Origin of the sequence: Polaromonas sp. (assembly GCF_029945925.1) — a bacterium.
Lineage (GTDB): Bacteria > Pseudomonadota > Gammaproteobacteria > Burkholderiales > Burkholderiaceae_C > Polaromonas.
The window spans coordinates 29,387-114,400 of the sequence record NZ_JAQSDN010000065.1 but is presented as its reverse complement, the minus strand read 5'-3'; the positions used below and the strand labels follow the sequence as shown (position 1 = coordinate 114,400).

72 protein-coding genes are annotated in these 85,014 nt (G+C 64.7%); 19 read left to right on the top strand and 53 right to left on the bottom strand.

Annotated features, from left to right (window positions below; translation table 11 throughout):
- From PSV40_RS21695 to PSV40_RS21680, 4 genes are all read left to right on the top strand, one after another.
- Positions 1-276: hypothetical protein (locus tag PSV40_RS21695; protein ID WP_300541801.1), on the top strand; the 276-nt coding region annotated here is incomplete at its 5' end.
- Positions 273-506, top strand: coding sequence for an addiction module protein (locus PSV40_RS21690; RefSeq protein WP_300541799.1), 234 nt, complete (start codon positions 273-275; stop codon positions 504-506). The genes PSV40_RS21695 and PSV40_RS21690, both read left to right, overlap by 4 nt.
- Positions 491-793, top strand: coding sequence for a type II toxin-antitoxin system RelE/ParE family toxin (locus tag PSV40_RS21685; RefSeq protein ID WP_300541797.1), 303 nt, complete (start codon positions 491-493; stop codon positions 791-793). Before PSV40_RS21690 ends, PSV40_RS21685 begins: the two co-directional genes overlap by 16 nt.
- Before the next feature lie 121 nt (positions 794-914).
- Positions 915-1,235, top strand: a complete 321-nt coding sequence (locus PSV40_RS21680) for a hypothetical protein (protein ID WP_300541795.1) — start codon at positions 915-917, stop codon at positions 1,233-1,235.
- An 8-nt stretch (positions 1,236-1,243) separates the two neighbouring features.
- On the opposite strand, the gene PSV40_RS21675 is transcribed toward PSV40_RS21680, so the two are convergent.
- From PSV40_RS21675 to PSV40_RS21620, 12 genes are all read right to left on the bottom strand, one after another.
- Positions 1,244-2,071, bottom strand: coding sequence for a UPF0149 family protein (locus PSV40_RS21675; RefSeq protein ID WP_300541793.1), 828 nt, complete (start codon positions 2,069-2,071; stop codon positions 1,244-1,246).
- An 82-nt stretch (positions 2,072-2,153) separates the two neighbouring features.
- On the bottom strand, positions 2,154-2,609 hold the full coding sequence (locus PSV40_RS21670) for a putative toxin-antitoxin system toxin component, PIN family (protein ID WP_366915058.1): 456 nt from the start codon (positions 2,607-2,609) through the stop codon (positions 2,154-2,156).
- Positions 2,606-4,009 carry a THUMP domain-containing protein gene (locus PSV40_RS21665; protein ID WP_300541791.1) on the bottom strand — a complete coding sequence of 468 codons (1,404 nt, stop codon included), beginning with the start codon at positions 4,007-4,009 and terminating at the stop codon, positions 2,606-2,608. The genes PSV40_RS21670 and PSV40_RS21665 overlap by 4 nt, the downstream gene beginning before the upstream one ends.
- Positions 4,006-5,541 carry an RNA polymerase factor sigma-54 gene (locus tag PSV40_RS21660; RefSeq protein ID WP_300541789.1) on the bottom strand — a complete coding sequence of 512 codons (1,536 nt, stop codon included), beginning with the start codon at positions 5,539-5,541 and terminating at the stop codon, positions 4,006-4,008. The genes PSV40_RS21665 and PSV40_RS21660 overlap by 4 nt, the downstream gene beginning before the upstream one ends.
- A gap of 146 nt (positions 5,542-5,687) precedes the next feature.
- Entirely contained in the window at positions 5,688-6,455 is a 768-nt protein-coding gene (lptB, locus tag PSV40_RS21655) for an LPS export ABC transporter ATP-binding protein (RefSeq protein ID WP_300541787.1), read from the bottom strand.
- A gap of 10 nt (positions 6,456-6,465) precedes the next feature.
- On the bottom strand, positions 6,466-7,086 hold the full coding sequence (lptA, locus tag PSV40_RS21650; RefSeq protein WP_300541785.1) for a lipopolysaccharide transport periplasmic protein LptA: 621 nt from the start codon (positions 7,084-7,086) through the stop codon (positions 6,466-6,468).
- 352 nt (positions 7,087-7,438) lie between these two features.
- Positions 7,439-8,092 (bottom strand): thiol:disulfide interchange protein DsbA/DsbL, encoded by a 654-nt coding sequence (locus PSV40_RS21645; RefSeq protein ID WP_300541783.1) that lies wholly within the window; start codon positions 8,090-8,092, stop codon positions 7,439-7,441.
- A 49-nt stretch (positions 8,093-8,141) separates the two neighbouring features.
- Positions 8,142-8,765 (bottom strand): SPOR domain-containing protein, encoded by a 624-nt coding sequence (locus PSV40_RS21640; RefSeq protein WP_300541781.1) that lies wholly within the window; start codon positions 8,763-8,765, stop codon positions 8,142-8,144.
- 56 nt (positions 8,766-8,821) lie between these two features.
- Positions 8,822-10,498 (bottom strand): arginine--tRNA ligase, encoded by a 1,677-nt coding sequence (gene argS, locus PSV40_RS21635; RefSeq protein WP_300541779.1) that lies wholly within the window; start codon positions 10,496-10,498, stop codon positions 8,822-8,824.
- Between the two features lie 56 nt (positions 10,499-10,554).
- Positions 10,555-11,007 (bottom strand): DUF2214 family protein, encoded by a 453-nt coding sequence (locus tag PSV40_RS21630; RefSeq protein ID WP_300541777.1) that lies wholly within the window; start codon positions 11,005-11,007, stop codon positions 10,555-10,557.
- A 31-nt stretch (positions 11,008-11,038) separates the two neighbouring features.
- On the bottom strand, positions 11,039-12,022 hold the full coding sequence (locus PSV40_RS21625) for a LysR family transcriptional regulator (RefSeq protein WP_300541775.1): 984 nt from the start codon (positions 12,020-12,022) through the stop codon (positions 11,039-11,041).
- 106 nt (positions 12,023-12,128) lie between these two features.
- Positions 12,129-13,310 carry a CaiB/BaiF CoA-transferase family protein gene (locus PSV40_RS21620; protein ID WP_366915059.1) on the bottom strand — a complete coding sequence of 394 codons (1,182 nt, stop codon included), beginning with the start codon at positions 13,308-13,310 and terminating at the stop codon, positions 12,129-12,131.
- A 204-nt stretch (positions 13,311-13,514) separates the two neighbouring features.
- Here PSV40_RS21620 and PSV40_RS21615 point away from each other — a divergent pair, with 204 nt between their 5' ends.
- Together PSV40_RS21615 and PSV40_RS21610 are read left to right on the top strand one after the other, a co-directional pair.
- Entirely contained in the window at positions 13,515-14,222 is a 708-nt protein-coding gene (locus PSV40_RS21615; protein WP_300541771.1) for a haloacid dehalogenase type II, read from the top strand.
- 58 nt (positions 14,223-14,280) lie between these two features.
- Positions 14,281-16,497: a malate synthase G gene (locus tag PSV40_RS21610; RefSeq protein WP_300541769.1), complete on the top strand. Its 2,217-nt coding sequence runs from the start codon at positions 14,281-14,283 to the stop codon at positions 16,495-16,497.
- Between the two features lie 263 nt (positions 16,498-16,760).
- Here PSV40_RS21610 and PSV40_RS21605 read toward each other — a convergent pair whose 3' ends face one another.
- Complete coding sequence (locus PSV40_RS21605) at positions 16,761-17,126, bottom strand: SPW repeat protein (RefSeq protein WP_300541767.1); 366 nt, start codon at positions 17,124-17,126, stop codon at positions 16,761-16,763.
- A 539-nt stretch (positions 17,127-17,665) separates the two neighbouring features.
- On the opposite strand from PSV40_RS21605, the gene PSV40_RS21600 reads away from it, so the two are divergent.
- The 4 genes from PSV40_RS21600 to PSV40_RS21585 all read left to right on the top strand — a co-directional run bounded on the left by PSV40_RS21600 (position 17,666) and on the right by PSV40_RS21585 (position 22,319).
- A complete protein-coding gene (locus PSV40_RS21600; protein ID WP_300541765.1) occupies positions 17,666-20,227 on the top strand; it encodes a DUF1631 family protein in 2,562 nt (853 codons plus the stop codon).
- Between the two features lie 179 nt (positions 20,228-20,406).
- A complete protein-coding gene (locus PSV40_RS21595; RefSeq protein WP_300541821.1) occupies positions 20,407-21,162 on the top strand; it encodes a YoaK family protein in 756 nt (251 codons plus the stop codon).
- Positions 21,159-21,929 carry a fused MFS/spermidine synthase gene (locus PSV40_RS21590; protein ID WP_300541763.1) on the top strand — a complete coding sequence of 257 codons (771 nt, stop codon included), beginning with the start codon at positions 21,159-21,161 and terminating at the stop codon, positions 21,927-21,929. The genes PSV40_RS21595 and PSV40_RS21590 overlap by 4 nt, the downstream gene beginning before the upstream one ends.
- A 111-nt stretch (positions 21,930-22,040) precedes the next feature.
- Positions 22,041-22,319, top strand: coding sequence for a hypothetical protein (locus PSV40_RS21585; RefSeq protein WP_300541761.1), 279 nt, complete (start codon positions 22,041-22,043; stop codon positions 22,317-22,319).
- A 100-nt stretch (positions 22,320-22,419) separates the two neighbouring features.
- Here the strand turns inward: PSV40_RS21585 and PSV40_RS21580 are convergent, their stop codons facing one another.
- Positions 22,420-23,637: a putative zinc-binding metallopeptidase gene (locus PSV40_RS21580; RefSeq protein WP_300541759.1), complete on the bottom strand. Its 1,218-nt coding sequence runs from the start codon at positions 23,635-23,637 to the stop codon at positions 22,420-22,422.
- 204 nt (positions 23,638-23,841) lie between these two features.
- Between PSV40_RS21580 and PSV40_RS22915 the strand changes: the two genes are divergently transcribed.
- The 3 genes from PSV40_RS22915 to PSV40_RS21565 are packed head-to-tail and all read left to right on the top strand — an operon-like array spanning position 23,842 to position 26,426.
- Positions 23,842-24,033, top strand: a complete 192-nt coding sequence (locus PSV40_RS22915) for a 4-oxalocrotonate tautomerase (RefSeq protein ID WP_366915057.1) — start codon at positions 23,842-23,844, stop codon at positions 24,031-24,033.
- A gap of 16 nt (positions 24,034-24,049) precedes the next feature.
- On the top strand, positions 24,050-25,618 hold the full coding sequence (locus PSV40_RS21570; RefSeq protein ID WP_366915056.1) for an MFS transporter: 1,569 nt from the start codon (positions 24,050-24,052) through the stop codon (positions 25,616-25,618).
- A gap of 4 nt (positions 25,619-25,622) precedes the next feature.
- Positions 25,623-26,426: a class II glutamine amidotransferase gene (locus PSV40_RS21565; RefSeq protein ID WP_300541753.1), complete on the top strand. Its 804-nt coding sequence runs from the start codon at positions 25,623-25,625 to the stop codon at positions 26,424-26,426.
- A 65-nt stretch (positions 26,427-26,491) separates the two neighbouring features.
- Here PSV40_RS21565 and gshB read toward each other — a convergent pair whose 3' ends face one another.
- The 23 genes from gshB to holA form a co-directional block, all read right to left on the bottom strand.
- Positions 26,492-27,433, bottom strand: a complete 942-nt coding sequence (gene gshB, locus PSV40_RS21560; RefSeq protein WP_300541751.1) for a glutathione synthase — start codon at positions 27,431-27,433, stop codon at positions 26,492-26,494.
- Between the two features lie 35 nt (positions 27,434-27,468).
- A complete protein-coding gene (locus tag PSV40_RS21555) occupies positions 27,469-28,668 on the bottom strand; it encodes a benzoate/H(+) symporter BenE family transporter (RefSeq protein WP_300541750.1) in 1,200 nt (399 codons plus the stop codon).
- Between the two features lie 654 nt (positions 28,669-29,322).
- Positions 29,323-31,191 carry a potassium transporter Kup gene (locus PSV40_RS21550; RefSeq protein WP_300541748.1) on the bottom strand — a complete coding sequence of 623 codons (1,869 nt, stop codon included), beginning with the start codon at positions 31,189-31,191 and terminating at the stop codon, positions 29,323-29,325.
- A gap of 396 nt (positions 31,192-31,587) precedes the next feature.
- Positions 31,588-32,883, bottom strand: a complete 1,296-nt coding sequence (gshA, locus tag PSV40_RS21545) for a glutamate--cysteine ligase (RefSeq protein WP_300541746.1) — start codon at positions 32,881-32,883, stop codon at positions 31,588-31,590.
- A 112-nt stretch (positions 32,884-32,995) separates the two neighbouring features.
- On the bottom strand, positions 32,996-33,325 hold the full coding sequence (locus tag PSV40_RS21540) for a hypothetical protein (RefSeq protein ID WP_300541744.1): 330 nt from the start codon (positions 33,323-33,325) through the stop codon (positions 32,996-32,998).
- Positions 33,326-33,327: 2 nt separating this feature from the next.
- On the bottom strand, positions 33,328-34,581 hold the full coding sequence (locus PSV40_RS21535) for a glutamate-5-semialdehyde dehydrogenase (RefSeq protein ID WP_300541819.1): 1,254 nt from the start codon (positions 34,579-34,581) through the stop codon (positions 33,328-33,330).
- A gap of 111 nt (positions 34,582-34,692) precedes the next feature.
- The gene (locus PSV40_RS21530) at positions 34,693-35,190 is read right to left on the bottom strand and encodes a hemerythrin domain-containing protein (protein WP_300541817.1); all 498 of its coding nucleotides are present in this window, start codon (positions 35,188-35,190) and stop codon (positions 34,693-34,695) included.
- Positions 35,191-35,275: 85 nt separating this feature from the next.
- Positions 35,276-35,680, bottom strand: a complete 405-nt coding sequence (locus tag PSV40_RS21525; RefSeq protein ID WP_300541742.1) for a ribonucleotide reductase subunit alpha — start codon at positions 35,678-35,680, stop codon at positions 35,276-35,278.
- 11 nt (positions 35,681-35,691) lie between these two features.
- Positions 35,692-36,372, bottom strand: a complete 681-nt coding sequence (locus tag PSV40_RS21520) for a nitroreductase (protein ID WP_300541740.1) — start codon at positions 36,370-36,372, stop codon at positions 35,692-35,694.
- Between the two features lie 10 nt (positions 36,373-36,382).
- The gene (locus PSV40_RS21515; RefSeq protein ID WP_300541738.1) at positions 36,383-37,705 is read right to left on the bottom strand and encodes an NnrS family protein; all 1,323 of its coding nucleotides are present in this window, start codon (positions 37,703-37,705) and stop codon (positions 36,383-36,385) included.
- Positions 37,702-41,265, bottom strand: coding sequence for an LAGLIDADG family homing endonuclease (locus PSV40_RS21510; protein ID WP_300541736.1), 3,564 nt, complete (start codon positions 41,263-41,265; stop codon positions 37,702-37,704). The genes PSV40_RS21515 and PSV40_RS21510 overlap by 4 nt, the downstream gene beginning before the upstream one ends.
- Positions 41,262-42,530 carry a nitronate monooxygenase family protein gene (locus tag PSV40_RS21505; protein ID WP_300541734.1) on the bottom strand — a complete coding sequence of 423 codons (1,269 nt, stop codon included), beginning with the start codon at positions 42,528-42,530 and terminating at the stop codon, positions 41,262-41,264. The genes PSV40_RS21510 and PSV40_RS21505 overlap by 4 nt, the downstream gene beginning before the upstream one ends.
- Positions 42,508-43,200, bottom strand: coding sequence for a carbonic anhydrase (locus PSV40_RS21500; RefSeq protein WP_300541732.1), 693 nt, complete (start codon positions 43,198-43,200; stop codon positions 42,508-42,510). Before PSV40_RS21500 ends, PSV40_RS21505 begins: the two co-directional genes overlap by 23 nt.
- Positions 43,197-44,057: a peptidylprolyl isomerase gene (locus tag PSV40_RS21495; RefSeq protein WP_300541730.1), complete on the bottom strand. Its 861-nt coding sequence runs from the start codon at positions 44,055-44,057 to the stop codon at positions 43,197-43,199. Before PSV40_RS21495 ends, PSV40_RS21500 begins: the two co-directional genes overlap by 4 nt.
- A 27-nt stretch (positions 44,058-44,084) precedes the next feature.
- Positions 44,085-44,807, bottom strand: coding sequence for a respiratory nitrate reductase subunit gamma (narI, locus tag PSV40_RS21490; RefSeq protein ID WP_300541728.1), 723 nt, complete (start codon positions 44,805-44,807; stop codon positions 44,085-44,087).
- A complete protein-coding gene (gene narJ, locus PSV40_RS21485) occupies positions 44,804-45,511 on the bottom strand; it encodes a nitrate reductase molybdenum cofactor assembly chaperone (protein WP_300541726.1) in 708 nt (235 codons plus the stop codon). The genes narI and narJ overlap by 4 nt, the downstream gene beginning before the upstream one ends.
- 3 nt (positions 45,512-45,514) lie before the next feature.
- Positions 45,515-47,047: a nitrate reductase subunit beta gene (narH, locus tag PSV40_RS21480; RefSeq protein ID WP_300541724.1), complete on the bottom strand. Its 1,533-nt coding sequence runs from the start codon at positions 47,045-47,047 to the stop codon at positions 45,515-45,517.
- Positions 47,044-50,862 carry a nitrate reductase subunit alpha gene (locus tag PSV40_RS21475; protein WP_300541722.1) on the bottom strand — a complete coding sequence of 1,273 codons (3,819 nt, stop codon included), beginning with the start codon at positions 50,860-50,862 and terminating at the stop codon, positions 47,044-47,046. The genes narH and PSV40_RS21475 overlap by 4 nt, the downstream gene beginning before the upstream one ends.
- A 42-nt stretch (positions 50,863-50,904) precedes the next feature.
- The gene (locus PSV40_RS21470) at positions 50,905-52,533 is read right to left on the bottom strand and encodes an antiporter (RefSeq protein WP_300541720.1); all 1,629 of its coding nucleotides are present in this window, start codon (positions 52,531-52,533) and stop codon (positions 50,905-50,907) included.
- Positions 52,534-52,559: 26 nt separating this feature from the next.
- The gene (locus tag PSV40_RS21465; protein WP_300541718.1) at positions 52,560-53,822 is read right to left on the bottom strand and encodes a nitrate/nitrite transporter; all 1,263 of its coding nucleotides are present in this window, start codon (positions 53,820-53,822) and stop codon (positions 52,560-52,562) included.
- A 160-nt stretch (positions 53,823-53,982) separates the two neighbouring features.
- The gene (locus tag PSV40_RS21460) at positions 53,983-54,696 is read right to left on the bottom strand and encodes a response regulator (protein WP_300541716.1); all 714 of its coding nucleotides are present in this window, start codon (positions 54,694-54,696) and stop codon (positions 53,983-53,985) included.
- Positions 54,697-54,705: 9 nt separating this feature from the next.
- On the bottom strand, positions 54,706-56,637 hold the full coding sequence (locus tag PSV40_RS21455; RefSeq protein ID WP_300541714.1) for a type IV pili methyl-accepting chemotaxis transducer N-terminal domain-containing protein: 1,932 nt from the start codon (positions 56,635-56,637) through the stop codon (positions 54,706-54,708).
- 1 nt (position 56,638) lies between these two features.
- Positions 56,639-57,739 carry a DNA polymerase III subunit delta gene (gene holA, locus PSV40_RS21450; protein WP_300541712.1) on the bottom strand — a complete coding sequence of 367 codons (1,101 nt, stop codon included), beginning with the start codon at positions 57,737-57,739 and terminating at the stop codon, positions 56,639-56,641.
- A gap of 85 nt (positions 57,740-57,824) precedes the next feature.
- On the opposite strand from holA, the gene rocF reads away from it, so the two are divergent.
- Positions 57,825-58,736: an arginase gene (gene rocF, locus PSV40_RS21445; RefSeq protein ID WP_300541710.1), complete on the top strand. Its 912-nt coding sequence runs from the start codon at positions 57,825-57,827 to the stop codon at positions 58,734-58,736.
- 125 nt (positions 58,737-58,861) lie between these two features.
- Here rocF and lptE read toward each other — a convergent pair whose 3' ends face one another.
- The 6 genes from lptE to PSV40_RS21415 form a co-directional block, all read right to left on the bottom strand.
- Positions 58,862-59,362, bottom strand: a complete 501-nt coding sequence (gene lptE / locus PSV40_RS21440; RefSeq protein WP_096667591.1) for an LPS assembly lipoprotein LptE — start codon at positions 59,360-59,362, stop codon at positions 58,862-58,864.
- Between the two features lie 11 nt (positions 59,363-59,373).
- Entirely contained in the window at positions 59,374-62,043 is a 2,670-nt protein-coding gene (leuS, locus tag PSV40_RS21435) for a leucine--tRNA ligase (protein ID WP_300541708.1), read from the bottom strand.
- 94 nt (positions 62,044-62,137) lie between these two features.
- On the bottom strand, positions 62,138-62,584 hold the full coding sequence (locus PSV40_RS21430; RefSeq protein WP_300541706.1) for a biopolymer transporter ExbD: 447 nt from the start codon (positions 62,582-62,584) through the stop codon (positions 62,138-62,140).
- Positions 62,585-62,734: 150 nt separating this feature from the next.
- Positions 62,735-63,379, bottom strand: coding sequence for a MotA/TolQ/ExbB proton channel family protein (locus tag PSV40_RS21425; protein ID WP_300541704.1), 645 nt, complete (start codon positions 63,377-63,379; stop codon positions 62,735-62,737).
- 8 nt (positions 63,380-63,387) lie between these two features.
- The gene (gene dapB / locus PSV40_RS21420) at positions 63,388-64,200 is read right to left on the bottom strand and encodes a 4-hydroxy-tetrahydrodipicolinate reductase (protein WP_300541815.1); all 813 of its coding nucleotides are present in this window, start codon (positions 64,198-64,200) and stop codon (positions 63,388-63,390) included.
- A 5-nt stretch (positions 64,201-64,205) separates the two neighbouring features.
- Complete coding sequence (locus tag PSV40_RS21415) at positions 64,206-64,700, bottom strand: outer membrane protein assembly factor BamE (protein ID WP_300541813.1); 495 nt, start codon at positions 64,698-64,700, stop codon at positions 64,206-64,208.
- Between the two features lie 227 nt (positions 64,701-64,927).
- Between PSV40_RS21415 and fur the strand changes: the two genes are divergently transcribed.
- Positions 64,928-65,380 (top strand): ferric iron uptake transcriptional regulator, encoded by a 453-nt coding sequence (gene fur / locus PSV40_RS21410; protein ID WP_300541702.1) that lies wholly within the window; start codon positions 64,928-64,930, stop codon positions 65,378-65,380.
- Between the two features lie 107 nt (positions 65,381-65,487).
- Here fur and hprK read toward each other — a convergent pair whose 3' ends face one another.
- From hprK to raiA, 3 genes are all read right to left on the bottom strand, one after another.
- Positions 65,488-66,438, bottom strand: a complete 951-nt coding sequence (hprK, locus tag PSV40_RS21405; protein ID WP_300541700.1) for an HPr(Ser) kinase/phosphatase — start codon at positions 66,436-66,438, stop codon at positions 65,488-65,490.
- Between the two features lie 44 nt (positions 66,439-66,482).
- Entirely contained in the window at positions 66,483-66,956 is a 474-nt protein-coding gene (gene ptsN, locus PSV40_RS21400; protein WP_300541698.1) for a PTS IIA-like nitrogen regulatory protein PtsN, read from the bottom strand.
- Between the two features lie 156 nt (positions 66,957-67,112).
- Positions 67,113-67,442 (bottom strand): ribosome-associated translation inhibitor RaiA, encoded by a 330-nt coding sequence (gene raiA, locus PSV40_RS21395; RefSeq protein ID WP_300541696.1) that lies wholly within the window; start codon positions 67,440-67,442, stop codon positions 67,113-67,115.
- Positions 67,443-67,851: 409 nt separating this feature from the next.
- Between raiA and corA the strand changes: the two genes are divergently transcribed.
- Entirely contained in the window at positions 67,852-68,838 is a 987-nt protein-coding gene (gene corA, locus PSV40_RS21390; protein WP_300541694.1) for a magnesium/cobalt transporter CorA, read from the top strand.
- Positions 68,839-69,143: 305 nt separating this feature from the next.
- On the opposite strand, the gene PSV40_RS21385 is transcribed toward corA, so the two are convergent.
- The 5 genes from PSV40_RS21385 to PSV40_RS21365 form a co-directional block, all read right to left on the bottom strand.
- Positions 69,144-69,902, bottom strand: coding sequence for a 5'-methylthioadenosine/adenosylhomocysteine nucleosidase (locus PSV40_RS21385; RefSeq protein ID WP_300541692.1), 759 nt, complete (start codon positions 69,900-69,902; stop codon positions 69,144-69,146).
- 161 nt (positions 69,903-70,063) lie between these two features.
- Positions 70,064-71,752, bottom strand: coding sequence for a long-chain-fatty-acid--CoA ligase (locus tag PSV40_RS21380; protein ID WP_300541690.1), 1,689 nt, complete (start codon positions 71,750-71,752; stop codon positions 70,064-70,066).
- Between the two features lie 166 nt (positions 71,753-71,918).
- Positions 71,919-73,352, bottom strand: coding sequence for an NAD(P)(+) transhydrogenase (Re/Si-specific) subunit beta (locus PSV40_RS21375; RefSeq protein WP_300541689.1), 1,434 nt, complete (start codon positions 73,350-73,352; stop codon positions 71,919-71,921).
- On the bottom strand, positions 73,349-73,684 hold the full coding sequence (locus PSV40_RS21370; RefSeq protein ID WP_300541687.1) for an NAD(P) transhydrogenase subunit alpha: 336 nt from the start codon (positions 73,682-73,684) through the stop codon (positions 73,349-73,351). The genes PSV40_RS21375 and PSV40_RS21370 overlap by 4 nt, the downstream gene beginning before the upstream one ends.
- Before the next feature lie 46 nt (positions 73,685-73,730).
- Complete coding sequence (locus tag PSV40_RS21365) at positions 73,731-74,846, bottom strand: Re/Si-specific NAD(P)(+) transhydrogenase subunit alpha (RefSeq protein WP_300541685.1); 1,116 nt, start codon at positions 74,844-74,846, stop codon at positions 73,731-73,733.
- Between the two features lie 148 nt (positions 74,847-74,994).
- Here PSV40_RS21365 and PSV40_RS21360 point away from each other — a divergent pair, with 148 nt between their 5' ends.
- Positions 74,995-75,492, top strand: coding sequence for an NUDIX hydrolase (locus tag PSV40_RS21360; RefSeq protein WP_300541683.1), 498 nt, complete (start codon positions 74,995-74,997; stop codon positions 75,490-75,492).
- A 38-nt stretch (positions 75,493-75,530) separates the two neighbouring features.
- The gene (gene mnmA, locus PSV40_RS21355) at positions 75,531-76,682 is read left to right on the top strand and encodes a tRNA 2-thiouridine(34) synthase MnmA (RefSeq protein WP_300541681.1); all 1,152 of its coding nucleotides are present in this window, start codon (positions 75,531-75,533) and stop codon (positions 76,680-76,682) included.
- A 92-nt stretch (positions 76,683-76,774) separates the two neighbouring features.
- On the opposite strand, the gene PSV40_RS21350 is transcribed toward mnmA, so the two are convergent.
- Entirely contained in the window at positions 76,775-78,526 is a 1,752-nt protein-coding gene (locus tag PSV40_RS21350; protein ID WP_300541679.1) for a sensor histidine kinase, read from the bottom strand.
- A gap of 91 nt (positions 78,527-78,617) precedes the next feature.
- Positions 78,618-79,346 carry a response regulator transcription factor gene (locus tag PSV40_RS21345; RefSeq protein ID WP_300541677.1) on the bottom strand — a complete coding sequence of 243 codons (729 nt, stop codon included), beginning with the start codon at positions 79,344-79,346 and terminating at the stop codon, positions 78,618-78,620.
- A gap of 273 nt (positions 79,347-79,619) precedes the next feature.
- On the opposite strand from PSV40_RS21345, the gene PSV40_RS21340 reads away from it, so the two are divergent.
- Positions 79,620-85,014, top strand: a 5,395-nt coding sequence (locus tag PSV40_RS21340) for a YDG domain-containing protein (protein WP_300541676.1), incomplete at its 3' end; no start/stop codon positions are given.

Genomic DNA, 85,014 nt, shown 5'->3' with positions numbered 1-85,014 from the left:
CAGTTCTACATGCAAGTCACGGGCCAGCTGGGGGACTTATTCAGCATTGCCTTAGCTTCGTCGGCTTTGTATTCGAGCTGGGGGCATGGGCAAAGGTATTTGAAACATCGGGAGGGCATGATGGGTCATGAGCTGGTAGCCCCGCGGCTGCTGTCTAACTGGTCCTATATGGACTCCCCCTCAACGGCAAGAGGCGGCTGCGCCGCAAGTGTTGGTGGTCCGGTCATTTTTACGTTAACGCGCAAAACAACGTCCGTGGTAATCTACGTTCCATGAGCCAAATTTCTGTTGCCGACATTTTGGAGCTGCCCGTCCAGGAGCGCATTCAACTCGTTGAAGTGATTTGGGAAAGCATTGCTGCCGTCCCTCACGCCCTTGAGGTTTCCCCCGAGCTGAAAACCGAACTCGAAGCGCGTTTGGTCGACTTTGAGCGAAACCCAGAGGCCGGTTATTCCTGGGATCAGGTAAAAGCACATTTAAAAAACGGCTCGTGGCGTACCGCTTGAAGTTTGCCGGTCGGGCCGTTCGCGAAATTGGCGAAGCGTTCGATTGGTATGAGGAACAGAGCAAAGGGCTAGGCTCTGAATTTGAGTTGGCTTTTGAACTCCAACTCAAACGCCTTGAGCAAGTCCCGCTTTTGTACGCAGAAATTGTTCCAGGCGTACGCCGCACACTTTTGCCACGGTTTCCGTACGGTGTTTTTTACACGGTCAAAAATGATTTGGTTCACGTTTTGGCTGTTATTCACAATGCGCGCCATCCACAGCGGTGGCCACATGAACGTGCCCGTTAACTGGTGATGCCACCGGACGCTTTGCGTCGGTGAATTTCGACGTTGAAGCAATTGAGTCACATGCGAGCTTTTATCCCCAGCCGCAAGGCAACCCGGGACTATCTGAAGCAAGGTGAGACAGATGGCAAAAATTGATGCTTATGAACAGGACATCCTGACGGCATTTGAAAAAGGCCGCCTGAAGTCTGTCGCCACCAAAGGCGAGTTAGAAAAGCTCAAGGCTGCGGCCAGGGCGACGGCCGTCAAGGACCGCAGGGTCAATATCCGCCTGTCGTCGATTGATCTTGGCGACATCCAGGTGAAGGCGCTGGAAGAGGGCATCCCTTACCAGACACTCATCGCCAGCGTCCTGCACAAATACGTCAGTGGCCGTCTTGTCGAAAAGACGAAAGCCACCACCGCGCGTTCAACCCCGCCCGGCCGCAAACACGCGGCGGATTAGGGCCAGCCTCACCCCGCCCCATGGCACTTCTTGTATTTCTTCCCGCTGCCGCAGGGGCATAAATCATTGCGGCCGGGCGCGGCCTCCTTGTGCACCGTGGCCACCTTGGCGCCGAAGCTGCGCCAGAAGCCGCGCAGGTCGTACACCGCCCATAAGGCTTCGCCGAATTGTTCGAGCCGCACTTCGCTGGCGCTGGGCGCGGCGTCTTCGCCGAGCATGGGAATCTCCATCGGGCCCGGGTCGTCGTCGGTCAGCTCGATGATGGCGCCCAGCGCGGTGTCGAGGTCCTCGACGGCCTGTTTATCCTTGGCTTCCTGGCGCGAGAGCGCCCACTCGTCGGGCCAGGACTCGACCGCGTACATGAAGCCCAGCGCCCAGACCTGGGCAAACGAGGGCACGCTGTCCATGTCGATGTCCTTGCGTTCCTCCTCGGGCAGCCGGGCCAGCATGCCACGCATGTCGCCGACCTGCGGGTAAAACGCGCGTTCGTCCTGCAGGCTTTCCACGTCGGCATCCAGCGCGCGGCAGATGTCCTGGTAGCGGCGTTCCCACAGGTCCATGAACTGCGCGCGCTGCGCGTCGCTGGCAAACAGCTGCCGGGCCGCGGCCTCGTCTTCGGCGCCCTCGAAGTCGAGCAGCACGGCCATGTAGTCGTCGGGCGGAATCTCGCGCCGCGTGCAGGCCAGCGCGGCCAGGAAACCCTCGCAAAACTCCCATTGCGGCGTTTCCTCCTCGCGCTTGCGCAGGTCGTCGAGGATGTTGTCCAGTGTTTCGAAATCCTCGGGGCTCAAGGCGCCGGGGAAGAGGGGTTCCGGGATGGAAGGGGCATCTGTCATGGGGGTGTCCGTGGTGGTTGAACGCGTATGGAAGGCAGTGTAGCCGCAGCCCCGCGGGTGCACGGCGAAGCGCCGCCCGGAGTCAGGTTACTATGTTTTTTATAGCTGTCAGCGCCCGTACATCAAGGGCCAACAGCCTTTTTTTCATACAAATCACGGCCCGGTCTTTGCTCAGCAGCCAGGCTTTGTGCGCCACGGCCAGGTCGATGAAGATCTGGTCGTCCGCGTCACTGCAGGTCACCGGCGCCTTGCTGCCGGCGGCCACGGTGCGCGCATGGGTGTCGAAGGCCAGCAGCACTTGCGCAGCAACCAGGCCGTCGCGCGTCATGCGCTTGGCGACCTGCGGATAGTCCAGCACACGTTCGAGCTCTACACGCATGTCCTCGGTGGCCAGCCATTGCAGCTGCCCGGTGACCACCGCGCTTTTGAGCGCCTGCGCCGCCAGGTCGCCAAAAACGAACAGGTCCAGCACGATGTTGGTGTCGAGCACCACGCAGTCGCCGGCCCGCGCCTGGGTGTCCATGGCGACCGGGTTCAAGGCGTGGCGGCGGGCTTTTTCTCGCGCGCCGAGCCGGCCACCATGTCGAAGCGGAACAGCCGGCATTCGATGGGGCCGTTCCACATCGGTACGCGGCGCGATTCCTTGAGCCGCATTTTCTGCGGCAGCTTCATGTCGGGCGTGAGCACGTGGGCGGTCCAGCCGGCGTAGTTTTTCTTCCAGTGGCTGGCCAGTTGCGGAAAGAAGTCCGAGGCCTCCTCGCCCCAGGCATTGAGGGCCTGCTCGCGGCCCGGGTTGGCCGAACGGTCGCGCGAGGTTTCGAAGGCGGGCTCTTCGCGCGTGTCCCGGGTGTCGCCGGCGTCGCGGCTCAAGGGCTGGCCGAACTCGTCGATGGGCTGGTTGCGGTGGTCCTGTTGCGCCTGGCCGCCTTGCTGGCGGCGCTGGTCACGCCCCTGCAGGGCGGGAATGCCGGCCACACCGGCCACATCGATACGTTCGCCGTAGGGCGGGTTCACCAGCATCACGCCCGAGGGCGCGGGCGGCATGCGCTGCAAGGCGTCGCCGCCGCGCAGTTGCACCGCGTGCGAGACGCCGGCGCGTTCGGCATTGCGCTCGGCAAAGTCAACCATGCGGAAGGAGACATCGCTGCCGAACACCGGTGCGGTCGGTGGCGTGATGGCCTGCTCGGCCTGGTCCAGCAGACCTTCCCAGACGTGGGGCTGGAAAGGCACGAATTTTTCAAACGCAAAATGCCGGCCCATGCCGGCGGCGATGTTGCAGGCGATCTGCGCCGCCTCGATGACGATGGTGCCCGAGCCGCAGCAGGGGTCGTACAGCGGCACGCCCTGTTTGCACAAGCCCGCCTCACCGCTCCAGCCGCTGGCGGCGATCATGGCGGCGGCCAGGGTTTCCTTCAGCGGTGCATCGCCCTTGTCCTCACGCCAGCCGCGCTTGAACAGCGGCTCGCCCGAGGTGTCGATGTACAGCGTGACGGTGTCGGTCGTCAGGTGGGCATAGACACGCACGTCGGGCCAGCGCGTGTCGACATCGGGGCGCACATCGTATTTGTCGCGGAAGCGGTCGGCGATGGCGTCCTTGATCTTGAGCGCGGCAAAATTCAGGCTGGTCAGCGGGCTGTGCTGCGCGGTGATCTCGACCTTGAAGGTCTGCTTGGGCGTGAACCAGATTTCCCACGCCACGGCGGCGGCGGCGTTGTACAGGTCCTGCTCGCTGCGGTAGCTGTTGTGCTGCAGCTCGATCAGCACACGCTGGGCCAAGCGGCTGTGCAGGTTGAGCTGCAGCGCATCGCGCCAGGAGCCCGTGACCTGCACGCCGGCTCGCCAGGCTTTGCCCTGGTTGCCCGTGATGCGTTTGACCTCGGCGGCCAGCAGCTCCTCCACGCCGGCGGCGCAGGGTAGAAATAATTGAAGTTGGTTCATAAAGATTTTCGGAGGTTGGCCGGCGCAATGCGCAGCGCTTCGCGGTATTTGGCAACCGTGCGGCGCGCGCATTCAATGCCCTGCTCCTTGAGCATCTCGGAAATCTGGTTGTCGCTGAGCGGCTTTTTCAGGCTTTCGGACGCGACAAACTGCTTGATCAGCGCGCGCACCGCGGTGCTGGACGCATTGCCGCCGGTCTCGGTGCCGAGTGCCGAGCCAAAGAAATACTTGAGCTCGAAGGTGCCGAAAGGCGTGCTCATGTACTTGGCGGTGGTCACGCGTGAAATCGTCGATTCGTGCAGACCCAGCTCGTCGGCGATTTCGCGCAGCACCAGCGGCCGCATCGCCAGCTCGCCGTGGGTGAAGAAATTTTTCTGCCGCTCGACAATCGCGCTGCTCACGCGCAGGATGGTATCGAAACGCTGCTGGATGTTCTTGATGAACCAGCGCGCCTCCTGCAGGCGTTGCTGCAGCGCCTGGCCACCCTGGCCCTTGTTCTGCTTGAGGGCGTTGGCGTAGATGTCATGCACACGCAGGCGCGGCATCACGTCGCTGTTGAGCGAGACCTTGAAGCCGCGGCCGGACTTGACCACCAGCACGTCCGGCACGATCAGGTTGCGCTCGACGTTGACAAAGCGCCGGCCCGGTTTGGGGTCGAGCCGGCAGATCAGGCCGATGGCGCCCTTGATCACCGCATCGGGGAAACCGCAGAGCTGCGACAGGCGTTTGACGTCGCGCTTGGCCAGCAGCTCCATGGGGTGCTGGCACATCGCTATGGCGGCGCGGGTCTCGTCCTTGTCCTTGCAGTCGAGCAGTTGCAGGCTCAGGCACTCAGCGAGGTTGCGAGCGCCGACGCCCGCGGGTTCCATGTGTTGCAGCAGCTTGAGCGCGACCGCGAACTCATGTTCCACCGCCTCCAGCTGCTCGAGGTCGTCGCCGGCCAGGCCAGCGGCCAGCGAGGACAGGCTGTCTTCGAGGTAGCCGTCGTCGTTGAGCGATTCGATCAGGAAATGCAGCGCGGCCTTGCCCTCGGGCGACAGGCGCAGCGAAAGGGCCTGCCGGTGCAGGTGGTCCTGCAGCGACTCATGGCTGCGCGCCAGTTCGGTGGCATCGACATCGCTGTCGTCGTTGTTGTTCTTGCGCGGCGTGGCGTCGCCGCCCCACTCGCTGTCGTCGGGGGCGGTGTCGACGCTGCCGTCGCCCTCCCAGCTTTCCTCGAGTTTGGCCTCGCTGCTTGGTTCTGCATCATTTTGACCTGCAGCCCCCGTATCTTCTGCGCTGACTGCTATGGAATCCGTAGTGGATTCAAACTCGCGGGTTTCCTGGCTGACCGGCGTGTCGACCTGGCCCAGGCCGAAATCCTCACGCGGGGCAGCCTCCTCGGCCACTTCAAGAAACGGGTTTTCGTCGAGCATCTGCTCGACTTCCTGGCTCAACTCCAGCGTCGACAGCTGCAGCAGGCGGATCGACTGCTGCAACTGTGGCGTGAGCGCCAGATGCTGCGAAACGCGAAGGGAAAGTCCCTGCTTCATGCCACCCCTTAAACGCGCAGCAACGCGGGTTGGGAGGTGTTAAGCAAGCGGGGGCCGCGCAACCGGCTTTGCCGGGGCGCAGGCGCCGCCCCCTGCAGGGGGGAGGGAGCTACACGCAGTGAGCGACAACGGGGGGGAACCATGGCCTACATCTTGAAGTGCTCACCGAGGTAGACCCGGCGCACGTCGGCATTGTTCACGATTTCAGAAGGGGTTCCCGTGGCCAGCACATGGCCGTCGCTGATGATGTAGGCGTGGTCGCAAATGCCCAGCGTTTCGCGCACGTTGTGGTCGGTGATCAGCACGCCGATGCCGCGCGACTTGAGGAAACCGATGATGCGCTGGATCTCGATCACCGCGATCGGGTCGATGCCGGCAAACGGCTCGTCAAGCAGAATGAAACGCGGCTGCGTGGCCAGCGCGCGGGCGATTTCAACGCGGCGACGCTCGCCGCCGGACAGGGCCGGTGCCGGCGAGTCGCGCAGGTGGTCGACCCGCAGGTCCTGCAACAATGAATCCAGGCGCTTGTTGAGCACCGCGGCAGATAGCGGTTTGCCGGCGTCGTCGGTCTGCAGCTCCAGCACGGCGCGCACATTCTGCTCGACCGTGAGTTTGCGGAAAATCGAGGCTTCCTGGGGCAGGTAGCTCAGGCCCAGGCGCGAGCGTTTGTGGATCGGCATGTGCTCGATCGACTCGCCGTCGATGGTGATCTCGCCGGCATCGGCGCGCACCAGCCCGACGATCATGTAAAACGAGGTCGTCTTGCCGGCGCCGTTGGGACCGAGCAGGCCGACCACTTCACCTTTTTTTACCGCAAGGGAGACATCCCTGACGACCTGGCGGCTTCCGTACGATTTTTGCAGGCCGGTGGCGACCAGGCGACTGACGGGGGCGGTTTCCGGGGACACGTCCATGGGGGTTTGGTTACTTCTTGTCATTGCCCAGCGTGGTGCTGGGCCGCAGGGAGGGAGACGGCCCGGCAGGCGCGGGCGCTGCGGGGGCGCCGGAAACCGTGTTGCGCGGGGCCAGCAGGGCGCGAACGCGCCCCGTCGGGTTGGAGGGGGTCTTGGTCTGGGCGCCGGCGTCAACGGTGAAGACATCGGTCGGGTTGTCGTAAATAATCAGCTCACCGGTGGTTTCGTCGGCCAGGGTGGCGCCCACGTAACGGCGCAACACGGCGCGCTTGATGAACTTGACGGTGTCGGCGCGGCTGTCGTATTCGATTCTTTCGCCCTCCCCCTCGATGTATTCATCGACACCTTCGCGCTTCTTGCGGTAGTAGGCCAGCTTGTCGGGTGCCGCAATCACGATCGCGTTCTGGTAACCCTCGGGGTCCTGCTGGACATCGACGCGGGCGCCACGAACAATGATGGTCCCCTTGGTGATGACCACGTTGCCGGTGAAAACACTGGTCTGCTTGAGGTCGTCGTAACGCAGGGCGTCGGCCTCGGCGTTCATGGGCTTGTCGCGGTCGGCCTTTTCGGCCGCAACCGGAAAAGCCGCGAAGACGGCGACCAGCATCAGTACACGGGCGGAGTTTTTCATAAAGGCACGAATCTTGCTGCTTTGGTGGTATTGACTCATTGTAGCGACGCAACTCCGGGTAATCCGCCCCGCCCATAAAAAACCCGCCCATTCGGGGCGGGGTTCGATAGCCACCAAGGGACATGCTCAGGATGATCGGATTTGAAGCAATCGACCGTGGGGGGGGGCTCTTCAATCCAGCAGGGGCCGCGGATCTGGCTCTGCCAGTCCGCAGGCGCGGCGGCCCCCGAGGGGCTGGAGCCTGCGGCTCCAAAGCTGCTTGAGCAGCTTTGGACAGGCGACAGAGGCGAAGCGTCTCGCGAGCCGCGGCCTGCAAGGCCTCGGGAGCTGCACGCAGGGAGCGACCGTGGGGCTAACCTTTCCTGACCTGGGCAATCAGGTAGTCGGTGACCAGCAACGCGCGCCCCATGGTCTGTGCCATCGAGCCCGAGGTGAAATACCGCCCGGCGACGCCAAGCGCTGGAACGCCGTCGATCTTGTAGGCATCCTGCAACTGGGTGGCCTTGCGGGCCTTGGTCGCCACTGAAAACGAGTTGTAGGTCTCGAGAAACTTCGCCTTGTTGAGGCCCTGCTTTTCCGCCCAAGCCGCAATCAGGTCCGGCGTGTTGAGCATCTGTTTTTCCACATGGATAGCGTAAAACACCTTTTTGTGCAGTTCATCGACCTTGTTCATGGCCTCGAGCACGTAATAAAGGCGCTGCTGCGGCTCGAAATCGGGACGGAAGGCGATCGGCACGCGGCGGACCGCCACGTCTTTGGGCGCCTTTTTGATCCACTCTTCCAGTGCCGGCTCAAAAGTGTTGCAGTGCGGGCAGCTGTACCAGAAGAACTCCACCACCTCGACCTTGCCGGCCGGGGCTTCGACCGGGGCCGGTTTGTCCAGGACGAGGAAGTCGGTTCCCGCGCGCGGCGCCGGCGCCTGGGCCCGGGCCGGGGTGCTCAGGGCGCCCAGCGAGGCGGCGGTGGCCACCGAAGCGGTGGCTATCGAAAATTCACGTCGTTGCATCAAGCTTTTCTCCAATAGTGCAAGGTTTGACACCCAGGTTCCAGAAAGTTCAGCGCTGGACGCGAACCAGGGCGGTTTCTATGCCGCTGCCGTCAAGCCGTTCCTTGGCCTTGTCGGCATCGTCCTTCTTGTCGAAAGGCCCCAGACGCACCCGGTACACCGTGCGGCCGGACTGCTCGCGCTCGGTCACCTTGGCCTCCAGCCCCATCAGCGAAATCTTGGCGCGCTGCTGCTCGGCGTCCTCGGGGGTGCGAAAAGCACCCACCTGCACAAAATAGCTGAAAGGGTCGGCCCCGGGAGCGACGGCCGGCGCGGCCAGCCTGGCCTTGGCCAGGTCCCCGATCGGGTCGGCCGAAGGTTTTGCGGTCTGGGCAGCCGGTTCAGCCGGGGCCACAGGCGCCGCTGCCGGCTTCTGGGGCGTGACATCGGTCACCGGTCCGCCCGACGCCGCAGACGGCTTGGCCGGGTTTTTGCCATACAGGGGGGCATTGGGGTCCCAGTCCCGGTTTTTCCTGGTCTCGGCCGCGTCATGGTCGGGGCTGCGCGACTGGCTCTTGTTCATGAACGGCACCGGCACCTTGGTGATGTAGACGGCCACCGCCAGGGCAGCAGCCAGGCCGATCAGCGCACCAATAATGAGCCCCAGCAGGGTCCCGCCTCGTTGTGTGTTCATGCCTTGCCCGGTTTGCTTGGTGGAAGGGTTACGCGTCATGGTGTCAGGGCTCTGGTTTACATCTTCTGCGGGGCGTCAACGCCCAGCACCTTCAGGCCATTGTGCAACACCTGCGCGGTGGCGGCGACAAGCGCCAGGCGTGCCAGCTTGACCACGTCGTCATCCACCAGAATACGCTCGGCATCGTAATAGCTGTGGTAGCTGGCAGCGAGCTCGCGCAGGTAAAACGCCACGTCATGCGGCGCAAACCCGGTGGCGGCATTGGCCAGCATGTCGGGGTACTTGGCCATCAGCAGCATCAGGGCCTGCGCCTGCGGGCTGTCGAGCGCGGACAGGTCCATGCCCTTGAGGGTGGCGACATCGCCGCCCCAGGCCGCCAGCACGGAGCAGATGCGGGCGTGGGCATATTGCACGTAATACACCGGGTTTTCGTTGTTCTTGGCCAGGGCCAGGTCGATGTCGAAAACGTACTCGGTGTCGGGCTTGCGGCTGAGCAGGAAAAAGCGCACCGCGTCCTTGCTGGTCCACTCGATCAGGTCGCGCAGCGTGACATAACTGCCGGCGCGCTTGGAAATCTTCACCTCCTCGCCGTGGCGCATCACACGCACCATGGTGTGCAGCACATAGTCGGGGTAGCCCTGGGGAATGCCGGCGCCGGCGGCCTGCAGGCCGGCGCGTACGCGGGCGATGGTGCCGTGGTGGTCCATGCCCTGGATGTTGATGGCGCGCGTGAAGCCGCGCTCCCACTTGGCCAGGTGGTAAGCCACGTCGGGCACGAAGTAGGTGTAGCTGCCGTCGCTTTTTTTCATCACGCGGTCTTTGTCGTCGCCGTAGTCGGTGGACTTCAGCCAGAGCGCGCCGTCCTGCTCGTAGGTTTTGCCGGCTTGCTTCAGTTTGGCCACCGTGGCCTCGACCCGGCCCGAGCTGTACAGGCTGGACTCGAGGTAGTAGTTGTCGAAGCTGACCGCAAAAGCCTGGAGGTCCAGGTCCTGCTCGTGGCGCAGGTAGGCCACGGCGAACTGGCGGATCGCATCCAGGTCCTCGATGTCGCCCGAAGCCGTGAACTCACGGTCATCGGACTTGACGGTTTTTTGGGCCATGAAGTCGGCCGCGATGTCGGCGATGTAGTCGCCGTTGTAAGCCGGCTCGGGCCAGAGCGCGTCGCCGGGCTTGAGGCCCTTGGCGCGAGCCTGCGTGCTGGTGGCCAGTGTGTGGATCTGCACGCCCGCGTCGTTGTAATAGAACTCGCGGTAAACGTCCCAGCCCTGGGTCGCAAACAGGTTGCAGATCGCGTCGCCGAGCGCCGCCTGCCGGCCATGGCCCACGTGCAGCGGCCCGGTCGGGTTGGCCGAGACAAACTCGACCAGCATGCGGCGCGCCTTGTCCACCGGTTTGACGCCGTACTGCCCGGCCGCAGTCAGCACCTCGCGCACGGTTTCCTGCTTGGCCGCCGGCTTGAGCCGGAAGTTGATGAAGCCCGGCCCGGCGATCTCCACCGCATCGACCCAGCGCTGGTAAGCCGGCGCCGCCAGCAGCGACTCGCGCAGGCCCTCGGCGAGCTGGCGCGGGTTGAGCTTGAGCGGTTTGGCCAGCTGCATGGCGGCCGTGGACGCGAAGTCGCCATGGGCGGCGACCTTGGGCGACTCGAAAGCGGCCTTCTGGCCGGCACCGGGGGACAGCTTGTCCAGCTCAGCGGCCAGGACCGCGAGCAATTCTTGTTTGACTAGGAGCATGCGCTGATTTTACGGGTGCGGGCCGGTAAGCGGGCCGGCGCAGTTGGCCGCGCGGCCTACTTGCCGTAGCCGCGCGCCAGAAACACGGCGGCCAGCGGGATCAGCGGCAGCAGATGCGCCTGCACCATCACCAGCTGGCGCGCCTGCGTGACCTGGCTGGCGTCGGGCAAGCGGCCGGTGGCGCGCAGCTCGCGGCGCCAGCGGGCAAACAGCCGCGTGGGCTGGATGGACAGCAGCGCGATGCCGACGAACAAGGCCAGCTTGACGTAAAGCAGCGCGTTGGTGCCGTACCAGCCCGCACCCTTGGCGCCCAGGAACACGCGCAGCAAGCCGGTCAGCAACACGGCACCCGCCGCCAGGGCGTAGATCAGGTCGATCTTGCCCAGACGCTCGACCACGGCGGCGTTGAGCCACTCGCTGCGGCACAGGGCCGCCTCGCTGGCAAGAAACACCACCATGGTCAGGATGGCCAGGATGTGGGCATAAGCGAGCAGGGCTTCGAGCGTCATGGAGGTCTCGCGGCTGGTCCGGTGCTTGTGTTCAGGGGTGCGCGGTGCGCTGGCCGGTCCAGAACGCGGGCTCGCCGTAGTTGTGTTTGAGGAAGTCTATCCACAGGCGCACGCGCAGCGGCAGGTGCTTGCGCTGCGGGAACACCGCGTAAATCCCGTTGGGCGGCGCATCGAAGTCCTGCAGCACCGCCACCAGTTTGCCGGCGGCAATTTCGGCCTCGACCTCCCAGGTGCTGCGCCAGGCAATGCCGTAGCCGGCCATGCACCAGTCGTGCAACACCTGGCCGTCCGAACAGTCGAGCGGGCCGCCCGGTTTGAGATGAATGGCCTCGTAGTCGCCCTCACCTGACGCGTCCGCCAGGACGCCTTCCTGTTGTCGCCCATGGGCGTTGCGCGGAACGCGAAACGCCCAGCCCCGCGTCTGCGAAGCGTCGCTGGACAGCGTCAGGCAGTCAAATTTCGCGAGTTCGGTGGGGTGCTGCGGCGTGCCGTGGCGCTGCAGGTAGCCGGGCGTGGCCACACACAGGCGGCGGTTGTCGGCCATGCGCACACTGACCAACGAGGAATCGGGCAGGTCGCCGACGCGCACCGCGCAGTCGAAACCTTCACCCGCCAGATCGACCACGCGGTCGCTGAGGTTCAGTGAAATGGTGACGTCGGCATGCAACTGCCGAAACAGCGGCACCAGCGGCGCCACATGGCGGCGCCCAAACCCGGCCGGCGCGGTGATGCGCAGATGCCCGCTGGCCTTGACTCCGCCGGCCGACACGCTGGCCTCGGCATTGGCCACGTCGATCAACAGGCGCTGGCAGTCTTCCAGAAAGGCGCTGCCCTCATGGGTCAGCGAAATCCGCCGCGTGGTGCGCACCAGCAGCTTGACGCCCAGCCGTTCTTCCAGCGCATCGAGCCGCCGCCCCATGATGGCCGGTGCCACGCCCTCGGCGTTGGCCGCGGCGGTCAGGCTGCCGCGCGTGGCGACCGAGACGAAAGACTCCATCTGTTTGAGTTTGCTCATGGGTCGCGATTATGAGCACAAAAGGTGGCAATGGGGCATCGAAGATCTTTATTGCACCGTCGATGTCACCGCCTGCGCGCCTGTAGCGCCCGGCGCGCAGGCAGGTTCAGGTGATGATCTTCCCGCCCTGCAGGGCCTGGATGTCCGCCTCGCCATAGCCGAGCTCCTGCAGCAATTCCAGCGTGTGTTCGCCCAGCCGGGGTGGGTTCAGACGCACGCCGGGGCGCTCGCCACCCAGGGTCAGGGGCAGCAGCGGCACATGGGTGGCACGCCCGTCCGGCAGCGTTAGCGGCGCCAGACCGCCGGTCTGCTGCAAATGCGGGTCGTCAAACAAGTCCTCGGGACGTGTGATGGGCGCAAACGGCAGGCCGTGCTGCTCGAACAGCGCACTGAGTTCGGCAGCGCTTCGCGGCGCCAGGCGTTCGCGCAGCTGCGGCAGCAGCCAGTCGCGTGCACGCACGCGGTCGTTGTTGCTGCCCAGCCGCAGGTCGGCGCGCAGGTCGGCAAACCCGAAGGCGTCGCAAAACAGCTGCCACTGGGTGTCGCTGACCACGGCCAGAAAGATCTGGGCGCCGCCGTGCACGGTGAACACGTCGTAAATGCCCCAGGCCGAAATGCGGCCCGGCATGGGCGCGGCCGGCTGGCCGGTCACGGCAAACTGCATCATGTGCTGGGCCACCAGAAAGACATTGTTTTCAAACAGCGCCGCCTGCACCTCCTGGCCCTTGCCGGTTTTTGCGCGCGCGGCCAGCGCGGCCATGGCGCCGATGGCACCGAACATGCCGCCCATGATGTCGTTGACGCTGGTGCCGGCGCGCAGCGGGTCACCGGGCCGGCCCGTCATGTAGGCCAGGCCGCCCATCATCTGCACCACCTCGTCGAGCGCGGTGCGGTGGTCATACGGGCCGGGCAAAAACCCCTTGTGGCTGACGTAAATCAGGCCTTCGTTCAGTGTCGACAGGCTGGCGTAGTCCAGCCCCAGCTTCTGCATGGTGCCCGGCTTGAAGTTCTCGCTGACGATATCGGCGGTCGCCACCAGCTTGAGCGCAATCTCCCGGCCCTGCGCCGTCTGCAGATCCAGGGCAATGCTTTTCTTGTTGCGGTTGAACAGCGCAAAAAACCCGGCGCCTGAGCCCAGCAAGCGGCGCGTGTTGTCGCCCCCCAGCGGCTCGACCTTGATGACCTCCGCGCCCAGATCGGCCAGCACCATGCCGCAGGTCGGGCCCATCACCATATGGGTGAATTCGATCACGCGCAGGCCTGCCAGCGGCAAAGGCGTGGCAGGCAGGACGGGGCCGGAAGCCGCTAGCGGCGGCGGGGAGGGCTGGGACACGGTGGAATTCCTTGATAGGCGGTGGTTGGCCGACCGCTTGGCTCATGACCTGCAAATTATGCGGCGCCCGTCAGATCCGGAAATTACATTCAAATATGTCATGGATAAATCACTTTTTAATCAATTAATCTTTGTCAAAGTATCAAATACAGTCTAGCCATGGAAAAACCCAAAGCCGGGCACGTCGTGCCACGGGCTGTTCTCTTTGATGCCTACGGCACGCTGTTCGACGTGTACAGCGTCGGCCTGCTGGCGGAGCAACTGTTTCCGGGCCAGGGCCAGGCGCTGGGCGTGCTCTGGCGCGACAAGCAGATTGAATACACGCGGCTGGTGACCACCAGCAATGGCGGTCAGCACTACCGGCCGTTCTGGGAGCTGACCCGCGCCGGCCTGCGTTACGCGTGCAAGCGCCTGGGCCTGGACCTGACGGCCGAACGCGAAGATCGGCTGATGAACCAGTACCGGCACCTGTCGGCCTTTCCGGAAAACCGCGAGGTGCTGCAGGCTTTGAAAAAACGCGGCATCGTCACCGGCATTTTGTCCAACGGCGATCCTTCGATGCTGGACGTGGCCGTCAAGTCCGCCGGACTCGAGGACCTGCTCGACCATGTGCTCAGTGTCGACAGCATCCGCAAATACAAGACCCACCCCGAGGCCTATGCGCTCGGGCCGCAGGCCACGGGCCTGGCCGCGCCGCAGATCGCCTTTGTCAGCTGCAACAGCTGGGACGCGCTCGCCGCGACCTGGTACGGCTACCAGACACTCTGGGTCAACCGTTACGCCCTGCCCTTCGAGGAGCTGGGCACACAGCCCACGCGTACCGGCAGCAATCTGCGCGATGTGCTGGGTTTCTTCCCGGCGGGATAATCCGTTTCACGATTTCGATCTTTCTTTTTTTCTTTTTGCCCTTTTTTGAGGTTCCCCCATGACGACAACAACCCCACGCACATCGCTCCACGGCCTGCAGGTGGCCACGGTTCTGCAACGCTTTGTCGATGACAAGGTCCTGCCCGGCACCGGCGTGGACCGTGCCGCCTTCTGGAAAGGTTTTGACGCCATCGTGGCGGACCTGGCCCCGAAAAACATCGCCCTGCTGGCCGAGCGCGACCGCCTGCAGACCGAGATGGACAGCTGGCACAAAGCCAACCCCGGACCGATTGCCGACATGAAGGCCTACCGCGCCTTCCTCGAGAAAACCGGCTACCTCGTGCCCGCGCCGAAAAAAGTCACCATCACCACCGGCAATGTCGATGCCGAACTCGCCAAACAGGCCGGTCCGCAACTGGTGGTGCCCATCCTGAATGCGCGTTATGCGCTGAACGCGGCCAATGCGCGCTGGGGCTCGCTGTACGACGCCCTGTATGGCACCGACGTGCTCTCCGAAGACAATGGCGCTGAAAAAGGCAAGGGCTACAACCCGGTGCGCGGCGCCAAAGTCATTGAGTACGCACGGTATGTGCTGGACCGCACCGCGCCGCTGGTCAAGGGCTCACACATCGATTCGACCGGGTATGCGCTGAGGGGCGGCAAGCTGGTCGTCACCCTCCAGGGCGGCAAAAACACCACGCTGGCCGATGCGGGCCAGCTCATCGGTTACCAGGGCAAGGCCTCGGCACCGTCGTCCGTGCTGCTACAGCACAACGGCCTGCACATCGACATCCGCATCGACCGCAGCACGCCGATCGGCAAAAGCGACGCGGCCGGCGTCAGCGACCTGGTGGTGGAAGCGGCACTGTCGACCATCCTCGACCTGGAAGATTCCGTGGCCGTGGTCGACGCCGACGACAAGGTGCTGGCCTACAGCAACTGGCTGGGCATTTTGCAGGGCACGCTGACCGAGAGCGTCACCAAGGACGGCAAGACCTTCACCCGCGGCCTGAACCCCGACCGCGATTACACCTCGCCCACGGGCAAACCCGTCACCCTGCACGGCCGCTCGCTGATGTTTGTGCGCAATGTCGGCCACCTGATGACCAACCCGGCCATCCTTTACACCGCCGCCGACGGCTCGACCAAAGAAATCCCCGAAGGCATCCTCGACGCCGTCGTCACCACGACGATCGCGATTCACGACCTGAAGCGCAAGGGCAAAAAAGGCATCAAGAACTCGCGCAAGGGATCGGTCTACATCGTCAAGCCCAAGATGCACGGCCCGGCCGAAGTCGCCTTTGCCGCCGAGCTGTTCAGCCGTGTCGAAAAAATGCTGGGTCTGCCCGACAGCACCGTCAAGCTCGGCATCATGGACGAAGAGCGCCGCACCAGCGTCAACCTGAAAGCCTGCATCGCCGCGGCCAAGAGCCGCGTCGCCTTCATCAACACCGGCTTCCTGGACCGCACCGGCGACGAGATGCACACCGCCATGCATGCCGGACCCATGATCCGCAAGGGCGACATGAAAAGCAGCGCCTGGATCGCGGCTTACGAGAAGAACAACGTGCTGGTCGGTCTGTCCTGCGGCCTGCGCGGCAAGGCGCAGATCGGCAAAGGCATGTGGGCCATGCCCGACCTCATGAAAGCCATGATGGATCAGAAGATTGCCCACCCCAACGCCGGCGCCAACACCGCCTGGGTGCCCAGCCCGACCGGCGCGACGCTGCATGCGCTGCACTACCACCAAGTCAAGGTCAGCAAGGTGCAGAAAGACCTCGAGAAAATCGACGCCGGCAAGGAGCGCAATGCATTGTTGAACGGCCTGCTGCAAGTTCCCGTCACGGCCACGCCGGACTGGAGCGCCGAGGCGAAACAGCAGGAGCTCGACAACAACGCCCAGGGCATCCTCGGTTATGTGGTGCGCTGGATCGACCAGGGCGTGGGCTGCTCCAAGGTGCCCGACATCCACAACGTCGGCCTGATGGAAGACCGCGCCACCCTGCGCATCTCCAGCCAGCACATGGCCAACTGGCTGCTGCACGGCGTGGTCAGCCACGCGCAGGTGAAGGAAACCTTTGAACGCATGGCTGCCGTGGTGGACAAACAGAACGCTGGCGACCCGCTGTACCAGCCCATGGCCGGCCACTTCGACACTTCCGCCGCCTACAAGGCAGCGTGCGACCTGGTGTTCAAAGGCCTGGAGCAACCGAGCGGCTACACCGAGCCGCTGCTGCACGCCTGGCGGCTGAAGGTCAAGGCCGGCAGCGCCTGACATGTCTGGGGTGTCATGCCGGGCTTGATCCGGCATCCATGACTTGCTACTAAATTAGTAGCTATCTCCGGCCGTCCCACAAGGGCCAGAGCCGGATTTGATGCACAAACCGCCCTCCACGGCGCCTTCGGGCGCCGTTTTTGCTTCCTCATTGGAGGGCTGCGACCCTGTTCGGGCCAACACCCTCCCACCACAGCGCGCTACGCTGTGGTTGTCACCTGGCCGCAACCGGCCTCAGCCCGCCACGGCCGGCCGCCGATCGCTCAGCGCACCGTCCGGTCGCGTGCCCAGCCGCTGTAGTCCTTGTCGGTCAGCAGCGTCCACAGGGCCAGAACGGCAATGGCCAGGCCGACCACCACCGCATTGGGCATGGCCTGCTCATGCGTGCTGAACCCCAGTGCCCAGGGCGAGGCGATCAGCCAGACGCCCAGGGCCCCCTCGGTCCACTCTTCCCAGGCACGCGGGACAAAAATCGCCCCCAGCGCCACGGCGACCAGGGCCGCGCCGACGATGACCGCGTTCAGCATGATCACCCTGTCATCCTGGAAACCCAGCGCCCAGGGCGAAAGAAGGACCCAGAGACCCAACAAGGCATTGATCGGGTCTTGCCAGTGTTTCACTTGCTCCATGGTTACACCTCCTGACAGCGGGGAAAAACGGGTCCGCTGCAAGAAATTTGACCCGGCCTGGACCGGCTTTGTTCCCCGGGCTCTGGTCGCCCGTTCAAAGCCACAACAAACTGCAACGGTTTGTTATGGCTGGTGCCGTCCGGGCCCGGCCGCGTGGAAACAGGGCACGCCGGCAGGCAGGCAGCCGCCGCCGCACGGGCCGCCCTGATTCGCTATGCAAAACATAGCTACAGGCGCCCGTCCCTGTTGGGCTCCTGCCGGATTTGTCTGCACGAGCTCGCCACCGAAGGCGGAAGCACCAGACGGTGCCGCCGGCACGCGCCAGCGTGCTGCGCCCACGCCGGTGGAATGTAAGCAGCATCTCTTTGCTGCGCAGCGGGTTAGAAATCGTTACAAGATACTTCGGCATTTCCAGCAGCATCCTGCCGGTTCAGCCCACACTTCGGGGTCAGGTTGAACCGGAATTTTTTCCCGGAAAATTGACTTGACACGTATTCACGTCCACTCCTTTTCCTCTGTTAGCCACCTCGCCCTCCACCATGGCATCGCAAGCCGACGTCTTACTCCGCTGTCTGCAGGAGGCTGCCAAGGCCGCCAAGCCGGCGCTTGAACGCTGTATCGACCACGCGGTGGCGGCCCTGCAGGTGGCAGAAACACAAAGCCTGAAAATCAGCGAGCGCGACGACCTGGCACTGGCCTGGCGCGAACTGCTGCGCCACCGAGACGGCTGGTGTGCGCAATACCCCGGGGCCCTGCTGGCCGCCTTCAGCCAGCCCGCAAAACCGGCTGCGCAGCCGGTCGCGGCGCGCACCCCGGTGCCTGCGCTGGCGGGCGCCGACATGTTTTCGCTGGTGGACGACACCCAGGTCGAGGAAGGCATCGAGTCCTCGCGGCTGCTGCAGCAGGTCTCGCCCTTGGTCGAGCAGGTGCTGGCCGAACTCGACGGCCTGATGAGCTCGGCGCAGGGGCTGGTCAATGTCCGCGCGCAGGCCAACCCGGTGCGGCCCGAGGTGTATGCGCAGACGCTGCGCACCCTGCTGTTGGGCGCGCCGGTGGCGCCCGCCATCAGCGCCTTGTGGATCAAGCACCTTGGCGAGCCCCTGGGGCGCGAACTCAAACGCATCTACGAGCGGCTGATCAATGTGCTGGAACTGGCCAAGGTGCAGGCCGCCAGCTACCGGGTGCTGCAGACGCCCGCCAGCGCCGGCAAAAAGCCGGGCAGCGCCGCAGCCGGCACCCCCGCGGGCGACAAGCCCGGCGCCGGGCCGGGTGCGCAAGGCGGCCCCGTCGGCATCGGTTACGCCTCGGACGAGCCCTTCACCCGGGTGCCGTCGCACTACGCGGACCTGTCCAACTACGAAGTCAAGGACGCGCTGTTCCAGGACTTCCTGTTTCGCGGCGGCAGCAACGCCGACCACGGGCTGGCGCCCGCCTATTACGCCACCATTGAAGAAGAGCTGATCGCGCTCAAGGGCACACCCGACTCGGCACAGGCGGCGCTGCAGGCCGAGCCGGGCCCCGCCGATACCGGCACTACCGGCGATGACGACCGCAGCTACCGCGGCACCCGCAGCGACCCGCGCCGCCCGGCACTGCCGGCGCAGGACGCCGACGAGGGGCCGGACAGCCCGTCGCGCATCGTGGACGTGCTGAGCCAGCTCAGCTCGCAGGTCTGGGGCGTCTACGGCCGCGCCCGCGAGCGCGCGCTGGTGCGCACGCAGCTGCGCAAAGACGCCACCCGTGTCGGCCAGGTGCTGGGCATGGAGGTGGTGAAAAAACTGGTCAACCAGGTCGCGCAGGACCCGCGCCTGCTGGTGCCGGTGCGCGAGGCAATTGTGGCGCTGGAGCCTTCGCTGCTGCGCCTGGCCATGGTGGACTCACGCTTTTTCAGCGAGGAAAGCCACCCCGGGCGCCGCCTGATGGAGCGTGTGGCGCAGCGCAGCTTCAAGTACAACGACGAACACAACCCGGCGTTCGACGTTTTTTTCCATTCGCTGACCGAGGCCTTCAACGGGCTCAACGCCCTGGAGATCGAAGACGCCCGGCCCTTTGGTGCCGCGCTGGCCGAGCTGCAGGCGCTGTGGGACGAGCAGGACCAGCACGAGCGTGATCTGCGCGGCAACATGCGCCAGACCATGCAGCTTGCCGAAGAGCGGCAGGCGCAGGCCGACCAGATTGCCCTGGACATGAGTCTGCGCGCCGACCTGGACCATGTGCCCGGGGTGGTGCTGGACTTCCTGTTCGGGCCCTGGGCGCTGGTGATGGCGCATGCCCGGTTGACCGACACCGCGCGCCAGATCGATCCCCAGGGTTACGGCTCACTGGTGACGGACCTGCTCTGGAGCGTCAAGCGCGAAGCCACGCTCAAGCGACCGGGCAAACTCATCGCGATGATTCCCGGCCTGCTCGGCAAGCTGCATGCCGGCCTGGCATCGCTGGGGCTGGACCCGGGCGAGACCGAGGCGTTTTTCGACGCCATGGAAAGACTGCACCGCCCGGTGCTCAAACTGCGCCGCGTGCGCAGCCGGCGCGACGCCGTCGAATCGGACAACGCCCCGCTGGAAGTGGCCTTGGCCGAAACCGACCTGTCCGACCTGAGCGACCTCCTGCCGGCCACCCCCGAGCAGCGCAAAGCCAAGGCCGCCGGCCAGCCCTGGCTGGCGCCGCAGGAACTCGATCAGGCCGGCTTTGAAGACACCTTGCCGTCCGGGCCGGCGGCGCTGAGCGCCACGCCGGAGGACGACACGCCGGTACACGCAGTGCCCGACAGCGGCGCTGACGACACCCCGACGGCTGCCGACGGCGATGACGGGCGCCAGCCCGAAGACATCCTGATGGGCCTGCGCGAAGGCAGCTGGGTGGATCTCTACTCCCGGCGCCACTGGCTGCGTGCGCAGCTGATCTGGGCCAGCACTCGCGGCACCCTGTTCATGTTCGTCAGCCACGGCGGCCAGCCCCACTCCATGACCAAACGCAGTTGCGAACGCCTGATCAGGGACCGCCTGCTGCGCCCGGTCCAAACCCACGGCGTGGTGGCCCACGCGCTGGACCACCTGGTCAAGGAGGCCACGCCGGTGGATCCGCAAGGCCGTGCCGCTTAACGCCGGCTTGCCGGCCCATCCGAGGGTCAAACCCGAAGCGCTACAAATTCAATAGCATCTCGCGTCCGTCACTTAAGGGATGGAGGCCGATTTCATCAAGAATCTTGTGGGCGGTGCCGGCGCCCCCGGTTCTCCGCACCATAATGTCCACTGTCATGCTTCTTGCATGGCAGAGGTCCATCTTGCTCAAATTTCTGCTTCGACTCACCGCCAGGGAACGCACGCGCCGCAGCAACCGGCAGTTTGGCGGCATCCTGGCCTTTGTGGCCGGCGCCATCAATGCCGGCGGCTTTCTCGCCGTGCAGCGTTACACCTCGCACATGACGGGCATCGTCTCGGCCATCGCCGACGACCTGGTGATCGGCAGCATAGGCCTGGCGCTGGCCGGCCTGGTGAGCCTGGCCGCGTTTATCGGCGGGGCCATCACCACCACCTTGCTGATCAGCTGGGCCAGGCGCCAGGAGCTGCGCAGCAAGTACGCGCTGGCCCTGTTGCTGGAAGCGGTGCTGCTGCTGATGTTCGGTCTGGTGGGCGCCAACCTGAAATCATTTGCCACCCTGCTGGTGCCGACGGCGGTGCTGCTGCTGTGTTTCATCATGGGCCTGCAAAACGCCATCATCACCAAGATCTCGCACGCCGAGATCCGCACCACCCACATGACCGGTGTCATCACCGACCTGGGCATCGAGCTGGGGCGCCTGATCTACTGGAACCAGTCGAAAAAGGCCAACCACATCCAGTTTGTCGAGGCCAACACCGACAAGCTGTTCATCCATGCCACCCTGCTCGGGCTGTTTTTTTCGGGCGGCCTGTTTGGCGCCGTCGCCTTCAAGGCCATGGGCTTCAGCGCCACGCTGCCGATTGCCCTGCTGCTGGTGGCGATGGCCCTGCCGGCCGTCGCGATGGACCTGCGCAAGCTCGCGAGGTCGCTGTGACGCTGGCGCCCGACGCTTTCCAGTCGCTGCAGTACACCAAGCCTTTCGTGCGGGAGGACGGCGCATCGAAGTCGCTGCATTTCACGCTGGGCGAGCTGCAAAGCCGCATGCTCATGCACCAGCCCTGGCGGCTGGACGTGGACTACACCCGGACCATGATGGGTTTTCTGCTGTTCCAGCCCGCGCCGGCCCACATCGGCATGATCGGGCTGGGCGGCGGCTCGCTGGCCAAATTCTGCCACCGGCAGTTGCCCGCCTCGCGCATGACCGTGCTCGAGATCAACCCACATGTGATCGCCCTGCGGCGCGAGTTCCAGATCCCCGACGACGACGAACGGTTTGCAGTGATCGCCGCCGACGGCGCGCTCTACCTGCAGGCCGCCGCGCCGGTCTTCGATGTGCTGCTGGTCGACGGTTTTGACCACGACGGCCAGCCCGCGGCGCTGTGCTCCCAGCGTTTTTACGACGACTGCTTCGCCGCCCTGGGCGAGCACGGCGTGCTGGTGGTCAACCTGCACCACGACCACCCCGACTACCCGGTGCTGGCCGGCCGCATCCACCGCAGCTTCAGCGGCAACGCGGTTGAAGTCATGGCCGCAGAAAAAAGCAATGCGATTGTGTTTGCCTCCCGCGGGCCGGCCATTTCACCGCGCCGCGTGAACCTGGCCCGAAGCCTGGCCGGTCTGGACGACGCGGGGCGCCTGCAGCTCAAAACCGAGCTGGGGCGCATCGCCTGGGAAATGAAGGACCTCGCCGGGGATGTTTAGAACTTGTGCTTGGGGTACCAGGCCGCCGACGGCATTGCGCGCCCCTGTCCCACGCCAGCGGTCCGGCGTGCAGGCACACTGGAAGCTTCCCGACGGACATGGAAGATCAGGATGAGCCAGAAAACCAATTTTTCGTTTGAGATGCACTACCCGGCAGCGACCCGCGCGCCCGAAGCACAACGCGCGCAGCTGATGGCCGCGCTGGGCCCGACGCTGCAGGCGCTGTTTGCCGCCGGCGACAGCGCGGCCACGGTGGTCATCAGCGACAGCCACAAGGGCAGCGGCCACAAGATGGTCGAGCTGGTGACCACCTTGCAGGACATGCAGATTGCCGCCATCCTTCAGGCGTTTTCCGAACAACACGGTCTGTCCGTGCAGGCGCTCGAATAAGCAGCCCCGGGCCGCGCCGGTCAGACCGGCCCTCCACCCATTCGCTATGAAATCAGGAGCTGCTCTCGCCCGTGTTTATTGGGCTGGGGCCGATTTTTGATCAGAACTGACGTTGACGCTGGCCTTGCGCCTGCCCCTGTCCATGGTCTGCCCCGTCACGGACGGACGTCACCACCAGGTGGATGAAATGCAGCTTGGCCACCACTTCGCGCGGCAGCACAAAGGGGTAAAAGTCAGGCTGTCCCATGGCGCGTGACATTTCATTGAGCAGCGTGGTCAGCCGTGTCCACTGGTTCAGGAAGTCCAGGAACACCTGGGCCTCGGGGTGGTCCGGCTGGTACAAGGCATCCAGCGTGAAGGGCGTGAATTCCAGCTGCGCGCTTTCGGCCGACAGGCCAAAACTCAGGGCCGTGTCGACGGTGTCGCGCATGTGCAGGTAGTGGGCCCAGCACTCGGCCCAGTCTTCCCACGGGTGCACGCTGGCGTAGGCGCTCACGTAGTGCAGCGCCCAGTCCGGGCGCGGCCCCTGCTCGTAATTGGCCTGCAGGCTGGCCAGGTAGTCCTGGCTTTCATCGCCGAACAGATCCCGGAAACCTTGCTGCCAGGACGTGCCGGCGACCAGGCGGTCCCAGTAGTAGTGGCCGACCTCGTGGCGCAGGTGCCCCAGCAAGGTGCGGTAGGGCTCATGCATGGCCTTGCGCGTGGCCTCGCGCGTGGCGTCGTCGGCTTCGTTGAGGTTGAGGGTGATCAGCCCGGTGTCGTGCCCGGTCATGATGTGCGGGCCGAAGTCGGGTGAACGCAGGAAGTCGAACATCAGGCCGTGTTCGGTATCTTCACTCGCCCGCGACGCCACCGGCAGGCCCAGCACGAGCAACGCCGACACCAGGCGCCGCTTGGCCAGCTCGATGTTGCCCCACAGCTCGCCGTTGTCCGGGTGCGCCGGGTCGTTCAGGTCGGGAATCGTGCGGTTGAGGCGGCAGGCCTGGCACAGCAGCTGCGGCGGTCCGTCCTGGCTGACCGGCACCAGCCAGTTGCAGGCCGCCGGGGTCTGCAGGTTGGCGCAGCGAAGGTAAACCGCCGCCGGTGTGTCCGGCTGCGCGGCGCCGCCCTCGGGCTGCCAGGCGACCCAGGTGTCGGGCTGCTCGCCGGGCATCAGGGGCAGGAGGCGGGCCTGCGCCGGGTCGTAGCCCAGCGCCGTGCCGCAGGCCAGGCAGGTGCTGTTCCTGAAAAAAACGGGGCTGCCGCACTGACAGTGGTAAGCACGGCCGGCCAGGCGCGGCAAATGGGCAGGGGCGGAGGAAGGGCTGTCGTTGAACAAGGGAATTTCTCAAAGCGCCTGGCGCGGCGGGCAAAAAAAGGCGATGGGCCGGGGGGTCCGTTTCCTTCGGAGTTTCCCATGTTTGTCGCGCCGCCCGGGGGCCGCCCGCCTTGTTCTTCTGTCAGTCTTTGCCGACAAAAATGGCATGCCCCCGCCGGGCTTTTATCATCGGGGCACCGGTTCACATCAATTCAAAGGAAAACCATGCCCACCTACCACGTCGAAATGATGGAAGGCCGCACCCTCGAGCAGAAGAAAAAGCTGGTCGCCGAGATCACCCGCGTCAGTGTCGACATCCTGGGCGGCGCGCCCGATTCGGTGGATGTGATCATCACCGACATCAAGCGCGAGAACTGGTCCACCGGCGGCAAGCTCTGGTCCGAACCGCGCGACTGATGCCCTTTCGCTCCTTTTGCCCCGCCGCGACAGAACAAAGCCGGCCTTGAGCAGCCCCTCCACGCTGGACGAGATGCAGGCGCGTTACGGCGCGCGTTACCGCTGGCTGCTGCTGCTGTCGGTGATGACAGGCACGATGGCCTCCATCATGTCCTCGACCATCGTCAACGTGGCGATTCCCGACATGAGCCAGCACTTCACCCTGGGCCAGGAGCGCGCGCAATGGGTCACATCAGGCTTCATGGTGGCCATGACGGTCTCCATGCTGACCACGCCCTGGCTGCTGGCACGTTACGGCTACCGCCGCACCTATGTGGGCACCATGCTGCTGCTGCTGGCCGGCGGCATCGTCGGCGGCTTTGCCAACAGCTTTGCGCTGGTGCTGGGCGCGCGCGTGGCCGAGGGCCTGGCGGCCGGCGTGGTGCAGCCGATTCCGGCCATCATCATCATGCGGGCTTTTGCGCCGCACGAACAAGGGCGCGCCAGCGGCATCTTCGGCATGGGTGTGGTGCTGGCACCGGCCATCGGCCCCAGCCTGGGCGGTGTGCTGGTCGACCTGTTCGGCTGGCGCTCGATTTTTTTCATGGTGATCCCCTTTTGCCTGGCTTCGCTGTGGATGGCTTACCGCTATGTGCCGGTCACCTCCCCGGGCGGTGTGGCGCCGAACCGCAAGGGCGCCACCCTGGACTGGCGTGGCCTGCTGCTGGGCGGCGCCGGCACCCTGTGCCTGCTTAACGGCATGGTGGCCCTGCATGGCGGTTCGGCGCTGCAAGCCGCCTTGCTGCTGGGCGGCGCGGCGCTGGCGCTGGTGCTCTTTCTGGCCTGGCAGCGGCGCATGGCCGCCACCGGGCGCGAACCGCTGATGAACCTGGCGCTGTTCGGCTACCGGACTTTCGCGATGGGCAGCATCGTCGCCTTCATCTACGGCACGGCGCTGTTCGGCTCGACCTATCTGCTGCCGGTCTACATGCAGCTCGGGCTGGGCCTGTCGGCCTCTTATGTCGGCACCATCCTGCTGCCCGCCGGGTTTGTGCTGGCGGTCACGATCGCGCTGGTGGGGCGGCTGGCCGACCGCCATCCGACCTGGCTGCTGGTGAGCATCGGGCTGGCACTGCTGGCACTGTCGTTTGCGCTGATGCTGACCGTGACGCTGACCAGCGCCATCTGGGTGCTGGTGCTCTGGGCCATCCTGGGCCGCATCGGGCTGGGCTTCATTCTTCCGTCGCTCAACCTCGGCTCCTTGCGGGCGCTGGACCACAGCCTGATTTCACAAGGGTCAAGTGCCATCAACTTCGTGCGCATGCTGGGCGGCGCCATCGGCGTGAGCCTGTGCGGCATCGTGCTGGAATGGCGGCTCGCGGCGCATGGCGACTCGCTGACGCAGGCCGCGACCAGCCCGGCGCGGCTGGCGGCGTTCAACGAGTCCTTCATGATGCTGGCCGCGCTGTGTGTGCTGGCGCTGTTCGCCGCCTGGAGATTGCGCCCCCACGCTCGGCACGATGTGTCCTCGCTGCCCCCCGAGGGGGCTGGGTCCGCCTTGGGGCGGCCCGGCGGCGACCCGCGCCCTCCTGCGGCCAAGGATTGATGCCATGTGCCAGCTGCTCGGAATGAACTGCAACACGCCGACCGACGTGACCTTCAGCTTCAGCGGTTTTGCGCAACGCGGCGGCAACACCGGCGAACACACGGACGGCTGGGGTATCGCCTTTTTTGAAGGCAACGGCGACGCCAGCAACGGCGGCAGCGATGGCAGCGACAAGGGCCTGCGCCATTTTGTCGACCACCAGTCGGCGTGCGCCTCGCCCGTGGCCGAACTGATACGGCGCTACCCGATCAAGAGCCGCAACGTCATTGCCCACATCCGCAAGGCCACGCAGGGCCGGGTCGCGCTGGAAAACTGCCACCCCTTCGTGCGCGAGCTGTGGGGACGCTACTGGGTGTTCGCGCACAACGGCGATCTCAAGGACTTTTCGCCGCGCCTGCACGGCAGCTTCCGGCCGGTGGGCACGACCGACAGCGAACGCGCGTTTTGCTGGATCATGCAGGAGCTGGCCAAATCGCACGCCGGTGTGCCCAGCGTGGGCGAGCTGACCCTGACCCTGCGCGAACTGGCGGCGCAGATCGCACCCCACGGCACCTTCAACTTTTTACTCGGCAACGGCCAGGCCCTGTGGGCCCATGCCTCGACCAGCCTGTACTACGTCGAGCGCAAACACCCGTTTGCGCACGCCACGCTCAGCGATGAAGACCTCAGCGTGAACTTTGCCGAACACACGCAGCCCACCGACCGGGTCGCGGTGGTGGTGACGGCGCCGCTGACCACCAATGAACACTGGGTCGCCTTTGCACCGGGCGAGCTCAAGGTTTTTGTCGGCGGTGCGCTGCACCCCTGATTTGCTATAAAAAGAGGAGCTTTTGGCGCCCGTCATTGCTGGGCTAAAGGCTTGTTTGATTAAATTCAGAGAGCGGCTTCGAGCGCATCCACAAACATCGCCGCCACATCGAACCCGGTCTGGTCGAAAATTTCCTGGAAGCAGGTTGGGCTGGTCACGTTGATTTCGGTCACGCAGTCACCGATCACGTCCACACCGGCCAGCAGCAGGCCGCGGCTGTGCAGGATGGGGCCCAGCGCCTCGGCGATCTCGCGGTCGCGCGCCGACAAGGGCAGCGCCACACCCAGGCCGCCGGCCGCCAGGTTGCCGCGCACCTCGCTGCCCTGCGGGATGCGCGCCAGGCTGTGCGGCACGGGCCGGCCACCGATGATGAGCACGCGCTTGTCGCCCTTGACGATCTCGGGCAGGAACTTCTGCACCATCAGGCTTTGCGCGCCGTGGCGGTTCAGCGTTTCGGTGATGGAGCCCAGGTTCAGGCCGTCGGGTCCGACGCGGAAGATGCCCATGCCGCCCATGCCGTCGAGCGGCTTGAGGATGATGTCCTGGTGTTCGGCATGAAAACGCTTGATGTCCTCGGGGTCGCGCGTCACCAGCGTGGGGCCGATGAACTGCGGAAACTCCATGATGGCCAGTTTTTCAGGGTGGTCGCGCAGCGCGCGCGGCTTGTTGTAGACCCGGGCACCGTCGCGCTCGGCCTGCTCCAGCAGGTGCGTGGCGTAGAAATACTCGCTGTCGAATGGCGGGTCCTTGCGCATCAGGATGGCGTCGAAGTCTTTCAGCGCGACCTGGCGCGTGCCGCGCTCGGCGAACCAGTCCTGCGTATCGCCCGTCAGCGTGATGTCGCGCACATGGGCCATCACGGGGGCGCCGCGTTGCCACATCAGGTCCTGCTGCTCGCAGGCGCTGATCTGGTGGCCGCGCCGCTGCGCTTCACGCATCATCGCGAAGGTGGTGTCCTTGTAGATCTTGAAAGAGGCCAGCGGGTCGGCAATAAAAAGAATATTCATGAACGGGGTCCGTCAGTAAAAGGGGTGGTGACTGCTCAGGCAGCGCGCTGCCGGTATTGTTGTACAAATAGCGCCATCGCGCCGGCCACCACGCCCCAGAAGGCCGAGCCGATGCCGGCAAGGGCCACGCCCGACAGCGTGACCAGAAAAGTGATCAGCGCGGCCTCGCGGTGCGATTCGTCGCGCACGGCCTGCGCCAGGCCGCTGCCTATCGTGCCCAGCAAGGCAAGCCCGGCAATCGCGACGACCAGTTCCTTGGGAAAAGCCGTGAGCAAACCGGTCACGGCAGCGCCGAAGATGCCGATCACGACATAAATCGCGCCGCAGGCCACGGCCGCGGTGTAGCGCTTGCGCGGGTCTTCGTGCGCCTCGGGGCCCATGCAGATGGCGGCCGTGATGGCGCTGAGGTTCAGCGCAAACGCGCCAAAAGGTGCGAGCACCAGCGTCGCCAGGCCGGTGAGCGTGATGACCTTGGACACCGGGATGCCGCCGTCCGGTGCATCCGGCCCGTACCCCGCGGCACGAATGGCCGCCACGCCGGGCAGGTTTTGCGAGGCCATGGTCACCACAAACAGCGGCAGCGCCAGGCTGACAATCGCCGCCAGCGTGAACTGCGGCGCGACAAACACGGGCAATGCAAATGAGAAGTTCATGGCCGTCCAGGCCATCTCGCCGCGCGCGGCCACAAACACAATCGCGCCGAACAAAGTCAGCACCACCGCGTAACGCGGCATGAAACGTTTGCCGAGCAGGTAGATCGCCAGCATCAGCAGCACCAGCGGCAAGGCCGTCTGCGCCGCGGCAAAGGCCTGCAGGCCAAAACGCGCGAGCACGCCGGCCAGCAGCGCCGACGCAATCGCCATCGGAATGCGGTTCATGACTTTCTCAAACCACCCGGTGACGCCGAACAGCGTGATCAGCGCCGCACTGACCATGAAGGCCGCCACCGCCTCACCCATCGAAAACCCACCGGCCAGCCCCGCCGTCGCCAGCACCGCCGCGCCCGGCGTGGACCAGGCCACCATGACCGGCTTTTTCAGCCACAGCGAAGGAATCGCCGAACACAAGCCCATGCCCCAGCCCAACGCCCACATCCAGGAGCTGATCTGTTCCGGCGTGGCGTTGAAGGCCTGCGCTGCCTGGAAAACAATCGCCACCGAACTTGTGAAGCCGACCAGCACGGCGACGAAGCCGGCGGTGAATGCGGAGAGGTTGAGGTCTCTGAAAAATTGCATTCGGGGATTTTGGCAGGGTTATGTCTCGTACGTTGCTGGCCTGAAGCGCCGGCGTCACGCTGCGCCTGCGGTTTGCCTTGGACAGTAGGCGCAACTCCCCACTCCCTCCCCCCGCCCCTCGCCCCGCTGGGCGATGGCGGGGAGCTTCATTTGGCCGCGTGTGCTGCGTCCACGTGCATGAATGACGGACTGTTGAGTCCGACATGACGCGCTTCGCGCGCCATGTCTCCCCGCACCCGAACCCGTATTTGTTCCCCCTCCCGTCGGGCTGGGCCGAGGAGCGCAGGCAAAAGCGGATCAGGGCAGGCACTTGTTTGAGGCGCAGCCGAGTTTGTGCCTGACCCCGCTTTTACCGAGCACCGGAGGCTGCCCGTAGCGAAGCGGAGGGACCCAGACCATCGGGTCGCCTTTCTTTTCCTTAGGTTTCTTTGGCGAAGCAAAGAAAAGTAAGTCGCCCGCCGGGGCGAGACCCGGCCAGCAGGCGAACCATACGGTCAAAAACACAGTCGGTAGTCGGCAAACATGGATCCCCCCGGATCGGAGTCCGGGACAGGCTCCTCAAGTCCGGGATGACAAGCACGAGGAAACGTCAGCTATAAATTTCATAGCTGCTTGCGCCCAAATTCATTGGGCTGCAGCCATAAAACACCAAGATCAAATCTCGATCTTGCTACCCAGCTCCACCACCGAGTTGTTCGGCAGGTTGAGAAAGTCCGCCGCGCCGCTGGCGTTGTGGTGCATCTGCGCAAACAGCTTTTCGCGCCACGGCGCCATGCCGCTGCCTATGGTGGGCACCACCACGTCACGCGAGAGGAAGTAGCTGGTCGTCATGACGTCCAGTTCGCAGCCGCGCGTGCGCATCTGCTGCAGCGCCTTGGGCAGATCGGGGTCGTTCTTGAAACCATAGTGAACGACAACCTGCCAGCAGTTGTGGCCCAGCGACTCGATCGCCAGGCGCTTGTCCATGCCTATCCATGGCACCTCATGGTTGCGCACCGTGACAAACAGGTTCTGCTCGTGCAGCACCTTGTTGTGTTTGAGGTTGTGCAGCAGCGCATTGGGCACGGCGCCCGGCTCGGCGGTCAGGAACACCGCCGTGCCTTCCACGCGGGCGGGCGGGCTGATGAAAACCGCTTCCAGGAAGCCGGGCAGGTCGATCGCGTCGGCACGCAGTTTCTGATTGAGCAACGCGCGGCCCTGCTTCCACGTCATCATGACGGTGAACATGCCCATGCCGATCAGCACCGGGAACCAGCCGCCTTCAATGAACTTGAGCGCGTTGGACGCAAAAAACATCAGGTCGACCACAAAGAAAACCCCTGTGGCCGCGACACACAACGCCAGCGGCAGCTTCCAGGCGTAGCGGATCACAAAAAAGGTCAGCACCGTGGTGATCAGCATGTCGGTGGTCACCGCAATGCCATAGGCCGAAGCCAGGTTGGTGGAGTTCTTGAACAGGGCAACCGCCACCACGATGGCCGCAAACAGCGACCAGTTCACCGCCGGGATGTAGACCTGGCCGGTTTCATGCACCGAGGTGTGGCGGATCTGCATGCGCGGCAGGTAGCCGAGCTGGATCGCCTGTTTGCTGACCGAAAACGCCGCCGACAGCAGCGCCTGGGAGGCAATCACCGTGGCGGCGGTCGCCAGGATCACCAGCGGCACCAGCGCCCACTTGGGCGCCATCAGGTAAAACGGGTTGGTCACCGCCTCGGGCGTGTAGATCAGCATCGCGCCCTGGCCGAAATAGTTGATCAGCAGCGCCGGCATGACCAGTGCAAACCAGGCCATGCGTATCGGCTTCTTGCCGAAGTGGCCCAGGTCGGCATACAGGGCTTCGGTGCCGGTGACACACAACACCAGCGCGCCCAGCAGCACAAAGGTGATCCCCGGATGCTGGAAGATAAACCGCAGCGCATGGTGCGGGCTGACGGCGCCCAGCACCTCCGGGTGGGCCCAGATGTGCGGGATGCCGAGCACGGCAATGGTGACGAACCAGACGGCGCAGATCGGCCCGAACAGGCGGCCAATGCCGGACGTGCCGTTCTTCTGGACATAAAACAGCCCGAAGATGACCACCAGCGCAATCGGCATGATGTAGGCGTGGAAGGCTGGCGAGAGCAGCTCCAGCCCCTCAACCGCGGAAAGCACCGAAATGGCCGGCGTGATGACGCCGTCGCCGTAGAAAATCGCGGTGCCGAAGATGCCCACGCCCAACAACCAGCGCCGCAGCTTGGGCTTGTCGTTGACCGCATTGGTGGCCAGCGCCAGCATCGCGATCAGGCCGCCTTCACCGTTGTTGTCGGCGCGCAGGATCAGCGTGACGTACTTCAGCGAAACAATGATGGTCACGGTCCAGAAGACCATGGACAGGACGCCGTAGACGTTGTCCGGAGTGAGCGGCACAAGGCCCGAGTTGAAGACGACCTTGAGTGCATACAGCACGCTGGTGCCAATGTCGCCGTAAACAATGCCGATGGCGCCCAGGGTGAGCGCCGCAAGAGATGATTTTTTTCTGGACACAAAAAAATTCTCGCGGGGGCCCGGGTCAGGCTGGCCGCCACGGCGAGAAAGGTTGTCTTGGGGAGTGCTATTTTGCGCCCGGTCCCGCATTCGGCAAGTCAGAGCAAACCTCTAATCACGAGAATCCGGTATTTTGTTGCACCGCAACAACTTGTAACAACGACGCGAAGCGGTCGGTTTTTTTGTCCAACTGAAAGGGCGAAAAAAACCGCTCTGTTTTTGATAGCTGTCAGCGACCACCCATCAAGGGCCGGGGGCCAAAAAGGCCCGCAAGTGAATGGTTTTGAGCGCCCAGGGTCCGCAGCGCCTTCCCCGACTTCGTCAGCCGCCGCGGGCGGCCGGCTTTGCCGGATACCTCGCGGCGTCCCCTGCAAGGGGATAGGGGTGAACAAGCCTCTAGTCGTAAACCTCGGCGTCCGGGTCGGTGGCTTCCAGCTCGTAACTGGCGGCCAGCATGGCCAGCCGGCCGATCACCCCATACATGTAGAAACGGTTGGGCCCGCTGGCGCCCGGCGGCACACCCGGCTGCGGCAGCCGGCCGCTGTCGGCAAAAGCCAGCGGCACGAAGCTGGCGCCGGGGGCGTTGAGGTTCTCGTCGATGCCGCGGTCGGCGTGCACGCGGTAAAAGCCGCCCACCACATAACGGTCCATCATGTAGACCACGGGCTCGGCCACCGCGTCGTTGATGCGCTCGTGGGTCTGGACCCCCTCCTGGATGATGACCTCGGACAGCGGCCGGCCGTCCTCGGTGGTGCTCATCTTGTTTTTGGTCTTGCCGTTGAGCTCGTCGAGGTCTTTCACGTCGCGCACCGTCATGATGCCCATGCCGTAGGTGCCGTTGTCGGCCTTGACGATGACAAACGGCTTTTCGTTGATGCCGTATTCCTTGTATTTGCGCCTGATCTTGGTCAGCAGCGCATCAACGTTGGTGGTCAGGCAGTCCATGCCCGTGCCTTCGGCAAAGTTGATCTCGCCGCACTTGGCAAACATCGGGTTGATCAGCCAGGGGTCCACGCCCAGCAGCTTGCCGAAACGCTTGGACACCTCTTCATAAGCCTGGAAATGGCGCGACTTGCGCCGCACCGACCAGCCCGCATGCAGCGGCGGCAGCAAATACTGCTCGTGCAGGTCTTCCAGCATGCCGGGAATGCCGGCCGACAGGTCGTTGTTGAGCAGGATGGTGCAGGGGTCGAAATTTTTCAGCCCCAGGCGCCGGTCTGTGCGCACCAGCGGCTCCAGCGTGATCTGCTCGCCGGTGGGCAGGGTCAGCGTGGTCGGCTCGGTGATGTCGGGACTGAGCGAGCCGAAACGCACGTTGAGCCCGGCCTGGTGAAAAATGCGCTTGAGCTGCAGGATGTTGGCCAGATAAAAGGTGTTGCGCGTGTGGTTCTCGGGAATGACCAGCAGGTTGCGCGCCTCGGGGCAGATTTTTTCAATTGCCGCCATCGCCGCCTGGACGGCCAGCGGCAGCATCTCGGGCGTCAGGTTGTTCCAGCCGGCGGGGTAGAGGTTGGTGTCCACCGGTGCCAGCTTGAAGCCGGCGTTGCGCACGTCGACCGAGCTGTAAAACGGCGGCGTGTGCTCCATCCACTCGAGACGGAACCAGCGCTCGATCGCCGGCGTGGTGTCCAGGATGCGCTGCTCGAGTTCGTTGATCGGGCCGTTCAGGGCCGTAATGAGATGCGGAACCATGCGGCCCTCTTTTATAAGTATTGGAAGCGAATTCTAGGAGGTGGAGGCGATCACGCCGCATTCAAGGCAAGCTGCCCTTCCCCGAAGAAGCCCGGCACGCGGCTCGTGACGGCTATTTCGCGCCTTCGACCAGCCAGAGGATCAGGGCCCTGGCGGTTTCGGGGCTGAGCCTTTCGTGAGCATCGATGTGCTCCAGCCATTCGCCCGGGCGCAGCTTGTCGGCCAGCCGCTGCTCGGCCGCCGCGTCAGGCTTGCGCTCGGCGTATTTGGCCGCGATCTGCGGAAAACCCGGCGCCTCGCCGCGCGGGTAGGCGCCGCGGCAGTTGTAGCAACCCATGTCGACGGCCGACGGTGAAGCGGCCTGGCCCGCCAGCGGCAGTGCCAAGGCCGCGAGAAACAGACCGGCCGGCGCGAAACGGCTGTCAAAAATCCGGAAAGACATGATCACAGCCTCACTTCCCCGTTGCCCAGCACCACGTATTTCAGCGAGGTCAGGCCCTCGATGCCGACCGGGCCGCGGGCATGGAACTTGTCCGTGGAGATGCCGATTTCAGCGCCCAGGCCAAACTCGAAACCGTCGGCGAAGCGGGTGCTCGCATTCACCATGACACTGGCCGAATCGACCTCGCGCAGGAATTGCTGGGCATGCATGTGGTCGCGCGTGAGGATGGCGTCGGTGTGGTGGCTGGAGTACTGGTTGATGTGGGCAATTGCTTCGTCCACACCGGCCACCACCTTGATGCTGATCACCGGCGCCAGGTATTCCTCATACCAGTCCTGCTCGCTGGCGGGCTGGACGATGGCGTTTGGCACCGGGGCCAGCAGGGCCCGGGCTTCGGCGTCGCAGCGCATCTCCACCCCCTTGGCGGCGTAGATGGCGCCGATTTTCGGCAGGAAGTCAGCCGCGATGCCGCGCGCCACCAGCAGTCCTTCGCTGGCGTTGCAGGGGCTGTATTTGCTGGTCTTGGCGTTGTCGGCCACGGCCACGGCCATGGCCATGTCGCAGGGGTCGTCCACATAGACATGGCAGTTGCCGTCCAGGTGCTTGATGACCGGCACTTTCGCGTCGCGGCTGATGCGCTCGATCAGGCCCTTGCCGCCGCGCGGAATGATGACGTCCACATACTGCGGCATGGTGATCAAAAGACCCACCGCCGCACGGTCGATGGTGGGCACCAGCTGCACGGCCTCTGCCGGCAGGCCGGCGTCCTGCAGCGCCTGATGCACCAGGGCCGCCAGCGCCTTGTTCGACTCGATCGCTTCGGAGCCGCCGCGCAGGATGCAGGCGTTGCCGCTTTTGATGGCCAGCGACGCGGCTTCGATCGTGACGTTGGGCCGGCTTTCGTAAATCATGCCGAACACGCCGATGGGCACACGCATCTGGCCGACGCGGATGCCGCTGGGCTGCTGCTTCATGCCGATGATCTCGCCGATCACGTCGGGCATGGCGGCGAGTTGCTCGCAACCCGCGGCCACCGTGGCGATGTCCTTGGCCCCGAGCTTGAGGCGGTCCAGCATGGGGCCGGCCAGGCCGGCCGCGGCCGCCCGTTCGAGGTCACGCTGGTTGGCCGCCTGCAAAGGCGCAACGTTTTGCCGCAGCAAGCCGGCCAGCGTCAAAAGCGCTCTGTTTTTGATAGCTGCCGGCGCGCGCGCCGTCTGGGCTGAGGCCGATTTTGCCTTGGAACCCATGACCGCCATCAGGCCTGCCAGTTCGGCGTCGGCTTCGCTGCTTCGGGTCAGCGTGTTGGAAAGATCAGGCGCGTTCATGCCCCTATTTTGCCCGTATTCATGCGGCGGGGAGCACGGCCGTCACTTCCGGGCGGGCACGCCGCGGCGTTGCATCATGTCCTGGCTCATGGCCCGCAGGGCGTCGCCCGTCAGCGTGGCCTGCGCTGCGGGATAGGCCAGCTGGTCCTCGTCCGCCAGGTGGCGCACGTACAGTGCGGCAAACCGGCTCAGCGCAGCGGTCCGGGCAGGGTCCAGCGGCGTCCAGTCCGCAGCCGGGCTGTCGGTGATGGCCTGCAGCACACTGCGCGCCAGGGGCCAGGCGGCTTCCATGTCGCGGTGGTCCTGCAGCAGGCGCTGCACCAGGGCGCGCAGGCCGGCGTCCGGTCCGGCCAGCAGCGGCGGGAACACGTGCATCTCCTCGTCCTGGTGGTGCAGCGGCGCGGCGAGGTCGAAGTAACGCATCACGTCACGCGCGGCCTGCCGCGCGGCATCGTCGCAGCCGCGCTCCAGCAGATGCTGCTGCAGGCGTGCCAACAAGGCCAGCATGCGCTCGACCCGCTCGTGGCAAGCACCCAGCATCTCGAAAGGCGCTTCAAAACCGGCCCCAGGCGCTTGAAAGCCGGGCACGGCATCAGGCCGTTCAGTGCGGCGCACCGTGCCCATGTCAGCCGAACTGCACCGGTTGGCCCTGCGGGTCAAACGGGATGAAAGCGCCAATCTGCCCCTGCTTGATGGACTCGACCATGCGTTGCAGCGGCTCCTCGGCATCTTCGGTGGTGGGCGCGCGGTTCACCGAGCCCCCCAGCGCGGCGGCGAACACCAGGCCCCAGTGGTGGCCGAACTGGCTGGACTCCTGCACAAGCGCCGCAAACGAGCTCAGATCTTCCGGCCGCTTGTCCACACACATCAGCGGCACCAGCGCACCACCCTGGCCGGCTTCAAAACGTTCGCGCTGCACCGGCGTGCTGTCCTCGGGCAGCTCCACACCGGTGAACACAAACAGCAGGCGCTGCGGCTCGGGCTGGGCCCGGGCTGCCTGCAGCAGGTCGTCAAAACTCAGAATGTCCATGAATCATCCAGTCACAGGGAATAAAAAGAATCCGCCGGTTCGCGCCCCGGTGCGTGCCCGTCGGCCGAAAGGCTGCTTGTAAAATCCGGCGGCGCAGGGCGCAGGCGCGCGGGCTTGCGCGACTGTGCCGTGCCGATGCTGACAAAACACAGCGCCTGTTCGCCAGCCGCCAGGCCAAACAGGGCGCGCAGGCCGGCGGACTTCAGCGCCTTGCCGCTGGTCAATGCCGAACCATACCCCAATGCGGTGGCCATCAGCAGCATGTTCTGGATCGCGCAACCGGCGGACACGGTGCGTTCGGCCAGGTCAATCTCCGCATCGCCGCGCTGGCCATCGACAACCACCAGCATCAGCAAGGGGGCCCGGTGCGCTTTTTCCTGCGCCTGCGCCAGCTGTTCCGCAGTGGCCTGGGCGTCGCGCGCCATCAGCGCCGCGCCGAACACCTCGGCCAGCCGCGCGCGCGCCGCCTGCGGAACAAACACCAGGCGCCAGGGTTGCAGCTGCCCGTGGTCAGGCGCCGTGGCCGCCGCGTTCAGGATCATGCCGAGCTGCTTCGCGTCGGGACCGGGCGCCAGCAGGCGCTTGGGCAAAATGGTCTGGCGTGACTGCATCAGCGTCGCCGCCAGGCTGGCCGGATCGTTGTCTGGCGCGGTGGATAGTGGCAACGGGGGCGGGACGGCAAGCAGGTTCATCAGTACGCCCTCAACCGGGCCGCGCGTCAGCACGCAGGCGGCCATACCAGTTGCCCAGCCGCACACCCCACACCCCCATGACACCCGCCCACAACAGCGCCGCCGCCAGCAGCAGCCAGCCCGCGAGGGCCGTTTGCGCGGCAGCCGCAATGCGCAGCAGCGTCGCGGCCTGCAGCAGCCAGAACAGCGTCCAGATCATGTTGTCGGCCACCAGCGCGCGGCCGCTGTGGCCACAGGACACCCGCGTGACCATGGCCAGCATCAGCGACGCCAGGCAACCCATGGTCAGCGCATGCAGCGACCCAAGGGCCAGCACCGGCGCGTCCTGCACCAGACCCAGCCACTGCGCAAGACCCCCGAGCACCAGCGCCAGGCCGAGCCAGAAAAACCCGATGTGCAGCATGGCCAGCAAACGGTTCTTGAGGCTTTGCACCAGCCCCCAGACAACAGCGAGCCAGAGCAGCACGCCGCCCGCGGCCAGCTCGAAGGCACCGCGCGCCACGCTCCAGACCGTGCCCGCCGTGCCTTGCAGGGGGCCCTCCAGCTCGACCCACACCGCCACGACCTCGGCCGCCGCGACGGCCAGCATCAGCCACAACACCCAGAACGGGCGCCAGGCGTCGATGCGCGGCATGGCACTGGAGGTGAAAAACGGAATCATGCGGTGTGCCACCGAGACGTAGACCACCACCACAAACCCCCACAAGCCGGTGAGCACGCAGGCGCGCGCCACGTCGGGCTTGCCCAGAAACAGACCGAGTGCCAGACCGGCCAGACTCACGCAACCCACGATGCAGGCCGCGCCTGCCGTGCGCGCATGCACCTGGTCGTCGGCATGGCTGCGCCGGATCAGCCCCCAGAACAGGGCCGTTACCCAGGATAGCCCCGCACAGGCCAGCACCAGCCCGGCCAATGCCGTCAGGCCATGCAGGTGCGCGCCGGCCAGGCACAGCAGCCAGCCCGTTGCCTGCAGCAGCAGTGGCACGCGAAGCTGCCGGGGCACCAAGGGCTGCACGCCCAGCCATTTCGGCCCGGCCGTGAACAGGAAACCCGCGAAGAACAGAGGAATAAAACCAAAGGTCATGACCGCACCATGGGCCAGCGAAGGCGACAGCGCATAGGGCAGGCTCAGCACCGGACTGATGCGGTCCAGCTGCACCAGCGCCCACCAGCTGCCTGCGGCCACCAGCACCACCATGGCCAAGAAAAAACCCAGCCGGTGCGGCGCCAGCAGCAGATGGCTGGCGCGCCAGCGGCGATCCACCCTGGCCCGCTCGCTGGCCGTGGGTTTGCCCGGCCTCACCCGCAGGGCGATGACCGGGCGCTCACTCATCCGCAAACGCCCAGGTGGCCACACTGGGTGCAATAGTCGCAACCATCCTTGCGGATCACCGCGTGGGCGCCACATTCGCTGCACTTCTTGCCCGCCATCACCGGCGGCGCGAGCGCCATGTCGACCTGGGGATCCACGACCGGTGCTGCGCTGGCAACGCCCTGTCGGGCGCGCCGCGCAATGATGTTCTGCACCGCATAGGCAATGGCGGCGACTTCCGAGTCGTGCCACAACGGCACGCGTGTGCCGTCGGTTTTCTCATAGGTGCCCAGCCGCACCGGGCCACGGTCCCAGGCGACCTTGCGCATGTCGCTGAGCGCACGCTCGAGGAAACCGCCGCGCGCGGCCAGCGACAGCATGCGCATGCTGGAGGTGATCCACTGCTGCGACTCGCCGCTTTGCCCCACCGGCATGAAAAACTCGATGGCACGTTCAACCGTGCCCTCGCCGCTGGCCGACGGCACCGGCAGGAAAGACACCACGATGTACAGCGTCTTGTGCCCTTCCTGCGTCCAGTAGTCGACCTTTTCGGCCACCGCCGACAAGGCGCCCTTGGGACGGCTCTCGATCACCGTGCGCATCGGATCCATGGGCACCGCCGCGGCCGGCGCGGCGGCGGGAGCATGGGTCTCCAGCACCGAACCCAGAATCGCATTGGGCCGGTAGGTGGCCAGGCCCTTGAGTCTGGCGCGCCAGGCTTGCTGGTACAGGCTCTTGAAATCCTCGTAGGCGTAATCGGCCGGCACATTGACGGTTTTGGAGATCGCCGTGTCCACAAAGGGCTGCACCGCTTCCATCATGCCAATGTGGCTGTCCGCCGACATCTCGAGCGCCGAAACAAAGTAGCCCGGCAGTTTGTCCACGTTGCCGCCGAGTTCGCGGTACAGGCGCCAGGCATGGTCTTCCACCGCGTATTCGGTGGTGCTGCCGTCAGACTCGCGTTTCTTGCGCCGGTACATCCACGAAAACGGCGGCTCGATGCCGTTGGACGCGTTGTCGGCAAACGCCAGGCTGACCGTGCCGGTCGGTGCAATCGACAGCAGGTGGCTGTTGCGGATGCCGTTGGCGCGTATGGATTGCTGCAGGGCGGCCGGCAGCCTGCTGGCAAAGGTGCCTGAGGCGAGATAGCCGTCGGCGTCGAACTTCGGGAACGCGCCTTTTTCTTTCGCCAGCGCGACCGACGCAGCGTAGGCCGCATCGCGCATGGCGACGGCGATACGCGCCGCCATCTCGCGGCCCTCGGGCGCGTCGTAACGCAGGCACAACATGGCCAGCGCATTGCCCAGGCCGGTGAAACCGACGCCGATGCGGCGCTTGGCGGCCGACTCGGCCTGCTGCTGCGGCAGCGGCCAGAAGGTCACGTCGAGCACGTTGTCAAGCGCACGCACCTGGGTGGTCACCGATTTCGCAAAAGCCTGGAAATCAAAGTCCGGCGCGCCATTGAAGCCGAAGGGGTGGCGCACAAAACGCGTGAGGATGATGGGCCCAAGGTCGCAGCAGCCGTAGGGCGGAAGCGGTTGCTCGCCGCAGTTGTGCACGTACAGGCCGTTGGCGTCAAAGGCATGGATGTCAGCCACGGTCACATCGAAAACGTCCTCGCAGCCGTCCTCGGTCAGCGACTCGACCGTGGCCGTGAAGCGCTCGCGGTTGAGGCTGCGTTTGTAGCTGCCGAGCGCATGGTCCAGCCGCTCGGCCTTGTCGGTATCGGCAAACCCGACGCGCTCCGCATACATCCTCAGGTTGTCCCCGCTGATGACCAGCTCATGCTGCGAAGCCGTCTCATAAACCGTCAAACCACCGCGCCCGTTGGGAAGTGGCCGTGCCTGTGCCAGACGCCGGTTGGGGTAAATGGTGGAGACAATGCCCAGACGCAGCAACATGCGCTGCGCCGTCTGAAGCAAACCCGGATCGCTTTGGGACAACCTCAGGCTGACGCCTTTTTCCTGCGAACCCTGCACAGAACCATCGGCATCAAACAAGCCACGCAGAAGCCCCTCTGCAAAGACGGACGACGCCTTTTCCATGGCGGCGGTAATTGTCTTGTGACCGGGACGCATGCCCATGTCCAGAGCCAGGCGCCGCACAGCACCTGAGGCCATGCGCGCCTCGCCCCGTCCAGCCACGGGCCGCTGAAAGCCCCGGAAGTCGGACCGGTGCGACAAAGTGGCGGCTGCGGCCTCGGCGGCGTGCACGATACCGGCAGCACCTGTCTGCGCATAGGCCACCGCACCATTTGCCGCCAATTTGAGTTCAGGCGCCCACACCGAAATTACCGCCTTGTCGCTCTTGAGGGTGCCATCGCCGATCAGCAGCCCCAGCAAATAACCTTCGGCCTGCGTACCGGCCCCCTCCCACCCGCCCAGTGCGCGGTGATCGTGCAGCAGGATTTCGTCGCCCGCCTTCAGTTGCGCAGCTTCAGTCCACCCGGCCTCCAGCGCGAACCGGGTTCTGCGCGCCACACGACGCACCCGGTGGTCGGCGGTGAGGCGCAAGGCCTGCCCTTCGAGCGTGCGCAAAACGAACACGGGTTTGTGTCCTGTTTTGAAAAAACCGTCGCTTTTCACCGCGTAGGACTTGCCATCAACCACCGCACTGAAGGGCCGCCCCACGAGGTCCGATACCTGCGCCGGTCCATCCGTCGTCATTACCCAGGTGTCGGCCGTCACGCAGGGATTGGTCGCCGCAATTTCTTCGCAGTAACGCAGGTTGTTGTCCTGGTTGATGTGGTCCAGGAACAGGATGCCGGGCTCGGCAAAGTCGTAGGCCGAATGCATCACGGTGTCCCACAACTCGCGCGCCGCGACCGTCTGGTAGACCCACAGGCCGTCGGCACGCTGGAACGCGCCTTGCGCGATCAGCGGGGCGCCGGGTTTGGCCTTGTGCACCAGCTCCCAGGGCTGGTCTTCGGCCAGGGCGTGCATGAACGCGTCCGGCATGCCGACCGACACATTGAAGTTGTTCCAGCGCCCGGGTGTGCGCTTGGCGGTGATGAACTCGTGCACATCCGGGTGGTCGATGCGAAGCACGCCCATCTGCGCCCCGCGCCGCGAACCCGCGCTCTCCACCGTGGAACAGGACTGGTCAAACACATTGATGTAGCTGCACGGACCGGAAGCCATGGAGGCCGTGGCCTTGACCTCCGCGCCGCGCGGCCGGATGCGTGAAAAATCGTAACCCACGCCGCCGCCGCGCCGCATGGTTTCGGCCGCTTCGCGCAGGGCCTCGTAAATGCCGGGGTAGCCGCCGTCATCGACGCCCTGGATACAGTCGCCCACGGGCTGCACAAAGCAGTTGATCAGGGTCGCCTGGATGGCCGTGCCCGCGGCACTCATGATGCGGCCGGCGCCTATTGCGCCGGCGTGCAGGTTCTCGAGGAACAGCGCCTCGTGTCTGGCGCGCTCCGCTTCCGGCTCGACCGAAGCCAGGGCCCGCGCCACGCGCCGGTACAGGTCTTCCACACCCGACTCGCCGGGCTTGAGGTATTTTTCCTTCAGCACATCCTGGCTGATGGGCTGGGTGGCCGTCAGGTCCTGAGGCCGGCCGAACTGATCGCGTTTCATGCTTGTGCTCCTGCGATGGACGCTGACGGCTGAATGCCACCGAGCAGCCATTGCATCAATTCTTGCACCGAACGGATCTGATCGCCAAACGGCAGGCGGGCAGCACCACGGAAGAAGAGGCCTTTACGCGCATTGCCGTCAAACGCATGGCCGAGCTGCTGGTCGATGCAGAACTGGCCCATGCTGGCCACGCCGTCGCGCAGGCCGCAGTGGGCGAGGCAGTCAAACGACATGTTGCATTTGGCCTTGACATGGGCCGCCGCCTGGAGTTTGGGCTCGAGTCGGATGTATTTGTCCAGCCAGGGTGTGCGCACCGCACGCGCCGGCAGGCCGGCCACGCTGACGAACTCCACCATGTCTTCCGGTTTGGCTTCGGCCAGCACCTTCTTGAAGGCGGGGTCGGCATCACACTCCTGGGTCACGGCAAAAGCCGTTCCGAGCTGCACGGCCGAGGCGCCCAGAGCCTGCAGGCGCAGGATGTCGTCCCGGCAGTTGATGCCGCCAGCGGCAATCAGCGGAATCTCGCGCTCGATGCCCGCCGTCTTGAAAAATTCCAGCACCTGGGGAATAACCACCTCGAAGTCAAAACGCGGGTCATGCAGGTCCGCGACCTTCGCCGCGCCCAGATGACCGCCGGCCAGGCCCGGGTGTTCGATGACGATGGCATCGGGCAGGCGGCCCTTTTTCTGCCACTTGCGCACCAGCAATTGCACGCCCCGCGCGTCCGACAGGATGGGAATCAGGGCGGTGTCGGGATGGTCACGCGCCAGCTCCGGCAAATCCAGCGGCAGGCCGGCGCCGACCACCAGCGCATCGGCGCCGCTGGCCAGCGCCTGGCGCACGTAATCTTCGTAGGCGCCGAGTGCCTTCATGATGTTCACGGCAATCAGGCCGCGGCCCTGTGCCAGCTCGCGCGCCCGGCGGATTTCGCGGTCCAGCGCCTCGAGATTGGCCGCGTTGATCAGGGCTTTCGCATCGGGTTCCTTGTCCAGGTGGCCCGTTTTGGCCATCAGGTCCGGATGCAGGCGCCGCAAGTCCACGGAAGACACCGTGCCCACCCCGCCAAGGCGGGCCACCGCGCCAGCCAGACCACCGGCCGACACACACACGCCCATGCCGCCCTGCACCACCGGCACCAGCTCCTTGCCGCCCAGCCGCCAGGACCGCAGGCCCGAATCACGGGCTAGTGTCTGCAGTATCGCGGCGGCCGCCGCCGAATCGACACTTGCCTTGGCGGCCAGGTCAGCTGCTAATGATTTGTCCATCGTGCTCCACATAAGGTTGGTACGGGCCAGTGCCGCTGTTGGAGGCTATCGCAGCGGGCACAAAACTTCCTTGCCGTACATCAAAGATGTGGATTTCACCGTCCTCAATCACGTAATGCCAGCCATGCAGCGTCAAGGTGCCCTTCTCGACTTCACGCCGCACCATGGGGTAGGCCATCAGGCGCTCGAGCTGCAGCACCACGACGCGCTGCTCGGTGCGGCGCAGGGCTTCGGGGCTGGCCTGGACCGGCAGCAAGGCTTCGCTGGCCAGCTTGAGCCAGGCCTGCAGGGCCACGGCTTCTTCGGGCACGCCTTCATAAGCGGCGCGGATGGCGCCGCAGTGGCTGTGGCCGCAGACAATGATGCGCTCCACATGCAGGCTGAGCACGGCGAACTCGATCGCCGCCGTGGTGCCGTGCAATCCGTGGGAACCGTCATACGGCGGAACGAAGGCCCCCACATTGCGCACGATGAAAAGCTCCCCCGGGCCGGCCCCCGTCAGCAGGTAGGGCACCACGCGCGAGTCCGAGCAGCCTATGAACAGGGTCTTGGGATGCTGCCCCTGCGCCACCAGGTCCTGGAAACGCTGCTGGTGCAGCGGAAAATAGTCGGAGTGAAAACGCCGCAAGCGAAGCAGCAACTCGTCCGCGCTTGCGACGTCTTCGGTCATTGGACCAGCGGCGAATCAGCCCCTTCCAGGGCAACGCCTTCGACTTCCGCCTCCCCCACCAGCAGGGTCATGTACTGGTGCAGGGCCCGGGCGCGCGACTGCATGGTCAGCAGGGCCGCAATGCGCTCGCGCACTTCCTCATAGGCGGGCTGGGTGCCACTGCGGCGCTCCAGCACGTCGATGATGTGAAAACCGAAACGCGTGTGGAACAGGCGCGGATGCACACCGGTGCCGGTTTGCGCATGCTGGAGGTGAAACAGCTCTGTTGCCAGTTCGGGCGCGCAGTCGTCCGGCGTGATCCAGCCGAGATCCCCGCCCTGGGTGCTGCTCGGGCAGTTGGACAGCTCGGCAGCCAGCTGGGCAAACCGCTCCGGGGACACCCCCTTGTGCGACAGCTCCAGCAAGGCGCGTTCGGCATGCACGGTGAGTGCCTGGACGTTGACACCGGGCGTGACGGCAAACAGGATGTGCCGCACGTGCAGCGCCTGGCCCACCAGAAACTGCGCCTTGTGGGCTTCGTAATAACGCCGGCCTTCGTCGTCGCTTGGCTGGGGGCTGACCACCTGCCGGTCCACCATGGCTTCGATGATGTCGCGTTCGGCCTGGCCCAGTTCCGGGGTGGTCAAGCCGGTGTGGCGCGGCAGCAGGCCGTGCAACACCGCCTGCTGACGCAGCAGTTCAGTGTAGGCCAGTTCGCGCAGCGTGGCCGTGTCCGGACGCTGCCCGGTCGCATGCAGGGCGATGCCGTTGACGCAGGCCGTTGGCTGAACTGGCTGGTCGGCTGCAGGGCCGCACTGGCAGGAACCGCTGCCGCAGCCCTGGGCGGCGGCGGGTGAAGAAAGCGTCTGTGTGGTCATGGAGGGTCCCTGGTTCATTGTGAGGGGTCAGGGAGCACCGGGCGACTTGGCCCGGGGAACGCCAAGGCGGCGGCTGCGCACGACCTGGTAGGGACGGAAAATGTAAGCGACCGATCCGAAGCCGCTCCATACATGAACCAGGCGGCTGAAGGGGAACAGCAGGAAGATGGTCATGCCGAACACGATGTGGAAACGGTAGGGCCAGGGCAGGACGGCCAGCGCTGCAGAGTCCACCTCGCGCAGGGTGAGAATGCGCTGCGCCCAATCGGCCAGGATCAGCATCACGCTGCCGTCGGCGTGTCCCCACGAATACGGCAGGGTAATCAGCCCCACCACCAGCTGTACCCACAGGATCAGCAGGATCGCGAGATCGGTCTTGTGGCTGGTGTAACGGATGCGCGGGTCAAACATGCGGCGGTAGATCAGCATCGACAGGCCGATGAAACAGATGATGCCGGCAATGCCCCCCGCGTAGATCGCCATGCGCTGCTTGGTCGCGGCGTCCATGAAAAAGCCATACACCGCGTGGGGTGTCAGCAGGCCGACCAGATGGCCGAAGAACAGGAACAGGATGCCCACGTGGAACAGGTTGCTGCCCCAGCGCAGCAGGCCGGTGCGCAGCAGCTGCGAGGAGTCGCTTTTCCAGGTGTACTGGTCGCGGTCGAAGCGGATCAGGCTGCCGAGCAGGAACACGGTCAGGCAGATGTAGGGGTAGACACCAAAAAGAAATCCGTGCAGTCCGGGGCTCATGCTTGTACTCCTTGGGTGGGCTGTGCCTTGCGTACGTGAGGCACGATGTGAATCGGTTGCGGCTGGTCCGGCCGGGCCTGGCCCTTGGACGAACAGCCGTCAAAGACGACCGGCTCCTCCCAGACCGCGTCGACAGGTTCTTCCGCCGCGATCTGCACCGGCTGAGCCTTCTCCCCGGCAAGCTCCAGCAAGGCTCCCAGCACCGAGGCGTAGCCACTTTCGCGCTGCTGCAGGGCCGCGAAAATCGCATTGAAGATATGCGCCATCTCGGCGAGAAATTCGCGTGCCTCGCGCGGCGGCTGGGTCGAGGTGAATTCGAGCACCACCGGCAGGAAGTCCGGCATCTCGCCTTCTGCCAGGTACATGCCGGCCTTCTCGTAGGTCTGCGCCAGGTCAATCATGGCCGGTCCGCGGTCACGCGAGTCGCCGTGCACGTGTTCGAACAGGTGCAGCGATGTGGCGCGGCCCCGGTCGAACAACTCGACATAAGCCGCCTCGGTCTCGAGCGCCGGCGCAAGCGCGAGTGCTTCGATCAGGACATCCAGCTCGGCCAGTCGCAACGGCTCCAGCGCACGCTCTTCGTGCAGTGCCTCGCGCAGCGCACCCAGATGGCCGCGCAGCTCAGCGTCGGGATAAGCGAGCAGCCGGGCCAGCACACGCAGGCTTTTTGAAGCCACAGCGGGGGTGTTGTTGAAAAGTGCCATGGTTCAGACCTCCACCTTGATGGGAATAGTGCGTTTCTTGTTGCCGCCGAACAGGCTGACGTCGCTGGCGCCGTCGGAGCAACCGTTGCCGAAGGTAAAGCCGCAGCCGCCGCGCATGTCGAATGCGTTCTCGGCGTATTCGCGGTGGGTGCTCGGGATCACGAAGCGGTCTTCGTAGTTGGCAATCGCCATGATGTGGTACATCTCCTCGACTTCGGCCACAGTGAGCCCAGCCTGCTCCAGCACCGCCAGGTTCTGCACCTGGTCCACATGTTTGCTGCGCTGGTAGGACCGCATCGCCAGCATGCGCTGCAGTGAGCGGATCACCGGTGCCGTGTCACCGGCAGTCAGCAGGTTGGCCAGGTACTGCACGGGAATGCGCATCTGCGCGATGTCGGGCAGTTCGCCGTTGATGCCGATCTGGCCAGCGTTGGCCGCCGAGGTGATCGGCGACAGCGGTGGCACATACCAGACCATGGGCAGCGTGCGGTACTCGGGGTGCAGCGGCAGCGCCACCTTCCACTCCACAGCCATCTTGTAGACCGGGCTGCGGCGGGCGCCTTCCAGCCAGGCTTCGGGAATGCCGTCCTTGCGCGCCTGTTCAATCACTTTCGGATCGTTCGGGTCCAGGAAAATGTCGAGCTGGGCCTGGTACAGGTCCTTGTCGTCTTCCACGCTGGCCGCTTCCTGGATGCGGTCGGCGTCATACAGCACCACACCGAGGTAACGGATGCGGCCCACACAGGTTTCGCTGCAGACGGTCGGCTGGCCGGCTTCAATACGCGGGTAGCAGAAAGTGCATTTCTCGGCCTTGCCGCTTTTCCAGTTGTAATAGATTTTCTTGTACGGACAGCCCGAGACACACATGCGCCAGCCGCGGCATTTGTCCTGGTCGATCAGCACGATGCCGTCTTCCTCGCGCTTGTAGATCGAGCCCGAGGGGCAGGACGCCACACAGGCCGGGTTCAGGCAGTGCTCGCACAGGCGCGGCAAATACATCATGAAGGTGTTTTCGAACTGGCCGACCATGTCTTTCTGAACCTGGTCAAAGTTCGCCAGGTTGGCGTCCTTGCTGCGCTTGGAAAACTCGCCGCCGAGGATCTCTTCCCAGTTCGGGCCCCACTCGATTTTTTCCATGCGCTTGCCGGTGATCAGGCTGCGTGGCCGCGCCGTCGGTGTAGCCTTCATTTCCGGCGCCGACTGCAGATGGTCGTAGTCGAATGTGAAGGGCTCGTAGTAGTCATCGATCTGCGGCATGTTCGGGTTGGAGAAGATGCGCATCAGCAGCTTCCACTTGCCGCCCTGGCGCGGCTCGATGGAGCCGTCGGCCTTGCGCACCCAGCCGCCGTTCCATTTGTCCTGGTTTTCCCACTCCTTGGGGTAACCGATGCCGGGCTTGGTTTCGACGTTGTTGAACCAGGCGTATTCCATGCCGGGCCGGCTGGTCCAGACGTTTTTGCAGGTGACCGAACAGGTGTGGCAACCGATGCACTTGTCCAGGTTCAGCACCATGCCGATTTGTGCGCGTACCTTCATGCTGCCTCTCCCATTTGTTGCACGGCAAACGCTTTGTCGTCATCGCGCGGCGTGTCCAGCCAGTCCACCTTGTCCATCTTGCGCACCACGACGAATTCGTCGCGGTTGGTGCCTATGGTCCCGTAGTAGTTGAAGCCGTAGGAAAGCTGTGCGTAGCCGCCGATCATGTGCGTCGGCTTGAGCACGATGCGCGTCACCGAGTTGTGGATGCCGCCGCGCTGGCCGGTGATCTCCGAACCCGGGGTGTTGACGATTTTTTCCTGCGCGTGGTACATCATCACCATGCCGGGCTTGACGCGCTGGCTGACGACAGCCCGCGCGGCAATCGCGCCGTTGACGTTGTAGGCCTCGATCCAGTCGTTGTCCTCCACGCCGATGAGTTTGGCGTCATCTTCACTGAGCCAGATGATGGGCCCGCCCCGGCTCAGCGTCAGCATCAACAGGTTGTCGGTGTACGTCGAGTGGATGCCCCACTTCTGGTGCGGCGTGATGAAGTTCAGCAAGATCTCGGTGTTGCCGTTGGTGCGAATACCGTGCACCCCGGCGGTGGCCTTCAGGTTCACCGGCGGCCGGTAGCTGGCCAGGCCCTCGCCGAAAGCCAGCATCCACGGGTGGTCCTGGTAGAACTGCTGGCGGCCCGTGAGGGTGCGCCATGGGATCAGTTCATGCACATTGGTGTAGCCGGCGTTGTACGACACGGTTTCCGATTCGATGCCGCTCCAGGTCGGCGAGCTGATGATCTTGCGCGGTTGCGCCTGGATGTCGCGAAAGCGGATTTTCTCGTCCTCGCGGTGCAGCGCCAGGTGGGTGTGCTCACGGCCGGTCTGCTTGCCCAAGGCCGCCCAGGCCTTGACCGCCACATGGCCGTTGGTTTCAGGCGCAAGCTGCAGAACCATTTCGCAGGCGTCGATGTCGCTGTTGATACGCGGCATGCCCTGGGTCACGCCGGGCTCGGTCACCAGGCCGTTGAGTTCGCCGAGCTGCCGCACTTCGGTTTCGGTGTTCCAGGCAATTCCCTTGCCGCCGTTGCCCACCTTGTTGAGCAGGGGGCCGACGGCCGTGAAACGTTTGTAGACGTTGGGATAGTCGCGTTCGACCACCTGCATCTGGGGCGCCGTCTTGCCGGGCACCAGTTCGCACTCGCCACGCTTCCAGTCCTTGACTTCAAAAGGCTGGGCCAGCTCGCCCGGGGTATCGTGCATCACCGGAGTCAGCACCATTTCCTTCTCGACACCGAGATGGCCTTCGCACAGCTCGCTGAATTTTTTCGCGAAGCCCTTGTAGATTTCCCAGTCGCTTTTCGATTGCCACACCGGGTCCACCGCGGTGGACAGCGGATGGATGAAGGGGTGCATGTCGCTGGTGTTGAGGTCGTTCTTTTCGTACCAGGTTGCGGTCGGTAGCACGATGTCGGAGTACAGGCAGGTTGTGCTCATGCGGAAGTCGAGCGTGACCAGCAGGTCCAGCTTGCCCTCGGGCGCCTTGTCGTGCCAGACCACTTCCTCGGGCTTGCCTTCTTCGGCCCCCAGGTCCTTGCCCTGAACGCCGTTGTCCGTACCCAGCAGATGCTTGAGGAAGTACTCGTGGCCCTTGCCCGATGAACCGATGATGTTGGAGCGCCAGACAAACATGTTGCGCGGCCAGTTATCCGGATGGTCCGGGTCCTCGCAGCTCATCCTGAGCGAGCCGTCCTTCAGCGACTTGACGACATAGTCCTTGGCATCCAGGCCCGCGGCCTGCGCGTCCTTGACCACCTGCATCGGGTGGGTCTGCAATTGCGGCGCGCTCGGCAACCAGCCCATGCGCTCGGCGCGCACGTTGTAGTCGATCATGCTGCCGCCGTAGAGCTTTTTGTCGGCCAGTGGGGACAACACCTCGTCCACGCCGAGCTTCTCGTAGCGCCACTGGTCGGTGTGAGCATAAAAGAAGCTGGTGGAGTTCATCTGCCGGGGTGGGCGGATCCAGTCGAGCGCGAAGGCCAGCGGCGTCCAGCCGGTCTGCGGCCGCAGTTTTTCCTGGCCCACGTAGTGCGCCCAGCCGCCACCGCTCTTGCCGATGCAGCCGCACATCATCAGCATGTTGATGACGCTGCGGTAGTTCATGTCACTGTGGTACCAGTGGTTCATGCCGGCGCCGATGATGACCATGGACCGGCCCTCGGTCTTGTCGGCATTGTCGGCAAACTGGCGTGCGACGGCGATGATCTGGTCGCGCGGCACACCGGTGATCTGCTCCTGCCAGGCCGGGGTGTAGGGGGTGTTGTCGTCAAAGTCGGCGGCGGCCAGCTCACCGGGCAAGCCGCGGGGAATGCCGTATTGCGCGACCTGCAGGTCGAACACCGTCGCCACCAGGGCCGAGCGCTCCTCACCGGCCTTGCCGAGCGAAATGCGCTGCACCGGTACCGTGCGCACCAGCACATCGCCCTGCTCGTTGTTCTGGAAATGCTCATGAGGGATGCCGCCGAAGTACGGAAAGCCGACCTTGGCGCTGTCGGAACCAGGTGCATCACCTTCCATCACCGACAGCTTGAGCGTGACCTCGTCACCCTGGCGGGCCTCTTTGGACTCCAGGTTCCACTGCCCGGCGTCGGCACGGCCATCCGGGCCCCAGCGAAAGCCGATGGCGCCGTGCGGCAGAACGACCTTGCCCTGCGCGTCGAAGGCCACGGTTTTCCACTCCGGGTTGTTCGCCTGGCCCAGCTTGCCGTTGAAGTCGGACGCGCGCACATAACGGTCCGGCACCATGACGGTTTCGCCGTTTTCCAGCTGGTGCTCCTTGAGCATGACCAGCATGGGCAGGTCGGTGTAGCGGCGTGCGTAGTCGTCGAAGTAGGCCGAACGCGGCTTGCCGTTGCCGCCGAAGTAGAAGTCTTTCAGGATCACATGGCCCATGGCCATGGCGACTGCAGCATCGGTGCCCTGCTTGGGGTGCAGCCACAGGTCGGAGAGTTTGGCGACCTCGGAATAGTCGGGCGTGATCGCGACGGTCTTGGTGCCCTTGTAACGGACTTCGGTGAAGAAGTGTGCATCAGGGGTGCGCGTCTGCGGCACGTTGGAGCCCCAGGCAATGATGAAACCCGAGTTGTACCAGTCGGCCGACTCCGGCACGTCGGTCTGCTCGCCCCAGACCTGGGGGCTGGACGGAGGCAGGTCGCAATACCAGTCGTAAAAACTCATGCACACGCCACCTATCAGCGACAGGTAACGCGAACCGGAGGCGTAGCTGACCATGGACATCGCCGGGATCGGCGAGAAACCGATGATGCGGTCGGCGCCGTGCTTCTTGATCGTGTGGACGTTGGAGGCCGCAATGATCTCGTTGACCTCGTCCCAGCTGGAACGGACAAAACCGCCAAGACCGCGCACACTCTGGTAGTCGCGCCGCTTGGCATCATCCTGCACCACGGCCGCCCAGGCCTCGACCGGCGGCAGCGTCAAACGCGCCTCACGCCAGTGCTTGAGCAGGCGCGCGCGCACCATGGGGTACTTGACGCGGTTGGCGCTGTACAGGTACCAGCTGTAGCTGGCACCGCGCGAACAGCCGCGCGGCTCGTGGTTGGGCATGTCCCAGCGCGTGCGCGGGTAGTCGGTCTGCTGGGTTTCCCAGGTGACGATGCCACCCTTGACATAAATCTTCCACGAACACGATCCCGTGCAGTTCACGCCATGGGTGCTGCGCACGATCTTGTCGTGCGCCCAGCGGTTGCGGTAGGCGTCTTCCCAGGTCCGGTCTTCGGCGGTGGTGACGCCGTGCTCCCCGGAAAAGGACTCCCTGGGGTTGGAAAAGTGGCTCAGTCGATCAAGAAAATGACTCATTTGATTCTCCGGTAAAGCGGTAAAAACGGGCCCAGCGGCGGCTCAGGGGTTTTTGATCTCGGCGCCGCGGCGCAGGTAAAACCACCAGTTGAGCACCAGGCACAGGGCATAAAAGATGGCAAAGCCGTACATGGCGTTTTCCGGCGTGCCGGCCTTGATCTGCGCGCCGATCACCACCGGGGCGATGAAAGCGCCGTAGGCGGCAATGGCCGAGGTCCAGCCCAGCACCGGGCCGGCCTGCTGGCGGTCGAAGATGACGCCAATCGTGCGGAAGGTGGAACCGTTGCCGATGCCGCTGGCGGCAAACAGCACGACGAACAGCACCATGAAAATCAGGAAGTACTGCTCGGGCGTGGCCGACTTGTAGGCCAGCAGCATGACGTAACCCACCGCCACGGAGGCCACCACCATGATGGCGGAGATGATTTGCGTCACGATGGAACCGCCGACCTTGTCCGAGACCCAGCCGCCCACGGGCCGGATCAGCGCCCCGACAAAGGGACCTATCCAGGCAAAGGTCAGTGCCGACGGTGCGTTCGGGTTTTTCAGCGTGTGCTGCATGACGCCGGCGGCGTCCGGCACGTGGCTGATGCCGAAAATCACCGTGATGGCCAGCGGCAGGGCCATCGAAAAACCGATGAAGGAACCGAAGGTCACGATGTACAGCATGGTCAGCGACCAGGTGTGCTTGTTGCTGAAAATGGAGAACTGTTTGGCAATGGCTTCCTTCATCGGGCCGAAGGCCGTCACCTTCAGCACCATCAGGGTGCTCACCACAATCAATGGCATGGCGATCCACATGTTGAGCAGGCCCAGCCCCGTGGGTTTGGGCAGGTAGAGGTACAGCCCGACACCGGCCGGCACAAACGACAGGGTGTACAGCCAGATGATCTTGAGGAAGGCCGGGATCGTGCCGCCGATGGCGGGCGAAACGGTCGTCAGGTTGTTCATGCCGAAGAAGCAGATGACCGACAGCGGCACCAGCGAAAGCACCCAGGCGAAGCCAGCGTTCTGGATCCAGGTCGGCGTTCCGGCCGTGATTTTCCCGAGGATCCAGCCGCTGTCCTTGACCAGCGTCATCGATTCGCCTCCGAAACTGCCGAAGAGGCCGACGGTCATCACCAGGGGAATGACGACCTGCATGGCGGTGACGCCGAAGTTGCCCAGGCCTGCATTGAGGCCGAGCGCCGTGCCCTGCAGCCGCTTGGGAAAGAAGGTGCTGATGTTGGACATCGAACTGGCGAAGTTGCCGCCACCCACGCCCGACCACAGCGCCATCAGCTGGAAGGACCAGAGCGGCCATTCGGGGTGCTGCAGCACGATGCCGGTGCCGATGGCCGGCGCCAGCAGCATCGACGTCGTCAGGAAGATGGTGTTGCGCCCGCCGGCCAGCCGGATCAGGAAGGAGGCCGGAATGCGCATGGTGGCGCCGGCCAGGCCTGCGATGGCCGTCAGCGTGAAGAGTTCGGCCTGGGTGAAGGGAAAGCCCAGGTTGAGCATCTGCACCGTGATGATGCCCCACATTCCCCAGACGGCAAAGCCGCACAGCAGGCTGGGCACGGAGATCCAGAGATTGCGATAGGCAATACGCTTGCCGGTGCTTTCCCAGAACTGCTCGTCCTCGGGACGCCAGTCGGTGATGTCAACGCTGGAACTGGTTTTGGTATTCATGGTGCTTCCTCGAAAAAGGGTCTGTTTCAGGCTTGCGCGCCGGACGCGTTCTTGCCCATGACTTCAGTGCGGCGCACCTCGGTCCAGTACATCCAGATCAGCGAGACCCAGACGATGCCGTACATGAACATGAAGGCGCTGGAGCGGATGCCGGTCAGGTCCATCAGGCCGCCGAAGATGATGGGCAGCACAAAACCGCCCAGGCCGCCGGCCAGCCCGACAATGCCGCTGATCGCGCCGATGTTGGCGCCGTAGTCGTCGCTGATGTACTTGAAGACGCTGGCCTTGCCGAAGGCCCAGGCGATGCCGAGAATGAACATCAGCGCCGTGAAGGTGTAGACGTTCAGGCCGATGTGAAAGGTTGCCGGGCCATTGACCGTGAGAATGGTGAAGTCGGTCTGCGGGTAGGACAGCAGGAACAGGCAGACCCAGCTCACCCACATCACCCACCAGGTCACGCTGTGCGCGCCATACTTGTCGGACAGGATGCCGCCGAAGGCGCGCAGCACACCGCCCGGCAATGAGAAACACGCCGCCAGCAGCGCCGCCACGCGGATGTCGAGGCCGAATTCACCCACGTAGTACTGCACCATCCAGAGCGACAGGGCCACATAACCACCGAACACGATGCTGTAGTACTGGCAGTACTTGAGGACTTTCGGGTCTTTCAGGGCCTTGAGCTGATCGCTGAACTTGACGTGGCTGGGCACCAGGTGCGACGGGTCGCTGTAGCTGAACATCCAGAACAGCACCAGCGCAGCCAGCATGATGACCGCATACACCTGCGGCACCATGGCCCAGCCAAAGGCCACCAGCAGCACCGGCGCCACAAACTTGTTGACAGCGGCACCCGAGTTGCCGGCGCCGTACACACCCATCGCCATGCCCTGGCGGTTTTTCGGGAACCAGCGCGCCACATAGGGCGTGCCCACCGAGAAGGAGCCGCCGGCCAGGCCGACAAACAGGCCGATCACCAGAAAATGCCAGTAGGCCGTGGCGTAACTCATGAGCCAGATCGCGGGCACGGTGATGGCCATCAGGATCGCCATGACGATGCGTCCGCCGTAGCGGTCGGTCCAGATGCCCAGCGGGACGCGGATCAGCGAGCCCGTCAACACCGGCGTGGCCGCGAGCAGGCCGAACTCGGTGGCATTGAGGTTGAGCATCTTCTTGATCGGGATGCCGATCACGCCGAACATCATCCAGACCATGAAGCAGACGGTGAACGCCAGCGTGCTGACAATCAGCACCGACCATGCTTTTCTTGAATTGCCCAGTTCAGAGGCCATGTTGTTTCTCCAGACACATGGCATGACTGTCGGCCTTTTTCGCCCCTTTGAATATCCTCCTTTGGAACGTGGTGATGGGGCCGGAAAAGCGATGGCGGCCCGCGCGGCCATCGTTCTGAAGAACTACTGCCCGGTCAAGCTGCCCCGGACTTGATCTTTGTCAACCAAGCTCCCGGCCGGCCGCGTATACAGCTGCCTGCACCCGTGAACTAAGCTGCAGCTTGCGCAGGATGTGCTGGACGTGAATCTTCACCGTCGTCTCCGCGATGTCGAGCTTGCGGGCAATCACCTTGTTGCTGTCGCCGCGCGCGATCAGCGCCAGCACCTCGCGCTCGCGCGCCGACAGCAGCGCGATGGCCGACTCATCCTGCAGGCCCGGCACCGGGGCGTCCCCGTTGCGGCCGCCATTGACCGCAGCGGCCTCGCCATGGGAGGTCGGCGGAGCCTTGGACCGGAAAGCAGCCACCAGCTTGGTCATCATTTCCGGGCTGACCACCGACTCCCCGTCCAGCACCTTGATGATGGATTCCGACAGGCGGTCCAGTTCCACGGTTTTCAGCAGGTAGCCGTCGGCGCCGGCCTGCAGCGCTGCGGACAGGTCGTCCTCGTTCTCGCTCACCGTCAGCATCAGGATGCGGGTGCCGGGTGCCGCCTCCTTGAGCGTCCCGATGCCGTCCACGCCCAGAACGCCCGGCAGGTGGTTGTCCAGCAGGATCAGGTCCGGCTTGCTGCGTTCCACGCAGCGCAGCGCCTCGCCGATGTCGCCGGCCTCGCCGGCCACGCGGAAACGTTCATCCTGCGACAGCAAAGCGACCAGACCGCGGCGAAACAGGGTGTGGTCATCGACCACCAGCAGGGCAATGGGCATCGTCATGTGTTTCCCTCAGTCGCCGTGCGCGCCCGCGGTCAGGGCCGCGACGGCCGGGGTCTTGGCGGCGACGCCGCTGCCGACCTCCGGATGGGGTGGCAGCCTCAATGTCACGGTGGTTCCCTGGCCGGCCGCGGAAACGATCTCGACCTCGGCGCCTATGCGCCCGGCACGCTCGCGCATGATGTTCAGGCCGACATGGGACTGTCCGGGATGCTTGGCGGTGTCGAAGCCGGCGCCGTTGTCGCGCACCACAAAACGCCAGCGCGCGCCCTTGTGCACTTCGAGGCCGACCTGCGTGGCGCCCGCATGTTTTCGTATATTGGACAGCGCTTCCTGGAGCACATGCAGCACCTGCACCTGCACGTCTGAAGGCAGCGGCAGCCCCTGCCCCTGCACCTGCAACTGGGCAGGAAGGCCCGTCTGGCTCTGGAACTTCTGCAGGGTTTCCTGCAGGGCCTGCTCGATGTCGTCGGTATTGGTGCGCGTGCGGAAGTGCACCAGCAACTCCCGGACATCGCTGATACTTTCGCGCAGCCCGACGTCCAGTTCATCGAGCGCACCCTGCACCTGGGGCGCCTGCCCCTTCTGCACGGCCGCCCGCAGCAGCTGCACCTGGATCTTGAGAAAGGCCAGGGATTGCGCAATCGAGTCATGCAGGTTGCGCGCCAGCAGCGCGCGCTCCTCCGCCACCGCCGCCTCCCGGTCCAGGGCATCGGCGCGCAAACCTTCCAGCGAACTGGCCAGGTGGCTGGCCAGCGCGTCCAGCAGTTCGATCTCGTCGGCACTCAGCAGGACGGGCGTGCGAAAGAACAGGTTGAACTCGCCGAGCAGGCGCTGCTGCAGGCGTATCGGCACCGTGACGACACTTTCGTAGCCCGCCTTGGCGCAGTGGCGCACGGTCGCTTCGTCGTGGCTGAGGATGGGAATCACGCGGGTGCGCGCGTCCGGCCGCAGGTTGCCGCAGGCGCAGGCGCCGGCCAGCAGGCTGCGCTCTTCCTCCACCAGCTCCTGCGGGAAACAGTCGGAGGCCAGCATCAGGTAGCGCTGGTTGGCGTCATCGGACCAGCGGACGGCGGCGGCGTCGGCCTTCATCACGGCGCGCACGCGCTGGGCAAAGCCGCGTGCCAGCTCGTCGATGCTGCCGGCCTGGGCCAGAAAGGCGCTGACCTTGTACAGCGCCTCCAGCCGCGCGCGCTGCGCCTCGATGCGCCGCGTCTTGGCCTCGACCTTGGCTTCCAGCCCTTCATAAAGCGACTGCAGGGTCGCCGTCATGTGGTTGAAGCCGGCCGCCACCTGGCCGAACTCGTCCACGGTATCGACCTCGATGCGTGTCCTGAAATCCCCGGACTCCAGCTTGCGCAAGCCCTCCCGGAGTTGGACCAGGGGATTGATCACGTACATGTAGCCGGTGAAAAGCATGATGACCGCCCCGCCGATGGCCAGCACCATCATCAGGAACTGGAACAGGTTCAGGATGGCGGTCAGCCGGGACAGGTGCTGCTCGATCACCAGCACCAGCCGGTCGCTGGCGTCCACAAACGCACCCCCCGCCTTCAGCAGGTCCGGCGCCGCCGGCGCCGGCTCGGCCAGCCACAGCGGCCGCTGGGTGCGCCACAGGGACTCGACATCGTTGAAACGCGCCCGCACCTGGTCGTCCCAGGGCACGAACAGCGGCCTGGAAGGGTCCCCCTCGCGCAGCAAGGCCAGGCTCTCGTCGAACCGGGCCACCAGCGCCTCCAGTTCGGTGCGTTCCACGCCGGCCTGCACGGCGCTGGCCAGGCGCCAGGTCTGCATGCGCATGCGTCCGGCTTCATTGACGGCCGCGGCGCCGCCTTCGAGCTGCCAGGTCACCCACAGGGTCAGCCCGATGGAGACCAGGGCCACCACCAGCAGGCTGACCCCGATCCGCATGAGTTTTTTGGAGAGTGAGGCGGTGTGCTGCATGCTAGCCCCGAGGCGGGCGCGCGCCGCGGGCGGCGGCCGGCGCCGCACAGGCGCTGCACACCATGCCGGCCAGGCGCTGCAGTGCCTGCCAGCCGTCGGCCGGCCAGTCGGGCTGCTTCAGGCCTTTGACGATGCCGTCGACCTTGTGCGCGGCATGCAGTAAATTGGCCAGCGTGGTGTCGCCCATGTGCGGAAGCACACGTTCAAACAGCTTTTCCTTGACACCCCAGACGCGGTTCTCGCGCAGGGCCATCGGCATGGGACGGCCGGCGCCCAGGGCGTCCTTGACCCGCTTCATGCTGCGGATGTCCTCACTCAGGGCCCAGTGCACCAGCACCTCGGACTCACCCTCGGACTGCAGGCCGTCGAGCATGCGCTGCACGCGCAGGGCCTGGCCGCCGAGCACCGCTTCGGACAGCTTGAACACGTCGTATCGCGCGACATTGAGCACGGCGTTTTCGACCTGGTCGAAACCCAGTTCTGCCGACGCCCCCGCGCCGGGGGGATAGAGCAGGCCCAGCTTCTGGATCTCCTGGTGCGCGGCCAGCAGGTTGCCTTCCACCCGGTCGGCAAAAAACTGCAGTGTGCGCTGCCCCTCCTCGCCTGGCGCCACCCGCTGGCCCTGCTGCTGCAGGCGCTGCGCGATCCACTGCGGCAGGTTGCGGCGGTCAATCGGGTCGAACTTGACCGTGGTGCCAAAACTTTCCAGCGCGCCAAACCACGCACCCTTGGTCGTCATGCTGTCCAGGCGCGGCAGCAGCACCAGGGTCAGCGTGCTGTCGTCGCCCTGCGCGCGTTCGGCAATCTGCTGCAGCGCGACCGAGCCGTCCTTGCCGGGCTTGCCGCTGGGAATGCGGATCTCCACGATCTGCTTGTCGGCAAACAGGCTCAGGGAGCCGCCGCTGGCCAGCACCTCGCTCCAGTCGAAATGGGCACCGGCCACGGTGTGCACCGTGCGTTCGGTGTAACCCCGCTCCCGCGCGGCTGCGCGCAGCGCATCGGCGAACTCCTGCACCAGCAGCGGCTCGTCGCCGTGCAGGGTGTACAGGCTCTTGAGCCCGCGCTTGAGGTGGTCGGAAAGTTGGGCGGGCGCCAGATTCATGGTGACCCAAGTTTAGCGGCTGGGGGTTTGGCAGCAAGCCCTCCTGCCTTGGCAGACGCGGACTGCTGACGGCATACTCCTTCCCATGACACAACGCATTCGCCTGATTGGCGCGCCCACCGACATCGGCGCCGGCACCCGCGGCGCGTCGATGGGCCCCGAGGCGCTGCGCGTGGCCGGCCTGCAAGCCATGCTGGAAGGCCGCGGCCTGCAAGTGAAGGACGACGGCAACCTGAACGGCCCGCCCAACCCGTGGCAAGCGCCCGTGCAGGGTTACCGCCACCTGGCCGAGGTGGCCGCCTGGAACCGATCGGTGCACGAGGCCGTGTTCTCGGCCCTCAGCGAGGGCGACTTGCCCATCCTGTTGGGCGGTGACCACTGCCTGGCGATCGGCTCCATCAGCGCGGTGGCACGCCGCTGCCGCCAGACCGGCCAGGCGCTGCGTGTGTTGTGGCTGGACGCGCATGCCGACTTCAACACCAACAGCCTGACCCCCACCGGCAACACCCACGGCATGCCCGTGGCCGTGTTGTGCGGGCACGGCCCGGCCGAGCTGACCGGCATTGGCGGTGTGGTCCCGGCGATCCAGGCCTCGGCCGTCCGGCAGATCGGCATCCGCAGCGTCGACGAGGGCGAAAAGCACTTCATCCGGCAGTCGGGCCTGGAAGTGTTCGACATGCGTTACATCGACGAGCGGGGCATGCGGCACACCATGGAAGCGGCGCTGGCCGGCATGGACGCGCAGACCCACCTGCATGTGAGTTTCGATGTGGATTTCCTCGATGCGATGATTGCGCCCGGTGTGGGCACGGCCGTCAAGGGCGGCCCGACTTACCGCGAAGCCCAGCTGTGCATGGAAATGATCGCCGACACCGGCCGCCTGGCCTCGCTGGACGTGATGGAACTCAACCCGGCCCTGGATGTGCGCAACGGCACGGCCGAGGTGGTGCTGGAACTGATCGACAGCCTGTTCGGCAAAAGCACGCTGATGCGCTGAGCTTCAAGAGACCGGGCTGCACCGGCGCTGTTCGTGCTACTGAATTAATAGCTGCTTGCGCCCGTCCCTATTGGGCTCACACCCGATTTCATCATGTATTCCGGCCTGCGGCGCAGGCCGCCGCGTCAAATCTCCTTGACGGCAGCCAAGCGGCGCAGGATCTGCTGGACGATGTCGCTCTGCATGTCGCGGTACAGCAGCGCCTCTTCGGTTTCCTTGGCCAGCACCGCAGACTCGTTGAAGCTGATGTCGCGCTGCAGCACAATTTCGGCGGGCGGAATCAGCAACTTGCCCTTGAGCGTGCGCAGCTGGAACCTGAAACGCGTGCGCAGCTGGAACTCGCGCACCTGGCCCGAGGCGTTGATGCCGACCACGGTTTTTTCGCGCTGGTCGAGCAACACGTCGAGAATCACGTCCGCCTGAGCGATCAGGCGGGCGTCGCGGATCACCTTCACCGTGCCGCCGGCTTCTAGGTTGCGGTTGAGCTCGGTGCCCAGCGTCGAGGTTTCGGCCGCACCGCTGTAAATGGTCTTGAACGCATAGTTGGGAGCCTTGCGCAAGGCAAAACCGCAGGCACTCAGGCCCCAGGCCGCAGCGGCGGACAACAGGAAAACGCGACGTTGCATGGTGGCTTCCTTCAGACGACGATGTTGACCAGGCGGCCCGGCACAACGATGACTTTTTTGGCCGGGGCGCCGGCGGCCTGCTTGACAAACGCATCGGAGGCCAGCGCCGCCGCCTCGATCGCGGCCTTGCCGGCACCGGCGGGCACGGTCACCGACCCGCGCAGCTTGCCGTTGATCTGCAGCACCAGCTCGATCTCGTCCTGCACCAGCGCGGAGGCATCCACCTCCGGCCAGGGCGCATCGAGCAGACCGCCATGGTCTTTGACAAAACCGAGATCGTCCCACAGGGCGTGCGCCACATGCGGCGTGGCGGGGTACAGGCAACGCAGCAGGATGCCCATGCCGTCGCGCAGGGCAAACGCCGCGCCGGCCGACATCTGGCCCTTGAAGTCTTCCAGCGCATTGAGCAGCTTCATGGCGCCCGACACCACGGTGTTGTACTGCATGCGCTGGTAGTCGTAGTCGATCTGCTTGAGCACCGTGTGGATCTCGCGCCGCAGCGCCTGCGTTTCCTTGTCAAATACGGCTCCAGCCTTTTGGGGACGGGCGCCAGCAGCTCCCAATTGCATAGCATCGAGCTTGACGCCGAAGTTCCAGACGCGGCGCAGGAAACGGTAGGAGCCCTCGACGCCCGCGTCGTTCCACTCCAGCGTGGCCTCCGGCGGGGAGGTGAACATGGTGTACAGGCGCGCGGTATCGGCGCCGTATTTCTCGATCAGGTCCTGCGGATCGACGCCGTTGTTCTTGCTTTTGCTCATGGTGCCCACGCCTTCGTAGTTCACCAGAGAGCCGTCCTTGCGCAGCTTGGCGCCAATGACCTTGCCCTGTTCGTCATGCACGTCGTCCACATCGGCCGGCCAGAAGTATTCGACGCCGCCTTTCTCGCCCTTGCGCGAGTAGATGTGGTTGAGCACCATGCCCTGGGTCAGCAGCTTGGTGAAAGGCTCGTCCACCTTGACGAGGCCCATGTCGCGCATGACCTTGGTCCAGAAACGTGCATACAGCAGGTGCAGGATGGCGTGTTCGATGCCGCCTATGTACTGGTCCATCGGCATCCAGTAGGCCGCGCCCTCGGCCACCATTTTGTCGTCGTTCTTCGGGTCGCAGTAACGCATGTAGTACCAGGACGAATCGACGAAGGTGTCCATGGTGTCGGTCTCGCGCCGCGCCGGTTTACCGCAGACCGGGCAGACCACACCAGCGTGAAAGCCCTCGTGTTTGTGCAGCGGGTTGCCGGAGCCGTCGGGCACGCAGTCCTGCGGCAGCACCACCGGCAGGTCTTTCTCCGGCACCGGCACTGCGCCGTGTTCCTCGCAGTGGATGATGGGAATCGGCGTGCCCCAGTAACGCTGGCGGCTCACGCCCCAGTCGCGAAGGCGCCAGGTGGTTTTTTTCTCGCCCAGGCCCTTGGCTGCCAGGTCGGCGGCCACGGCATCGACCGCGGCCTTGAAAGCCAGGCCATCGTACTTGCCGGAGTTGATGGCCACGCCCTGCTGCTTGTCGGTGTACCAGTCTTGCCACACTGTGCTCGAGAAGGCTCTTTCCTCCCCCTCTCCCGGAATGAGAGGGAGTGAGACCACCTGCTGGATCGGCAAACCGTATTTCTTCGCGAACTCGAAGTCGCGTTCGTCGTGCGCCGGCACACCCATGACCGCGCCGTCGCCGTAACTCATGAGCACGTAGTTGCCGACCCAGACCTCGACCTTCTCGCCGGTCAGCGGGTGCGTGACCGACAGGCCGGTGCGCTCGCCTTTTTTCTCCTGCGTGGCGAGTTCGGCCTCGGTCGTGCCGCCGGACTTGCACTCTTCGATGAAGGCGGCAAGTTGGGGGTTAGCCGCCGCCGCATGGACGGCCAGGGGGTGTTCGGGTGCCACGGCGCAGAAGGTTACGCCCATGATGGTGTCGGCGCGGGTGGTGAAGACGTACATCTTCCCGTCGCCGATCAGCGCACCGTCTGCGCCCTGGATGTCGTGCGTGAACGCAAACCGCACACCTTCGCTTTTGCCTATCCAGTTTTCCTGCATCAGCTTGACGCGTTCGGGCCAGCCCGGCAGCTTGTTGCTCACGCTGTCGAGCAGTTCTTCGGCGTAGTCGGTGATCTTCAGGTAGTAGCCCGGGATCTCGCGCTTTTCCACCACCGCGCCGGTGCGCCAGCCCTTGCCATCAATCACCTGCTCGTTGGCCAGCACGGTCTGGTCCACCGGGTCCCAGTTCACGACCTGGGTCTTGCGGTAGGCAATGCCCTTGTCCAGCATCTTCAGGAACAGCCACTGGTTCCATTTGTAGTAACTCGGGTCGCAGGTGGCGACTTCGCGGCTCCAGTCGATCGCCAGCCCCATCGCCTGCATCTGCTTTTTCATGTAGGCGATGTTGTCGTAGGTCCACTGCGCCGGCGGCACGCCGTTTTTCATCGCGGCATTTTCGGCCGGCAGGCCGAACGCGTCCCAGCCCATGGGCATCAGCACGTTGTAGCCCTTCATGCGCAGGTAACGCGTGAGCATGTCGTTGATGGTGTAGTTGCGCACATGGCCCATGTGCAGCTTGCCGCTGGGGTAAGGCAGCATGGAGCAGGCGTAATACTTCTTTTTGGACGAGTCTTCGGTGACGCGGTAGGCATCCGCGGCGGTCCAGTGGGTTTGCGCACTGCGCTCAACGTCGAGGTGGTTGTATTTGTCTTGCATGGCGCACGGAAAATGGAAAAAAAATGAAGCAGCCCCTGGCTGCCGGTTGCAGGGATTTTAGGCGCTGGAGCGGGCTGGCCCCGCTGGAGCGCCTTCAGGGCCGGGTCGCAGGGGCTGGCGTTGCGGTGGCGGGGGCGTTCGCGACGAAGCCGATGCGGTTCAGGCCGGCTTTTTGCGCGATGCCCATAACCTCGACGATGCGACCATAAGGCACGGCTTCGTCGGCACGCAGTTGCACTTCCGTGTCGGGGTTCAGCGCCGCGTTTTGCCGCAGGCGCTGGTCCAGCTGGTCGCCGGAAACCGGCTGGTCGTTCAGAAAGGCCTGGCCGGCCTTGTCGACCACCAGCGTGACAAATTGCGGCGCTTCGTTCGGCCGGGCGGCATCACTTCTGGGCAGGTCCAGCTTGATCGAACTGGCCAGCAAGGGCGCGGTGATGATGAAGATGACCACCAGCACCAGCATCACGTCCACCAGCGGGGTGACATTGATCTCGCTCATGGGCTGCGCGCCCTGGGTGCGTTCAAGGCGGCCGAAAGTCATGTTAACTGGCCCCCACGCTTGTCGCTTCGCGTACTGCGCTGCCCCCCGAGGGGGCGCTGCGCCTGCGGCCCGGCGAAGCCGGTTCCGCGGCCCCGGCTGGTGGAGAGGGAATTCCCACGCCGGTCGCTTTGCAGGCTTTGGTGCACATGGTCAGTCTTTGCGACTGAGCAACAGCTCGCGCAAATCGTAGGCGAACCCTTCCAGATCGGCCTCGATGCGGCCGATGTTGCGGCCGAAGATGTTGTAGGCCAGCACGGCCGGGATGGCCACGGCCAGGCCGGCGGCGGTCATGATCAGTGCCTCGCCGACCGGGCCGGACACCTTGTCAATGGTGATCTGGCCGTCCGCGGCAATGCCGGTCAGCGCGTGGTAAATGCCCCAGACGGTGCCCAGCAGGCCGACAAAGGGCGCGGTGGAACCGACGGTGGCCAGCAGGACCTGCCCGTACTGCAGCTTGTGCAGCACCGCATGCAGCGCATCGCGCAGGACCCGCGTCAGCTGCTGGGACCTGTCGCCGGCCGAGGCCAGCGTGCCGCCGGCCTGGAGCCGGGTGGCGGCGATCAGGGGCAACACCAGTGCCTCGCGGTCGAAAGCCGCCACCTTGGGCTGGGCCTCCTCGACGGAGGCGGACTGCCAGAACACCGCCGTGCTGCGCGCCACGTCGCCGACCGCGCGTTTGAGCAGCCAGGTTTTCCAGACAATCACGACCCAGCTGGCCACCGACATCAGCAGCAGCAGCGCCGCCACCAGGCCGGTCACGGCGTCGCTTTGAGTCATCAACGCGAGCACGTTCACTCAGGTGCTCACTTTAGGTTCAGCACATCGAACATGTCGTACAGGCCGGCCGGTTTGCCGGCCAGAAAACGCGCAGCCCGCAGGCTGCCCTGGGCGTAAGTAACGCGGCTGGAGGACTTGTGGGTGATTTCAATCCGTTCGCCGGTACCGGCAAACAGCACTGTGTGGTCGCCGACGATGTCGCCGCCGCGAATCGTCGCAAAACCAATGGACGAGGGGTCACGTTCGCCGGTCACGCCTTCGCGGGCGTACACCGCGCAATCCTTGAGGTCGCGGCCCAGCGCGCCGGCGATCACTTCACCCATTTTCAGCGCGGTGCCGGACGGCGCATCGACCTTGTGGCGGTGGTGGGCTTCAATGATTTCGATGTCGTAGCCGGTGTTCAGGGCCTTGGCGGCCATCTCGAGCAGCTTGAGCGTCACGTTGACGCCCACGCTCATGTTGGGCGCCATCATGATGGCGATGTCTTTGGCGGCGGCAGCAATCTCGGCCTTTTGCGCATCGGAAAACCCGGTCGTGCCTATCACCAGCTTGACGCCGAGTTCGCGGCAGATGGCCAGGTGGGCCATCGTGCCTTCCGGACGGGTGAAGTCGATCAGCACCTGGGAGCCGCCCAGGCCGGCGGCCAGGTCGGCGGTGATCAAAACACCGCTGGCCTGTCCGAGGAAGGCCGCGGCATCGGCTCCCAGACCCAGGCTGGTGGCCAGGTCCAGCGCGCCGGTCAGCTGGCAGTCGCCGCTGCTACGCACGGCCTCGACCAGCATCTGGCCCATGCGGCCGCTGGCGCCGGCCACCGCGATGCGAAGAGGGGCCTGCTGCAGTGCGCTCACCGGGCCGGGCTTTCCAGCGGGGGATAGCTGGTGGCCGACGGCGCAGTCACGGGGGGTGTCACCGGGGTGGTGGCGGCCGTCGCGGCCGGTTTCTTTTCGGCGGCCCGGAGCTGCTCTTCGGTCAGCTCCAGCACCGGCACCTTGCCGAGCTTGCGGCGGGAGTCCAGTTTGGCGACGAAGTCCGATTCGCTGGGCATGGCGTCGCCCTCAAACCGCTCGAGGGCCTCACCCTTGAAAAAGACGGTGAGCCTGAGCGCCTGCGGCTCCACGCCCTGGCGCTTCAAGGTAAACACATAGTCCCACCGGTCCGCATGGAACACGCTCGCCAGCAGCGGCGTGCCCAGCACCTGGCGCACCTGGTCCCGGGTCATGCCGGGCTTGAGCAGTTCAACCTGCTCCCTGGAGACAAAGTTGCCCTGGACAATCTCGATCTTGTAAGGCGTGATCCAGTTGACGGGGTTGATCCTGCTTTCGCTCAAGCCCCCGGTCATGCCTTTGCCGCTGCCGCAGGCAGCCAGTCCGGCGCAGGCCAGGACGGCGAAAGCGGTGTGGAGACCGCGACGGTAATTTGCACGCATGGCTGACATAGTAGGGGGGTGTAGCGATATGATTGGCCATTGTAGCGGCAGGGTGCCGCCGCGTACGCGCCTCCCGCCCCTGAATGCCGAGCCTGCACAGGCCCCGACCGCGGCCCCTTTTCCTCAGGAGAGCCTCCCCCATGAGCAACATCGACGAACTCAAGAACACCGGACTGAAAGCCACCCTGCCGCGCCTGAAGATCCTGGAGATTTTCCAGGCCGGCAAGCAGCGGCACATGACGGCGGAAGATGTGTTTCGGGTCCTGCTGGAAGACCGGTCCGACATCGGGCTGGCCACGGTGTACCGCGTGTTGCCCCAGTTTGAGCAGGCCGGCCTGCTCAACCGCAGCAATTTTGAATCCGGCAAGGCCGTCTACGAAATCAACGAAGGCCAGCACCATGACCACCTGGTGTGCCTCGATTGCGGCAAGGTCGAGGAGTTTTACGACGCGGAAATCGAAAAGCGCCAGCACGCGGTCGCCAAGGCCAAGGGTTTTGCGATTGCCGACCATTCGCTGTCGATGTATGCCAACTGCACCAAGGACAAGTGCCCGAACCGTCCCGTGTCGCCGCGGCATCCGCACCACGGCTGAACCACGCCGGGGGCAGCTGGCGCGCTTGTCATTTCAACAAAAACAGGCCTCAGGGCCCGTGGTTATTGCGCCAATAGCTATCAAATAAATAGCAAAAACAGGCCGAGCTAGCCACCCCGCTCCATGGCCTGGCGATGGCGCTCAACAAACTCCTGGTAGGTGTCGATGCCGCGCAGCTGCAGGATGACATTGCGCACCGCGGCCTCGACCAGCACCGCGATGTTGCGCCCGGCCACCACCTGGATGATCACCTTGCGCACCGGAATGCCCAGCACGTCCTGGGTCAGCGGCTCATAGGGGATGCGCTCGTACTCGCGCTCCAGCGTTTCGCGCCGCACCAGGTGCACGATGAGCTTGAGCCGCATCTTGCGCCGCACCGCCGTCTCGCCAAAAATCGCCTTGATGTCGAGCAGGCCGATGCCGCGCACTTCGAGCAGGTTCTGCAGCAGTTCCGGGCAGCGCCCTTCGATGGTGGTCTGGTTGATGCGGTACAGGTCCACCGCGTCGTCGGCCACCAGGCCGTGCCCGCGCGAGATCAGCTCCAGGCCCAGCTCGCTTTTGCCCAGGCCCGATTCGCCGGTGATCATCAGGCCCACACCGAGAATGTCCATGAACACACCGTGCATGGAGGTGCGGTCGGCAAAATGTTTGGACAGGTAGGCCCGCAGCACGTCGATCACAAACGCAGCCGATTCCTTCGTGGCAAACATGGGTATCTGGGCCCGCTCGCACATGGACAGCAGCGTGTCGGGCGCCACCTGGCCGTCGGCAATGATCAGCACCGGCGGCTCCAGCGTGACTATGCGCGAAATGCGGCGGGCGCAATCCTCCGGGCTGCCGGTACTCAAATACGCGACTTCGCGTTCGCCGAGCAGCTGCACGCGGTAGGGGTGGATGTAATTGAGGTAACCGACCAGGTCGGCGCCGGAACGGGCCGCACGCACGGCGACCTCGTCGAAGCGCCGTTCCGAGGCACCCAGCCCGGCCACCCATTCCCACTTCAGCGCGGCGCGGTGGTCCTCAAACAGGACGTCGGCGCTGACGACGGTGGGCTTCATGCCGCTGGGGAGGGGAAAATCTGCGTCACGGTCACGCGCGCGGGTCAGGGGCTGACAGCGTGGCTGGACTGCCAGGAGGCAATCAGCTGGTGCAGCGCAGCCGCGTCGGTGCTGGCCTTGAGCCGCTCGCGCAGGGCGCTGTCGCTGAGCAGTTCGGCAATTTCGGACAGGATCTCGAGGTGTTTCTGGGTGGCCGCTTCGGGCACCAGCAGGAAAATCAGCAGGCCCACGGCCTGCTCGTCAGGGGCATCAAAGCCGATCGGGGCGTGCAACTGGAACACAGCCGCCATCGGGGCCTTTAAACCCTTGATGCGTCCGTGCGGAATCGCCACGCCATGGCCCAGCCCGGTCGAGCCCAGACGCTCACGCGCGAAGAGGCTGTCGGTGATCAGCGCCCGGTTCAGGCCATGCAGGTTCTCAAACAGCAGACCGGCTTCTTCAAAAGCACGCTTCTTGCTGGTGGCCTCGACACTGACCAGAACCTGGGTAGGGGGCAATATTTGCGAAAGACGGTTCATAACAAGGTTGGAGTCGCCGAATTATGCACTTTCGTGTGCATGGCGGCCATCCGGGCCATAAAAAAGCCGCCTGAGGGCACAGGCGGCCTTCCGGAAGGGGAGGACTGGAGGCAGCACGGGGTGGCATGTTGCGCCAGCCGCCGTCTGCGGCGTCGCTTACATCTCCCGCTTGGCAGTCGCGTGGTGGTGATCCTGGGTTTTGGTCTTGTAGCGGCCGACCTGACGGTCCAGCTTGTCAGCGAGTTCATCAACCGCTGCATACAGGTCAGCATGCGAACTTTCGGCGAACAGGTCCCGTCCCTTGACATGGACATTGCACTCGGCTCTCTGGCGCAACTCCTTTTCCTTCATGTTATCCACCGTCAACAGAACCTTGACATCCACCACCTGATCAAAATGCCGCGTAATCCGATCCAGTTTGCTGGTCACATAACCGCGCAAGGCGGGGGTAACTTCAAGGTGGTGACCGCTGATCGTCAAATTCATAAAGAGACTCCTTTTCCATGGCTGGAGGGGGGGTTAAAAACACCGCTTTGGCAGGCCTGCCGGGCGGCGGACGGACAACTCTCTTGTTTTCACTATGCGCCCGAACCGGGGCAAACGCAACCGTGCATCGCAACAAAAAATGAAACGGTCGGGAATGGTCCTTGACCCTGCGGCGGGAACCAGGCGGCAGGCCGGAACAGGTAGTGAAATCCGGGCCAAAATGCCATAATCGCAGCTTGGTCAATACGGAGAAATCCTTGGAAAGCAGCCCCAGTCGCTAGCTTTCAACACCGCAGACTGACGCCAGCGTCATCCCGGGGTTGAAAGCGATGCCACCATCCACAACCCCGCCAATGCCGGGCAGACGCCTGCCCGGTGCCGGCGCCCCCAAACCGATTGGGAGCCAGTCATGCTCAATATTTTCACGCTCGCCAACGGGCGCCTGTTCCAGGAAGAGATCGAATCCCTGGAGGAACTCTCCCGGTTCCAGCCGATCTGGGTCGACCTCGAATCACCCACGCTGGAAGAAAAACGCTGGATCAAGCAGTATTACGGCCTGTCGATTCCCGAAGACGTGATGGACGAGGACATCGAGGAGTCCGCGCGCTTTTACGAGGAAGACAACGGCGAGCTGCACATCCGCTCGGACTTCCTGATTGCCGACGACGAGGAGCCCCGCACCGTGCGGGTCGCCTTCATCCTGAACCTGGTCAATGACAACCTCAAGAGCAAGGGCGTGCTGTTTTCGATCCACGACGAGGACGTGCCGGTGTTCCGCCTGCTGCGCATGCGCGCGCGCCGGGCGCCGGGCCTGATCGAAGACGCCAAGGAAGTGCTGCTCAAGCTGTTCGACGCCGATGCCGAATACTCGGCCGACACCCTCGAAGGCATTTACATCGACCTTGAAAAAGTCAGCACCAAGGTGCTGTCCGGCGATGTGACGGACGTGATGGCCGGCGAGGTGCTGGGCGCCATCGCCAGGCACGAGGACCTGAGCGGACGCATCCGCCGCAATGTGATGGACACGCGCCGCGCCGTGAGTTTCATGATGCGCAGCAAGATGCTGAGCAGCGAACAGTTCGAGGAGGCGCGCCAGATTCTGCGTGACATCGACTCGCTGGACTCCCACACGGCTTTTCTCTTCGACAAGATCAACTTCCTGATGGATGCCACGGTTGGTTTCATCAACATCAACCAGAACAAGATCATCAAGATCTTCTCGGTGGCCAGCGTTGCCCTGCTGCCGCCCACGCTGATTGCCAGCGTGTACGGCATGAACTTCAAACTCATGCCCGAACTCGACTGGGCCCTGGGCTACCCCTATGCGCTGGCGCTGATGGCCGCAAGCGCCGTGCTGCCGATGTGGTACTTCCGGCGGCGCGGCTGGTTGAAATAAGGCCCCCACGGTCGCTCACTGCGTGTAGCTCCCTGCCCCCCGGGGGGGGCCGCTGCGCCTGCGGACTGGCAGAGCCAGATCCGCGGCCCCGGCTGGTATGAAGAGTCCCCACGCTCGCCCCACTGCATGTAACTCCCTCACCGAGGGGGCCGCTGCGCCTGCGGACTGGCAGAGCCAGATCCGCGGCCCCGGCTGGTCTGAAGAGCGCCCAGGGTTGCTCACGGCATGTAGCTCCCTGCCCCCCCGAGGAAGCTGTGCTTTCCAGTCAAATCGGCAACGCGCCCTTACACTGCGGGCGCCGACAGCTACTTTATTGATAGCGAAAGTAAAAACCGCTCCATGATCGCCCGCGCATACTGGCTGGCCACCTGCTCGACAAAGCTTGAAAAATCAACATGCGCGCTGTCATCGGCCCGGTCGGAAATGGTGCGCATGGCGGCAAACGGCACGCCGTAGTCCAGGCAGACCTGGGCGACCGCAGCACCCTCCATTTCGACGGCCAGCACCTCATGCCCGGCCCCGGCCAGCGTGGCCCGCAAGGAGGACGATTCAGCGGCCCCGGAAACAAAGCGGTCGCCACTGGCCAGCAGCCCGCTATGAACGCGGGCGTCCGCAAACTGCCGCGCCGGCCGGTGCGTTTCCGCCGCAGCCAGCGCATCACAGGCCGCCGCGTGAAGACGGGCCGTCAGGGCCGTGTCGCTGCCGAAACACGCCTTGCCGTAGAACGGCACCTCGTAGCGGGGAAACAGCGGCGACACATCCAGGTCGTGCTGCAAAAAATCGGTGGCGATCACGACGTCGCCCACCCGCACACCGGCGCCCAGCCCCCCGGCCACACCGGTGAACACCATGCGCTGCACACCGAAGCGCTCGATCAGCGCGGTGGCCGTGGTGGCGGCGGCGACCTTGCCGATTTTCGACAATGCCAGCACGACGGGCTGGCCATGCAGCACGCCCTGCCAGAAGTCACGGCCGGCATGGCTGGTTTTCTGTGCCTGTTGCAGCAGTTCGAGCAGGCCCTGCTGCTCGTCAGGAAGGGCGCTGAGGATGGCGGTGCGGTTCATGGCTGCGAGTTTGCCTGAACCGGAGCACACATGAAAAAAGGCGGCCCGAGCCGCCCTTGATCTGCACCGGCCAGGCCGGGCTTACTTCTTGTAGCTCCGGCATGACAAGCCCTGCCAGCAGGGCAGTTGTCAGCCTGCGCTGAAAGAGGCAAGACTTTGTCTCACTTCTTGTCGCGCAGCTCCCGGCGCAAGATCTTGCCGACCGGGGTTTTGGGCAGGTCCGTGCGGAACTCCACCACCTTGGGCTGCTTGTAGCCGGTCAGGTTGGTCTTGCAGAACTCGCGCACCTGGGCTTCGGTCAGGTCGGGGTTCTTCTTGACGATGACCAGCTTGACGGCCTCGCCCGACTTGTCGTCCGCCACGCCGACGCAGGCGCATTCCATCACGCCTTCCATGCCGGAGACCACGTCTTCGACCTCGTTCGGGTAGACATTGAAACCGCTGACGAGAATCATGTCCTTCTTGCGGTCCACGATTTTGAAGAAGCCGCGCTCATCGACGATGCCGATGTCGCCGGACTTGAAGTAGCCGTCGGGCGTCATGACCTTGGCGGTTTCGTCGGGACGCTGCCAGTAGCCGGCCATCACCTGCGGGCCCTTGATGGCGATCTCGCCGGGCTGGCCCGCCGGCACTTCGTTGCCGTCGTCGTCGAGCAGCTTGAAGTAGGTGCCGGGAATCGGCACGCCGATGGTGCCGGTGAAGGCCTTGCTGTTGGTCGGGTTGCAGCTGGCCGATGGCGAGGTCTCGGACAGGCCGTAACCTTCACAGATCGGGCAGCCGGTTTTTTCCAGCCACAGCTTGGCGACGGCGCCGGTCACCGCCATGCCGCCGCCCAGCGAGACCTTGAGGTGCGACCAGTCCACAGTGTTGAAGTCGGGGTGGTTGGCCAAGCCGTTGAACAGCGTGTTGACCGCCGGGAAGCTGTGCACCTTGTGTTTGGACAGCTCCTTGAGCACGGCCGGCAGGTCGCGTGGGTTCGGGATCAGGATGTTCTTGCCGCCGGTGCGCATGCCCAGCATCATGTTCACGGTGAACGCGAAGATGTGGTAAAGCGGCAGCGCGCAGACATAGGTCGGCTGCACACCCGGCGCCATGCCGCCCATGGCCGGGCCGTTCCAGGCTTCGGACTGCAGCACGTTGGCAATCACATTGCGGTGCAGCAGCACGGCGCCCTTGGAAACACCGGTGGTGCCGCCGGTGTACTGCAGCACGGCCACGTCGTCGGGCTTGATGTCGGGCCGCTTGAGGCTGCCGCGCGTGCCCTGGGCCACCGCGTCATTGAAACGCACGGCACCCGGCAGATTGAAGGCCGGCACCATTTTCTTGACGTTGCGAACCACGTAATTGACCAGCGCGCCCTTGAGCACGCCAAGCTGGTCACCCATGGCCGTGAGCACCACATGTTTGACCGGCGTATTCGCAATGCACTGTTCCAGCGTGTTGGCGAAGTTTTCGATGATGACAATCGCCTTGGCGCCGGAGTCCTTGAGCTGGTGCTCGAGCTCGCGCGGGGTGTACAGCGGATTGACATTGACCACCACAAAGCCGGCGCGCAGGATGGCGGCCACCGTCACCGGGTATTGCGGCACATTGGGCATCATGATGGCCACACGGTCGCCCTTGACCAGCCCCAGCCCCTGCAGGTAAGCCGCGAACGCCTGCGACAGGCTGTCGGTCTGGCCGAAGGTGACCTCCTTGCCCATGAAGCTGTAGGCGACGGCGCTGGCGTTCTTGGCGAAGCTTTCTTCCATCAGGGCCACCAGCGAGGCGTACTGGGACGCATCGATGTCGGCAGGAACGCCCGGGGGGTAGGCGCTCAGCCAGGGTCGGTCTATGGTGGATGCATTCATGCTTGTCTTCTCCAGATGACGATTGAACAACTGCCACGGATTGTCGTGGCGCGACCCTCTGCGGGGCTATTGCGTTTTCCCTAGGAAACGGCCAAATCAGAGGGAAAGCCCCTCTGGTTCATGTCTTTTGCGCGGAAAAAACCGTCAACGGTCGAAGGTCAACGGATTACTCAATCGCCTTGCCCATGTCCTCAATGACCTTCTTGGCGTCGCCGAAGACCATCATGGTCTTGTCCATGTAGAACAGCTCGTTGTCCAGGCCGGCATACCCGGCGGCCATCGAACGTTTGTTGACGATGACGGTCTTGGCCTTGTAGGCTTCGAGGATGGGCATGCCGTAGATCGCGCTGCCCTTGACGTGGGCGGCCGGGTTGACCACGTCGTTGGCGCCCAGAATGATGGCCACGTCGGCCTGGCCGAACTCGGCGTTGATGTCTTCCATCTCAAACACCTGGTCGTAAGGCACCTCGGCCTCGGCCAGCAGCACGTTCATGTGGCCGGGCATGCGCCCGGCCACCGGGTGGATCGCGTACTTGACGTTGACACCACGGTCGGTGAGTTTTTGCGCGAGTTCCTTGACCGAATGCTGGGCACGCGCCACCGCCAGGCCATAACCCGGCACGATGATCACGGTTTCGGCATTGCCCAGGATGAAGGCCGCGTCGTCGGCCGAGCCGGACTTGACCGGACGCTGCTCCTTGGCACCGGCGGCTGCCGTGCCCGCCTCGCCGCCGAAGCCGCCCAGGATCACGTTGAAGAAGGAGCGGTTCATCGCCTTGCACATGATGTAGGACAGGATGGCGCCCGACGAACCCACCAGCGAACCGGCAACAATCAGCATCGCGTTGTTCAGCGAAAAGCCGATGCCGGCCGCGGCCCAGCCCGAGTAGCTGTTGAGCATGGACACGACGACCGGCATGTCGGCGCCGCCGATCGGGATGATGATCAGCACGCCCAGCACGAAGGACAGGGCCAGCATCGCAAAAAAGGCCGTCCAGTTGCCGGTGAACATGAAGACCAGGCCCAGCGCCAGCGTGGCAATGCCCAGCACCAGGTTGACCATGTGCTGGCCGGCAAACGTCACCGGCGCGCCCTGGAACAGGCGGAACTTGTATTTGCCGCTGAGCTTGCCGAAGGCAATCACCGAGCCGCTGAAGGTGATCGCGCCGATGGCGGCGCCGAGAAACAGCTCCAGCCGGTTGCCGGCCGGAATCGCCGCCGTGGGCAGGCCCGCCGCCACGATGCCAAAGGCGTCGGGCTCGGCCATGGCCGCGACCGCGATGAACACCGCGGCCAGGCCGATCATGCTGTGCATGAAGGCCACCAGCTCGGGCATCTTGGTCATCTCGACACGTTTGGCCATGATCGTGCCGGCGGTGCCACCGACCAGCAAGGCGCCCAGGACGTACACCATGCCGAAGGCCTTGCCGCCGGAGAGCTCCACGATCAGGGCGCCGGTGGTCAGGATGGCGATCGCCATGCCCACCATGCCGAACAGGTTGCCGCGGATCGAAGTGGTCGGATGCGACAGGCCCTTGAGCGCCTGGATGAAACAGACGGAAGCCACCAGGTACAGCAGCGTGACAAGGTTCATGCTCATTTGGCGGCTCCCGAGCCGGCTGCGTCAGCCGCAACGGTTTTCTTTTCCTTCTTGCGGAACATCTCCAGCATGCGGCGTGTGACCAGGAAACCACCGAAAACATTGACCGCAGCCAGCGCCACGGCGAGCACACCCATGGTTTTTCCCAGCGGCGTGACGGTCAACGCGGCGGCCAGCATGGCGCCGACGATGACAATCGCCGAAATCGCATTGGTCACCGCCATCAGCGGCGTGTGCAGGGCGGGCGTGACGGTCCAGACCACGTGGTAACCCACGTAAATGGCCAACACAAAAATGATGAGGTTGATGATGGTGGGTGACACGGCATCCATGGTCTGTTCTCCTGGTCGGGCGGCTCGGCAGCCAGCCCTGGAATGGTTATTTCTTCTTGACTTCGCCGGACTGCGTCATCAGGCAGGCCGCCACGATGTCGTCTTCCAGGTCGATGTTGAGCGTGCCTTCCTTGCTGATGACCAGCTTGAGGAAGTCCAGCAGGTTGCGCGCATACAGCGCACTGGCGTCGGCGGCAACCAGCGCGGGCACATTGGTCTCGCCGATCAGCGTGACGCCGTGTTTGACCACGGTTTTGCCGGGTTCGGTCAGCGGGCAGTTGCCGCCTTGCGGCGCGGCCAGATCGACAATCACGCTGCCGGGTTTCATGGCCTTGACCATGTCTTCGGTCACCAGCACCGGTGCGGCGCGGCCCGGAATCAGCGCGGTAGTGATCACGACATCGGCCTGGGCCACGCGTTTGGCGACCTCGGCCTTTTGCCGCTCCAGCCAGCTTGGCGGCATCGGTTTGGCATACCCGCCGACACCGACGGCCGCTTCGCGCTCTTCGTCGGTTTCATAGGGCACGTCGATGAACTTGCCGCCCAGCGACTCGACCTGCTCCTTGACGCTGGGGCGCACGTCGCTGGCCTCGATCACCGCGCCCAGGCGCTTGGCCGTGGCAATCGCCTGCAGGCCGGCCACGCCAACGCCCAGAATCACCACGCGGGCGGCCTTGACGGTGCCGGCGGCGGTCATCAGCATCGGGAAAAAGCGCTGGTAGCTGTCGGCGGCCATCATCACGGCCTTGTAGCCGGCGATGTTGGCCTGCGACGAAAGCACGTCCATGCTTTGCGCGCGGCTGGTGCGCGGCGCGGCTTCCAGCGCAAACGCCGTCAGTTGCGCGGCGGCCAGGCGCTGCAGGCCGGCGGCATCAAACGGGTTGAGCATGCCGACCAGCACCGTGCCGGCCTTGGCCAGGCCAATTTCGCTGTCCAGCGGGCAACGCACCTTGAGCACGATGTCGGACGCATAGGCGCCGGCGGCATCGGTGATCTCGGCACCTGCGGCGACATAGGCATCATCGGGCACGCTGGCAGCCACACCGGCACCCGACTGGATGCACACGGTGTGGCCCTGGGCCTTGAGTTTTTTGGCCGTCTCGGGCGTGACGGCAACGCGTGTTTCCCCCGCCGTGATTTCGGCCGGTACCCCGATTCGCATGGGTGTCTCCTCGTTGCGTAAGTAGTTCTACGTGAAATTGTTAGCTGTCAGCGAGCTTACATGAGTTTCCCCGGCTTTTTTCTGGGCGTTGCTCTCTGGAAGTCCCGCAGGCTTCAGTCCGGACAGGTGGCCCACGGATAATGCTGCGATGAATACACGATGGAAACCCAGTGTCACGGTCGCGGCCGTCATCGAGCGCGAGGGCCGGTTCCTGCTGGTGGAGGAACACACGCAGGACGGCCTGCGCCTGAACAACCCGGCCGGCCACCTGGACCCGGGCGAAAACCCGATCCAGGGTTGCGCGCGGGAAACGCTGGAGGAAACCGCGTTTCACTTCACACCGCAGGCGCTGGTGGGCATCTATATGTCGCGCTTCGAAAAACCGATGCCTGGCCAGGACATCCCGCTGGACATCACCTACCTGCGTTTTGCCTTTTGCGGCACGCTGGGCGAGGAAGTAGCCGGGCAGGCGCTGGACGAAGGCATTGTGCGCGCCCTCTGGATGACCCCCGATGAGATCCGGGCTTGCGCTCACTTGCACCGCAGTCCCTTGTTGCTGACCTGCATGGAAGACTACCTGGCTGGCAAGCGTTACCCCGTGGACCTACTGACCACCGACCCCAGCGTCTACGACGCCAGGCCCTGAGCCTCTCGCGCAATTGCGTCACCACCTAAAATGCTGCCATGCACAAGCAACGTATCGTTGTCGGTTTGAGCGGCGGCGTGGACTCCGCGGTGACCGCGTACCTGCTCAAACAGCAGGGCCATGAAGTCATCGGCATCTTCATGAAGAACTGGGAAGACGACGACGACAGCGAGTTCTGCTCGTCCAACGTCGACTTTGTGGACGCCGCGGCGGTGGCCGATGTGATCGGCATCGCCATCGAACACGTCAACTTTGCCGCCGACTACAAGGACCGGGTGTTTGCCGAGTTCCTGCGCGAGTACCAGGCCGGCCGCACGCCCAACCCCGACATCCTGTGCAACGCCGAAATCAAGTTCAAGGCCTTCCTGGACCACGCGATGCGGCTGGGCGCCGAAAAAATCGCCACCGGGCACTACGCCCGCGTGCGCCTGAACGAGGCCACCGGCCTGCATGAACTGCTCAAGGGCCTGGACCCGGCCAAGGACCAGAGCTATTTCCTGCACCGCCTGAACCAGGCGCAGCTGTCCAAAACGCTGTTCCCGGTCGGTGAGCTGAAGAAGACCGAGGTGCGGCGCATCGCCGACGAGATCGGCCTGCCGAACGCGAAGAAAAAGGACTCGACCGGCATCTGTTTCATCGGCGAGCGGCCTTTCCGTGACTTTTTGAACCGCTACATCGCCAAGGCGCCGGGCCCGATCAAAAACGACCAGGGCCGGGTGCTGGGCGAACATGTGGGCCTGAGTTTCTACACCCTGGGCCAGCGCCAGGGCCTGGGCATAGGCGGCGTGAAAGCGCGCGGTGCCGAACTCAAGGCCGTGCAGGCACTCGGCCAGCGCGGTGTCGGCGAACACGAGCCCTGGTTTGTGGCGCGCAAGGACATGGCGACCAACACCCTGTGGGTGGTGCAGGGCCATGACCACCCCTGGCTGCTGTCCACCGAGGTGCAGGTGCAGGACTGCAGCTGGGTCGCCGGCACAGCGCCGGAAGCCGGCGCGATGGCCGCCAAGACACGTTACCGCCAGCTTGACGCTGCCTGCGAACTGCTTGCGCCTTCTTCGACCGAAGCCAGCCTGCGTTTTGAGCAGCCGCAGTGGGCCGTTACGCCGGGCCAGTCGGCCGTGGTGTACCAGGGCGAGGTCTGCCTGGGCGGCGGTGTGATCACGGCCAGCAACGTGCAAAACGGCGTCTGAGCCCTGAACACCAACAATTGCAAGCCAAGTTAGCCCCCAGCCCATGCCAAATATGGTCGGCCAGCTATCAATTAAATAGCAAATTCAGCCGTTCAAACGATCCGGATCTCCACCACGGTGCGGCCAGGCGCACTGCTGATTGAAAGCTGTGCGCCTATGGCCGTGGCGCGCTCGCGCATGGCCAGCAGGCCCTTGCGCGGCGGAACGGCGGCATCGAATCCGCGGCCGTTGTCGATGATGCGCAGGCAGACACCGCTGCCGTCCATCTCGGCCTCGATGGCCAGCGAGGTCGCCTGCGAGTGCTGCAGCACATTGGACAGCGCTTCAAACACCATGAACTGCAGCTGGCGCAAGGCGCTGGTGTCCACGTGGGCGACCGGCGCCAGCGGGCGGACCACCCACTGCAACTCGATGTCCGAGGCGGCAAAACGCGGCTCCAGCCGGTAACGCAGGTTGGCCAGCAGCGAGGCGACGTCGCCGGGCTGCAGGTGCATGGCGTCGATCGACAGCTTGAGCTGGTCCAGGGTGTGGCGCAGGGTCTGCAGCACATCGTCGGTGCTGGCCTTGCCTGACTGGAGCTGGCGTATCGCGGCGCTCAGGTGCGCGCCCACGCCGTCGTGCATGTCGCGCAGGATGCGGGTGCGCTCGCCGACACGCTCCTGCTCGCGCGCCAGTTGCTCAACCTTCTGGTAGCTCAGGCTCAGCTCCTGCTCTTTCTGTGCAATCCGGGCCGAGAGGTTGGCCATCAGGTCGCGCGCCTGCGCGCTGACCTCGCGAAACCGCGTGATCACGATATAGGCCAACGCCAGCCCGAACAGCACTGAAGAGTAGCGAAGCAGTGTGTTGTCGGCATAGGACGGGCTGATGCGGAAGACAAACCAGTCGCGCACGCCCACCACCATGTTGACCAGCAGCGCGGCAGCCACCACCTGGTGCGACGGCGTCGCATGCCGGGCTGCCTGCCAGCAAAAAAACACAATGAAGGTCAGGTAGGGCAGGGCATAAACCCCATACCAGGCCGTCAGCACCAGTGGCGCCGAAGCGGCCAGCGCCCAGGCCACGATGGGAAAGCCGAGAAAAAACCAGGCCCAGGTGACGCGGTTGAACCAGATCGCCGGTTTGCGCTTCGACCAGTTGGCGACAATCACAAAAAAGCTGCCCATGGCGCTCAGCCAGCCGCCCAGCGCCAGGGCGGTGACCACGCCCCAACCGGGCCACAACAAGGGTGGCTCCTCGATCAGTGCGTCGCTGATGCGCAAGGTCCAGAACAGTTCGGCCAGCCCGCCCAGCAGATACAGCGGGTCCCGGGAAAACCGGCCGCCGGGGCCCGGATGCGTCTGCGTGAACCACAGGGCCAGCGACACTGCGGCGACCATCAGGCTGAGCACCACAACGACCAGGGTGCCGGTGACGCGCCAGTGGTAGTCCTTGAGATACAGGGGACGCACCTCGTGGTCCGGGCCCAGTACCGGTGCCGCCAGGCCGCCGCGGCGGCCGACGTCGGCCCGCACGTGGATCAGCAGCTTGTTGTTGGGTAACAGCAGATCCGCCGCAAGCGGAATGAAGCGCGGGATTTTGGCGTAGTCACCGCCATTGGGCTTCGTCAGGCTGCCGTTTTTCTCGAGCAGGTTGCCGTTGAGCCAGACTTCGTAGGCATTGCCCAGCCGCGGTATGTACAGCGCGTAGGAGTCAGATGGTGTGACGGGCCACGCGAACTCGATTTCAAACGATGCCGACCCAGCCTTGCCGGGGTGTTGCCGGTCCCAGTGGTAAGGCAGGCTCACGCTTCTGGCGCCTGACACACCGTCAATGGTCAGCGTTGCCGTGGCCTCACGCAATGACATCGTCTCAGCATGAAGCACGCCCTGGCCCCACAGGCAACACAGCAGCAAGCACCCGAGCCAGCGACAGATCATGCGCTCAGGCCGTCCGGGATCAGTTGGGCGCCGAGGCCGGCGGCTGGAGCAGGCCCAGCCGGGTCGCCTCATAGACCGCCTCGCTTTTGGAGTGAACCGCCAGCTTGGTGTACAAATTCTTGATGTGCGACTGGATGGTGTGCACGCTCACGGCATTGAGCCTGGAAATTTCGGCATAGGAAAATCCGCGCGCGATCAGCTCCAGCACCTCCTGCTCGCGCGCCGACAGCAGCGCGCGCGCCGGGCCGCGCGCATCCCCGGGCTGGGACGCAAGTGCCTGCGGCGCAGGGGGCGCCGCGCCGCGTTCCTCCGCCTGCAGGGCGCGGTACTTGGCCAGCACACGGCGCGCGATCATGGGCGAGATGGGCGAGGCGCCGGCCTTCATCTCAAGAATCGTGTTCGCAATATTGTCAGGCGTGTAGTCCTTGTGGATGTACCCGAGCGCGCCAGCCTCGACACTTGACAACACGCTGTCCTCATCGCCGAACATCGAGATCACCAGGGCCTCGCACTCCGGTCGCGTCTGGCCGGCCAGGCGGATCAGGTCCAGCCCGTTGCCATCGGGCAAAGCCAGGTCGGTCAGCAGGATGTCGATGGCCAGCGCGCGGTCGCTGATCAGCGCCCGGGCTTCTTCAAAGGTGCCCGCGCTGCCCATCAGGCATAACTCGGCGCAACGCGACACGCTGTCCGCGAAGAACTCCCGCGTGGGGACATCGTCTTCAACTATCAATACGCGCCAGACAGGCATGGACGGAGTTTTTGAAAGTGCTGCCACGGTAGCTGATGATAAGTGCAGGAGCAAGTGGAGAACCGGTTAAGGCACGGCCGACCAGCGCGCGCGCAGTGTTGAAGGTGACGGCAGCCCGACCCCCGAAAGCGCACCCAACTGCTTGTCCGGAGGTTTGTACGCCCCGGCCGCAGGCGTGGCAATCCCCCGTTCATGGGATTCTTTGCGCCAGCCCCTCCTCCTAGACTGCGAGAGCCTTTTTCCCAATCAGCAGCGCAAGCTCCCAGGATTCACATGAACCATGCCTACCGCCTCGTCTGGAACGCCCGCCTGTCCCTGTGGGTCGCCGTTTGTGAAACGGCCCGGGGTCGCGGCAAAACCTCGGGCACGGTCAAGCGCGCCATGCTGGCCGCCGGATTGCTGGGCGCGCTCAACGCGATGGCGTTGAACCCCGGCGCCTTGCCTGCGGGCGGCCAGGTCAGTGCCGGGCAGGCCAGCATCCAGGCGTCTGGCGCCAGCATGACCATCACCCAGGCCAGCGCCCGCGCCGCCATCGACTGGCAAAGTTTCAATATCGGCGGCGCGGCGGCCGTCACCTTCAACCAGCCCAGCGCCGCAGCCATTGCCCTGAACCGCGTGACGGGACAGGACGCGTCGCAGATCATGGGGCAGCTCTCGTCCAACGGCCAGGTCTTCCTGCTCAATCCGAACGGTGTGCTGTTCGGCAGCACGGCGCAGGTCAACGTCGGCGGGCTGGTGGCCTCGACCCTGGGCCTGTCCAACGACGACTTCATGGCCGGCAACCACCGCTTCAGCGGCAGCAGCACGGCCTCCGTGGTCAACCAGGGCCGCCTTACTGCCGCGGATGGCGGTTATGTGGCGCTGCTGGCGGCGCAGGCCAAAAATGAAGGTGTCATCCAGGCCCGGCTCGGCAATGTGTCGCTGGCCGCGGGCAGCGATGTGACACTCAACCTCAACAACGGCAGCCTGCTGGGGCTGACGGTCAACCAGGGGGTGGTCGGCGCCTTGGCCGACAACAGCCATTTGATCCAGGCCGAAGGCGGCAAGGTGCTGATGACGGCCCAGGCCGCCGACCGGCTGGTCAGCGCCGTGGTGAACAACCGCGGCGTGATCGAGGCGCGTGGCGTGATCGCCAAAGACGGCGTGATCCGCCTGCTGGGCGACAACAACGCCGGCATCGTCACCAACACCGGCGCACTGAGCGCCGACACCGTGCAGGGGCAGGCCCGCAGCGTGCTGCAGGCCGGTCAGATCGAGGCGGGCAGCGTGAACCTGAGCGCCGCTTATGCGCTGGTGCAAACGCAGGATGCGCGCATTCGCGCCGAGGGCGGCAATATCCGGCTGGACGGCGGGCTGAACACCTACCTGTCAGGCACCGTGGATGCGAGCGGCGGCGCCGGCAAGGCGGCGGGGGGACAAATTACTGTGGCCGGCCAGACCATCACCCTGTCGGCCACCCGCCTGGATGCGTCCGGTGCGTCGACCGCCGATCCGGCCGGTCGCATCCGCGTGGGCGGCGGCGCGCATGGACTGGATACCGACATCGGCAACGCCCGCACGGTCACGGTCAGCGGAGCCACCTCACTGAAGGCCAATGGCAAAGACGGCAGCATCGTGGTCTGGTCGGACGACACCACCAGCTACTTCGGGAAGGCCCAGGCCGGCGAGCGGGGGTTTATTGAGGTTTCATCCAAAGGCACGCTGAACCTAGGCGGCACCACCGAAGTCGGCGCCGGCGGGCAGATTTTGTACGACCCGACCAATATCGTGATTGATGCGGCCGCGCCTGCATCGTTTTACATCGACCTGGCCGACCCCACCCCCACCGCGGGGGACAACCATGGCACTTCAGCCGCACAACTTGCCAACGGGAACATCCTGGTTGCCTCCATCAGCGACGACAGCGGGGGAACCGATGCCGGCGCGGCATATCTTTACAACAGCACCACCGGCGCGCTGATTTCCGCGCTGTACGGCAGCGCAACCAATGACAACGTTGGCAGCAGCCGGTTCGTCAAGCTGAGCAACGGAAACTACCTTGTCGGCAGCACCAATTGGCGCAACGGCGCTGCCACCAATGCAGGTGCACTCACCTGGGGCAACGGGGCAACCGGGGTCAGCGGTGTGGTCTCGGCGAGCAACTCCCTGGTCGGCTCTACCCTTAACGAAGGCGTGGGCAGCATCGGCAGCGTCACCACGCTGAGCAATGGCAATTACCTCGTCAAGACAGCCAACTGGCGCAATGGGGCTGCGACCAATGTGGGAGCCGTGACCTGGGGCAACGGCAGCACCGGGATCAGTGGTGCCGTCTCATCGGCCAACTCGCTGGTCGGGAGCGCCACGAACGATCAAGTAGGGAGCTATGGCATCACCCTCCTGAACAACGGCAACTATCTTGTGCGCAGCGCGAATTGGGACAACGGCGCTGCGGTCGATGCGGGCGCCGTGACCTGGGGCAGCGGCACCGCCGGCGTCAGCGGTGTGATCTCGTCCGCCAACTCACTGGTCGGCAGCACGTCGAACGATTTTGTGGGCGGCAGCGACATCATCGTGCTGAACAATAACAACTATGTCGTCAGAAGTGAGAACTGGGACAACGCCAGCTTGGTGAATGCAGGCGCCGTGACCTGGGGCAGCGGCAGCACCGGGGTGAAGGGCGTGGTCTCTGCCGCCAATTCGCTTGTGGGAACAACCGCCAATGACTATGTCGGGATGTATGGTGTTACCGCACTGACCAATGGCAACTACGTGGTGCGCAGCGGCGGCTGGGACAACGGCGCGGTTGCCAATGTCGGCGCCGTGACCTGGGGCAGCGGCACGGCGGGCGTCAAGGGAACCATTTCCTCGGCCAACTCGCTGATCGGCAGCACGGCAAACGACCTGCTGGGTGACATCGGCGTCACTGCACTGACCAATGGCAATTACGTCGTCAGCAGTGGCTACTGGGATAACGGCGCCATCAGCGATGCGGGGGCGGTCACATGGGGCGACGGCGCCACGGGTACCACCGGTGTGGTCTCGGCAGCGAACTCGCTGGTCGGCAGCATGGCCTCCGACACGGTGAGCCGACTGGGCGTCACCGCTTTGAACAACGGCAATTACGTCGTCAATAGCGACATGTGGGACAACGGGGCAGCGAGCAATGCGGGTGCTGTGACCTGGGGCAACGGGACTACCGGCGTGAGTGGTGTCATCACTGCGGCTAACTCCCTGATCGGCGGCACGACCAATGACCGTGTTGGTATTAATGGTGTGACAGCGCTGAGCAATGGCAACTACGTTGTCAACAGTTACAACTGGAGCAATGGCGGCCTTGCCGCCGGTGGCGCGGTTACTTGGGGAAGTGGTACCGCTGGTGTCGCAGGCCTCGTCTCATCAGCCAACTCGCTGGTTGGCGGCACCGCCGCCGACAGTGTAGGGAGCTCTGGCATCACCGCGCTGAGCAATGGCAATTACCTTGTGCGTTCGTCCAGCTGGGACAACGGGGCGACCACCAATGTGGGGGCCGTCACCTGGGGCAATGGAAGCTCGGGCATCACCGGGCTAGCGACCTCGCTCAATTCCCTGATCGGTGGCACATCGGGTGATTCTGTGGGGTTTGGAACCATCACTGAGCTGGGCAACGGCAACTATCTGGTCGCGAGTCCAAACTGGCGTATTGGTGCCGCCACGAATGTGGGAGCCGTCACCTGGGGCAGTGGCACGTCCGGTATCAGCGGCGTGGTCTCGGCGAGCAATTCCCTGGTTGGCAGCATCGCTGGCGACAACGTGGGTGGCACCAACGGCATCACAACGCTGAACAATGGCAGCTATCTGGTGCGCACCGCCAACTGGCGCGACGGCGCGCAAACCAATGTCGGTGCCGTGACATGGGGCAGCGGCACCGCTGGCGTCAGCGGGACGGTGTCGGCCGCTAACTCGCTGGTCGGCAGCAAAACCGGTGACGCGATCGGCGGCGCCGGCATCACCGCGCTCAGCAACGGCAACTATGTCGTACGCAGCGCGGACTGGGACAATGGCACAGTGGCCAATGCGGGCGCCGTGACCTGGGGCAGCGGTACCGCCGGTGTCAGCGGTGTCGTGGCTGCAGGTAATTCGCTGGTCGGCAGCACCGCAGGCGACAACCTCGGCCTGGGTAGCAACATCACGGAACTGAGCAACGGCAACTACGTGGTGAACAGCGTTTACTGGCGCAACGGCGCGCTACTGAATGCCGGCGCCGTGACTTGGGGCAACGGCACCACTGGTGTGAAGGGTGCTGTGTCGGCAACCAACTCTCTGGTCGGCACGGCGAGCGACACATTTCTGGGCAGCGGCACGACCGTCGCTCTTGCCAACAGCAACTACGTGGTTGTGAGCAACCGCCTGAACGGCGAGCGGGGTGGGGTCTGGATCGTGTCCGACCCTTCGAATGCCACATCGGGCATCAACGCCAGCAACGGTACCGCCAATGTGAACCCGGCGCTGCTCGCCAATGCAGCGGGCGTGGGCGCCACCGTGACGCTACAAGCCAGCAATGACATCACGGTGAACTCGGCCGTCAGCGTGGCCGGCAAGCTGAACCTGCTGGCCGGCAACGCGATGACGCTTAATGCCGGCGGCACCATCACCTCCACCGCCACCGGCGACGCCATCGTGCTGTCCGGCAACACCTTCGTCAACAACGCCGGCAGCAATGCGCTGACTGCGAGCAACGGCCGCTGGCTGGTCTACTCGAACGCGCCGGCAGGCAACACCTTCGGCGGCCTGGTATCGGGCAACAACGCGGTGTGGAATGCCACCCACGCAGCCAATGCCCCGGCGACGATCGCCAGCGGCAACCGTTATGTGTTTGCGCAGCAGCCCACCGTGGGCGTCACTGCCAATACGCAAAGCAAGGCCTACGACGGCGCCGGTTTCGGCACCGCCACCTACACCACCACCGGGCTGGTCAATGCGGCGACCTATGGCACGGTGTTCACGCAGGATGCGCTGTCCGGCGCGCTGGCAACCGCCGCCGGCAGCAACGCCGGCATCTATGCCATCACGCAAGGCACGCTGGCCGGCCCGACCGGTTATGGCGCGCTAACCTATACCGGCGCCAATGCCGTGATCACCCCGAAGGCCGTAACCCTCACCGGCCTGGCGGCGACCTCGCGCGACTACGATGGCACGACCACCGCCGCGCTTACAGGCGGCACGCTCTCGGGCATGGTGCTGGGTCAGACCCTTGGCTTCTCCGGCCAGTCCGGCCAGTTCAACACCGAGGACGCAGGCAACGGCAAGGCCGTTACCGTCAGCGGGCTGGCGCTTTCCGACGGCACGGGCCTGGCCAGCAACTACAGCGTGGCCCAGCCCACCGGCCTCACTGCCAACATCACGCCCAAGGCCGTGACAGTCACCGGCATGAGCGCCACCTCGCGCACCTACGACGGCACGACCGCTACCGCCCTCACCGGCGGCGCCATCAGCGGCACGGTGCTGGGCGAAACACTCGCCTTCTCCGGCCAGTCGGGCCAGTTCAACACCAAGGATGTGGGCAATGGCAAGGCTGTCACGGTCACCGGCTTGGCGCTGGGCAATGGTACAGGCCTGGCCGGCAATTACAGCGTGACCCAGCCGACAGGACTCAGCGCCAACATCACGCCCAAGGCCGTGACAGTCACCGGCATGAGCGCCACCTCGCGCA

What these genes read in the sequence shown, in the direction of transcription:
- PSV40_RS21690 (WP_300541799.1), top strand. Translation starts at nt 273, where the DNA reads ATGAGCCAAATTTCTGTTGCCGACATTTTGGAGCTGCCCGTCCAGGAG.
- PSV40_RS21680 (WP_300541795.1), top strand. Translation starts at nt 915, where the DNA reads ATGGCAAAAATTGATGCTTATGAACAGGACATCCTGACGGCATTTGAA.
- PSV40_RS21675 (WP_300541793.1), bottom strand. Translation starts at nt 2,071, where the DNA reads ATGACAGATGCCCCTTCCATCCCGGAACCCCTCTTCCCCGGCGCCTTG.
- PSV40_RS21665 (WP_300541791.1), bottom strand. Translation starts at nt 4,009, where the DNA reads ATGAACCAACTTCAATTATTTCTACCCTGCGCCGCCGGCGTGGAGGAG.
- PSV40_RS21660 (WP_300541789.1), bottom strand. Translation starts at nt 5,541, where the DNA reads ATGAAGCAGGGACTTTCCCTTCGCGTTTCGCAGCATCTGGCGCTCACG.
- lptB (WP_300541787.1), bottom strand. Translation starts at nt 6,455, where the DNA reads ATGGACGTGTCCCCGGAAACCGCCCCCGTCAGTCGCCTGGTCGCCACC.
- lptA (WP_300541785.1), bottom strand. Translation starts at nt 7,086, where the DNA reads ATGAAAAACTCCGCCCGTGTACTGATGCTGGTCGCCGTCTTCGCGGCT.
- PSV40_RS21645 (WP_300541783.1), bottom strand. Translation starts at nt 8,092, where the DNA reads ATGCAACGACGTGAATTTTCGATAGCCACCGCTTCGGTGGCCACCGCC.
- PSV40_RS21640 (WP_300541781.1), bottom strand. Translation starts at nt 8,765, where the DNA reads ATGAACACACAACGAGGCGGGACCCTGCTGGGGCTCATTATTGGTGCG.
- argS (WP_300541779.1), bottom strand. Translation starts at nt 10,498, where the DNA reads ATGCTCCTAGTCAAACAAGAATTGCTCGCGGTCCTGGCCGCTGAGCTG.
- PSV40_RS21630 (WP_300541777.1), bottom strand. Translation starts at nt 11,007, where the DNA reads ATGACGCTCGAAGCCCTGCTCGCTTATGCCCACATCCTGGCCATCCTG.
- PSV40_RS21625 (WP_300541775.1), bottom strand. Translation starts at nt 12,022, where the DNA reads ATGAGCAAACTCAAACAGATGGAGTCTTTCGTCTCGGTCGCCACGCGC.
- PSV40_RS21615 (WP_300541771.1), top strand. Translation starts at nt 13,515, where the DNA reads ATGGAAAAACCCAAAGCCGGGCACGTCGTGCCACGGGCTGTTCTCTTT.
- PSV40_RS21610 (WP_300541769.1), top strand. Translation starts at nt 14,281, where the DNA reads ATGACGACAACAACCCCACGCACATCGCTCCACGGCCTGCAGGTGGCC.
- PSV40_RS21605 (WP_300541767.1), bottom strand. Translation starts at nt 17,126, where the DNA reads ATGGAGCAAGTGAAACACTGGCAAGACCCGATCAATGCCTTGTTGGGT.
- PSV40_RS21600 (WP_300541765.1), top strand. Translation starts at nt 17,666, where the DNA reads ATGGCATCGCAAGCCGACGTCTTACTCCGCTGTCTGCAGGAGGCTGCC.
- PSV40_RS21585 (WP_300541761.1), top strand. Translation starts at nt 22,041, where the DNA reads ATGAGCCAGAAAACCAATTTTTCGTTTGAGATGCACTACCCGGCAGCG.
- PSV40_RS22915 (WP_366915057.1), top strand. Translation starts at nt 23,842, where the DNA reads ATGCCCACCTACCACGTCGAAATGATGGAAGGCCGCACCCTCGAGCAG.
- PSV40_RS21565 (WP_300541753.1), top strand. Translation starts at nt 25,623, where the DNA reads ATGTGCCAGCTGCTCGGAATGAACTGCAACACGCCGACCGACGTGACC.
- gshB (WP_300541751.1), bottom strand. Translation starts at nt 27,433, where the DNA reads ATGAATATTCTTTTTATTGCCGACCCGCTGGCCTCTTTCAAGATCTAC.
- PSV40_RS21555 (WP_300541750.1), bottom strand. Translation starts at nt 28,668, where the DNA reads ATGCAATTTTTCAGAGACCTCAACCTCTCCGCATTCACCGCCGGCTTC.
- gshA (WP_300541746.1), bottom strand. Translation starts at nt 32,883, where the DNA reads ATGGTTCCGCATCTCATTACGGCCCTGAACGGCCCGATCAACGAACTC.
- PSV40_RS21540 (WP_300541744.1), bottom strand. Translation starts at nt 33,325, where the DNA reads ATGTCTTTCCGGATTTTTGACAGCCGTTTCGCGCCGGCCGGTCTGTTT.
- PSV40_RS21535 (WP_300541819.1), bottom strand. Translation starts at nt 34,581, where the DNA reads ATGGCGGTCATGGGTTCCAAGGCAAAATCGGCCTCAGCCCAGACGGCG.
- PSV40_RS21530 (WP_300541817.1), bottom strand. Translation starts at nt 35,190, where the DNA reads ATGCTGGGTGCTTGCCACGAGCGGGTCGAGCGCATGCTGGCCTTGTTG.
- PSV40_RS21525 (WP_300541742.1), bottom strand. Translation starts at nt 35,680, where the DNA reads ATGGACATTCTGAGTTTTGACGACCTGCTGCAGGCAGCCCGGGCCCAG.
- PSV40_RS21520 (WP_300541740.1), bottom strand. Translation starts at nt 36,372, where the DNA reads ATGAACCTGCTTGCCGTCCCGCCCCCGTTGCCACTATCCACCGCGCCA.
- PSV40_RS21515 (WP_300541738.1), bottom strand. Translation starts at nt 37,705, where the DNA reads ATGAGTGAGCGCCCGGTCATCGCCCTGCGGGTGAGGCCGGGCAAACCC.
- PSV40_RS21510 (WP_300541736.1), bottom strand. Translation starts at nt 41,265, where the DNA reads ATGAAACGCGATCAGTTCGGCCGGCCTCAGGACCTGACGGCCACCCAG.
- PSV40_RS21505 (WP_300541734.1), bottom strand. Translation starts at nt 42,530, where the DNA reads ATGGACAAATCATTAGCAGCTGACCTGGCCGCCAAGGCAAGTGTCGAT.
- PSV40_RS21500 (WP_300541732.1), bottom strand. Translation starts at nt 43,200, where the DNA reads ATGACCGAAGACGTCGCAAGCGCGGACGAGTTGCTGCTTCGCTTGCGG.
- PSV40_RS21495 (WP_300541730.1), bottom strand. Translation starts at nt 44,057, where the DNA reads ATGACCACACAGACGCTTTCTTCACCCGCCGCCGCCCAGGGCTGCGGC.
- narI (WP_300541728.1), bottom strand. Translation starts at nt 44,807, where the DNA reads ATGAGCCCCGGACTGCACGGATTTCTTTTTGGTGTCTACCCCTACATC.
- narJ (WP_300541726.1), bottom strand. Translation starts at nt 45,511, where the DNA reads ATGGCACTTTTCAACAACACCCCCGCTGTGGCTTCAAAAAGCCTGCGT.
- narH (WP_300541724.1), bottom strand. Translation starts at nt 47,047, where the DNA reads ATGAAGGTACGCGCACAAATCGGCATGGTGCTGAACCTGGACAAGTGC.
- PSV40_RS21475 (WP_300541722.1), bottom strand. Translation starts at nt 50,862, where the DNA reads ATGAGTCATTTTCTTGATCGACTGAGCCACTTTTCCAACCCCAGGGAG.
- PSV40_RS21470 (WP_300541720.1), bottom strand. Translation starts at nt 52,533, where the DNA reads ATGAATACCAAAACCAGTTCCAGCGTTGACATCACCGACTGGCGTCCC.
- PSV40_RS21465 (WP_300541718.1), bottom strand. Translation starts at nt 53,822, where the DNA reads ATGGCCTCTGAACTGGGCAATTCAAGAAAAGCATGGTCGGTGCTGATT.
- PSV40_RS21460 (WP_300541716.1), bottom strand. Translation starts at nt 54,696, where the DNA reads ATGACGATGCCCATTGCCCTGCTGGTGGTCGATGACCACACCCTGTTT.
- PSV40_RS21455 (WP_300541714.1), bottom strand. Translation starts at nt 56,637, where the DNA reads ATGCAGCACACCGCCTCACTCTCCAAAAAACTCATGCGGATCGGGGTC.
- holA (WP_300541712.1), bottom strand. Translation starts at nt 57,739, where the DNA reads ATGAATCTGGCGCCCGCCCAACTTTCCGACCACCTCAAGCGCGGGCTC.
- rocF (WP_300541710.1), top strand. Translation starts at nt 57,825, where the DNA reads ATGACACAACGCATTCGCCTGATTGGCGCGCCCACCGACATCGGCGCC.
- lptE (WP_096667591.1), bottom strand. Translation starts at nt 59,362, where the DNA reads ATGCAACGTCGCGTTTTCCTGTTGTCCGCCGCTGCGGCCTGGGGCCTG.
- leuS (WP_300541708.1), bottom strand. Translation starts at nt 62,043, where the DNA reads ATGCAAGACAAATACAACCACCTCGACGTTGAGCGCAGTGCGCAAACC.
- PSV40_RS21430 (WP_300541706.1), bottom strand. Translation starts at nt 62,584, where the DNA reads ATGACTTTCGGCCGCCTTGAACGCACCCAGGGCGCGCAGCCCATGAGC.
- PSV40_RS21415 (WP_300541813.1), bottom strand. Translation starts at nt 64,700, where the DNA reads ATGACCGGGGGCTTGAGCGAAAGCAGGATCAACCCCGTCAACTGGATC.
- fur (WP_300541702.1), top strand. Translation starts at nt 64,928, where the DNA reads ATGAGCAACATCGACGAACTCAAGAACACCGGACTGAAAGCCACCCTG.
- hprK (WP_300541700.1), bottom strand. Translation starts at nt 66,438, where the DNA reads ATGAAGCCCACCGTCGTCAGCGCCGACGTCCTGTTTGAGGACCACCGC.
- ptsN (WP_300541698.1), bottom strand. Translation starts at nt 66,956, where the DNA reads ATGAACCGTCTTTCGCAAATATTGCCCCCTACCCAGGTTCTGGTCAGT.
- raiA (WP_300541696.1), bottom strand. Translation starts at nt 67,442, where the DNA reads ATGAATTTGACGATCAGCGGTCACCACCTTGAAGTTACCCCCGCCTTG.
- corA (WP_300541694.1), top strand. Translation starts at nt 67,852, where the DNA reads ATGCTCAATATTTTCACGCTCGCCAACGGGCGCCTGTTCCAGGAAGAG.
- PSV40_RS21385 (WP_300541692.1), bottom strand. Translation starts at nt 69,902, where the DNA reads ATGAACCGCACCGCCATCCTCAGCGCCCTTCCTGACGAGCAGCAGGGC.
- PSV40_RS21380 (WP_300541690.1), bottom strand. Translation starts at nt 71,752, where the DNA reads ATGAATGCATCCACCATAGACCGACCCTGGCTGAGCGCCTACCCCCCG.
- PSV40_RS21375 (WP_300541689.1), bottom strand. Translation starts at nt 73,352, where the DNA reads ATGAGCATGAACCTTGTCACGCTGCTGTACCTGGTGGCTTCCGTCTGT.
- PSV40_RS21370 (WP_300541687.1), bottom strand. Translation starts at nt 73,684, where the DNA reads ATGGATGCCGTGTCACCCACCATCATCAACCTCATCATTTTTGTGTTG.
- PSV40_RS21365 (WP_300541685.1), bottom strand. Translation starts at nt 74,846, where the DNA reads ATGCGAATCGGGGTACCGGCCGAAATCACGGCGGGGGAAACACGCGTT.
- PSV40_RS21360 (WP_300541683.1), top strand. Translation starts at nt 74,995, where the DNA reads ATGAATACACGATGGAAACCCAGTGTCACGGTCGCGGCCGTCATCGAG.
- mnmA (WP_300541681.1), top strand. Translation starts at nt 75,531, where the DNA reads ATGCACAAGCAACGTATCGTTGTCGGTTTGAGCGGCGGCGTGGACTCC.
- PSV40_RS21350 (WP_300541679.1), bottom strand. Translation starts at nt 78,526, where the DNA reads ATGTCATTGCGTGAGGCCACGGCAACGCTGACCATTGACGGTGTGTCA.
- PSV40_RS21345 (WP_300541677.1), bottom strand. Translation starts at nt 79,346, where the DNA reads ATGCCTGTCTGGCGCGTATTGATAGTTGAAGACGATGTCCCCACGCGG.